We start from the raw sequence: 115343 nt of genomic DNA on the forward strand, positions 1-115343 counted from the left end.
TGATTGATGAGACCTTTACACCGGATAGCGGCATTAATGTCAATCTGAAGCTGGTCAACATGGGGACGTTATTGCCAGCTACGTTGTCCGGTGAAGGACCGGATGTAGCGATGCAGATCGGCAATGACCTGCCGGTAAACTTTGCTATGAGGAACTCGGCAGTGGATCTGACCAAGTTCGCTGACTATAGCTCGGTGGAACAGGAGTTCAGGGAAAGTGCCATTATCCCCTACGTATATGATTCAGGTGTGTATGCCCTGCCGGAAACACAGACTTTTAATATGCTATTTTACCGAAAAGATGTGCTTGCAGAACTGGGACTTGAAGTCCCTCAAACGTGGGAAGACGTCGAGAGCCTGCTGGCTATTCTGAGCAAAAACCATATGGAATTCGGCATGCCGGTTGTGACTCAGGCCAATATGCAGGGTGTCAACATTCCGCCCAACTCGCAGTACGCAACCATGCTTCTACAGAATGGAGGATCCTTCTACCGCAACGATGGCAAGGAATCCGATCTGGACTCCCGTATCGGGATCGAGACATTCAAGCAGTGGACAGAGTTCTATACCGATTACAAGCTGGAGCGGGAATATGACTTTGCGAACCGCTTCAGAACAGGGCAGATGCCGATCGGCTTGACGGATTACACGATGTATAATCAGCTATCCGTATTTGCACCGGAGATTCGCGGACTATGGGGCTTCGTTCCTGTCCCGGGTACGGTACAGGCAGATGGAACATTGAATCGCGATGTGCCAGGCGGAGGCAGCGCAGTCATGATGCTGGAGAGCGCCGAGGATAAGGAAGCCGCGTGGGAGTTCATGAAATGGTGGACCAGCACACCGGTACAGGCTGAATTCGGCCGTGAGATGGAAGGACTGATGGGCGCTGCTGCGCGTTATCCAACGGCCAACATCAAGGCGCTTGATTCATTGCCGTGGCCAGCTGAGGATTATGCCAATCTTAAGGCACAATTCGAAACGGTGAAGGGCATTCCCGAAGTGCCAGGCGGTTATTTTACCGGACGCCATCTGTTCAATGCCTTTTACAAAACGGTGGTTGGTCAAGTGGAAGCCAGAGAATCCATCATGGACTACACCCAGTATATTCAGGACGAGATTCGGATCAAACGTAATGAATTTGGTCTTCCGTAAGCAGAGGGAGGGTTAACAGTGTCACAAATATCACTCCGAGACGGTCAACACAGTCCTCCTGAGAAGGCTTCAAGGATGGGCATGAAATCATGGTGGAGCTGGAAGCTCCAGGAGATGAAGGCCAGCAAGCATTCCTATGTCCTGCTGGCTCCCTACATGATTCTGTTCACCATGTTTACCGTGATCCCGGTTGTTATCTCAATCATACTCAGCTTTACCTATTTCAACATGCTGGAGTTTCCGCGTTTTATTGGCTGGCAGAACTACACTCGGTTGTTTTTGGAGGATGACGTATTCCTGATCGCCATCAAGAATACGCTGCTGTTTGCCATTATTACCGGACCCATCAGTTATATTGCCTGCTTCGTGTTTGCCTGGATCATTAATGAATTGACGCCCAAATGGAGGGCATTCATGACATTGATCTTTTACGCGCCCTCCATTTCCGGAAATGTCTACTTTATCTGGTTGATGATCTTCTCGGGCGATCGCTACGGTATTGCCAATGGATTATTGATCCGATGGGGCTTCCTGCTGGAACCGATCCAGTGGCTGAAGACGGAGGCTTACATCATGCCTATTCTTATCCTCGTGCAGCTGTGGCTGAGCTTGGGTACGGGGTTTCTGGCATTCATCGCCGGGTTGCAGACGGTTGACCGGACGTTATATGAAGCAGGTGCGGTAGACGGGGTCAAAAATCGCTGGCAGGAGCTCTGGTATATTACTTTGCCTTCCATGCGGCCGCAGCTGATGTTCGGTGCAGTCATTCAACTCACCACCTCGTTTGCCGTGGCGGATGTCTCCATCGCACTGGCTGGGTTTCCAAGCGTGAACTATGCGGCAGAGACGGTGGTCACTCACCTGATCGACTTTGGTACAACACGGTTTGAGATGGGTTATGCTTCGGCGATTGCAACCGTACTTTTCATGATTATGGTAGGCACTAACCTGTTGGTACAGAAATTGCTGCGAAGGGTGGGAGAATAGCTATGGCTGCAATTGCGACAGGCAAAAAGCGGGTGAATCGCTCGTTATCCGGCAGTCTCTCCCTGTTTGCCCTTCTGCTCGTATTTGGTGCCTTCATGGTACTGCCGCTGATCTATGCGATCAACAATGCCTTCAAACCGCTGGATGAGATTTTTACCTTTCCACCGACGTTGTTTGTCAAAAATCCAACGTTCAGCAATTTTACGGATTTGCTGAATCTGCTGAGCGACTCGTGGGTGCCCTTCTCACGATATATATTCAATACCGTATTTATCACGGGCATCGGTATTGTGGGTCATGTGCTCTTGGCTTCTGCAGCGGCCTATCCACTTGCCAAGCATAAATTTCCGGGCAAAGTGTTCATGTTCCAGGTGGTTGTGCTATCGCTCATGTTCACACCTGCTGTAACGGCCATTCCCAATTATATGATCATGTCCTGGCTCGGCTGGATCGACACGTATTGGGCCGTTATTATTCCGGCATTCGCCTATTCACTTGGTCTGTATCTGATGAAGCAGTTCATGGAGCAGATTCCGGATGCATTGCTGGAAGCGGCGAAGATTGATGGTGCGAGTGAATACCGGATCTTCTGGTCGATTGTGATGCCAAATGTGAAGCCCGCCTGGCTGACCTTGATCATCCTGCTGTTCCAGATGTTATGGGGCAGTGACGGCAATGGCTACATTTACAGCGAGCAGCTCAAGACACTGCACTACGCAGCAGGCCAGATCATTCAAGGCGGAATATCCCGGGCAGGAGCAGGTGCTGCGGTGGCACTTATTCTGATGAGTGTGCCGATTACACTGTTTATTTTCTCGCAGAGCCGCATTATTGAGACGATGGCGAGCTCGGGCATGAAGGATTGAGGGGGAGCGATATGGCACGCACAGTGAAAAGATGGCTTGTTCTCCTGGCGGCAGTATCCCTGCTGCTGGCGAATGCGGTGCCTGCGGCAGCTTCTTCGGCGCCGTATGAGAGTTATAACTACAACTCCTGGAGAGAAGCCGTTCCTTCCCCGGATGCCTATCTGCCCAAGCGAACCATCTCGGGCAGCGATTTGGGCATCGGGGAGTTCAAGGATCCCGGTGATGTGAATGTATCTCCATCCGGTCAGATCTATATTTTGGATAGCGGCAACAGCCGGATTGTTATATTGGATGCAGAGTATAAGCTTCTTCGGGTCATGGACGGGTTCACGGGAGAAGGCAGCAAGGAAACATTTAATGCTCCCGGTGGACTGTTTGTGGATGAAGAAGAGCGAATCTATGTCGCAGATACAGGGAACAGTCGGGTCGTGATCCTGGATGCAGAGGGACAATTGGATCATATGATCAAGGCGCCCGAGTCGGATGTTCTGGCGACGAATTTTCAATTCCAGCCGCTGAAGTTGACGGTTGACCATGAGGGCCGGGTTTATGTAGTAGCTCAAGGCGTTTACGAAGGAATTATGCAGTTTGACGAGACGGGGAAGTTCATCGGATACGTCGGCACCAATAAGGTGGAGCGGGACTACGGCGAATATATCTGGCGCATGTTCTCCACCAAGGCCCAGCGGGCACAGATGGTCCTGTTTGTACCGACCGAGTTTTCGAGCGTGGATATCGACCATAAAGGGTTTGTCTACGCAACCAATATCGATCCTGGTTCGAATGAGCCGATCAAACGACTCAATCCGTCCGGAGAAGATGTGCTGAAGCGGTTTGGTTATTTTGACGTCAAGGGGGATATCCGGTTCCGCAACAATACGGGGCCATCCAAGCTTATTGATGTGAAAGTGCTGGGCAACGGCATGTACAGTGTGCTGGACGCGACACAGAATCGGGTGTTCACTTACGACGATGAGGGTCATCTGCTCTACATCTATGGTGGCAAAGGAAATCAGGTGGGCACCCTCAAAACACCCGTTGCCATTGAGCAATCCGGCGATCACCAGCTGGTTCTTGACCGGGGGAAGAGCAACCTGGTGGTCTATGAGCCGACTCGGTTTGGAACCAACGTGAATGTGGCGGTTGCCCTTCATTATCAGGGTGAGGATACGGAAGCTGTGCATATTTGGCAAGAAGTACTGAAGCTGAACGCCAATTATGATATTGCCTATATCGGTATCGGCAAATCCTTGCTCATGGAGAAGAAAAATAAGGAGGCTCTCGGCTACTTCGAGCTTGGGATGGACCGCAAGAGTTATTCGGTGGCGTTCAAAAGGTACCGGCGGGAGATGATGAAGGAACATTTCGGCACGTTCCTGACCGCAGGTATGGTACTGATTTTCATTCTGATCCTGGCCCGGGTGGCGGTTAAATGGAAACGGAGGAGGCAGATTGACCGTGAAGCAGGATTACATTAAGTTTCCGCTGCATCTCATTTTTCACCCTATCGATGCATACTGGGACCTCAAGTCGGATAACCGGGGACGGATGCTTGTTGCCTTTTTGGCACTCGCGCTCACCATCATCATGATGACTTTGCAAAAGCAATACGCGGGATTTCTCGTCAATTTTACGGATCCTCGCACCATCAACAGTATTGTGGAGATCGCGACGGTTGCGGTGCCGTTCTTCCTATGGTGCATTGCCAATTGGTCGGTGACGACGCTGATGGAAGGGGAAGGCAAGTTCAGGGAAATCTTTCTCGCGACAGGATACTCGCTCATACCGGTTATTCTGATCTATGCCCCAATGATCGTCATCAGCCGGTTCATGGTGCAGGAGGAAACTGCTTTTTATTACCTGTTTAACAGCATCGCATTCTTCTGGTTTCTGCTGCTCCTGTTCATTGGCACGATGACGGTGCACCAATATACGGTGTTCAAAACGATCATTACGATGCTGCTGACGCTCATTGTGATGGGGATTATCGTTTTCCTAGGAGCGCTCGTGTTCAGTATGCTGCAGCAATTATATGAATTCGGTTATAACATATACCGCGAGTTGATTTTTCGGACCTAAAGGAGGCGGCATCCGTGATCAAAAGGCAACGATTATATACGGTGCTGGCCAGTGGCACAGCTGTAATTCTGATGGCAGCCGGACTGCTGTATATCAACAACAGGGGAGTACCCGCTGTAGAAGTAGCGGCTTATCTGGAAGCAACAACGGAGGCAATACCTGCCGAAACGGATTCACTGAAGTATCTTACGGATACCTCACAGGGAGTGCCAGGCATGCAGTTGGTCGCTGAGGATCAGGGCTTGGCACTTTATTATAACGAGGAGACAACCGAGATCGCCGTGCGTGACGGAGCTAGCGGAGAGATCTGGTACAGCAATCCGAAAGGACGCACGCAAGATGGTCTGGCTTCGGCTTATGAGAAAGAAGTCCTGTCGTCCCAACTAAACATCTCCTTCCGGGATGCGATAGGTACACTGGAGAACTTTCCGAATTTCAGCACCAGTATTACCAACAAACAATTTGTTGCTGCCAATGTGGATGGGGGAATCCGGATTACCTACACACTTGGAGATACCTCGCTCGGTATCGATGCATTGCCGAGATTGATTAGCAAACAGCGCCTGGAGGAGAAGGTTCTTTCGAAACTGGATGCTACCGCCGCAAGGTATGCTTCTGCCCGTTACTATCCAACCAAGGACAACCCGGATGTTCTGGAAAGGCTGGATGGACAGATCTCGAAGCAGCTTGTCCTGAACAAGATGCTGGATGCTTTTGAGACAGCGGGTTACACGGCAGACGATCTTGCTTATGACAATCAGGAAAATGGGGTTGAAGGTGGCGGGGCATCGGATAAGCCCAGCTTCGTCATCCCGGTGGAATATCGATTGGATCAAGGCTCGCTGGTGGTGACCGTACCTCTGAGTCAAGTGGAAGAGAGTGGTCAATATCGTATTCGTAACATGGATTTGCTCGCTTACTTCGGTGCAGCGGATACCAAGGGCGAAGGGTACATGTTCGTGCCGGACGGGTCAGGCAGCTTGATCCATCTGAATAACGGAAAGGTCAAGGAAGAGCAGTATGTACAGCGTGTATACGGTGCAGATCCCAACGACAATTCGCTCACTCGGCCCCAGGTCAGCGAATCAGCACATATGCCTGTATTTGGCCTGAAGAACGGGGAGCATGCCTGGTTTGCCGTGATTGAAAAAGGAGACGGAATGGCCAGCATCTCTGCCGATATCGGAGGCAGGCAGAACAGCTACAACCATGTACATGCGACCTTCTCCCTGCGTGGGGAGGATGAACTGGAGATGTATACCTCGCAGAACATGCAGGAGATTCAACTGCTGAGTGAAGAGCCTTTTCGCGGAGATATCCAGGTCCGATATCATTTCCTGTATGGAGAAGATGCCAGTTATTCCGGTATGGCTCGCCTATATCAGCAGCAGTTGGTGGATAGGGGTGTGCTGAAGCCGCTGGAAGAACAGACGGAGCTGCCGTTCTATGTGAGTGTACTCGGTGCAGTCGACCAAAAGGCCTCATTTCTGGGTGTGCCTTATCGGACCACACTAGCCATGACGACGTATGAACAGGCTGCCGACATGGCAGCAAAGTTACAGCAGGAAGGTGTGAGCCTTGTACAGATGCGGTATCAGGGCTGGTTCGGTGGCGGGTTCAGCCACCATACACCGACCCAAGTGAAGCTGGATCGTGAAGTAGGCAGTCGCTCTGAGCTGCAGGAGCTGTCTGCCCGATTGCAGCAGTCAGGGGGAACTCTATTCCCTGATGTGGCATTCCAGCGGATCTATCATGATGACTGGCGTTTTGCGCCGTCTTCTGATGCGGCCCGGTTTGTAACCAAGGAGACCGCGGAATTGTATCCTTACAGTCCTGCTCTCAACCGAATGGATCAGAGCAAGGACAGCTATTATCTGCTCTCGGCTGCGAAGCTTCCTTATGTGGTTGGCGAATTTGCCGAGAACATTACCAAACTGGAATTCAGCGGATTGTCACTCCGTGATCTCGGGCAGGTTCTAGCTTCCGATTATCGGGATAGCCGTGTCATTCACCGCGAGACGGCCAAGAGCATTGTGAAGGAGCAGCTTGGCAAGCTGCAGCAGGAATATCCGAGCATGATGTTATCATCGGCTAATGCCTATGCATGGGGATATGCGGAGCATGTAGTAGATGTGCCTCAAGGCTCCAGTTGGTTCAACATTACCGATGAGGAAGTTCCTTTTTATGAAATGGTCATTCATGGTTATATGAACTACGCCGCATCTCCCATGAATACAACAGGAGATCAGGATCTGCGCAAGCAGCTGCTGCGAAGTCTTGAGCTTGGTGCAGCTCCGCATTTCCAATGGACTCATGAACCATCATCCAGGCTGAAGTTAACGAATTATGATTCGGCATATGCTACCGCGTACAAAGACTGGATTGATGATGCGGTTGTTCTGTACAAGGAAGCAAATGAGGTGTTGAAAGGGTTGGGGAATCAGCAGATGACCGGGCATGAACGAATTCAGGAAGGCGTGGTCCGGGTCACGTACAGCGGCGGTACGACTATCCTTGTAAACTACACTGATGATCGGGTAACTGTAGACGGAGTGTCGGTTGGCAAAATGGACTATGCCGTGGAAGGAGTGAGCCAATGAGAACCCTGCGTTTATCATTGAAATCACGGAGAGCACTGCTCGGTCTTGCGTTTATCTCACCGTGGCTGCTTGGTTTCATCTTCCTTTTTGCCACGCCGCTCCTGCAATCGATTCGGTTCAGCTTCAGCAACTTGTCAGTGGCTCCAGGAGGATACGTTCTTGAATTTGTCGGACTGAAAAATTTTAAGGATGCACTTCTCGTGGATGCTACCTTTAACCGGATCCTGATTGACTCGGTTGGGGCCATGCTGCTGAATGTGCCCATGATATTGTTTTTCAGCCTATTTACGGCTACCTTACTCAATCAGAAGTTCAAGGGCAGAACCATGGCTCGGGCGATCTTCTTCCTGCCCGTTATTCTGGCCTCCAGTGCGGTAGCGGCAGCCGAATCTGCAGGTCTGATCAATCTGATGGGCGACGCCAGCGCCGTTGAATCGACGGCTGATGGAGGAGCTTCGTTTAACGTGGTTTCCATCGTTCGGATGCTGGCTGATGTTGGACTGCCGCTGGCCTATGTGGATTACATCGTAGAAGCCATCATGCGAATTTACGAGATCATTAGCCGCTCAGGCGTTCAGATTCTGATCTTTCTCGCCGCCCTGCAGTCCGTACCCGGTTCCATGTATGAAGTAGCCAAAATCGAAGGGGCAACGGCCTATGAATCATTCTGGAAAATTACATTTCCAATGGTCAGTCCGCTGATATTGACAAATGTCATTTATACGATTATTGATTCATTTGCCGGAAGTCCAGTTACACAAGCCATCTACCAAACGGCATTTAAGACCCAGAATTTTGGCCTGAGCTCGGCGATGTCCTGGCTGTATACGCTGGTGATCGGCCTTGTGCTGCTCGTTGTCGGCTGGGTATTGTCACGGCGGGTTCATTACAACTGACGGATCATGTAAAAGGAGGGCTACTAGACTATGGCTGTGTCGGGAACGGATCGCATGGTGGTGGTTCCGAAGCAGAATTATCAACTGCAGCGAGTTCGAAATAAAACATCGGACCTCCTTTATTCCATATTCAGATATGCATTGATCATCGGCATTTCATTTATTATTCTGTATCCGTTATTTCTTAAAATCTCGGTTGCGTTCAAGGATAAACAGGATATCTATAATCCAACTATCTATATGATTCCCCAGCATTTCACGCTGGACAATATCAGGCTGGCCGCACAGGTAATGGATTACCTGCCCTTGCTCGCGAACACCTTGCTGTTTGTTACCATAACGACGCTTTTGACGGCAATATCTTGTGCACTTGCCGGATATGGATTTGCCCGCTTTACTTTTCCAGGAAGCAATGTCCTCTTTGTGCTGGTGATTCTCACCATTCTGGTGCCGACAAGCACGTTGATGGTGCCGATGTATCTGCATTTCCGCAGCTTCGACTTTCTGGGCATCATCCAGCTATTTACGGGCAGGGAGGGGGTCAATCTGTTAAACACCTATTGGCCTTCCATGATTACTGCAGCGACGGCCGGTGGGCTGAAGGCAGGGCTGTTCATTTATATTTTCCGACAGTTCTTCAAGGGTATGCCCAAAGAGATCGAAGAAGCTGCGCTGATCGATGGCGCGGGCGGATTCCGTACATTTGCCCGAATCATGCTGCCCAATGCCATTTCACCACTGATCACGGTCATCCTGTTTTCTTTTGTGTGGCAGTACAATGATACGTTTTATTCGGCTTTGTTCATGAGTGAAAGTCCATTAATCTCACTCAAGGTCGCTTCCTTACCGGCTCAGGCCAATCAGTTGATTCCTCAACTGATGGGTTTTGGTTCGAGTTCCGGCATGAAGGCTGACCCGAACTATGTCGCCATGATCGTGGATACCGGCATTTTGCTGGCGATTGCGCCGCTGATTATTTTGTATCTGTTTGTACAGCGTTATTTCGTGGAAAGTATTGAGCGTTCTGGCGTTGTTGGTTAAGAGGGTTTGGCGTAGTCATATAGGATACGTAATTCGGTTGATTTTGATATTTGGGTCGCTATGTACCCTGCCTTGGAATGGGGGATGTTCAATGACGGAACAAAAGATAAGCAGTACCTTGGTGAATCAAGATGCGACTTCCGAGGCCAGGGAATTGATGAGGTACTTGGTCAAGAGTTACGGGTCGGCAGTACTTTCGGGACAGCAGGAATACAGCAACCTGAACTGGATTAATGAGAATACGGGACGGAAACCAGCTGTGATTGGGTTTGATCTGATGGAATACTCACCTTCAAGAAAAGAGCGCGGGGCGACCTCCGAGGAAATACGAGATATGATTGCATGGCATCAGCAAGGCGGGATCGTGACCTTGTGTTGGCACTGGAATGCACCGTCCCAGCTGATTGATGAACCCGGCAAAGAGTGGTGGCGGGGATTTTATACGGAGGCCACAACGTTCGATCTCGCCTCCGCGCTGGCTCACCCCGAATCGGATGAGTATGCCTTGTTGATCCGGGATATCGATGTGATCGCCGGGCATCTGCAAGAGCTTAAGGATGTAGGCGTACCTGTGTTATTCCGCCCACTTCATGAAGCTGAAGGAGGGTGGTTCTGGTGGGGAGCGAAAGGGCCTGAGCCTGCCAAACAGTTGTATCGTCTGCTGTATGATCGATTGGTCAACCAACATGAGCTGGGCAATCTCATCTGGGTGTGGAACTCGGAACATCCGGAATGGTATCCGGGCGATGATGTCGTGGATATTGTGAGCGTGGATGTATATCCGAAAGCAGGGGACCATGATCCACTTGCAGAACGGTACGAGAACTTGCGAAATTTGGTGAGTGACAGCAAATTGATAGCACTCGCGGAGAACGGCTCCATTCCTGATCCACAGCAGATGGAGGAGCAGGGCATTCATTGGAGCTGGTTCTGTACCTGGACAGGTGAATTCCTGAGGGGTGGCCAGCATAATACTGTGGATTTCTTAAAAGAAGTGTACAACAGCGACTATGTCATAACTCTGGATCAGTTGCCTGAGTGGAGTTGGAAATAGTCGTTCAAGGCGTTCAGCGTATCGTGAACCTAAAAAGCGCTAGCATGGCATAAGAAATTATGCGGATGCCAGCGCTTTTTTATCGTGATTTTTATGGGGGCTGGATAAGAATCAAATGTAAGGATTACTCGCTGAGCTGGATATCAGAGCATTGATCTTCGGAAATAAAGTCTCATTGGAAGTGAACAGGACGTAAGATTGATGGGTTGTGCGGATTAGGATGGTTTCAGAAGCGCCATACGCTGCGCCGATTCGAATGGCTGAAGGCTCACTTCCACCATAGGTATCCTCAAGGGTAACGGATTGGATATCTGTAATCGGAATTCTAATTTTAGAAAACTGCCAGCGAATGATCAGTTGATCTTCTTCCTGCTCTACTTTTACACCTAGCATCATATGTCCTCCTCCTAATCAGTGATAAGTTAAGGCGAACCACCTTTATACCAGTTTATCATTAAGTGGTTAATATTTCCTTAATAATAACGAATAATGCTAAATACACCACTTGAAGCCAGACCGAATTGATTTACAACAGTTATTTCCATCATTCTTCACATGATGTACACTATGACTAATAAATGTAAGGAACAGAAAGGCCTGAATCGCTATGAGAGAAGAAGTGGTCGTATCGGAATATGACCCAAGATGGGTTGAGGATTATCACGAAGAACGTAATAAAATCATGAATGTGCTGACAGAGATCTGCGTGGATTTTGAACATATTGGGAGTACGTCTGTGCCGGGGCTGGGCGCGAAACCACTAATCGATATGATGGCAGCAGTACATGAGTTGAACGATGTGAAGACAGTACATATGGAAGCATTGGGAGAACTGGGATACGAGTATGTGCCCAAGCCGGATTTTCCGGAGCGTTTGTTTTTCCGAAAAGGACAATGGAGAGCAGGTACGCATCATCTTCATGTCTACAAGTACAGGAGCGTGGAATGGAAGGATAACTTGCTGTTTCGCAATGCTCTCAGGAGAGACTCCGAAGTTATGGAAGAGTATTACGCGTTGAAGAAAAAGCTGGAACAGCAGTTCAGACATGACCGTGTGGGATACACTGCAGCTAAGGCTTCTTTTATTCAATCCGTCATCCAGAAGGCCAGGCTGTACGAGGATAGACGATGCTAGTATCTTTATAAAAGAGTGTGTACTTATATCGCTGACGAAGGCGTGATCTGTATGACAGACCTGAACGCATATCAGATTTCTTCCCAACTATGCGTTATTCGGATGATAAGCCGTATCGTAAGCAGGTTTATACCAAAGATGAAATCCTGCAGGTCATTCAGAACTATGGATGGCCTCAGGAATGGAACCGGAATGGTGAATGGGGCCCGGAACGTTATATCGAAGTTCAGGTGTGGGATGAGCTGATCATTCAACCGTACCAAGGCGTTTAAGGTGCACCCTCAACATAAGAATCCCCAATACACCAGATACATCCACTGGACACATCGGTTTCCGATGTGCCGTGAATGTATTGACCATATATCTGGCATAGACATCGACGTTATTCTGCTACCTTAACCCGAATCAGCAATCCAAACAGCCCCAACACGGCGAACGCGATAAATGCTGTCGTATTGGAGAATGCATCAATCGTGTAACCCGCAATGGAAGAGCCAAAGAACTGTCCCGCACCCAGTGCAAGAAAGGCAAGGCTGATCCCGATCGACGTATTTGGGCGGAATAGTCTGGTCGCCCACACGATAAACACGCTGGTCAGGAAGATGTAGGTGCTTCCGAACAAGACGGCAGACGTCAGACTGGCAGTCATGGATGGCAGAATAATAACACCAAGGGAAACAGCGAGCAGCAGGATACCGACATGATAGGAACGCCCGATTCCGATTCGTTCGATAATTCGGCCAGCACATCCACCCAAAATCCCCAAAATCCCCATCACAATCCAGAACAATACGGCTTCCGAATCGGAGGCCCCTTTTTCGTCCGTCAGGAAGCTTCGCGCGAACGTCCAATAGATCGCAGAACTAAAGCCTGTCAATAGGGAAGCCATAAGCAGAGCTACACCAGGTCTGGTTGGTTTCATGCATGCCCAGAGTGATTTGGTGCAAGGTTCAGTTTTGCGTGGCGAAAGAACGCGTCTGTTCCACAGCAGAACCAAAACACCAAGAACAGCGAAGAAAATATAGGACCAGCGCCAGTATTCACTGAACAATAGATAAATTGGGCCGGAAACAATAATGCCGAAGCCTGTTCCCGTGTTAATCCAGCTGTTACCTCGTGCCTGCTGCTCAGGCTGAAGTTCCGCATAGACGGTGTTACCCAAGGCAGGAGAAGCCAGGCCTGTACTCAGTCCGGCGAGAAATACGGCTATGGTTAGGACCAAGGCATTTGGAGAAAGGGCGATGCCAAGTAAACCAATTATGGCGCTTATGCCGGCCATATGAATAACCTGGTAATGTCCGATGCGATTAATAATCAAAGGTGCAATGATCAAAGAGAGACAATAGGCAATGTAAGTAGCTGAATTGATTGCACCCGACTGGGTATCATCCAACTGCAGCGATTGCGAAATTTCCGGCATAAACAGACCATAACTGAATCTCCCGAACGCATAACATACCGAAATAAGTGCGATTCCGGGAAAAATAATTCTTTTCAACATATCCACCGCCTTTTTAGATAGAACGATCATTATATTTCTGCTGAAATAAAAAAAGTGAGTTGAACTATAACTCACCCGGTGTGGGACAACTTGAAACTGTTTCGAGTCATGTCAAGCAGTTCCCGGCAGACAATACTTACATCTTGAGTCTCAGCGAGCGCGGTGGAGCCCTCCAAGAGTAGGGAAAATCGGATCATATCCCGATCCGTAATGGACGCATCTAATTTTTTTATCAGGGTCATCACATGTTTTTTGTGCGCATGCACAGCTTGAACAATCACATGTTCCGGATCGCCGCCAAACTCTTCCTTGGCACGCAAAAACATACAACCCCGGGACTCGTGCTCCATCAGCCAGCGAGCATGCCCTTCGGCTAGATTCAGAAACAGGGGCTGCGCCTTGTTATCTGCATATTGTCTCAGCTGTTCCAGATATCGCAGTTCTCTCCGAAGAAGAACTTCCACGATGAGGTCATCCTTGGAATCAAAGTGATTATATAAGGTCATGATGGCAATATCTGCATCCGTGATAATCCGCTTCAGGCCAATGGAGTGAAATCCATGTTGATAGAATAAATCTTCTGCCACGTTCAACAGCATTTCCTTTTTGCTGCTCATAGCTGCAATCTCTCCCTTTAGGATCAGATAGAACGATCATTATACCCCAAATTATAACAATTCAATTCGGTTGTCAAATTCTGTGAACCATTTCAATCTCCATTCCATGCAGCGCGTCTACCCACTCTGGGGGACATCCATCGTCGGTAATAACCATAGAGATCTGATCCAAGGGTGCAATCTGCGCAAAGGTGGAGCGTCCAAATTTGGTGTTGTCCGCTACAAGAATGGATTCCTCCGCACGTTCCATCATCTTACGGGAGATCTGGGCTTCCTCCAGCATATAATCTGTGATGCCGTCCGTTAACGATATTCCGCCGGCAGAGATGAAGGCTTTATTGACTTTGAATTGATTCAACAATTCATGAGCCAGATGACCTGTCGAGGCTTGTACCGCTGGATTGATATCGCCTCCGGCAAAAATGATCTTACCTGCGAAATTCTCCAGAGCACAGGCAAGAATGGGCACAGAGTTGGTAATCACCGTGATCTGCGACCGATTTTTCAGTTGGCGCATGATTTCAAGCGTAGTTGTCCCGTTGTCCAACATTACGGTTTCCCCATCCTCAATCAGGGATGCTGCAGCAGCGCCGATACGTTGTTTTTCAGTCAGTTGCTGTAATGAACGCTTCTGAAAAGAGGCTTCAATCATTCCTGAGCGTACACGAACTGCACCGCCATAGACTTTACGCAATTCACCTTCCTTTTCAAGCCGGTCTAAATCGCGCCGGATGGTCTCCGTTGATACCTGAAAGTGGTCAGCCAGCAGCTGCACCTGAACTTTTCCCTGGGTGGCCAATTGAGCTAGAATGGTCTGTCTGCGTTCTTCATAGGTTAACGACATAACTTGCCCTCCCGTATTCCATTTCGTACTTTTTTCTATTCTACGTTAATTTTTATACTTCTAGCTATAGTGTGCTTATTTCATGACCGGAATAAATGTATTGACAGGATGAAGAGGTGGGGATAAGATCGGAACAAACAAACAACATAAAACCACACGAAACCACAACAGTGTGATGTATGTACATAACGAACTATTAGGGGGAATCAATATGAGACGTCAGCTTGCATTTCAAGCGGATGAAACGTTCAAAATTGTTCAGTTTACGGATCTGCATTGGAAAGATAGTCGGCCTGAAGACTTGCGTACCCGTCAATTGATGAAAACGGTCATCGAAACAGAGCAGCCTAACCTGGTCGTATTTACGGGAGATGTAATCTACACAGGCCCCGTTGATCCAGGGAAAAAGGCGTGCGAGCATCCAGAACAGGCCTTCCGCGAAGCCGTATCTGTTGTGGAGGAATGTGGGATTCCGTGGGCATTTGTGTACGGTAACCATGATACCGAAAATCGGATTACACCGGCGGGTCTGATGGAAGTCATTCAGGAACATCACCATACGGTAACGGAACCGGGTCCCGGCCAAATTGCAGGGCTGGGCAATTACACACTCGAGATTGCAGGAGCGGATGGCACTCCGGCAGCCGTGTTGTATTTTCTTGATTCGGGAAGCTATTCGTCGTTCCCGGAGATCCCCGGTTATGGCTGGGTTCAGCCCAATCAGATCCAGTGGCTGATGTCTGAATCAACACGCGTAAATCCCGGCCGCAGCCGCGGGGAGAAGCTTCCAGCCTTGGCGTTTTTCCATATCCCGATTCCGGAATATCAAGTGATGTGGGACACTCAGACATGTTACGGCAGCAAGCACGAACCCGTCTGTGCTGCACAAGTCAACTCGGGTCTGTTCTCGGCGCTGCTGGAGATGGGAGATGTGATGGGTACGTTCTGCGGACATGATCACGTGAATGATTTTCACGGCGAACTTCACGGCATTCGTCTCTGTTACGGGCGCTCGAGCGGGCACAATACGTATGGAAGAGAAGGTATGCTGCGCGGAGGAAGGGTCATTCAGCTGCAGGCAGGTCAGCGCAGCTTCGATACTTGGATTCGTCTCGAAGACGGATCACTCGTCATGGAACAGCCGGAACATCAACCTGAGAGCACTTCAGCGAAATAGAGTTCAATAGAGCAAGGCGATTAGAGAGGAATTAATAACGTATGATTTTACCAATATTTCTGGTGCTCGCATCCGGAATGGCTCATGCCGTCTGGAGCATGTTCACCAAACGAAGTTTGAATAAGAGTGTGTTTCTGTGGTCCATTATGATGATTCCTACCGTCATCCTGCTGCCTGTACTCATTGTGGAGTTGGTACGTGAACCCTTAACCATGCCAGCTTATGCCCTGTTGGTTTTGTCTATGGCTCTGCAGGCGTTATATTCCTGGCTGTTATCTCAAACCTACGAGCTTGGAGACTTGTCTCAGATTTATCCCATTATGCGGGGAACGAGTACCTTGCTGGTGCCTCTGATTGGTGTCTTTTTTCTGGGAGAAACCCTGTCTTCATTCGGATGGATCGGGATTGCCTGCATGCTCGGTGGATTTCTGGTACTTAGCGGGGTAGGAGGCAAAAATGCCAAGCAGGGTTCACGGGAACAGGGATTGAAGCCGGTACTGATGGCTTTATGCGTGGGACTATGCACGACCAGTTATGTATTTGTGGACAAATTGAACCTGCAGCATATCTCGCCCTTGTCGCTGCTTGAGGTGACGAACATCGGATTTGTTGCGGGACTGACACCGGCGCTTCTGGCTTCCCGGCAATTACGCCAGGAATGGAAAGTGAACCGATCCACCATTATGCTTGGGGCACTATTGAACCCAGGTTCGTACCTGTTATTCCTGTTTGCTTTGGAGCAGGCTCCCATGGCGAGATTGGGTCCTTTGCGTGAAGTGGGAACGGTATTTGCGGCGTTCCTCGGCATTTTATTGTTAAAAGAGCAGCAGGGGAAAAAGCGGATTCTCTGCTCCATCGTCATTTTCGGTGGAATCCTGCTGATCGGCATGTGGGGATGAACCCAATTCCGGATCATGGATACATGGTGTAAGTCCTTGCTGCTGTTCCGCGCTTCTGAAGCTTACAAATAAATCTTTCAAATCCCCTCAGTGGAGACATACCTTAAGGAGCATCTGTCCAAGATGATCTTCCAGGTATGGACTGAGGGGATTTGTCTATTTTATCGAAGGTACTTAAGCATGGTATATTGGAGTCAGACGATTTCAAAGAGGTAGAGTCATAGATAGGACCTAAAGAGCAAAGAAGTAAGGAGAGGATCAGGTGCTGCTTGAGGAGAGATTCATCCAGTCCATTAAGGCACATGAGAAATTAATGCATGATTTGCGGCAGGTTCGGAGCCTGGAGCTGCCTCAGTGTTACATCGGTGCGGGGTATATTCGTAATTACATTTGGGATCTTCTCCATGGATATACTCGGCGCGAACTGCACAGCGATATTGATGTGGTATACTTCGATCCCGAAGACCTGAATGAAGGGCGCGATGTACAACTGGAGCTGCAGCTGCGGGAGGCGACAGGCAATCCCAAGTGGTCCGTGAAAAACCAGGCGAGAATGCATCTGCGCAATGGCACAGTGCCCTATCAGTCTACAGAAGATGCCCTGCGATACTGGCCTGAGATCGTAACCGCCATAGGCGTTCAGCTGGATGAACAGGACCAGATTGGGTTCTGTGCCCCGCATGGATTAGATGACCTGTATGCATTAACTGTTCGCCGTAGTCCATTATACGAGAATGTCATGGAGTACAATCGGCGTGTAGAGAAGAAGCACTGGCAGGAGCAATGGCCGAAGCTCACAATTGTGAAGGGATGAGTTTCAGAGGTCGTAATGGACCTTTCAGCGAAACTGCTAACATTCAATCCATGGAGCTTGGTAGCAGATTTGGGTCGTAACGAACATTCATATCATTTGTTTATTTGGCATACAACAGCCTGGTTATGGGATCCGTAGAGAGCGAGCGGTGCAGGTTTAAGAAGGAGTGTTACCCGGTTAATGAAAAAGTTTATTCAAGATAAAGGCCTGATCATTGATCTTATTCTGGTGGCCTGTTTTATCGTTTTTCTGATATTCTGGGGCCGAAATTTCGCGGTGATGTTGTTTGGACTGCTTACGGTGGCTTTTATCATACTTCGACGGATTGACTACCAGAAGCACGTGGTGCTTAAGCGCATTTTGTTGACAGTGTTCGGTATTGGCGCGGTTTCCTTTGTCATTATTGAAGCACTGGTATTTACACAGCTGAATGCGAATGATCCGGAGCAGGCGGATTATGTCATTATCCTGGGGTCAGGCATCAAAGGCACAGAGTTATCACTGACGCTGAAGCAGCGGCTGGATGCCAGTCTGGACTATATCCGCAACCATCCGCAGACGCCGGTTATTGTATCCGGAGGCCAGGGGCCAGGGGAGTCGATCCCTGAAGCACTCGCCATGAAAAACTATCTTGTGGACCAGGGAATTACGCCAGCCCAGGTTATTATGGAAGACAAGTCAACCAGCACGCAGGAGAATATGGCCTTTTCCAAAAAAATCATAGACGAAGCGGGGCTGGAGCACCCCGAGATCATGATTGTCACCAGTGACTACCATATGTTCCGCTCCAAGTACTTGGCTGCCAAAAATGGCTACGCTGCCGAATACGGCATTTCGGCCCCGTCTCCGGGATACCTGAAACCGATCAACATGATCCGTGAGTATTTTGCGGTGGTCAAGGCTTTTATGTAGAGTTAATCTTCTCTATTCACATTTAAAAGTTTCACGAGGTTCTGAATCTCAGAACATATATGTGCAAAAAGCAGTTGAGCAGAATGGATTCCGGCTTGACTGCTTTTTGTCGTTGTTCAAGTGAATTCAAGGATACTCAGCCAAATCATGTTATAATATACGTCATTAATAGAAGAACGATGTAGGAGTGAATGACGATTACCACTTATATGTTACCTGCTCTCTATGAGCAAAAGAAGATTTCAAGAAATGAAATGGAAGAAATTGTACGCCTGCTTGCACAAGCACCTTTATTATATGATGACGGCTTGAGCATCCGGGTTGAGAATTTCACGGAAGGCTTGGACATGGAAGTCAAGCATGAAGTTCGGCCTGCTCTAATGGAACTGTATGATCTGGCTGTTAAGGCCTGTCGCCAGTTCCCTGATCCGGCTGCCTATGAGCAACTTCAGGATGCCCTGGGATTACAGGCAGAACTGTGGCAGGAAGACGTGCTTGATCTTGCCTCGTGGATGGCCTGGCTGAAGCAGGTTGGGGAAGGACAGAGAGCCCTGCCGGAGTATGATTTTGCAAGCATGCTTGGGACACTGCCTGAAGGATTCATGATTCATGATTTCTATGATGAACTCCGTTATCAGCTGGAGCAGAATCCGTCAAACACCTGGGCTATTCAAGAGCGGGATCGGCTTTATGCAGCCATGGGTGCCAGATAACATCGAACGAAACGTGCAGTAACCGTGTTTATCCATATATGAGGGATTGTCTTATCGCTTATGGAAATGAGGGGATCACGTGAAGAAGGTTGTATTGGCCGGAGGTACGGGATTTGTCGGTCAGGATTTTGCACAAAGATTCAAGAAACTTGGATATGAGGTGCTCATCATCTCACGTCAGCCAGGTCATATTGCCTGGGAGGACTCCGATGGTATCAGGCAAGCACTTGAAGGTGCCGAAATGTTGATTAATCTGGCCGGAAAATCTGTAAACTGTCGTTACACCGACGAGAATCGCAGAGTTATCCTAGAATCCAGGACCAGCACGACACGTATTCTTGGCGAGTCTATCCTTGAATGTGAACATCCGCCTGAACTATGGATCAATTCAAGTACGGCCACGATCTACAGACATGCAGAAGACCGCCCCATGACAGAAAAAGAAGGTGAGATTGGCTCCGGATTCTCGGTGGATGTTGCCAAGGCGTGGGAACAGGCTTTCTTCGAATTCAGTCTGCCTTCTACCCGCCAGATTGCCTTGCGAATTGCGATTGTGCTGGGCAAAGGCGGCGTCATGGAGCCGCTCACGAATCTGGTGCGTTTTGGCTTGGGCGGGTCACAGGGACCCGGAACACAGCAGTTCAGCTGGATTCATATTGAAGATTTGTTTCGCATGGTTCTTTATCTTCAGCAGCACCCAGCACTTGAAGGGGTGTTTAATGCTTCGTCTCCGCATCCGGTTACCAATCGCCAACTGATGGAGAGCCTGAGACGTCATATGGGCGTCCGCATTGGGCTCCCTTCCCCTCGCTGGCTGCTTGAAGTGGGCGCGCGATTTATCCGGACCGAAACGGAGCTGGTCCTCAAAAGCCGCTGGGTTATCCCAGAGCGGATGGAGCAGGAAGGGTTCACATTTGTATACGATACACTCGATACCGCACTTGATGAGATCCTGAAATAGTGTGGATACTGAATAACCATATTGAATACAACGTTTCATTCGGAAGGGCAGATGATCTGCCCTTCTGCTGTATGTTCTGGAGATTCGGGTCCGCTGACGTTTCGAGATCTCTGGCACAGTGTAAAAGTCATTTGAATCAGTCAGATGAAACAGAAAGAGGTTGGGGAAATGCAACTTAGAAGAGTGAGAATTGCCGGAACGGGTAAGTATCTGCCGGAGCGGAAAGTAACGGACGAGGAGCTGGATATCCGCTTGAATATGCCGGCAGGCTGGGTCTCCAAAGCCACAGGCGTAGGTGTTCGCCATTATGCTTCCGGTCAGGAAACATCTTCGTTCATGGGGGCGAGAGCTGCAGAAGCTGCGCTTGCCGACGCAGGACTGCAATTTGCCGATATCGACTGTCTAGTGTGCACCAGCGGTACGAAGGAGCAGCCTTTGCCAAGCACTGCAGTATTCATTCAACTGGCCATGGGAGAGCAGGAATCAGGTATACCGGCATTTGATATGGATGCAACCTGTCTGAGTTTTCTAAACGGTCTGGACGTTATGTCCTATATGGTGGATGCGGGTCGTTATCGCCGGGTACTGCTCGTAGCAACGGAGATCGCTTCTGCTGGTTTGAATTGGTCGGATAAGGAGAGTGCGGCCCTCTTTGGCGATGGAGCCGCTGCGGTCATTATCGAACGTTCCGAAGAAGGGCAATCTTCCCAGATTGTGCATGCTTCCCTGAAGACGTACAGCCGAGGGGCGAGATTCTCGGAAATAGCGGGTGGGGGAACACGGCTGCATGCCTCGAATTATATGGCTGATCAGCCGGAGCCATACCTTTTTCATATGGATGGGCAGGCGATCTTCCGGATGGCTTCCAGGCTTCTTCCCGGATTCATGGACGATATGCTGAAGACCTCCGGAAACCGGATGGAAGATTTTAAGCTGGTCATTCCGCATCAGGGCAGTGCCATGGCCATGAGATTAATTCGCAAAAAATTAAATATTCCCGAAGACCGCTTTATGGACATTACACGAAACCATGGGAATACCATTGCCGCATCCATTCCCATGGGATTGCATGAGGCGATCAGACAGCAGCGTATCCGGCGAGGTGATCGGGTGCTCCTGATTGGAACGGCCGCTGGATTGTCATTGGGAGGACTTATTTTTGATTACTAGATTCAGAGAATCCGATGATGCTGCTGCAATCCGAAGTGTATTACTCACTGGGGGGCGTGCTCCCGTTACACTAGATCTGGCACGCATGCTCAAGCGCGCAGGTTATCGTGTGTATGTTGCGGAGAGTGCATCACGTCATCTATGCAGATTGTCCGGTGCAGTGGAGCAAAGCTATGTTGTACCATCCCCGCGTCATGAAACAGCGGCATATCTGTCTGAGCTCGAACGGATTATTCAAGCATCGCAAATCGACCTGCTGCTTCCAATGTGTGAAGAAGTGTTCTATATTGCGCAGGGAGCAGAGAGATTGCGTCCATATTGCCATGTCCTTGTTTCTCCACTGGAGCAGCTGCATAAGCTGCATCACAAGTTTCATTTTATCCAGCTTGCACAATCCATGGGCCTTGCTGTACCGGATACGCGTCTGATTACCAGCCGGGAAGAATGGATTCAAACCCAATCTGTTCTGGACACGGAAGGGAAGTGGGTATGGAAGCCGGTGTATTCCCGATTTGCAGCCAGAGTTCGTATGCCTGGTTCACGGAAGGTTCCTCCAGGTGAGGCAGAAATATCATCAGCCCTCCCCTGGGTAGCTCAGGCTTACGTTTCTGGGCGAGCATTGTGCACATACAGCGTTGCTCATGAAGGGAACATGGTGGCTCATACCACGTATGACAGCCGCTATCGCACAGGCAGCGTGGGAGCCAGTGTCTATTTCGAACACGTGGAGCACGAGGGTACATATAAGTGGGTTCAGCAATTTATAGAGGCTACCGGATTTAGCGGTCAGATTGGATTTGATTTTATTGAAGGACCGGAGGGACGGGTGGTTGCAATTGAGTGTAATCCCAGGGCTACGAGTGGAATCCATCTCTTCTACCCGGGGGATGAATTGGTACGTGCCATCGTTACGCCTGAAGCGCTGGTGAAGGAAGGTATCCTGATAACTCCCAAGCAGCACAGCAGGGCCATGCTCATGCTGCCGATGCTGGGCAGCGGATTGCAGCAGATTGGACGACCGGATCAGTGGCGAGCATGGATGGCAGCCTGGCGAGGTGCAAGAGATGTCGTACACCTGCAGAATGATAGACGCCCCATGCTGGAACAAGCGGCCGTGGTCCTGTCCGCCTGGCGTCTTGCACGCAAGTACAAGCTATCTCTGACTGAAGCATTGACTCACGACATAGAATGGAACGGTGAACAACCATGAATAGAGCATTGGTTACAGGAGCAACAGGTTGTTTGGGCAGACATCTGGCGCTAAGGCTCGCAGAGCAGGGCTGGAGAGTGACGGGCATGGGCCGAAAAAAAGAATACGGTATTCAGCTGGAAGCCGAAGGAATTCAATTTTATCAAGGTGACCTGCGTGACAAGTCAGTAGCAGCTGAGGCATGTACCAATCAGGATGCCGTCTTTCACTGTGCGGCGCTATCATCGCCTTGGGGCAGATACCAGGACTTTTACAGCAGCAATGTGAAAGCGACGCAGCATTTGGTCGATGTTTGCAGGAGAGCGGGTGTACAGCGATTCATTCATGTCTCAACGCCCAGCGTGTATTTTAATTATATACCCCGATATGACATTCATGAGGATGATCCCATGCCAGCCAAACCAGCGAATCATTATGCAGCGACCAAAAGAATGGCGGAGCAAGTGGTGCTTGAGGCCCATGCAAACGGACTTCCTTCCATCATGATTCGCCCGAGAGCCATCTTCGGTCCGCATGATCAGACGCTTTTCCCCAGAATCGTCGCAGCTAACCGTAAATCAGGTGTGCCCATGATTGGGGGCGGTCAGGCTGTCATTGATCTCACCTGTGTGGATAATGTCGTGGATGCGCTGCTGTTATGCTGGAGTGCGCCATCTGAAGCGCTGGGGAGGGCATACAATATTTCCAATGGCGATCCGAGGCCGTTCCACGAACTGGTGAGTCATCTGTTTGAATTACTGGGTATGCCGCTGCATCCCCGAAATATTCCCTACAGGGCTGCTTATGGAGCAGCATTGCTGCTGGAGAGTGTGCATCGTCTCCTGCCTAAGCTGGGCGAACCGCAGCTAACCAGATACACCGTGGGTTCGTTAGCCATTCCGCAAACGCTGAATATTCATGACGCCCGAGAGCGGATAGGATATACACCGCGAGTAACCATTGAAGAAGGCCTACAGCAGTTTGCAGATTGGTGGAGGGCAGAATCATGCTGACAACAACGAAGGTAGAACTTCATCTGGGGGCGGCAGGCTTCTGTACCCACCCGGAGTTTCTGACAATTCGGGGCGGAAGTTTACGACCAGTGCCCTTTCCTGCTGGCTTTGCCTGTATTATTCATCCCGTGCATGGTCCGATGCTGCTGGACACGGGGTACAGCTCCCGTTTCTTTAAGGAGACGGCACATCTGCCCAATGCGCTGTATCGCCATATTACGCCTGTGGTGTATCGTGAAGAGGACAGTGCGGTACAATTCCTTGCTCGGTTAGGGTTAAAAGCATCGGATATTCGTTACATTATTCTCTCCCATTTTCATGGTGACCATATCGCGGGGGTGCGTGACTTCCCCGAGGCACAGTTCATCTATCTGCCCCAAGCGTATGAGGCCGTGCGATCACTCGGCCCGGTTGCAGCAGTGAAATCCGGGTTCTTATCCGGACTTTTGCCGGGAGATTTTGCAGACCGTTCTTTGCCCGTGATGAGACAATCAGAGCGATGGACGAAGGCGGGAGACGACTTCCCTTTTGCTGAGGTATACGATCTTTTCGGTGATGGCAGCCTGCTTGGTGTAGAGGTATCCGGTCACGCAGAAGGCATGATGGGCATCCTGCTCAGCACGGGGGAACAGGAATACTTCCTGTGCGCGGATGCGGTGTGGTCCAGCCGGGCCTTCCGTGAACAACGCAGACCACATGTGCTCGCAGGCATCATCATGTCGGATCGATCCGAATACAGAATGAATTTCGACAAACTCGTGCGGCTGCATCAGCAGTTTCCCGAGATTCGGATTGTACCCAGCCACTGTCTGGAAGCGCTGAATGCGTGGGGGACGGGAGGGAATTACATATGAGTACCATGCGAATTGTTTATCATTATGCATTGGCACGTGGACTGCGAAAATGGAGATCACGTAAGGAGCTTGAACACTGGCAGGAACGTAAGATCCTTCGGCATATCGGGCGAATTCGTGTACAGTCTCCGTTTTACCGAGAGTGGTGGGGAGATGCTGAAGCATCCGCCTGGAGGAGCTTTCCGATAATCGATAAAAAGATCATGATGCAGCATTTCGACCAGCTCAACACGGTCGGGATTTCGAAGAACGAAGCCATGACCCTTGCCGGAGAAAGTGAAGACACACGTGATTTTAAACCGTCTGTTCAAGGCATTACGGTTGGTCTTTCCTCTGGGACATCGGGGAACCGGGGATTATTTCTTGTGAGTGAGCGGGAGCAGGACGCCTGGACGGGGACTGTGCTGGCCAAACTGCTGCCTGGTGGGCTGTGGAAGCCTGTCAAGATTGCTTTTTTCCTGCGGGCTAACAGTAACCTGTATGAATCGGTGCAGCGGGGCAAGCTGCAATTTCAATATTTTGATCTGCTGAAACCCGTGCATACCTTGGTCGAGCGTATGGAAGAGTATCGTCCCACCGTGTGGGTAGCTCCTCCATCCATGCTGAGAATGCTGGCCGATGCTTATCAAGTGGGTTCGTTGACTGCGACTCCCGAGAAAATCATCTCTGTCGCCGAAGTGTTGGATCCACTCGATCGCAAGGTGCTGGAGCGCGTCTTTGGTCAAACGATTCATCAAGTCTACCAATGTACAGAGGGATTTCTGGGTGCGACCTGCCGTCTTGGTACACTGCATTTGAATGAAGATATTGTCCATATTGAAAAGGAGTTTATTGATTCCGTTTCCCGGCGATTTGTTCCCATTATTACGGACTTCTCCAGAACATCACAGCCGATAATCCGGTATCGGCTGAATGACATTCTAACCGAGGCGGCATTCCCATGTGACTGCGGCTCACCCTTTACCGCCATTGAACGGATCGAAGGTCGCTGTGATGACACGCTTTATTTTTCACATCACCATACCGGTGAGGAGGTACCTGTATTTCCGGACTTCATCACCCGCGCAGTTATAGCCGCTTCTCCGGATTTGGAGCACTACCGGGTTGTTCAGCGTAGAGACGGATCACTGGAAATTGCTCTTCGCCTTGGCGGAGGTGGTGGTGATCTCGAATGGGTGAAAGGCGAGGTGCAGCGTCAACTCCTGAAACTGGGAGATCGGTTTGAGTGCACTGTGCCGCAGACGGATTATGTTCCCTACACATTCGAACCGGGAATGACCAAGCTGCGCAGAGTGGAGAGGCAACGTGCTTGAGCTTGGACTTGAGTGAAGCGGATATTAAGCCATGTTCAGTCTTGTAATGATAGAAAGGGAGAAGCTGATCGATTCAATGGAGGAAGGTGGACGGGGAGATGGTACAGAACACTAAGGATGAGACTGCACCAGTAGCATTAATTACGGGAACCTCGAGTGGGTTCGGCATGCTTACTGCGATTACGCTTGCCAAGCAGGGATACCGGGTTGCCGCAACCATGCGCGATCTGAGCCGGAATGAAGAATTAGTCCAGCTGGCAGAACAAGCAGGCATTGCGGATCGAATGCATTATATGCGTCTGGATGTGACGGATTCGGATTCGGTACAGGCTGCTGTGGCGGCTGTGCTTCAGATGTATGGGCGAATTGACATGCTGGTGAACAATGCTGGGTTTGCGGTCGGTGGTTTCATTGAGGAAGTAACCATGGACGATTGGCGGCGGCAAATGGAGACGAATCTCTTCGGTCTGATTGCAATGACGCGTGCGGTTCTTCCGGTCATGCGTGAACAGAAGCGGGGACTCATCATCAACCTCTCCAGTGTCAGCGGTTTGTCGGGGTTCCCGGGCTACGCGCCTTATGCTGCTTCCAAATTTGCCGTGGAGGGTTTCACCGAAAGTCTTCGGCATGAAATGGCTTCGTTTGGCGTAAAGGTAGTCCTGGTTGAGCCGGGAGCTTATCGCACACCCATATGGAATAAAGGGCTGGGTGAAATTCACCGCAATGATAACTCCCCTTATAAAGAAAAACTGGATGCGGTGCTTCGTTATTCTGCACATGCGGGCCAGACTGCGCCTGATCCGCAGGAAGTGGCCGACCTGATCGCCCGCATTGCACGGATGCGTGCACCCCGGCTCCGCTATGCACTCGGCAAAGGATCTCGTGTGCTCATTGTTGGCAAAACGCTGCTTCCGTGGAAGTGGTTGGAGTGGATTATTGCACGTGGTCTGAAATAGGGCAGACATAATAAATTTAAGTCAGGAGGGCTTGAGCTTGTTCGAAGTCATCGTGATTGGGTGAAGGAAGCGATGGAACGAGACGCGTCGAAATAAAAACATGGGAGGTTTTCACGTTGAAAATTGCTTTTGTTTTGTTTGATGGTTTAACCTTTCTTGATTTTGCAGGATTTTATGATGTGATCAATCGGCTGAATTTCTTTGAACCAACCAAGGGCAGTACATGGGAAACTTGTGCGATGACCGATCAGGTCACGGACGAATCCGGATTAACGCTCCAAGTGGATCGAGTGAAGCCGGACTTGGGTGAGTACGATATGGTTTTTGTTCCTGGTGGCATGGGTACGCGAAAGCTTCGGTTTGATGAAGCATTCGTAGGATGGCTGAAACAGGCAGAGAAGGTTCCGATGAAGGTGTCGGTATGCACGGGCTCTTTGCTGCTCGGTGCGGCAGGTTTTCTCTCTGGTAAGAAGGCTACGACTCACCCTAATGTGTATGATCTACTGCAGCCGTACGCAGACGAGGTCATCCAGACCCGGATTGTCAAGGACGGAAATGTCATTACGGCCGGCGGTGTCGCCACGTCGATTGATCTCGGAATTTACGTACTTGGATTGCTTGCCGGACGGGAGGCAGCCGAGAATGTGAAGCAGCAGATCGACTATCCTTACGAGATGCAAGGAGTGATCGAAGAATGAGCGAAGATATCAAGCAGAGCAGATTCAATATCCGCAATATTCGGCGCGATGAAGTGGATCAATACTGGTCTTTGCGTCTGGAGGCGCTGAAAAATCATCCGGAATCCTTCGGAGCATCATACGAGTTGTCTGTTCAGCTTCCAATGAATGAAGTGCAGGATCGCATACATAATGAGCCCGGTGATTACATCCTTGGAGCCTATACAGCAGAAGGAACACTGGTTGGAATGATGGGTTTCAAGAGAGAATACGGCCTCAAACTCAGGCACAAGGGATTCATCTGGGGAGTGTACGTGGCTCCGCAATATCGAGGGCATGGGCTTGCTTCAAGGTTGCTCCGAGAAGTATTGAAGCGGGGAGAGACACTGGAGGGCATCAGGCAAATTAACCTGAGTGTGGTTACAACGAATGAATCAGCCAGACAGTTATACGAAAAATACGGATTCGAAACGTATGGCATAGAGAATTATGCTCTTGAAGTTGAGGGACAAGGGTATGATGAAGCCCATATGACATATGTTTATCCATCTGTGAGGTCCATATGACAGATACGGTTCATCTTGAAGTGGACGGTAATGCCTTTGTATTACAAGAGCCCCATTCTTTCGAATGGTTACGGCCCTTGGGCAAGGTATTTCGCGTATTTGATCAGCAGGATTCCGGCAATCTGTCCTTTGGTATGATACAGGAGGACGGTACAAGGCTCTTTGTTAAATATGCGGGAGCACGTACCATTCATGCGAGTATACTTAATAGTCCGCCGGAAGCCATCCGTAGTTTGAGATCTTCTGTTTCAGTCTACGAGGATTTGAAGCATGACGCTTTGATTCGACTAAGAGATCATTTTGCAACGGAACAGGGTTATGTCTGTGTATTTGATTGGGTGGATGGAGAATGTCTGCATTCCCAGTGGTATTTTCCGGCTCCAGCGAAATATGAAGATCCGCGTTCACCGTATTATCGTTTCAGACAACGCCCTATTAAGACGCAGATTCAGGCGATGGAGCAGATCTTGAATTTTCATATTGAGGTGGAACGAAAAGGGTATGTAGCTGTTGATTTTTACGATGGCAGTCTGATCTACGATTTTGAACAAAATAAGATCAAGATTTGTGATATCGATCTGTATCAGAAGGGTTCGTTTACCAATTCCATGGGACGCATGTGGGGCTCATCCCGCTTCATGTCTCCCGAGGAGTTTGAATTCGGTGCACCCATCGATGGAGTAACCAATGTATTCAACATGGGTGCAACGGCGTTTGTACTGCTTGGTGGAGAGAAGGATCGTTCATATGCCAAGTGGAACGCTGGAGAAGCCTTATATCAGGTTGTAATTCGAGCAGTGGATCCTGATCGGGCCCGTCGCTATGCATCCGTGAAGGAGCTCGGTGAAGCCTGGAAGCTGGCGGTAAGACAGGATGAATGTATTACTGGTGAATGATGGATACAGAAATTCAGTTCAGTATGCTCTTCATTAGGAATTATCAGTTAGCATTCGTTTCTCCTTGGAATATACCGTATAATGGAAATTAATGAGGGAGGTGCAGTTCTTTGTGCAGATATGCCATGTCAGGACCATACAAAGATACGTATGCCTGTTTCGACTGCCGCAAATCATTTAAGCAAATATCGAGACATGATCTCGCTCCTGAAGTGTATGAAAGGCTTGAATTTAAATGCCCGCAGTGTGCGGCACCCATGGTTAGCCTGGGAAAAGATTTTAGAGCACCGAAGCAAAGCGATCTGAAGCAATGGAAGAAGGTAGCGATTCTTTATCGCCACGGATTCACCTACCATAGTTGTGGCTGCGGGCCCGGATATCGTCCGGCTGAATTGCGGCAACTGCCCGAGTTTCTGGAAAAGTCCGTTCATAAACGAAGTGAAGGCGAGCGGTTATTACTAAGGCTGGTTAAATAATATGGATCGCCTACTCAATATTGAACCGTCTGACTTGATGAAAATACAGGCACAGACCTTATATACGATGAACATGCAGCAGCGTCTGACTGGTATTAACGAACCGGAAGGCGGGCGTGCGCCTGCCTTGTTTATTGGCATGATTTCTGCTGGCCTTCTACCTTATTATCATGAGGACCTGCCGCCAAACCTTACGGATCTGCTGGCGACTGAAGCGAAGCTTCCGCTTGACATTCCGAAGCTGCTAGGGACGATCGAGGCTTATAAGCCCGTCAAGAATCTATGGATGGGGCCTGCATTTGTCTTCCGGGAGAAATGGGATGAGTGGCATTCATATGTGCAGCTTATTGACCACCATCATACGTTTTTGCTGGAAGAGCATTTTCACGATCTCATCGGACGCTTGCATGCGAAAGCACCTGTAGTCGCTTATGTTATTGGAGCTTCCGCCGTAGCCGTATGCTGCTCTGCCCGAACTTCGGAGCTGGGCGCAGAAGCGAGCTTGCATACAGTTCCTGCCTACAGAGGACATGGATATGGGGTGGAGGCGGTCAAATGCTGGCAGTACCACGTGCAAGAGAGCGGACGCATTCCTCTCTACAGTACATCCTGGGACAATCTTTCCTCGCAGCAGGTGGCCCGCAAACTGGGACTGTACCAATACGGCATGGATTTCAGCATTACGACTTCGTCATAGAGGGTGAACCCGGTGATTCGGATATATGTACAAAAGGATCTGCAACATGTCATTGAAGCTCATATCCGTATTTACCGGGAGGAGTATAATTATGAAGACAGAGCCTGAATATGCGCAGAATACCATTGCGGGAGTCCAGTTTCGTGGAACGTTTTGCTGGTATGTAACTGAGCGGGAGTACTGGTTTTTGAATGTGGAGATGGAGGAACGGTTCGGCATTGAAATACTGAACGAGGAAACCGCTGCAGCATTCCTGCAGGCTATTCAGGATGAGCGAGTAACCGCCGCAGAGCTGCGAGACCGTCTCTATCAATTTAGGAAGCAGCATCAAGAAGGTGACGAGTGGTTGAAGTTTGTACCGTCATTCCTTGTGGATTTTGACCATAGGCAGTTTTGCTCCATGTTTCCCGAGCCGGCGTCTTTCGAACATTACATGCCTCAGGGCTGGGTTGGATCCTATGTGGATTTCCTGGATCGGGTGCCAGAGGAGCAGCGGTACTGGGAAATGAATGGCAGCTCCCTGTTTCGTTAAACTTTTGTTGAAAGGCGTGGTCCGATGATACGTAAACATTTGGTACGTAGCCTGGTATCCCTGAGTATTGTATTTGTGGTGGGAGGGTGCTCGGTCCAGACCGAAGAACAGAGTATATCAGGGGTGATTGAGCACAGCCTGCAGGAAATGGTTAGTGAATCTGCAATCGTGAGCAGCAGTAATCCTAACGATTATATTACAGGCAGCCCGGAGGCGTATGGACTGATCCTGAATACGGGTGAGGAAGGGCTGCGTGTTCTTTTACAGAAACTTGAGTCCAGCTCCGATAACGGCCTAAGGGAATGGATTATGGCTCAGGCAAGTACGGAGCTGCTCGGGGAGCAGAATTCCGTGAACGAGTGGAACAGTGGCAAAGACTGGCTTAGACAGTATAAAATGAATGAAGAATATTAGTTCTCTAGAACAATCCTCACCTCCAGTCATCATGAGCAGGAAATACAGGTTCCTGGACCTGGTACCCAAAAGAATACGTTATAGAGGTGAAACCCTTGAATAAGAAAATTGCATTTTTTGACTCGGGCATCGGCGGTTTAACCGTCCTGCATGAAGCTTTACAGCAGCTGCCTGAAGAACAATTTTTGTATTATGCAGATACGCTTCATGTCCCCTACGGAACCAAATCGGCCGATGAAGTAAGAGGGCATGTCTTTGATTGCGCGGAAGCGATCGTGCGGGAACATGTAAAAGCAATCGTGGTTGCTTGCAACACGGCGACAAGTCTGGCGGTAAAGGATTTGCGTGCCAGGTATGATATCCCGGTCATCGGAATGGAGCCTGCGGTGAAGCCGGCTGTAGAGATGAACCGTGAAAGCGGGAGGAGAGTTCTCGTATTTGCAACGGCACTAACCTTGAGTCAGAGCAAATATAACGAACTCGTATCCCGTGTGGATGACCATCACAGTGTGGATTCCATGCCACTGCCTGAACTCGTGGAATGGTGTGAACAGCTGGATTTTGATCCGGAAAAAAGTGCTGCGTATTTTCGCCGGAAACTGGCTGATCTGGATCTGGATTCATACGGTACGGTTGTACTTGGTTGTACACATTATCCGTTCTATTCAGACATTCTCCGGACTGTACTTCCGGATCATGTACAGATTATTGATGGCAGTACAGGCACGGTCAACCGTCTGAAGCAACTGCTTGAGTTGACGGAACAGCATGGGGAGAGACCGGAGGAGCAGGTTACATTTTTGAGTTCAGGAGGACATTTGGAGGATCAGGAGAAAATGAAGGCTGCTCTTCGGTATCTTGACACGATGTCCAGATGAGCTGTACCAGAGGAGGAGAGAATCCTGCAATCGATCTACCTCATTCGACACGCCAAGGCAACAGGACAGGAGCCGAATGCAGAACTTACAGATGATGGTCTTCGTCAGGCAGAGCGTTTGGCGGAGAAACTTGCTGTTCATTCCATAGCTTACATTGTCTCCAGTCCGTGGAAAAGAACGCTCCAGACGGCAGCACCGCTCGCCAGAGCTGCATCTCAACATATACATAACGATGAGCGTCTTCAGGAAAGAGTGCTCAGCACGCGTCATCTGGAGAACTGGATGGAAGTACTGGAACGGACATATACCGATGAGAACTTCGCAGAAGAAGGCGGAGAGTCGTCACGCATCGCGACCGCACGTGGGATGGAAGTGCTGGAGGAATGCTGGAGTCGCCCGGAGCAATCTGCGGCTGTTATAACTCATGGCAACATGTTATCTCTGCTCCTTCGCCATTATCAAAGGTCCTTTGGTTACGAAGAGTGGAGGCTGCTAACCAATCCAGATGTGTATGTGCTGGAACGGCAGCGAGGAGAGCAGGGGCCACCTTCCATTCGCAGAATATGGACAGATTAAACAACAAAGAGTGCTCCAGCGATCATCTACATCGGCTAGAACACTCTTTTTCGTTTACAATCCGTTCTGTATTACAGAACGGCAATGATGACCATGACCCATCCGGCAAGGAATGCGACTCCGCCAAGCGGAGTAATCGCACCAAGTTTGCGGACACCCGTTATGCTCAGTGCATAGAGGCTGCCAGAAAATAGAAGGATGCCTGCGAACAGCAGCCATCCGGCTGCCATAATGAGCGAAGACTGTTCCAGGCGGTCCGCAATCAGGCCCAGAAGGATCAATCCGAGACCGTGGGCAATGTGATACTGAACTCCGGTTTCGTATATTTTGATCATGTCCGCAGATAATTTTCGCTTGAGCGCGTGAGCACCGAACGCTCCGAGAGCTACGGCGAGAAACATCATGATACTACCGAGTACAACCAAGGTTTGCATAGGCTATTGTCTCCTTTAGTAGAGGGGTAGTTTGATCTTCCGTACAGCTTGCTGACAGCAATTACAGTTTGCGCAGTTTAATGTGCTGAATCGAGTGGTCGGCTTCTTTTCTTAGGATCAGTCTGGCACGTCCCTTGGTTGGCAAAATGTTCTCGTGCAGATTCTTGGCGTTAATGTCCTGCCAGATCTGACTGGCCGTCAGTACAGCTTCCTCTTCACCAATGTTGGCAAAGCGGTCATGGAAGAAGGAATCTGCATTCTGAAATGCGGTGCTGCGCAGTAGCTTGAAACGTTCAATGTACCAATGACGGATGTGCTCCTCTTCTGCATCAATATAGATGGAAAAGTCAAAAAAATCGCTGACAAGCAGCGGTGTTTCCTTTTTCACCTGCAGAACGTTAATGCCTTCAATAATCAGGATGTCCGGTTGACAGATCGTTTGCTCTTCTCCTTGAATGACATCATACGCAAGGTGGGAATACACTGGCGCTTTTACTTCAGGTTTACCCGATTTTACATCGCCCATGAACTGAATAAGTGACTTGATATCGTAGCTTTCGGGGAATCCCTTCCGGTTCATGATGCCTTTCTCTTCCAGAATGGCATTGGGATATAGAAAACCGTCGGTCGTAACGAGGTCAACCTTGGGTTTGTTTTTACCTCTGGCGAGCATGGCCTGGAGCAAACGGGCTGCCGTGCTTTTGCCCACGGCAACACTGCCCCCAATTCCGATGATGTAGGGAGCGGGAGATTGTTCCTTTTTTAAAAAAGAAGCCGTTAATTGATTCAATTCACGTGAAACTCTTGCATATAAGTCAATAAAGTGGGTAAGTGGTAAATAAATATCCTCCACTTCCTGAATGGATACTTCTTCGTTCAATCCCTTTAGTTGTTCCAATTCGGCTTCCGTCAGTGGAAGGGTGGTCTGATGTTCTTTCAGTTCAGCCCATTCCTTGCGGTTAAACTCGATGTAAGGAGAGTATAAATTCATGAGATCCCGCTTTCTGTATGTAATGTAATCAGTGACACAATCTTTAGTGTACCAAATTTCAGGCAACTGACAACACCTTTACATTTGCAAATTTGTTATGCCGTCCGGGTGAAGAAGAAAAAGTGAAGAGATAATGGGACAATTTATACCAGTATATGTAAAAGTCGAAGTATACCATGCGGAAGGGTGACAGCAAATGATCGTATATGAGAGAGAGCATGATTTTGTTTTGACCGCACAGCATGAGCATGGACAAGTAGCCGGCGTGATGGCTTCCCACTGGAAAGATGAATTGCTCGCTGATTCCCGTCACCGGGAGGAGCTTATACTTGCAGCAAGAGAACACGACCGTGGCTGGATTGAGCTGGATTCCGCACCTTTTTGGAATGATTACAGTCAGTCCCCGTATTCGTTTCGGGATTTTCCGTTACGCCCGCGTTTTGTATTTTACCAAAAAGGAATTGACGAAGTCCGTGAAAAAAGTCTGTATGCCGGGCTATTGTGCAGCATGATGTACACGGAGCTATTTCAGAACACCCTGGGTGCTAACCCTAACGATGATGACGATATCAGGGAATATCTGAACAAAGAACAACGTTTTCAGGAGGATTGGCAGCAGCAGCTCGGCGGAGGAGATGAACTCAAGCGCAGATTGCAAAGCGACCTGGAGATCATGTTATTCTGTGATCAGCTAAGCCTTTTTCTCTGTATGGAGGAGCCGGGAACCCCTGCATCGCGCTATGATTTTTTTGCAGAGGGACTCAGCTGCACCTTCGATGCCTGTGGAAGACAACCGATTCGCGCCGAATGGATCTCGGGTGAAAAGGTAGGACTCTCCTACTTTCCATTTACTCAGGAATTCACAGTCGGTCTGCCTTACAAATCGGTGCCCAAAGCAAGCATACGCAAATTTGGCCTGCTTCAGGCTTATCGTCGTGCCGAGTGGAAAGAACGCAGAGTGTTGATTACAAGTATGGACTGAATCATAACGGTTTAATAGCAGGCCTCGAAGATGAATTCGAGGTCTGTTTTGCTTTTGTTTTTTTATCCTAGCGAAGAGGCAGGAAAATTCAAGGGATGACCAGAAATGTTAATGTACAACCATGGGAGATCAGCTCAGGAGGATAACGATGAATACCAGAATTGACATATTTACGATGTGTATGGTGTGGGACAAGCATAGTGGCAAGGTTTTATTGATGAACAGACCTGATCGCAAAGGATTCCCGGGATACATTGCACCTGGAGGTAAGGTGGATTTTCCGGAAAGCATCGTGGACGGGGCTATGAGGGAAGTTGAGGAAGAAACGGGACTTGTGGTCCGTGAGATTACATACAAGGGGTTGGATGAGTTTTGTGATCCCGAGCAGGGACTGCGGTATATGGTTTTTAATTATCTGGCCACTTCATTTGAAGGTGAATTATTGCAGGATCCGCCTGAAGGCGAATTGCTGTGGATCCCGGTGGAACAGGCGCTTGAACTGCCTATGCAGGATTGGTTTGCAGAACGATTCCCGCGCTTCTTTCAAGAAGGTACATTTGAACGTAGTGTGATCTGGGAAAAATCGACAAACCGTACACTACAAGAAACGTTTATGATGTATACCGATGCGGTATTGAGATAGAAAGCAGTAATGACTGACATAGGGGGACGACATAATGGGATACCAAGAAGCGCTTGAGGGATACATCGCCGCAACGAATACACACGATTTTGATGAGGTGAGCAAATGGATTTCGGCAGATGCGGTCTATTGGTTTACAGGCACCTCCTGCACCACAACGGAAGCCATTCGTTCCTATTTTGAACAGGCTTGGGACATGGTAAAAGAAGAAGTATATGCAGCAAATGATCTCACCTGGATTACGGTAAGTGAGACACAGGCTGTCTGCATCTACACCTATCATTGGGAAGGTATCTACGAAGAGAAACCGGCTTCAGGGAACGGTCGAGCGACGAATGTGTTTGCTACCGGGCCTGATGGGGAATGGAAGTTAATTCATGAGCATCTAAGCGCAGGGGAAAAACAGTGAAACTTAATAAGAGAAAATCATGTACATGGTAGGGGTAAGAACGTACTAGTGACTTGAACAGAATGTATCATCTATACGTATCCATATATTGTGATATAATGAGGTTTGCTTTTTTTGAAGGAAGAGGTGGGCGATGAGAATCTCGTACCGATCGAATTTGGACGGAATAGGCGTGGAACAACTGAGCGAACATTTTTTTGATGGCTGGCCCAATCCACCGTCGAAGGCGATTTTTTTGAGACTGTTGGAGCAATCGTATGAGCCGAGCTTGCAGTGGATGATGAGACAGGGAAGGTCATAGGCTTTATTCAAGCTATTTCGGATGGGGTGCTTAGTGCATACATTCCATTGCTGGAAGTGGTGCCGGAGTTCCAAGGCAAGGGGATTGGGACAACGCTAACAGAGAGGATGCTGAAGAGGCTCCAGGGTTTGTACATGATCGATCTGTTATGTGATACCGAAACCAGCCTTTCTATGAGAAGCAAGGAATGCGCAGAGCCAGCGGCATGATGGTTCGCCATTATTCCAATCAGAATGGAGCAGCGTACTTATAGTAAATAGAGAGTTATAAGATGTTTCGATACGACCGGATTAATAGAGAGGGCAAGATGTATCTTGCTATTGATCCTAATGCCAACGTGTGACGAGAATCATCCAAATTTAGCGTTTAAGCTGATACATAGGCTTCTGCAAACGGGCCGTAAATGAATATTGTACGATGAAAAGGTGGAGATCCGCATGAGACTAACGTTCCGAATACTGGATTGGGAAGAGGAGAAGCCCTATGAACTTTTGCTAATGGCTGATCCCTCCAAAGCCAAAGTAGACGAATATTTAAGTCGTGGTCTATGTTTTATCGCCGAATATGAAGGCGAGATGGTAGGCGAGTTTGTTTTGCTTAAGACCCGGCCCGAGACTGTTGAGATTGTTAATATTGCTGTTCAGGAAGAATTACAGGGGCAAGGGGTCGGCAAGCACATGATTAAGGAAGCAATTGAAGCAGCAGGCAGGCTGGGCTGTCGAACGGTCGAGATCGGAACAGGCAATTCAAGCTTTCATCAGTTGAAGCTGTATCAGCGCTGCGGTTTTCGCATTATAGGAGTTGATCGCGACTATTTTGTAAGACATTACGATGAAGAGATTATCGAGGACGGTATTCGCTGCGTGGATATGATCCGCCTGGCGGTGGACGTGGATACCCTAGCGGAGGAAAACAACAAGTGAGAATTTATCATGTAGCACCTGGAAATGCGCGAACGGTTACCGCTTTTGGAAGTAGCGGAGCAGAAATTATGCCAATACTTCGAAACACCTCGGGTTGCCAGGTGTCTTATCTCAAACTCACTGGCAGCGGAGAATTGGGTATGCATCCGGCTGTAGGGGAGCAGGTGTTTCTGGTACTTGAAGGTGAAGGCTGGGTTGAAGGGGGAACGGGGGAACGTATAGTTATCCAAGCTGGAGAAGCTGCATTCTGGATGGACGGTGAGAACCATCGTTCCGGTTCGGAGCATGGGTTAACAGCCATGTTGATCGAAGGAAGTGAGCTGGATATTCGTTTGTCCTTGCATGCTAAATGAATCTGAAAAGGGAGCTGAAGCCTTTGAGTATGCTCTGGGTGGTTGTCATTATAACGGGGTTAATCTTCACTCCATCGTTTTATCAGATGAATAAGCGGATACGACAATTGGAGGAACAAGGCAGATACCTCACAGATGAAAGAAGGAGTCATCCATGAATCAACATACACATCTGGGGGTATATGGTCTCATTCGATGGGGTCACAAGATATTGTTAATTCATAAAGCACGTGGGGCGTATAAAGGACATTGGGATCTGCCTGGTGGCAGGCTGGAATTCGGAGAACAGCCGGAGACCGCTCTGCACCGCGAGATTGAAGAAGAAACGGGTCTTACAGATGTGCAGGTGACCATTCGGACCGCGGAATCCAATATTGTGCATTGGGTGTATCAGGGAATGCCTGAGGAGCTTTATCATATCGGCATTTTGTATGATGTGCAGTTGGGGTCTGACAAGCAGGCAAGTGAGATCAGGAAAGGACCGGATGGGGAAGATTCATTGGGTGCGGCTTGGTTCACAATGGAGCAGATTCAACAGCTCTCCTTAACCCCATTTGCATTACATATGATCTATGGACGTAGTTAGGAGCCAGGGTTGGAAATATTGGTCCATGTAATTGGACGGTAGCGTTTGAAAAGAAACCCATAGGCAGACCCAATGTTATATATTGCCAGGTGCAGCGAGCGTAAGGTATAATTTGGATATATGTTGATGGGGATTCCACAATGGGATTCAGCGACTTGGTGATATGAAAAGAACTACACTATAATTCGCGAATTCAATTTGCGATATTTCGGGGTATAGCGCAGCCTGGTAGCGCGCACCCTTGGGGTGGGTGAGGTCGTGGGTTCAAATCCCGCTACTCCGATTCGAAACGGTACACCGGGCTTCTGAGCGGTTTGTGAAGGTTCAAAAAGATTGTGGTTAGGGACAGACACGCTTTTAGCTCATACAGGCCACTTCCTAAATGTATCGATTACATTTTGGGGAGTGGTCTTTTTTTTGCTTAAATTTGCTGTTAAAAATTTCATGGAGGATAGAGAACTAAAAAACATTTCTACATACACTGTTGATCGTTACACAAGAACTCTTAGTGAGTTTCACGATTTTTGTTTAAAGGATGAACTTATCAATGTGTAACAGGTGACAAACACCACAATCAAGAAATATCTGCTCCATTGCCAAAATGAAAAAGGAAATAATGCCACAACAAAAAACTCAAAATTAAGGGTACTAAAATCGTTCTTTAACTCTCGCTTGTAAGATAATATTTATTAGCAGCTGTCCAAAAGATAGCTGCTTTTTTGTATTGAATCGATAATGAAAAATCACATTACAAAGGACCTGCGAGCTATCTGGGTCCCACTGCGCCTAGGTGTGGGATCGGCAGCTAGCGGATCTCCGTCTGGATCGATGCGGAACTGTGCCGGCTACCTATCCACGAAGACCGTAGCGTCCAGGTAGCCCATCAACATAATGCTGGATCATTAGACTAAATTGAGGGATACTTCCAAGGGGATCACGTTTATTGATTGAATGTTTAATCTCTCGGAATAAGAGCCAACAGTTTTTGTGATTGGTTTGACAGCTAGCCGATGAGTTCGCCAGGCGACACTGCCGCGGCTCTGCATCTTGCATACGGTGAGTAGATAAATAAAGCATAGAAAGAAAATATATTAGTCGATTATTTTTCTTGGTAACTATTTGATGTTCAGGACCGTTTAAATAATAAGTGTAAATATTTTCTGGGGGGGGAACGGATGAAGAGAAAATGGAAGATTATTTTATTTAGCTTTATTGGGTTTATTATTCTTTTAGTCATATTAGGAGCAACATACATCAACAACGTTGGTTATAACAATGTAAAGCTTATGTATAAGTTAAATACAAAGAATGTATCCATTGTTCAGATGGATGAAGATGGGCAGTACCTTGGACGAAAAATAAACAGTAATCAAATTCTTAAAGATCGAATGGAGAGGGAAGGCTGGCAGTTCAAGCAGCAGGAAGGGGCAGCATTTTTCTTTAAGAAAGACAATAAAGAAGCTGTTGTTTCTACGGAAATATGGAATAGTAATTATGTCCTTTATCGTGTAGATGATAATGTCGTCAATCTTGCCGACAAATAAGGCAAAAAACCAGCCTGTCACGCACTCCCCATTAAACTAAAACTTAGAGCAAGCGTACCAACAATTAGCCAAGTTTTTTTGAAAATCAATAAATTCACACTCCCTATATCGTTTTTTGAGGTTTTTCCTCACAAATATAAACACCATAAAAGATAAATGTTACATTATATTTAAATTTTTAATAAAAAATAAAATAATGGGTTTTGAGCAACGCCTGAAGATGTGAGGGAGTTGTTGAGTTTTTTTGAAGTTGATGTAAATTATAGGGTGCTATATTGATCACGCTCTTGGTATCCGGTAACTATTATGCTAATCTTTGAAATTACAGCTCACAGATTCCTTATTCTTACACAAGTAGGCAATCAGGCTATGACCTCCATCAATGGAATGGCCATAGACAGGAACGAATCCCTTGAGCTTTCTGTTGAAGTTTCCGTACATATTATCTCAATGAAGTTGACAACGATAATTATATCGTTTATTGCGTAACATACGATCAGCTACCAACTATTTGATTAGAGACAGACTGAATAATTTTATTCTTCTATAACTTAAGGTTTTTCTCAGTTAGCTATTGGTTCGACCACACTCCAAAAAAACTTGTGACTAATTTACAAGTCAATCCGACCACTTTGAATAAATGAGTTAAGTAGTGTCCTTAAAGGAATTGTCTATCGGGGTATAGCGCAACCTAGTAGCGCGCACCCTTGGGGTGGGTGAGGTCGTGGGTTCAAATCCCGCTACTCCGATTCGAAACGGTACACCGAAGCGAAGGCTGTGAATCTGACGATTCACGGTCTTTTTTTGTTGAATCTGTTCTCAAATGGTTAATGTTTAACTGGACGGTTTGTTTTCGCTGGTTCTGGACCACAATTCTTATTAAAGGGGGTTAATGCGGAAACGTGGAAACAGATATATCTGCGATATGCAGAGTTTATGCTTCATTTATCTGATTCATCTAATTTATGCATCAATTGAACTAAAAATAGGAAATGCTCCTGAGCGTAAAAGTTTATAGAATAGACATTAGAAAACGAATTCGATTTACATTGAGCTAGATGGAACCCTCGAGCAGATTCGGACACGATTCGACATCTGCGTTGGCGGCATATCCAATTATTGTTTATTATGTTTTTGAAAACGCAGACAAACCTTGACGGGAGCGTCGGAACAACGTTATTTACCCCCAACATCACGATGATTGGACTTCATGAAAAATTTCGCTTAAAATGTTGAACGAACGCAAATTACGGCTTAGTCAATGATTTCCGTCAAAAAATACGACTAAATCAAGACGGAGGGAACGTCGATGACGATCGAGGAAGGCAACAAGAAGCCCTGGGAAAGTTACTATGGACCCAATTTGGGATACGTACAAGAACAATATGAATTATTCTCTCAAGATCCTGAATCGGTTACACCCGCATATCGGGAATTGTTTGAACAATGGGGTGCTCCGCCGATGCCTGGCAGAGATGCACATACAGCCACTTATTCCGGCAACGCCCAAACAGCTTCCGGGAGCGTGGATATTCAATTATTACAGAAAGCGGTTACAGCCGGGAAACTGGTTTGGAATATTCGAACTTATGGTCACCTTGCCGCGGATATTGATCCGCTTGGCATAAGTGAGGATTCAGATACATCTTTATTGGAACCGAAGCATTTTGAATTGAATGAAGAAGATTTGAAAGCACTGCCCGCATCCCTGATCTGGGAGGGTGCAGATGGACAGACGAGCAACGGCTGGGATGCCATTCAGCGACTGCGCCAGATCTATACAGGTCCGATTGCTTATGAATTCAGCCATGTTCATGAAGTTCATGAACGCGAGTGGCTGAACCGCCGTGCTGAATCACGGACTTCCCCGGCACCACTGAATCAGGATGAACGGAAGGCACTGCTGGAACGTCTGGTTGAGGTGGAGCAGTTTGAGGATTTCCTTCACAAAACGTTTGTGGGACAAAAACGCTTCTCGATTGAAGGGAACGACGTGCTCGTACCGATGCTGGATGAAGCAGTACGTATTATGGCACACTCGGGATCAAGCCACATTTTGATGGGGATGGCTCACCGGGGTCGTCTGAACGTGCTCGCTCATGTCTTGGGTAAACCATACAGCAAAATTTTCTCTGAATTCCATCATTCCCCGAACAAGGATCTGGTTCCGTCTGAAGGATCGACAGGAATCAATTACGGCTGGACAGGGGATGTCAAATACCACCTTGGTGCGAACCGCTTTGTAAAAGATGGCGAAGCAGTACAGGCTCGTCTGACTTTGGCTAACAATCCAAGTCACCTGGAATACGTTAACCCTGTCGTTCAAGGCTTTGCACGTGCGGCGCAGGATGATCGGCGTGATCCGGGATATCCGAAACAGGACGTTACAAAAGCAGCGACAATTCTGATGCATGGCGATGCAGCCTTCCCTGGTGAAGGCATTGTGGCGGAAACGCTCAATTTCAAAGCACTCCCGGGCTATCAGAACGGCGGAACGATTCATATTATCGTGAACAACCGTCTCGGGTTTACAACCGATAGCAGCGATTCCCGTTCTACTTATTACGCGAGTGACCTTGCCAAAGGTTACGAGATTCCGATTGTGCATGTGAATGCAGACAATCCGGAAGCATGTATCGCGGCGATTCGAATGGCAGCAGAATATCGCAACAAGTTCAAAAAGGATTTCCTGATTGATCTGATCGGTTACCGCCGCTATGGTCACAATGAAACGGATGATCCGGAGACAACCCAACCGAAGGTCTATGAAAAAGTGAAGAGTCACCCTACAGTGAGTCATCTGTATCAGGACCAGCTCAAGCAGGAAGCGGTTGTTGATGATGCCTCCATTGGCAGCATTCGCGATGCGGTGACTAATCGTCTGAAAGAAGCTTATGAACAAATGAAGAAAAACGAAGTTCATGAGCAGTCACAATTGAAAGCCACTCAACCTGAGGCGGTGTCGCTTATTCCAACAGCTGTGCCGCTGGAGAATCTGCGCAGCATTAATGCCGATCTGTTGAAATGGCCAGAGAACTTCAATGTATATCCGAAGTTGCAGCGTATTCTGCAGCGTCGCAGCACTTCCCTGAACGAGGGCGAAAAAGTGGACTGGAGTCTTGCCGAGACACTGGCATTTGCTACGATTCTGGCTGACGGCAAGCCAATTCGGATCAGCGGACAGGACGCAGAACGTGCAACCTTCGCTCACCGGAATCTGGTATTGCATGATTCGGAGAACGGGACAACATTCTGCCCGCTGCATCATCTGCCACAAGCACGTGCAGCATTTGCCATTTACAACAGTCCGCTGTCGGAAGAGTCGGTGCTTGGATTCGAGTATGGATATAACGTGTATTCCCCGGATACGCTTGTTATCTGGGAAGCTCAATTTGGTGACTTCGCCAACTGTGCACAGGTTATTTTTGACCAATTCGTATCCGCTGGCCGTGCCAAATGGTCTCAGAAGTCGAGTCTGGTCATGCTGCTTCCTCATGCCAATGAAGGGCAGGGACCTGAGCATACAAGTGCCCGTCTCGAACGTTTCCTGCAGCTCTGTGCAGAAGATAATATGACGGTTGCCAACTTGACGAGTGCATCCCAGTATTTCCATCTGCTGCGCCGTCAGGCTTCGTTGACTGAAACAGAAGATGCACGTCCTCTGGTCTTGATGTCGCCGAAGAGTCTTATTCGTAATCCGCGTGTTGCATCTCCCGCTGCAGCGTTCAGTGAAGGCAAGTTTGAGCCTGTACTTGAACAAGCAGGGCTTGGAACCAAACCGGATCGCGTAGAACGCATCATTCTGTGCAGTGGTAAGATCGCCATCGATCTCGAGGACGCTTTTGAGAAAGACAAAGCCGACTGGTCCTGGCTTCACATTATTCGTGTTGAGCAGCTGTATCCGTTCCCGGCGGAAGAAATCAAGCGCGTACTTGCACGTTTCAGCAAGCTGAAAGAACTGGTTTGGGTTCAGGAAGAGAACAAAAACATGGGAGCCTGGACATACATGGAACCTCGCTTGCGCGCTATTGCACCGGAAGGAACAACCGTGAGATACGAAGGCCGTCCGGAACACGCGAGTCCTTCCAGCGGTTATCAAAGTGTGCATAGCATGGAACAGCAACAGATTATTACATCCGCGTTGAAGCAAACGACGAAGAATAATATTCCACTGGGGAGGTAACAGCTGTGAGTGAAATTAAAGTACCTGCAATGGGTGAATCGATTACTGAAGGAACGGTTTCCAGATGGCTTGTCAAAGAAGGCGAAACTGTAAATCAGGGTGACGTTCTTCTGGAGCTGGAAACAGATAAGGTAAATATCGAAATCAGTGCCGAAGAGAGCGGAGTACTCGAGAAAATTATTCGTCAGGAAGGCGAAACGGTTGAAATCGGAGAAACGATTGGTACGCTGGGAGCAGGAACTGGAGGAGGAAGCGGAGCACCCGCTTCCCAGCCGGCTGCAGAACAGCAGCAGGCTGCGGCCCCAGCTCCAGAAGCAGTGGCAGTAGCGGTAGCAACTCCACCTGCAGCTGCAGCTCCGGAATCTTCCGAGAATGGAACCAAAACGGCTTCACCAGCTGCACGCAAGCTTGCTCGCGAGCGCGGCATTGAGCTGGATCAGGTTCAGAGCAAAGATCCGATTGGACGTGTGTATCAGGAAGACGTAAAAAGTCATAACACGCAGGCACCGGCTTCAACGCCAGCTCCTGCAAGCAAAGCTCCGGCAGCACCAGCAAGTGCTCCGGCAGCTGGAGGTTCTACTTATGCTAAACCGGTTGAACGCCAACGCATGTCCCGTCGCCGGGCTACCATTGCGAAGCGTCTGGTAGAAGCACAGCAAACCGCGGCAATGCTGACAACCTTTAACGAAGTAGACATGACTGCAATCATGGATGTTCGTAAACGTCGCAAGGACAAGTTCAAAGAGAAGCATGATATCGGCCTGGGATTCATGTCTTTCTTTACCAAAGCCGTGGTTGGCGCACTCAAAAAATTCCCAACTATCAATGCTGAGATTGATGGGGAAGATGTTGTACTCAAAAAATATTACGACATCGGAATCGCAGTGTCTGCCAAGGAAGGTCTTGTTGTTCCTGTTGTTCGCGATGCAGATCGACTGGGCTTCGCTGAGATTGAGAAGAGTATTGCGGACCTCGCTTCCAAAGCTCGCTCCAACTCTCTTGCGCTCTCCGACCTGCAAGGCGGTACGTTTACGATTACCAATGGCGGAACCTTTGGTTCCCTGTTGTCTACACCGATCCTGAATACACCTCAAGTGGGTATTCTCGGTATGCATAAGATCCAGCTTCGTCCGGTGGCGATTGACGCAGAGCGTATGGAAAATCGTCCAATGATGTATATCGCATTGTCTTACGATCACCGTATTATCGATGGTAGCGAGGCAGTACGCTTCCTCGTTACGGTGAAGGAACTGCTGGAAGATCCAGAATCCTTGCTGATCGAAGGGTAACACGGACCGAAACAACATTAGCAATCATTTTAGATTCACCTAGCAGAAAGCCCCTACCTGGGGCACAGTGCAAACTGTGTCCCTCGGTAGGGGCTTTTGTATTGCTATAGCTTTGTATGGAAATTCAGACCGTATCAGCGAGTGTATCACGAATCCCATTCGTGCTGTCTTGCTCGGAGCCCGGCGTGTGACGCTCTAACCAGTTGACCACATGCAAGCATACTTCTTCACGATTGGTCTCGTGCAGCATCTCGTGCCGTCCTTCGGGATACAGGCGATACTCCACATCCTGAATCTGAAGCTGTCTGTACTGGGAGACCAGGTTATACACACCTTTACCATTCAGTCCCACAGGGTCCAGTTCTCCGGAGAACAGATACACTGCTTTATCCTTTGGAATCCGCTTCATGTGTTCAGGCGTATGGATTTCCAACAACAGTTTGAAAAAATCACGAAAGAATCCGGCGGTACAGATGGCCCCGCATAATGGATCGTCGATAAATCGTTTAACTTCGTCCGCATCACGCGATAGCCAATCAAAAGGCGTGTTTGCCGGACGGAAGGAACGGTTAAAGCCGCCGAACACAATGGCGTTAAGCAGCATGCTCGGATGTGCCGCACCTTGGATACCACATTGCATGAGTGCCAGTTTTTCACCAAATCGGAGAAGACCACGCTTCCCATTGGTTCCCGACAAAATAAATGCATGGTAACGTTCATGTCCGGCATACATCAGATGCTGCACCAGGAACGATCCCATACTATGTCCCATCAGAAACAAAGGGACTCCCGGATGTTCCTTGGATGCAATCTCACCGAGATTAATCATATCACTTGCCATCCAGCGAAAGGCGTCAGCTCCGGCATTGCCAAGCAGTTTCGGATTCTCAACAGATTTCCCATGTCCTCGGTGGTCATTGGCGTAGACAGCATACCCGTGACTGGTAAGACACTCGGCGAATTCAACGTATCGTGCTGCGGTCTCGGCCATACCGTGCGCAATCTGTACAACGCCTCTGATATCGCATTCCGGATCGGGAAGCCAGCGGTAGACATGAATGCGGGTACCTTCATTACCCACAAGGGCAAACGTAGATTCCTGCATCGTGTAACCCCTCCTTCACTGGTTTGATTAAGGTAGATAAGAACGAAGAACTGTCGTATTGCCATCCAGCGTATAAGCTCCAAGATTGGCAGGCAGCAGGTAGCATTGTCCAGCGCTCAATTCAATTTTTTCCTGAGTATCATTGTCCCATTCCAAGGTTCCGTTCCCTTCACAAACGACGAGAATGGTGAAACTGTCAGCATGAGTAGAGAGCTCCCACCGATCCGTAACAATTCCTTTTTCTACTACAAAATAAGGGCATTCCGCAAGCTTCAGCCATTCGCCTGGTGTCGCGTTATTCGTTTTCATTGTGGTAGCACCAGCGCCCTCATAGGCAGTCACATTCAAGGAATCTTCAACATGCAGCTCGCGTGGTTTTCCATCCAGTCCTGGACGATTATAATCGTAGATCCGATAAGTTGTATCCGAATTTTGCTGGATCTCGGCAACGACCACTCCTGCGCACAGAGCATGTACCGTTCCGGCAGGGATGAAGAACGTATCTCCCGCTTCAACCGGTACTTGACGGAGCGTATCCATCACTGTGCCATTCTCCAATGCTTCCTTCAGTACCGCACGATCGACTCCTTCGTTTAGGCCATAGATGATGTGCGCTCCCGGTTTCGCGTCCAGCACATACCACATTTCTGTTTTGCCAAGTTCGCCTGGAGGAAGGGCTTCATAATCATCTGTCGGATGAACCTGTACGGATAGATCATCATTGCAGTCCAGCAGTTTGATCAAGAGGGGGAAGCGTCCGCCTTTTTCAGATACACCTTTTGTTCCGAGCCACGAAGTACCTAGCTGTTCCCGCACTTCATCCAGACCTTTACCTGCAAGTTCGCCATTAATGACTTTGGTTGTACCGTTAGGATGATCTGCAATCATCCATCCTTCTCCAATATGTCCTTCAGGTGGTGTCAGACCGAATTGCTCCAGCGCCCGACCTCCCCATACACGTTCCTTAAACTCGGGTTGAAATTGTAGTGGGTATGGCTTAGACATCGTAATCTCTCCTCTAGTATATGAAGTGGTGAATCGCTTTAATCAAATCCATGCCTGTGCATTCCGTATTGTATACGGTTGCAGCAGCCAAATATGTAAAGCACGCATCGTCATAGTAAACGAGCCAAGGTTAGAGCTTGGCCCATATTCATGCACAGCGATGTCGTGCTATTTAATGTGTTTATTTTATGGCATTTGGAGAGTAAAGGAAATTACTTTTTCTCAATACCAATCAGAAATGGAGAGGTTGCGCGCTGCAGCTGGCGGTACATCACAACTTGTGCCTGGTCTACAGGCAAAGCCGAACACCAGGCCAGTACTGCATCTGCCTCCTGTGCACCACCCTCATGGCCCGGATACAATACAGCTGTAATTATGCCGCGTGGTCGCAATAGGCCCAGTGCTGCTTCAAATGCCCCAATCGTGCTGTCCGTTAGAGTAATAACAGAAGCATCCGCACCTTCGGCGGGCAGGTATCCCAAGTTGAACATGACTGCGCCCACTTGGCCCTGCCATTGCTCGGGAACAGCTTCAGCCATTCGGTCATGGCTTAACTCCATCAGGGAGATGGAACCGAGCTTTGATCCGTCTTCCTGTTTACGAATTCGGGCTTGTGCAAGAGTCAGCGCTTCATTTTGGATATCGAAACCGATGACCTGACCACGTTTCCCAACCTGCTGTGCGAGAAACAGGGTATCCGCACCCGTGCCTACAGTAGCATCAATCGCAAAATCCCCGGGCTGCAAACGGGAGGATACCCATTGATGGGCGCAGCTAAGAACCGAGAGAAAGCCCATCTTATGCTCCCCTCCAATATTTACCCTGCCATGAATCACGTAAACGTAATTCGCGGTCAATGGAATTCAGCACTTCCCACTTTTTCATGGACCACATCGGTCCAATCAACAGATCACGCGGAGCATCACCGGTGAGGCGGTGCACAATCATTTCCGGTGGAAGCATCTCGAGTGTATCGACAATCAGTTTGATGTACTCGTCTTGTTCCAGGAATCGAAGAAGCCCGGCTTCATACTGTTTGACCATTGGCGTCTTACGCATGAGGTGCAGCAGATGGATCTTAATGCCTTGCACATCCATATTGGCTACTGCGCGTCCGGTATCCAGCATCATTTCATGCGTTTCCTGAGGCAAGCCATAGATGATATGTGTACACACACGTATATTCCGTTTCCGCAGTTTCTCTACGGCCTCTTCATAACATTTCGTATCATGCGCGCGGTTGATGAGCGTTGAGGTCGACTCGTGGATGGTTTGGAGTCCCATTTCAACCCACAGGTAGGTACGTTCATTCAGTTCGGCCAGGTAATCCACAACATCGTCAGGCAGACAATCGGGGCGAGTGGCGATTGACAGACCAACGACACCGGGCTGTTGTAAAATCACTTCAAAATACTCACGGAGCTGCTCTACAGGAGCATACGTGTTCGTATATGCCTGGAAATAGCCAATGTACTGGGCCGTAGGCCATTTGAGGTGCTGTTTGTCCCGAATCGTATTAAATTGGGTAACCAGATCATCCCGCCGGCTGCCGGCAAAATCTCCTGATCCCCGTGCACTGCAGAAGGTACATCCGCCTTTGGCAATTGAACCGTCACGGTTTGGGCAGGTGAATCCTGCATCAAGCATAACTTTGAACACTTTATTGTTGAACTCGTTTCGCATTTCATAATTCCAGGTGTGGAATCGTTTATCTCCCCAGGAAAGAGGAGGTTGTATTGCAGGTGCATTCATCTTCAGGGTGCTCCTTTGGCTGCCGCATTCCCTCTCGGGAGAGACAGATGTTTATCTATTCACGTGATAGAACGGATTGTAATAATCCGTGTCTCCATGGACTTTAACCATTGTATCAAAAAACGCAAAAAAAGGGGAATTCGAACTCAAAAATAGACTGGTTTATCAAGGTTTTTCGCTTGCTATAGTTTACACCTTGTGTTATATTTAATTTAACGTCAGACAGCATCCAATGGGTACTATTCATCATAGCATTTGAATCAAAATTGACGTCATGGACCATACTATACCGTGAGGTGATATGAATGAATTCCCAAGTTAAAAACAATAACCTTCATCATGTTTCAGTAGAACTGACGGCAGAAGAGGCACTGGCTTTGACAGGTGTTCGATTTAATGGCAATCCGAAAGTGGAAGCGGCTGCAAGACAAAAAGTTCGCACGGCTTTCGAAAAGACATTTGATTTTTCACACCAAGATAAGGTAGACTATGAACTATTAAAGTAGTTGGACCCCAATTCCAAATAAATCGAAGAGGGAATCTTTGAGATTTGCCCCAAGTGGCAGATCCGAAGATTCCTTTTTCATTGCTCTTTACAATTGGCCGGTTCTTCGGCAAAATGAGTCTGAGACAAGTATGGACAAACGGAGGAATAAAATGCGTTTACGTGGCAGAAAAGGGATTCGGGAAAATCTGGAGGAGCAAGTGGATCTTGTTGTTCTGGAACCCAAACAGTACAAGGGGAAATGGTCTGAACTGTTTGGCAACGACCATCCGATCTTTGTTGAATTTGGTATGGGTAAAGGTCAATTTATCAGCCAAATGAGTTATAAATATCCGCAATACAATTTTATCGGTATCGATATGTATGATGAATTGGTGCGCCGGGCCAGTGAGAAGGCCCGTAATGCGTGGAGTGAGGCTGATGTAGAAACGCCGCCCAATGTGAAGCTTGTCCTGGCGAACATTGAACAGATCGAGGACGTGTTTGAAGCGGGAGAGCTGGAACGGATCTATCTGAACTTCAGTGACCCATGGCCAAAAGCCAAGCATGCACGCCGTCGTTTGACTCATCCGCGTTTTTTGAAGAAATACACAGAACTGCTTAACGCCAAGGGCCAAATTCACTTCAAGACCGATTCGGAGACATTGTTCGAGTTCTCGCTTAATGCGATTGCCGACTATGGTCTGCAAATGACCAATCTGTCCCTGAACCTTCATCGTGATGGATTGAATGAAGAGCATGTCATGACGGAATACGAGCAGAAATTCATGGGCAAAGGCATGAACATTCACCGTGTGGAAGTCATTGTGGGTGAAGAGGCGCTGCGTGAGTATCAGCAGATGCGTCTGGACAAGTACAAAGTACGTGAAGCTTCGGATGATTCCGGAGAAGACCAAGAGTAAAATGAATAAGCGGCACATGGAGGAGAGACTCATCACTTCGTGTGCCGCTTTTTTGATGTTTCTTCTTCAAGATCATTAGAAGATATCGATATCGTTACATTTGCTCGGAGCGCAGTTCCTTGCGACGATAATCATTTGGGGTCACCCCATTGAACTTTTTGAACATGCGATAAAAGTAGGAGCTGTTGGTGAATCCGGTTTTCTCAGCAATATCTGCAACGGAATTCTCAGTCTCAATCAGCAGATGCTGGGCTTTGATGATTCGTGTCTCGTTAATCACATCCGTTAGTCCTTTTAACGTGAGTTGTTTATACAGCCTGCTGATATAGATGGGCGACATAGTGAGTTCCTCAGCAATGGAGGTGAGGCAGAGATTGGTGTCCGCATAATCCCGTTCGATAATGCTGTTAATTCGGCGTAGGAGCTCTTCATGCCTCAGCGTTCGTTTCTCTTCCACTTTCAATCCTAATTCATCAAATAGGCGATAGAAGTGGGCATGAACTTCACGGAGTTCCTCCGCTTCATGGAGAGGAAGCATTGCAGTGTCCGAGATCGTATTCAGTGTAAGCTGGTTATTTTTTTTAAGCGTATTGCGTACATGGTTCAGTGTCATCGTCAGATGGGACAGAGCCAATTGGAATACGGTAAAAGGGTATGCTGACGTTTCATCCACGATATCCGTATAGATCTGTTTGGCTTCGCCCGTTTTGCCTGTCATGAGGCAATCGATGAGCTGCCGCTCTTTACTTGCCGGAAATGTATATTCCTTGGCCTGATACGCCATGATGTCGGTTGTATACAGCAGGCAGCCCGGACCGCTGAATAATCGGTGCAGGGAAGCCTCCGCTGAGTGGGGGTAGCCGGCGATCGCATCCTCGAAAGAGTCTTCCTCGGGCCCGACAGTGAACGAAACGGAGCATTTCAAATGCAGCATTACCGCATCCTGCAGCATACGCAGTAGTTCCTCCATATCTTCCTCTGCATCCTGTACGTCCTGCTGATCCGAATTTTTGTGATTGAAAAGAAGGCTAATCATGTCCCCGCCCATATCGACGGTTTCCGTGTGGTAGCGAAATTCCGCCGATTCTATGCAAATGTTCATCATCGCATATTTAACAAGCTTGATATCGTCCCGGTAGGTTTCGCAAAAATCGGCAAAACGGTCAATACGCAGCAATACCAGCCTGGACGGACGATGAACCTGGACAGACGAACCATAAAACTTCATGCGCTCTTCCAAAATCCCCCCGGAGACCGTCTCTCGCCCCTGTAGAGCACCACGCAAAAAATCCTGACGCAAGATGTGCAGACTTCCCCGACGCTCGGCTTCCATAACTCGCATGCGAACAATGACTTTATCGATGGGGTGATATAATTTCCGAGAAACAAGGTAAGAGAGCAGCAGTCCAGCAATAAGCAAGCCCAGACAAAACAGGACGGTGTGCGTGCGCATGCTGCGAATATCAGCAGTGATCAAATGATCAGGTGTAATTCGTACATAACGCCATCCCAAATTATCAGGTGTGGTATAGGTGATAAGTGATTTTTCCCCGTCAACGTCAGCGGTAAAGTAGGCAGATTGCTCCGTATTTTGCAGAATGGGGTGCATAAAGGCTTCCTTGGAGAGATCCTGCATTAACGTGCGATCGCCAAAATCGGACAGCAGTTGTCCGTTTTCGTTAATAATAAATGTTTTGCCCGGCTGATCCGCTGCATTGATGTTGGGACTTAACCAATCGTCCTTGATATTGACTACGACTGCGTAGTTTAATTCGGCATTATCATTGATGGTGTCATAGCAGAGATAGGTGTAACTATTCACTTCAACTTCTTCTGTAGAACCAACCTGGTAAGTACGTGGAATCGGAACAAAGGGTTTGTATTCATGAAATCGCTGGAGGATATCCTTAATGCCCTGATCGTCTAATTCGGCAAGGGTTTGCTGACCATTACGTGCTTCTGAACTAATAAAGAATTCGTTGCTTTTGGAGTTGTATACATAGATGGATTCGATAAAGGGAAGGGACATGCGGTAGTTATCGAGCTGCTCCATGGCTGGAGTGACTTCATAAATGCTTGGTTTAGAGTACAGGAGAAGTGCAGAGATGCTGTAGTCCTGATAAATCTGATAAGACAAGGATTTGGCCGTTTCGGTCATTTTGGACACTTCCCGGCTGGTCTGTGTGAGACTGTTCATATCGGTGCGATAGACCTGGCGGAGAGCGATGCGATTGTAGTTGACGTAGAGAATGGCAGAAGCGACGAGCAGGGTAGCAACGGTACTGACAATGATGCCAATCAGTATGCGAGAAAATACATTTTGACTGTCCTCCGAACGTTTGCGCATCAATCAGTTCCCCCTGAACATGTGCATTTTGGGTGAAAAAACTTCATTTCACAGCGTTACGCTCTGTTTCACAGCAGGTCGCTTTGGATGAGGATAGCCCTTTAAATTATACATTATGTATGCGTTTACATCAATATTGTACAAGGTTTAAAAGGTTGTTTCAGTATATATCGTTCAACTTTCGCTGAATTGTTCACGATGCTCAGGTTATGCACGATATCAACATTTGTGAACGCACTAAAGTTCTTTTCAGTGTTGGTTCACATTGTTCATATCCGGTTTGGCAATATCGTTCATTTTCCGGCGGGAAGCTTCAGTATCGGGGAGCGGGAAGGGCATATACACTAAAAACAGAGCTCCACGGCGCAACCGCGCTGCAAGAAATTCGGGAGGGATCGAGCCATGCTCAAAGAATTGAACAAAAACAAAATCATGTTTCTGATGCTGCTGCCTACACTGATCTTTTTTCTTATTAACTCGTATTTTCCGATGGTGGGTATCTACTATGCGTTTACCCGGTACGACTTTGAAGGCGGATTATTCGGCAGTCCATTCGTAGGGCTGGAAAACTTCAAGTTTCTCTGGCAGTCCGGCATGCTGCTGAAGCTTACGACCAACACAGTGGGTTATAACCTGGCTTTCATTATACTGGGAAATGGACTCGCCATTTTCTGTGCCATTATGTTAAGTGAAGTCCGTGGCAAGCTCTTTAAGAAAATTACGCAATCCGTGATGTTCTTACCGTATTTCATCGCATTCGTACTACTCAGTGTAATCGCTTACAACATGTTCAACTATGAATCCGGTTTTGTGAACACAGTACTCAAACGCTTTGAAGCCGGCCCGATTGATATTTATAACACGCCCTGGATATGGGTGTTCCTGATCATTATCTTTTATCTATGGAAGAATCTTGGCTACAGTATGGTGATCTATCTGGCGGCGATTACCGGGATCAGTGACGAATATTATGAAGCTGCCCGCATTGATGGAGCGAATATTTTTCAGCGTATCTGGTATATCACCGTTCCCATGCTGAAACCGACCTTTGTCATTCTGCTTCTGTTCTCTCTGGGGAGCATTATGAAGGGGCAATTTGATCTCTTTTATCAGCTTATTGGCAATAACGGTGTGCTGTATAACGCCACAGACATTATTGATACGTACGTGTATCGCTCCCTGAAAGTGACCTTTGATATCGGGATGGCTACCGCAGCAGGCTTGTACCAGTCTCTATTCGGGTTCATTTTGATCATGACCGTGAACTACATCATCCGAAAAGTGAATGAGGATTACGCCTTGTTCTAAACCGCCCAACGGGCAGAAGGGAGAAGCATCATGCATACTACCCGTGCCAGAGATTCGGAATTTACCTTGCTGTTTCAGATCATCGCCTATGGCGTCATTCTGATTTTGTCCATCATGTGTCTGCTGCCTTTTCTTCTAATCCTATCCGGCTCGTTCAGCAGCAATGAGTCGATTGTAAGAGATGGCTATCATCTCTTTCCAACAGACTTTTCCCTGGAAGGCTATCAAATGGTGTTCAAATTCCCTACTCAAGTGCTGAAAGCATACGGAGTGACTGTCTTTACAACCGTTGTGGGGACCGCGCTCGGACTGTTCCTCATTACGATGGCAGGCTTCGTACTACAACGCAAAGATTTTAAATACCGTAATACCTTCTCTTTCTTCATTTACTTCACCACGCTCTTTGGCGGTGGGTTGGTGCCTTGGTACATTATGCTGGCTAATTATTTCAATTTGACGGATACGTATACCGTCCTTATTTTTCCTGGATTGATGACGCCATTTCTTATCATTTTGATGAAAAACTTTATCCGTTCTGCTGTTCCGGATGAGCTGGTTGAATCCGCCAAAATGGATGGCGCGAATGACTTCCGCATTTACTTCAGCATTGTATTGAAACTGGCGATGCCCGGGATCGCAACCGTAGGTTTATTTTTGGCTCTGGGTTACTGGAATGACTGGTTTACTTCGTCTCTGTTCATTAACAACCCGGATATGTATCAGCTGCAGTTTTACCTGTATAACACGATGAATACGATTACTTTTATTGATCAGATGGCCATTGGCACAGGAATTACGCTCAGCCAGGATGTACCTACGGAATCAACCAAGATGGCCATGGCGATTGTGGTGACGGGTCCGATTTTGTTCCTGTATCCGTTTGTACAGCGCTATTTCGTCAAAGGTCTAACGATTGGTGCGGTAAAAGGTTAGAACGTAAAAATGCTCGGGGCGCCAGCCAGTTGTTTGTTTACTTCTGCTCGTGTCCTGGCAGTTTACGCTAACATATAAGGTTTCCTACAAAAGGGAGGATGCGTATGCGCAACAAAATAATTCGGCACTTGTCTCTGGTGCTGGCCCTAATGTTGTTTGCCGGGATATTAGCCGCATGTAATAACGGATCTGGGGGATCGGCGCAAGGGAATGAGGAAGGGGCGTCTTCGACAGACAAAGGCAAGAAGGTAACCCTGCAATTTTACATGCTGGGGGACGCGCCCAAAGACTTGCCTGTTATTGAATCCGAAATTAACAAACTCGCTGAGGCTGATCTGAACGTCAATGTAAAATTTAACTACACTTCCTGGACGGACTGGGATCAAAAATATAAGCTCCTTCTTTCTTCTGGCCAGCCGATTGACCTGATTTTCACTGCGGACTGGACATTCTATCAATCGTATGCCAAAAAAGGAGCATTCCTGCCGCTCGACGAGCTGCTGCCGAAGGCGGCACCAACATTGCAGTCCCACGTGCCCGAGGACATGTGGAATGCTGTTAAAATCAATGAAAAAATCTATACCGTGCCTTCGACCTGGATCGAATATGTGACAGAAGGAATTGCTTACCGGGAGGACCTGCGCGAAAAGTATAATCTGCCCAAACCGGAATCCCTGGAGACGCTTGAAGCTTATCTTGAAGGAATCAAAGCCAATGAACCGAACATGATTCCGATCGCGGACAACAATTCCAATCACACTCACGGCATCCGACAGTTAACCTCCAAACTGGTGAATACGGCTGGTCAGCTCCCTTACGGGCTTGATATTATGTACGATTCGCCGTCAACCATCACGTCCTATTGGGGATCCGCCCAGCATCTGGAGGACCTGAAAACGTACAAACGCTGGATGGATAAAGGGTTTTTCCCGAAAAACGTGCTGAACGTAAAGGACACATCGAATTCACTGCTGCAAAATGGCAAGGCGGCTGTTGTGCTATCAGGCGAGAACCCGAACAAGTTTAATGCGGATGTGATCAAAGTCCAATCTACGCATCCCGAATGGAAGCTTGGATACTTCGCTTATCCGAATGCCAAAGGTTTTGCACAGCCGGTTCATCCGATTCACAATGGATTCGCCATACCGCGAAGCAGCAAAAATCCGGAGAAGGCACTCGCTTTTTATGAGAAGCTGGTAACAGACAAACGTTACAACTGGCTTACGGAATACGGTGTAGAAGGTAAGAACTTTGAAGTGCAGGATGGCTACTACAAAATGGTGGGCGATGCTCAGACGAATGGATTCCCGCGTGAGGGCATGAATGGCTGGGCTTGGCGGAATCCGGACTTCATGCTCTATGATAAAACGTTCGACGACGTACTCGCCATGTTCGAGGAGCTGGACAAAATCAAGAAGCCGGATATCTTTACCGGATTTGCTGAGGACTGGACACCATTTCAGGCAGAGAAGGCTGCGCTTGAGCAAGTGGAGAAACAGTATCTGTACCCACTGAACGTTGGTTTGGTTGCAGACGTTGAAGCAGGCTTGAATACATTTATGGAAAAAGCTAAGCAGGCAGGGCTGGAGAAAATACAAGCGGAGTACACCAAACAATGGCAGGAATATTTGAAATCGGCAGGCATTCAGTAGTTTTTATATATTTCATTTTACAGTAAACATGAAAAAAGGTACCTTCACGTTGAAGGGACCTTTTTTTCTTTGCATAAGTGTATGCGGCTTGTTTATCGAACTTTTGATCATAATCTAGCCTGATCAGTCTGGAACGGCCGAAGGTCCAGAAGATCAATGATGCTTTGTGCACTTTCCATCGGACGATATTTGGCAATCTGTGCCAAATGGCGTTTGCGTTTACGGACGATGTCGGGATATTTATGTAACAATTTATTCATCCATTTAACCACGACATCGAGCGAAGTGATCGGTTCGCCCAGTCCTCTGGCGGTAAAATATTGAACGTTCTCTTCCTCCTGACCCGGAATGGGATTATGGAACAACATCGGAATACCTTTGGCGAGTCCTTCCGTGCATGTCATTCCACCAGGCTTGGTTATTAGCAGATCCGAAACTTCCATTAGCTTATCCACTTCTTTGGTGTATCCGATAATGTGAATATTTTCTTTCCGGTACTCCGGGTTCTGTTCCATGCTGATCCGGATTTTGTCATTGCGTCCGAGACAGAAGATGATCTGAATGTCGTTATGCCAGCGAGTCAGAAGCTTATTGACCACTTCATCGCTGAGCATTCCCCAGCCGCCGCCCATGACAAGAACGGTGGGCATATCTTTCAGATTAAACTTGGCACGAATCTCATCCCGGCCAGGATGCTCCCAAAAGTTGGGGTGTACCGGAATGCCGGTAACTCGTATTTTGTCCACGGCAACTCCGCGCAGCATCAATTTGGACTTGACCTCTTCAGTAGATACCAGATACAAGTCCACCTCGGGACTGATCCACGTGCCATGCGCATCGTAATCGGTAATGACCGTGCAGAGTGGCACTTGTACACCGAGGCGCTTTAATCTTGATATGACAGCACTTGGAATGGGATGCGTACATACAATGGCATTTGGACGAAGCTGCCGTACGACACTACGTGTATGTGTGTAAAACAGCTTGTGCAATGCGAGTGTAGTCAATCGGTTTAAAGACTTTTTATATTGATGCCTGTATACGTATCCGACAAGTTTGGGCTGGTTGGTTACCGTTTTTTTGTATGCCGTAATAATAAGTGGTGCGACCCTGGGGTTAAGGAAACTACCCAGTTCGAGCACTTTGGTCTGTACTTCCGGTGAGAGCTTTCTCAAACTGCTGGACAGTGCATAAGCGGCTTGTGTATGACCGGCTCCAAAGCCTTCTGAAAGTAGTAATACTCGTTTTTTCTCCACGCTTGCTTCACCTGTTCCTGCTAGGTTTTCCTTAGTCTAACATATCTGCTTTAGGACCATAATGCAACTGTCGCAAGTGCGACTAAAGTACCGATTGTAGCACCTGCAAGCACGTCCGAAGGATAGTGCAAACCCAAGTAAATTCGAGAGAATCCGACAATCAGTGCAACCGGCAGCAGCGTCGCCAGCAAAATAGGTTCCATAGTCATAAACGGAACGGTTACCGAGAAGACAGCGGTTGTATGCCCTGAAGGAAATGAGTGGTCCGTCAGGGGATTGCGGAAGGTGATCGTCTCCGGCATGGCCAGATATGGCCGGATGCGAGGATACAACCTTTTGGCGATGGCTACGGGAATATGGCTCACAGCCAGAGCGATACATGCCTGTAGGCCTGTCGTATTCCAAGGGGCTGGAGCGAGCAGCCATATCAACAAGGATACGGCAATAGAAAATGTTGCTCCGCCCAGATGGGTGAGATAGTACAGCCAAAAATTCATAAATCGATTATGAAGTCGACCATTAATCCACATAAATACATTGCGATCGTACGCTTGAAACTTAACGAATAAACGGCTCATATTGGCCTCCTGCCAGTCAGGCCGCCCGAATTGGCGGCAGTATTTCCGGTATGTTTCCTGTGTCCGGTGTTGTCCTGATTACTATATAACCGTTTTTCGTGAAGTTCAGGTTATTTCAGGTATATGTTTATCATATTTTTAAATGTTGTCCTTTTCAAGAAGAAGACATGTGAACAACGTAAAATTCATGTTAAAGAGTGGTTAATCATCCAACTTAACTTTTTGACTCGGACGAGCTAAAAAAGATACAATGATTCAACATGGCTGAAATGAGGTTAAAAAAATGTGAGTTTTATATTGAACTTTTTGGTGTCCGTTTGCGTTATTTTTTATATAGCCTCTGGTTGGACAGTACTGGGGAATGAAAAAAGCAGGGACTTTAGAAATAAAAATCAAGCAAACGGCTGAAAATAAGATATAACAGGCATGAATGCGAGGGCGCAGTATCACGAACTGCCAATTCAGCGTTTAATGTTCACATTTCTGCTTTAGGAAGTGAAATTGCGGTTTTGACAAATAGCTGAAAAGCATCCAAAATCGATAAAGCAGCCAAATTGGAAGCAACCATGCTTGAAATACTTGCGTAGTAAACAAAAGACCAGGGTCATATTCTGCACATTACAAAAAAACAAAGATGCAGAATCAGGTAGAGAAACGCTAAAGTAAACAGGGTTTGAAAAAAAGGGGGTAACAGAGAACGATGTTGGACGCTATATTCGTCACGATGCAGGTCATACTGGCACTGCTAGCCGTGTACCAATTCACGTTTTCGCTGTTCGGTCTGTATAAGAAAAAGAAAAAGAAACACTATCCTGCCACAAAGTCTTTCGCTGTACTCGTTGCAGCACACAATGAAGAGCAGGTCATCGGTGCATTAATGGAGAACCTGAAACAACTCGATTATCCGGAAGATCTGTATGATGTGTTCGTTATCTGTGATAACTGTACGGATGGTACAGCTCAAATCGTCAGAGATCATGGCTTGAATGCATGTGTGCGTACAAATGCCGATCTCAGAGGTAAAGGTTACGCCATTGAGTGGATGCTCAAATATCTGTGGAAATTGCCGCGTCAGTATGACGCCGTTGTGATGTTTGATGCCGACAACCTGGTTGATCGCAATTTCCTGCTTGAGATGAATAACGACTTGTGCAACGGTTCGCGTGTTATTCAAGGTTATATCGATACGAAAAATCCGGAAGATTCCTGGATTACTGCAGCATACGGGGTATCGTACTGGTACATCAACCGTTTGTGGCAGTTGTCTCGTCACAACCTGAACATGGCCAATTTCCTTGGCGGTACAGGAATGTGCTTTGAAACGAATTTGCTGAAGGAAATCGGCTGGGGTGCGACTAGCCTTGTCGAGGACTTGGAGTTTACGATGCGCAGTGTGCAGCGTAATGTGTATCCCGTGTTTAACTATGATGCAAAAGTATTTGATGAGAAGCCTTTGACATTCAAAGCTTCAGCAAGACAACGTCTGCGCTGGATGCAAGGTCACTTTACGGTAGCACGGAGATATTTCTTCCCGCTGTTGTGGCAAAGTATTAAGGAAAGAAGTTTGGTCAAGTTTGACCTTGCCGTATATGGTGCTAACGTATACGTTGTATTACTGACATTCCTGATGACCGCTGTGATGTGGGTGGATACTGCCGTATTCAGCGGACCGCATATTGCCAACATCTACGGGTACTTCCCATTATGGGTAGGCTTCGTAGCCATTGGTTTGAACATTTTGACATTCCTGTTGTCGATGGCATTGGAGAAGGTCACTTTTGCGAAAGTGTATCTGTATCTGATTGTATTCCCGATCTATCTGCTATCGTGGTATCCGATTACGTTCTACGCGTTCTTCACGCAGAACAACAAACAATGGAGCCATACCCAGCATACACGTGTTGTACGTTTGGATGAGGTGCAGAGCAAGCAAGGGTAATGATAAACAGCTTCACACCAAAGATTATAGAAAATATCCTAAAACATATTGACTATAGTTGATTAAGGTGTTATAGTATTCAAGTGCGTTAAATGAATAGCAATGGAATCACAAGCAGAAGTCCGACTTCTCACCTGACCAACATTGATGTTGGCTGGTCAACGATCCCAATAATTTATGAAGTGTTTACTCATGAAGAATTGTGTTGATTACAGGGATGTCGGTAGCTTGACCGGCATCCCTTTTATTTTTGTTTAACAGTATTCAAAATGACCTGGAGGTGGACGGTTATTAGTAAAGATCACATGATTAATGATGAGATTCGGGCGAAGGAAGTGCGCCTTGTCGGAGCTGAAGGAGAACAAATTGGGATCAAGCCCATTCGGGAAGCACTGCAAATGGCGATTGATCTGAACTTGGATCTGGTCAATGTGGCACCACAGGCTAAGCCGCCGGTGTGTCGCATCATGGACTATGGCAAGTTCCGCTATGAGCAACAAAAGAAAGAAAAAGAAGCCCGTAAGAACCAGAAAATTGTTGACATTAAAGAAGTATGGTTCCGTTCCAATATTGAGGAGCACGATTATCAAACGAAGCTTCGTAATGTAGTTAAGTTTTTGAAAGAAGGCGACAAGGTGAAATGTTCCGTTCGTTACCGCGGACGTGAAATTGCGCATGCCGCCATTGGTCAACGGATTTTGGAGCGCGTGAAGACGGAAGTTGCAGAACTCTGCACCATCGAGCGTCAACCGAAATTGGAAGGCCGAAGTATGATCATGATTCTGGCTCCAAAAGCCTGATAACATTGAAGGAGGAAACACAAAATGCCTAAAATGAAAACACACAGCAGTTTGAAAGGACGCTTCAAAATTACCGGTTCCGGTAAAGTCCTTCGTTACAAAGCACACAAAAACCACTTGCTTTCCCACAAATCAAAACGTGCTAAGCGCGTTCTGAACGGCAACCCAGTAATGGCAGCAGGGGACGTAAGACGTTTGAAACAAGGCTTGGCTAACTTGAAATAGTACATCCGTATGGGGGATCGGCTTAGGCCGTACACATACCACGGATACATTTAATATTTATTTGGGAGGTTCTTTAATATGGCAAGAGTAAAAGGCGGTTTTGTAGTACGTCGTCGTCATAAAAAGGTTTTGAAACTGGCAAGAGGTTATTTCGGTTCCAAACACCGCATTTTTAAAACAGCTAACGAGCAAGTAATGAAATCCCTGGTTTACGCATACCGTGACCGTCGCAACACGAAACGTAACTTCCGCAGACTGTGGATCGTTCGTATTAATGCAGCAGCACGTCAAAACGGTTTGTCTTACAACAAACTGATCCATGGATTGAAACTTGCTGGAGTGGACATGAACCGCAAAATGTTGGCTGATCTGGCCGTTAACGACATCAATGCGTTCAACTCTTTGGCTACTGTAGCTAAAGGCAAAATCAACGCTTAAATTGTAACATGCAAGCCGCCGTACCTTATGGCGGCTTTTTTTACGCCAGAAAGTGTGGACGAATACACCGGGGTCCGGAAGGACAAACTTAGATTGGATGCGGTTTACAGCTACCAGGTCTCTGGCAGATACATAAAAACCGAACGTTCATATAATGCAAATGAAAACTAGGAGTTACTGGCTAATGGTGATAATGATGGTATATTTTTGTTATATAACATCACATCGTTGTAACGTTAGCGTGTTAAACTGCTAAAATTTTAAGCGTTTTCAACAATAAAAGTCTAAAAATATGTGATTTTTAGTCATGAAACATCTGGATTTTAACACTGGTTAAATGTATAATCACCTCTAGTAGGCTAGTCCTAAACTTTTCTCTCCTAGTCATAATGTTCGGTTTTTCGGCAGATGATCCGGTAAAGATAAGGTGTGAATGGGCTCTTTATGTCGAAGAAACCATACATTCCGCATAAAAGTCATATCAGACATCTGTTCATCGTTCAATATCGACCTGGGTAGGAATTAGGTATATATCATTAAGGGGGAACAAGAGAAATGAAAAAGATGCTCAGCTTGTCTTTGGTCATGTTGCTGGCAGTATCGGTAATGCTTGCAGGTTGCGGAAGCAAACCGAAGGAAGAAACAAATGCCGGTGGAACAACAGGTGGCGAATCCACTGAAGCGAAATCCGATTTGCAGATCGGTATGGTTACTGACGTAGGTGGCGTTAACGACAAATCCTTTAACCAATCCGCTTGGGAAGCCCTGCAAGCAACTGAAACTGAAACAGGTACAGCAGTTAAATACCTGCAAAGTAAATCCGATGAAGAGTACATTCCTAACCTGAACGAATTCGTTAAAGGTGGATATGACCTGACTTGGGGTATCGGTTTCCAATTGGCTGACGCAATCAAAACGGTTGCTGACCAAAACCCTGAATCCAAACTGGCGATCATCGACAGTGTTGTAGATTCTCCTAACGTTAAATCCGTTACATTTGCTGAAGAGCAAGGTTCCTTCCTGGTTGGCGTTGTTGCCGGTCTGACTACAAAAACGAACAAAATCGGTTTTGTTGGCGGTATGGACAGCCCACTGATCAAGAAATTTGAAGTTGGTTTCAGAGAAGGCGTTAAAGCAGTTAACCCTGATGCTGAATTGATCTCCAACTATACAGGCGCATTTGACAAACCAGACCTTGGTAAAGCAGCTGCAGCTACAATCTACAACCAAGGCGCGGACATCATTTTCCACTCTTCCGGTGCTACAGGTAACGGTGTGTTCAACGAAGCCATTGCCCGCAAAAAACAAGGACAAGATGTTTGGGTAATCGGTGTGGATAAAGACCAATCTCTGGAGTTCGGTGATGATGTTACACTGACTTCCATGATCAAAAAAGTTGACGAAGCAGTTAAGAAAGTAAACCAAGAAGTTATCGACGGCACATTTGCTGGCGGTTCTGAAAACCTGACTCTGAAAGAGAACGGTGTAGGTATTGCTGATACTTCTACAAAAAATGTTTCTGCTGACATCCTTGCTAAAGTTGACGAATACAAAGAAAAAATCATCAGCGGCGAAATCAAAGTACCTACAGAGTAATTGCTTCGACCGCGAATTGAATAATCACGAGGCCGGTCTTGACCGGCCTTATGATTGTCAAGACAGGAAAATTTGCTCAAGCCATCATAACATATGTACCTAGTTAACAAGATGCTGCTGGAATCCTTCCAAATGCAGAATCAATGTTTTAGCAATAACGCTCCGGAAGGAGCTTTTCTTAAGATTATGGAATGTATACATTTCAGCTGTGCTGGATGGATTCGATAATCTCAAGAGAAGGAAAGTGACCGCAACAAAAGCGGTTTTTTCCCTTGAACATACGTCGATAGACGTTTTTCTTACGTTTGCGGAACCAAACTATATCAGTTATAAGGGTGATTACATGGGTGCAGCAACCCCCGTCGTTGAGTTAAAACAAATCACGAAGCGTTTTCCAGGCATTGTTGCCAACGACGCTATCAGCCTTCAGCTTCGTAAAGGCGAGATCCATGCTCTACTGGGCGAAAACGGCGCTGGTAAGTCAACGTTGATGAATATTGTATTTGGTCTCTATCAGCCAGATGAAGGTTCCATTGAAGTGAATGGCAAGCCTGTCATGATCGATAGCCCGAACAAAGCCATCGAGCTTGGGATCGGCATGGTGCATCAGCACTTTAAGCTTGTTCAGCCGTTCACGGTAACAGAGAACATTATTTTGGGATCTGAACCAACAAAAGGTCTCAATATTAACTATAAAAAAGCGGCTGCTGAAGTGCAGCGTTTATCCGAGCAATATGGACTCAAAGTGAATCCGCATGCCAAAATTCATGACATTTCAGTCGGTATGCAGCAGCGCGTTGAAATCGTAAAAACATTGTACCGCGGCGCTGATATCCTTATCTTTGATGAACCAACGGCAGTTCTGACTCCTCAGGAGATCAAGGAACTGATGGTCATCATGAAAAAACTCGTGGCAGAGGGCAAATCCATCATCCTGATCACACATAAGTTGAAAGAAATTATGGAGATCTCGGATACGGTCACGATTATTCGCCGAGGGAAAGTCATCGATTCTGTAAAGACATCGGAAACCAATCCTAATGAGCTTGCAGAAAAGATGGTTGGTCGTAATGTCACGTTTAAAGTGGATAAAAAGCCGGCAACGCCTGGTCCAAACGTCCTTGAAGTCAGCAAATTGACTGCCAAAAACAAAGAGGGAATTTCTGTTCTGAATGAACTGAATCTGAATGTTCGTGCAGGCGAAATTCTGGGCATCGCTGGTGTTGATGGTAACGGACAGAGTGAACTTATTGAAGCCTTGACTGGATTGCGCAAGGTGGATAGCGGTTCGATCCGTTTGCAAGGAAAAGAATTGTCCAACCATTCACCGCGTCATATTTCGGAATCGGGAGTAGGTCATATTCCGGAAGACCGACATAAGCACGGATTGGTTTTGGATTTCTCTGTCAGTGAAAATATCGTTCTGGAATCTTACTATAAATCTCCGTATACGCGCAGAGGCTTCCTGAATTTCGATGCAATCAAAAAGCAGGCGAAGCGTCTGGTTGAGGCATTTGACGTCCGGACTCCTAGCATTGAAACCAAAGCACGTTCCCTTTCAGGGGGGAACCAGCAAAAGGCGATCATCGCGAGGGAAGTCGATAAGAACCCGGAGCTGCTTATTGCCGCTCAGCCAACACGTGGTTTGGACGTAGGTGCTATTGAGTTTGTCCAGAAACAGTTGATTGCTCAGCGTGACCAAGGAAAAGCGGTATTGCTGATTTCCTTCGAGCTCGATGAAATTATTAACGTTTCGGACCGCATTGCTGTCATTTATGAAGGCCAGATCGTCGGTGAAGTGCTGCCGGAAGAAACGAATGACAGGGAGCTCGGCTTGATGATGGCGGGTAGCACCCAAAAGAGAGGTACTGTACATGAGTAAAGTATTGAAATGGTTTACCCGTGATTCCTTTATTCTGCCTATCGTTGCGATCCTTATGGGATTGATTCTTGGCGGTATCGTTATGCTTATTGGGGGATACAACCCAATTGAGGCATATGGCGCTTTATTTAAGAAAGTCTTTGGTGACATGTACAACTTCGGAGAAGCAGTACGTGAGATGACTCCGCTCATTATGACGGGTCTCGCGTTTGCATTTGCGTCCCGTGCAGGACTGTTTAATATCGGCGGGGAAGGACAATTTCTCGTTGGTATGACTGCAGCTACATTTGTCGGGGTTAAATTTGCGGGTCTTCCGATCTACATTCATGCTCCACTGGCACTGATTGCCGGCGCGGTATTCGGTGGTCTGTGGGCAGCGATTGCCGGTTATCTGAAGGCCGCTCGAGGCGTAAATGAAGTTATCAGCAGTATCATGCTGAACTGGATTGGTCTCTATCTGGCCAATTTGATTGTACGGCAGTTTTTGCTGCTTCAAGGGGAGAACCGTTCGGTAGATATCAGTGAGTCTGCTTCGATCAGTTTGACCTGGTTATCCGAACTCATGGGCAACTCCCGTGTCCATCTGGGCACATTGATTGCCCTGGTTATGGCGGTGCTCTTTTATATCTATATGTGGAAAACAAAACAAGGGTATGAAATTCGTGCTGTAGGTTATAACCCGAATGCGGCTGAATATGCAGGGATGCATGTTAATCGCAACATCGTAAAAGCCATGTTCATCAGTGGTATGCTTGCGGGTCTTGGTGGAGCTTTCCAGGTACTGGGCGTATTCCAGTATCAAACAGTCATGTCGGGATCTCCAGGGACAGGTTTTGACGGGATTGCCGTTGCCTTGATTGGTTTGAACCATCCGTTTGGTGTGCTTCTGGGAGCGTTGTTGTTCGGTACGCTTACCTATGGATCTGCGGGTATGAGCTTTGCTGCAGATGTACCGCCAGAGATTATTCGAATTGTAATCGGTTCGATTATCTTCTTCATTGCGGCACAAGGCATCGTGCGCTGGGTACTTAAACCGTTCTATTCCAAGCGCAAGAAAGAGAAGGTGTTGTAGATGGACTTGTTGACAATTGGGCAAATTATCAATACGACGCTTGTCTTTGCTACGGCATTGATTTTTGCTTCCCTTGGAGGGATATTCTCTGAAAAATCCGGTGTAACCAACCTGGGACTTGAAGGTTTTATGGTCTTTGGCGCGTTTGCAGCCGGGATTGGGGCGCACTATGCCCAAGAAGCAGGAATGGGTGGAACAACGTCTGCCTGGATGGGTGTATTGGTTGCCGTTGCATTGGGTGTACTTGTATCCCTGATTCACGCTGTTGCGTCAATTACGTTTAAAGCTGACCAGATTATCAGTGGTATCGTCATTAACTTCCTGGCAGCAGGAAGTACGCTATACTTGGTTAAGTTGTTGTTTGAAGGATCCGGGGACTCACCTTTGGTGCAGGGCTTCAATAAATTTGATGTTCCACTTTTGAAGGATATTCCTTTGATTGGAGAAGCGTTGTTCAAGAACGTTTATCCGACAACATACCTGGCGATTATTCTAGTATTCCTGACGTATTACGTTCTGTTCAAAACGCCATTTGGACTCCGCCTGCGCTCTGTGGGTGAACACCCGAGTGCGGCTGATACTGTAGGTGTTAAAGTACGTCGCTATCGTTATGTTGGCGTAATGATCAGTGGTGCCCTTGCGGCTGTTGGTGGTGCCGCGATTACACTGACTACAACAGGCACCTTCTCGCATAATACGGTCTCTGGTCAAGGATACATTGCGATCGCAGCGATGATTTTTGGTAAATGGAATCCAATCGGAGCATTTGGTGCTGCTGTATTTTTCGGGTTCTCACAAGCAATTCGAAACTATGTGCAGCTGTTCGAATGGTCTCAAAGTATTCCCCAGGAAATTATTTATATGCTGCCATACCTGCTCACGATTATTGTTCTTATCGCGGCAGTCGGACGTTCGTCAGCTCCGTCTGCACTCGGTGAACCGTATGATCCGGGGAAAAGGTAGACGTAAGCAATTCATTAAACGAAATAATAAGTTTTATCAGAGAAAGGGTCCGCTTTTGTGCGGGCTCTTTTTTGTTATGCAAATAGCAATTCATACGTTTCCACTGTGTCAGGGTAGAGACCCATATTTTCAAGTAGGGACAAAGAAACAGGCGAAGTAAGTGATGGACGAATACACTGTTTTGAATGATCCGAGGAGGAGGGGAAAGTATGAAACAACATGTTACGCGTCGTGAAGCGTTGAAATTCGTGGGCAAAAATATCGTTGCGGTGAAAAAAGACGGCACTCGGGTTACGGGGAAGCTGTTGAAAGTATCCGGCAATAAATTAGTGCTAAAGCGTGTGAATGGCAAAAAAGTGCGCACAAAAGCCATTCTTCCACTGGTTTTGTTTGATTTGCTTGCAATCGCCACATTGCCTTACGCTTACGGCCCGGGACCGGGCTATGGGGGCCCTGGCTATGGAGGTCCTGGGTATGGACCTGGCTACGGACCTGGACCAAAACCCGGCCCCGGATATGGTCCAGGCTATGGTCCGGGACCCGGGTTCGGACCGTATGGGCCACGTCCACCAGGATTTTTCTAGGAGAACCTAAATACTCTTTTCCATTTCGTAACAGCGGCTTATCATAATATAACGAACGGTACTATATCCATTTTTTTGATAGAACTGCAGCCCTTTTGTATTGCCTTCGTCGACCATTACTTTGGATCTTTTGCAGCCTCGTGATGCGGCGAAGTTTTCGGCTTTTTGCAGCAAAGTCTGACCGTACCTTTTACGCTGTTCCTTTGTAGCAACTGCCATCATATCGACATATAACAACTCGCCGTGCATAAGAAAATGTATAAATGCTACAGCTTCTTTGTTCGGGTCCGGTGAGACAACAAAGGTCATGCCCCTGTTCATACGCAGGGGTATGTCTTTGCGTATTTTGTTGATTTCATTGGTACTCATATGGGATAGAGGAACAAGTTGCGAGTCAATTAAACTCATGATGGCGCCATCATCCAGCCTCGAATTGCGTTGCCGAATCACCATGCTGATCCTCCTTTCAAGACTAGTCGTGCTGCTCGTATATCCTATGCCTGGAGCAAGATAAAAGGTGACTGAATGAAGTGGAGGGAATAGGGTAACGTTAAGTAGCGTAGTAGCGAGATAAAGGGCGTTTAAAAATTTTATCCAAATCAGGTATTGACTTATCGGTTGGAGGAATCATATAATGTTCCTAACATTTAACGAGAATATTTAATCGGCTATGAAGAGGACGAAGTTTTAAGGGCTCTTTTGCTCAGAGAGTGGCTGGATCTGCTGAAACCACCACCATAATCCCTTATATACGAGCTCACCTCGGAGCTGTTTTCCTGAAAAGCATTGGATGTCACTCCACTCGCGTATTAGGGAAAATCGTATGTCTGCGTTACAGACAACAGGTATGGAAGACGGCTATGTCCGTTTGACCTATCGTTTTTTGTACCTGGTAAGGTCCGTTATTGCGAAATTTCGGACAAAGTTGGGTGGTACCACGGAAGCAACAACCTTTCGTCCCTCGCAAGCATTAACTTGTTTGCAGGGATGAAAGGTTTTTTTTGTAACTTCAAATGTCAGAATGATGTAAATTCCGAGAGGAGGATGACTGATGGGAGCTCAAATTCCAGAAGTACGATCAACAGATGAATTACGTGAAAAATGGATGAAGCCGGAGGTCATTAGCGGTTCTGAGATTCTGCTAAGAAGCTTGTTGCTGGAAGGTGTCGAGTGCGTATTCGGTTATCCGGGCGGAGCGGTGTTGTACATTTACGACGCGATGTACGGTTTCGAGGACTTCAAGCATGTACTGACTCGGCATGAACAAGGTGCGATTCACGCAGCAGACGGATATGCACGTGCGAGCGGCAAAGTTGGAGTTTGTATCGCAACCTCCGGTCCGGGAGCAACGAATCTTGTAACCGGAATTGCAACGGCATATATGGATTCCGTACCGCTCGTAGTCATTACGGGGAACGTTATTTCCAGCCTGATTGGTTCGGATGCTTTCCAGGAAGCGGATATCACCGGTATTACAATGCCAATTACCAAACACAGCTATCTGGTAAAAGACGTTAAAGATTTGCCGCGTGTCATTCATGAAGCATTCCATATTGCTAATACAGGACGTAAAGGTCCGGTGTTAATCGACATTCCGAAGGATGTTTCTGCCAACAAAACCTTGTTTGAACCGATTACTGAACCAGTGACGCTGAGAGGCTACAACCCTCGGACAGTGCCAAACAAACTTCAGGTTGATCGACTGGCTCAAGCCATTCAGGAAGCAGAGCGTCCGATGATCCTTGCAGGTGGCGGAGTCGTTTACTCCGGTGGACACGAAGCACTGTTCGAATTTGTTGAGAAAACAGGCATTCCAATCACAACGACACTTCTTGGACTTGGTGCTTTCCCAAGCGGACATGAACTTTGGACCGGAATGCCGGGTATGCACGGAACATACACGTCCAACCAGGCGATTCAACAAGCGGATCTGTTGATCAACATCGGAGCTCGCTTTGATGACCGGGTTACAGGTAAACTGGACGGTTTTGCACCACATGCCAAAATCGTGCACATCGATATTGATCCGGCTGAAATTGGCAAAAACATTGCGACGGATATCCCGATCGTTGGGGATGTGAAGACGGTACTCGAAATAGCCAACAAGGAAGTACAGCGTGCCGAGCGTGCGGATGCCTGGAGAGACCAAATCAAGCAGTGGAAGCAAGAGAAACCATACAGCTACACGGATTCCGAAGACGAGTTGAAACCACAATGGGTAGTTGAGTTGTTGAATGATACAACCAAAGGTGAGGCGATCGTGACTACTGACGTTGGTCAGCATCAGATGTGGGCGGCGCAGTACTACAAGTTCAATCAACCTCGCTCATGGGTAACCTCCGGCGGACTCGGAACAATGGGCTTTGGATTCCCTTCGGCAATTGGTGCACAGATGGCGAATCCGGACAGACTGGTCATCTCCATTAATGGCGATGGAGGAATGCAGATGTGTTCACAAGAACTGGCAATCTGCGCGATCAACAATATCCCGGTCAAGATTGTCATCATTAACAACCAGGTGCTTGGAATGGTTCGCCAGTGGCAGGAGATCATCTACGAGAACCGTTACAGTCACATCGATCTGGCAGGAAGCCCGGATTTTGTAAAACTGGCTGAAGCATATGGTGTAAAAGGACTGCGTGCCACGAACAAGGAAGAAGCTGAACGGGCATGGCAGGAAGCACTGGATACACCTGGACCGGTCGTTGTAGAATTTGTTGTTCGCAAAGAAGAAAATGTATATCCAATGGTTCCGCAAGGAGCAACAATTGATCAAATGCTGATGGGGGATGCTGAGGAATGATTAGACATACGATTTCGATTTTGGTCAACGATCAGCCTGGCGTCCTGCAGCGGGTATCGGGGTTGTTCGGTCGACGTGGGTTCAACATTGAGAGCATTACGGTAGGTCAGTCGGAAGAAGCGGGCTTGTCCCGTATGGTCATTGTCACTATTGGTGACGACAAAACGCTGGAGCAGATTGAGAAACAGCTCTATAAAATCATTGACGTAATCAAAGTGGTGGATTTCAGCCTCAAGCCGATGGTTGCCCGTGAACTCGCTTTGATTAAAGTAAAAGCAGAACCTTCCGAACGCCCTGAAATCATGGGAGTGGTCGAAACGTTCCGTGCATCGGTTGTGGATATTGGTCCAAGTAGTCTGATGGTTCAGGTTGTTGGAGATACCGACAAAATCGACGCCATGATCGAGCTGCTTAAGCCGTATGGCATTCGCGAACTCTCGCGGACTGGTGTAACTGCACTGGTACGTGGAAACGTATAATTGCCAATAGATCTAAATCTATGGTCTAATATGCATATCGGATAAGCAACGAAGGATACGAGAAGAAGCAGTACAACAGACTGCAGGTGATCCTTGAATGACATCGTGATCCTGCATCTGCTGCAATTCAACATTTTAGTGATGTAACGCTTGAAAAGAGAGCTACACCCCCGCATTAAAGGGCGGGTGTCTGAACGGATCGGATCAGACCTGATGTGCTGGAACAGCCAGCATGCCGGTCCCTTGAGACACCCGCTCATTAATGAAGGGTTCTTTACAATACAAAGGAGGACTTATAAACATGCCAGTAACTACTTATTATGAACAGGATGCAGAGCTTAGCGTATTGAAAGGAAAAACGATTGCCGTAATTGGTTACGGTAGCCAGGGCCACGCCCAAGCACAAAACTTGCGTGATAGCGGTTTGAATGTAGTCATCGGACTTCGTGAAGGTAAATCGTTTGACACTGCAAAAAATGATGGATTTGAAGTATTGTCTCCGGCTGAAGCAACTAGCCGTGCAGATGTGGTTCAAATCTTGCTCCCTGACGAAACGCAAGCTTCTGTATACAAAAACGAAATCGAACCTAACCTGAAAAAAGGGGCAGCATTGCTCTTCTCCCACGGTTTCAACGTTCATTTCGGTCAAATCGTTGCTCCAAAAGACAGCGATGTTCTGCTGGTAGCTCCTAAGTCCCCTGGCCACATGGTACGTCGTACCTACGTGGAAGGATTCGGTGTACCGGGCCTGATCGCGATCGAGCAAGATGCAACAGGTAAAGCAAAAGACATCGGTCTTGCATATGCAAAAGGTATCGGCTGCACACGTGCAGGCGTTATCGAAACATCCTTCCGCGAAGAAACAGAAACAGATCTGTTCGGTGAGCAAGCTGTTCTGTGTGGCGGTGTAAGTGCCCTGGTAAAAGCTGGTTTCGAAACGTTGACAGAAGCTGGTTATGCTCCTGAAATGGCGTACTTCGAGTGTCTGCACGAATTGAAACTGATCGTTGACCTGATGTATGAAGGCGGACTTGCAAGCATGCGTGATTCCATCAGTAACACAGCAGAGTACGGTGACTATGTGACTGGACCTCGCGTTGTAACTGAAGATACGAAGAAAGCGATGAAAGAAGTCCTTTCTGATATCCAACAAGGTAAATTCGCACGTGACTTCATCCTGGAAAACCAATCCGGTCGTGCGTTCCTGACAGCAACTCGTCGCAACGAAGCTGAGCACCCAATCGAAGTGGTTGGCGGACAATTGCGTGAGATGATGCACTGGATCAAGAAGTAAGAATCTGCACTTATAAGATAAGCAATTTTACAGCTTTAACCGGAAATAGCGGCCGTGCTTATGCGTGTGCCGCTATTGCTGGTTTAGAGGCAAACATACATTACAGTCTAGGAGGTGCGAGGCGTGCGTAAAATCTATGTATTCGACACAACGCTGCGTGATGGAGAACAATCCCCGGGAGTCAATTTGAACACTCGTGAAAAGGTGGAAATTGCCCATCAGCTCGAGCGGCTTGGGATTGACCGGATGGAAGCCGGGTTTCCGGCAGCATCTCCAGGCGATCTGGCAGCGGTAAATGCAGTAGCGAAAGCGGTTAAAAATATTACGGTTATTGGCTTGTCCCGCTCCAGAGAGCAGGATATTGACGCGGTTAGAGAAGCGCTGAAAGGTGCACAGGACCCATGCATTCACGTATTTTTGGCCACTTCACCGATTCACCGCCAACATAAATTGCGCATGGACAAAGCGCAGGTGCTGGATACGGCTCGTTCTGCCATTCGTTATGCGAAGAAGTCGTTTTCCAAAATTGAGTTCTCTCTTGAAGATGCAGGCCGTACCGAGTATGACTTCCTCGTTGAAATGGTGAATATGGCCGTAGAGGAAGGTGCTTCGGTAGTTAACATTCCGGATACAGTAGGTTATCTGAGTCCTTATGAGTACGGTAGCATTTTCAAGCATCTCAAAGAGAATGTTCATGGTATTGAAAAAGTGCAGCTGAGTGCACATTGTCACAATGACCTGGGTATGGCAACTGCCAATACACTGGCTGCCATTCTGAATGGTGCGGATCAGATCGAAGGTACGATTAACGGAATCGGTGAGCGTGCAGGAAATACGGCGATCGAAGAGATTGCCATGGCACTGGAGACACGTCAGGAATTCTTCCAGGCAAAAACTTCTCTGCAGCTTTCGGAAATTGCACGTACCAGCCGGCTTGTTAGCCGTTTGACAGGAATGGTTGTTCCAGGAAACAAAGCCATTGTTGGTGCGAACGCTTTCGCACATGAATCCGGTATTCATCAGGATGGCATGCTGAAAGAAAAAACAACGTACGAGATCATGACGCCAGAGACCATCGGTCTGAAGGAAAGCAAGCTCGTACTGGGTAAACACTCTGGACGCCACGCGTTTCGTGAGCGCTTGATTGAGCTGGGTTATGAACTGGATGAGGAAGCACTGAATCGTGCTTTTGCCCAATTCAAAGATCTGGCGGATAAGAAAAAAGAAGTCACTGATGAGGATTTGCTCGCGGTGATCGAAGAGAAATTGCAGGATGCACCTGAGGTGTACAAACTGGAATCCATCTTCGTGACGTATGGGGATGAATCGACTCCGACAGCCAAAGTCCGTATCGCCACGCTTGACGGTAACACCGTTGAACAGCAAGCGGAAGGGAATGGTTCCGTTGATGCCATTTACAATGCGATTGACAAGGTGAGCGGGGAAGAAGTTACGCTGTCTGATTACTCCATCAAGTCGGTTACACATGGTAAAGATGCACTCGGTGAAGTGCATGTTGTATTGACACAGAACCAGGTTTCCGTTCAGGGACGCGGTGTAAGCACCGATATTTTGGGTGCAAGTGCACGTGCTTATGTGGATGGCCTGAACCAGCTGATTGAGAAACGTAAAACATACACCAACCGTGTCAACGTGAATCTGTAAACAGACGCAGCAAGCATCCAATGCACTCGAACTGCACTGCAGTTTGTTGAGCGAGCTAAAAAAAGTCTGACCCTAGGAATGGACCTAAGGTCAGACTTTTTGCTATAGTTTTGAATGATATGTTTATCCATTAGGACGGATCTAGAAAATTGCAATTAGAGCAGATTACCAGGCATACGCGTTGGGGGCATGTCCACCCGGACCCGGGAATATCTCATCAAGACGTTTAAGCACCGCTTCATCCAATGTGACTTCAAGACATTTAAGTGCAGTTTCGAACTGCTCCAGCGTACGGGGACCGATGATTGGTGCGGTCACTGCAGGATTGGCTGCAACCCAAGCCAAAGCAATTGTATCCTGTGGTTCACCAAGATCGCGGCACAGTGCTGCGAATTCTTCAAGCTGTGTTTTATGATGTTCAATGCGTTCCGCGATGCCGCCGCTGCGTGTGCCTTCCAGCTTCTGAAGTGCATTGCGACCCAGCAAGCCACCATCAAGTGGGCTCCATGGAATCACGCCAAGGCCCAGCTCTTTGGCTGCAGGCAGCACTTCGAGTTCAGGCAAACGACAGTTAAGACTGTATTTATGCTGCTCGGACACCAAACCGAGGAAATGGCGGTTTTTGGCTTCGCTTTGAGCAATGGCAATCTGCCATGCAGCGAAGTTGCTTGATCCGACATAACCAATTTTGCCTTGATGGACAGCATTTTCGAATGCCCCCCATAGCTCGTCCCAGGAAACCGCCGGGTCCACGTGGTGCATTTGATATAGCTCTACATGGTCTGTCTGCAAACGGCGAAGGGAGCCTTCCAGATGACGTCTGATTTTATAGGCAGAGAGACCGACATCGTTGTTGGGACCATCCGTTTCATCATGCATGGAACCATACACCTTGGTCGCAAGCACCACTTTTTCACGTCTCCCGCCACCCTGGCTGAACCAGCGACCGATTATTTCTTCGGTAAGGCCGGAATTTTCACCCCAACCATAAATGTTAGCGGTATCAAAAAAGTTAACGCCAGCATCGAGTGCTGCATCCATGATACGGAATGCTTCTTTTTCATCTGTAGCAGGTCCAAAATTCATGGTGCCGAGACAAATCCGGCTTACTTTAAGACCTGATTTTCCCAAGTACGTGTATTGCATGGTTTGCAATCCCTCCTGAGTTACCTGAATTTGACTTCACGTATTATTTTACTCCAGTCTGACGAGCAGAACAACAGCCCTCCAAACCTCTTATAGGTAAAATCTATTAAAGTCATAGATTGTATATCTTGGTCAAATGACCACTGAATATGATACAAAAGAGAGAGTTAAATATGACACGTTCGATTGAGAATGAATGAAGGAGTTGGACAACCCATGACAGACGTAAAAAAAATTGCAGTCATCGCAGGTGACGGTATCGGTCCGGAAGTTGTAGCGGAAGCAGAGAGAGTACTTAAACGCACGGAGGAAGTATTCGGTTATCGTTTTGAAACCGAGCACGCACTGTTTGGCGGAATTGCGATCGATGAAAAAGGCACGCCTCTTCCAGAGGAAACACTCACCGTATGCAAAAGTGCGGATGCCGTATTGCTCGGAGCCGTTGGCGGTCCGAAATGGGACAACAACAGCAAGGAACTCCGTCCGGAAACGGGCTTGCTGGGAATTCGTAAAGCGCTCGGATTGTTCTCCAACCTGCGCCCGGCCGTTGTGTTTGACTGCCTGAAGGATGCATCCACATTGAAACCTGAAGTACTGGAAGGCACGGACCTGATGGTGGTTCGGGAGCTGACCGGAGGCATTTACTTTGGTGAAAAATTCAGACGTGAAGGCTCACAGGGGCAAGAAGCTGTGGATACCTGTGTATATAATGTAACTGAAGTGGAGCGGATTGTTCGTCAAGCATTCGAAATTGCTCAAGGACGCCGCAAAAAACTCGCTTCTGTGGATAAAGCCAATGTACTGGAGACATCCAGACTCTGGCGTGAAGTGGTTAATCGGGTAGCCCCGGAATATCCGGATGTTGAAGTGGAGCACGTTCTTGTTGACAACTGTGCGATGCAGCTGCTGCGTCGTCCAGCCAGCTTCGACGTCATCGTAACGGAGAATATGTTCGGAGATATCTTGAGTGATGAAGCAGCAATGCTGACAGGTTCAATCGGTATGCTGGCCTCTGCATCACTGGGGGAAGGCAGCTTCGGTCTGTATGAGCCGGTACACGGTTCGGCACCGGATATCGCTGGTCAAGGATTGGCCAATCCAATTGCCACGATTCTATCTGTTGCACTTATGTTCCGTACAACCTTTGGTTACGCTGAAGGTGCGGATGCCATTGAAGCCGCTGTAGCGGAAGTGTTGAATGCAGGACACCGTACAAGTGATATTGCTGTAGATAAGAGCAAAGCCATCAGTACTACGGAAATGGGCGATCTGATCGTTGCAGCGATCCGTAAACAGGCATAGTTCAGACATCATGATCGGGCAGCCCTTAGCTTTCCAATAGGAGAGATCGAGGGCTGTTCCTTTATATTTTGGCACGAAAATTTCTTATTTATAATTATTATAAAAAAATAACGTTTATAATCTTGACTTTGAGAAGTCCGGATGATAACATTTTACTTGTACTTGTTATCAAGTATCAAACCATTTTAATAACAGGAAAAGCGTTCGCGCTTTTCTTGATGATGAGCAATCCATATGGATGCTTACATAATCCCAAAGGAGGAATTTTTAGTTATGGCAGAACGTTTGGTTGGTAGACCAGCACCAGATTTCGCAATGGAAACAGTATCGGGAGACGGACAAGATTTTGGTTCCGTTAAATTGTCCGATTACCGTGGCAAATGGCTCGTATTCTTCTTTTATCCTTTGGACTTCACATTTGTGTGCCCAACTGAAATTACAGCTTTGAGCGATGCTTCCGAGCAATTCAAAGCTTTGGATACTGAAATTCTTGGCGTGAGCGTTGACTCCGTACACAGCCACAAAGCTTGGATCAACACACCTAAAGACAGCAATGGCTTGGGTCAATTGAACTTCCCACTGGCTTCCGACATCACGAAGCAAGTGGCTAAAGATTATGGCGTTCTGATCGAAGAAGAAGGCGTAGCATTGCGCGGTCTGTTCATCATCGATCCAGAAGGCGAATTGAAATACCAAGTGGTTAACCACAACGATGTAGGCCGCAGTGTTGAAGAAACACTTCGCGTACTGCAAGCACTGCAATCCGGCGGATTGTGTGCAATGAACTGGAAACCAGGCGACAGCAACCTGTAAGTCTGATTAACTTGAACGTTTGTGGTTCAAGCCCTCATCCCATTCGGGATTGAGGGCTTTTTGCACCCTTTTTCCCAAATATTATTTGGAAGTTGGATTAGGGTGTTTAGACAGGGCAAGAAACGTGTTAATGAAGTATTATAGGAATGAGAGGTTTTTACATCTCCCGAAAGAGGAATTGAAGGCCTTTGAGGCGAATAGGGTATGGAAACCCCGTAAATATTTTCGGGCCATCACCATGATAATATGGTAATGAATGAGATACACTGATGGAACAACTTCTTTTTCAGAAAAGCTGCAGGTGCTAGGAAGACCATGTCTAAATATAAGGTCCCGGCACGTAATAAGGAGGGTGAACAAAAATGAGTTACTGTTGTGGGGCAAGTATGGTGGGAACAAAGGGCACGCTGAAGCATTACCGCACCCAGGTTCATAATGTTCCCCTGCTGTTTTGTCCGGTATGCCACCGGGTGGAAGTGCATTACAAAGTGGAAAATGAATATGAAATTTTGGCTGAATATGCGCATGGCGACGGAGCTTCCGAGATTGATTTTCAGGATTACGTGACGGAGGATGAGGATGCAATCTTCGAAAATTGCGTCAACCGCGAGAGCGAGGATGCGATGGTCATTGTTCAGCGACAAATTGACATGTCACTTGATCTCCTGAGACTGGCTAAGGAAATGAAGGATGAGAAGTGGGAGAGCGAACTCAAACGCCGATTAGCCGTAATGAGCCAGCGCAGACTTAAAATTCAGCACAATAAAAGCGGACTATAGATTAATTTGAATGCTATGCTATAAATTGTTATGTAATCATTTGGATATGAACGAAGCTGATTCGCGATATTTGCGAAAAGGCTTCGTTTTTGTGTTTTGAAAATAGGGTATTTCGAGGTTTTTCTTAAAATAATTTCCATTCGACACTTTCTCTGATTGACTCTCTTCTATAAACTTGTCTATGATAAAAACAGACTTGCAAAAGAGGCGGAGCAAATGAAATGTTCGTGTTTGGGAATAGGAGAAGGTTTTGAATGGAACAAACCACATATATTATTTTCCGGATCAATTGTTGGTTACCGGGAATAGACCAGCTAAGGTTCCGGACGTGCCATCCATATTTTCGGCTCAGCCCCCCAACGAAAGGGCACCGGTAATGAAAAATAAATCGGCCCTTCCTGTTTCTGTGATGATATGATGTCCGAATGGCAAGTTTATCATTTACGTGAAAAGGAGGAACCTGTCATGATTAGTGAATTTCAGGATACAGTGCCTCACCCAACGAACAGTTTCCCGCCTGTACATCTGGATTACAACAAATATGAAAATGTTCTGGAGCATTTGGATAGTGGTATTATGTTGTTTGACAGCAACGGTGTATTGACGTTTATTAACGTTCAAATGGCAAAATTGTTGGAGCTTCCCCGAAGTCTGTTGAGCGGCTGCACCCTGATGCAAATGCTGCATCATCCACAGATGAGCCGATTCAAGAAAAAGAAAATTTTACGTATCTACCGGGAGACCATCTTCCACCGTAAGCGCTATCATGAACTGATTGATGAGTATGGCAGACACTGGCTGGTCACAGTAACCTACGGAGATCAGATGGATGGAGATTTTTTATTCAGTGTCAAGGACGTATCGGATTATAAACAAATAGAACAGACTGCTTATCAGAATGACAAGCTTGCCATGCTGGGACGCATTTCAGCATCCATCGCGCATGAAATTCGCAACCCTTTGACAGCGATCCGTGGGTTTATACAGCTGCTGCGCCCACATTTGCTGCAATTGGGGAAAGATGAATACGCCAGGATCATATTAACGGAGATTGACAGGGCGAACGATATTATCTATGAATTTTTGAATTCCTCCAAACCGTCAGCACCGCAGAAGACCATTATATCGGTGGATTCTTTACTCAAAGAGGTCGTCTTACTGACGGAAAGCGAAGGCTTGATGAAAGGGTGCGAGATTACCCTAGATGAAGCAGACTCGCCGATGAACGTCTCCATTGATGTTAAACAGATTAAGCAGGTTATTCTGAATATGGTGAAAAATGCAATGGATGCCATCGAGGGCGTAGGGGAGGAGCATACAGGTCTCATACGGATCTCCACTGAGACCGAGAACAGGTATGTGCAGATTTCCATTACGGATAACGGTCAGGGTATGGACCACAACACGCTTGTACGTCTGTTCGATCCATTTTTCACGACAAAAGAGAGCGGGACAGGACTGGGTCTTTCGGTAAGTTATCGCATCATCAAAAACCATGGGGGCACAATCTCGGTTGACAGTAAGAAGGGTGAAGGAACCCGGTTTATGATTATGCTCCCATTAGTGTAATACGGTAGGATGAGCAGGAATCGGCATGTTGGCCGATTCCTTTTGTTTTTTTTTGGAAGCATTATGGGTTATAGTTAGAATGAATGCGGATACATACTCATAGCTTGCGAAAGGAAGGTGCATGATGAATATTCAGGAAATGGAACAGATGAATAAAAATCTGACGAATCATGTGGGACAGGTTATTGTAGGCAAGGAGCGAACCATAGAACTGATCATGACCGCAGTTATCGCTTCCGGACATGTATTGCTTGAGGACGTACCAGGTACAGGAAAAACAATGCTGGCCAAATCGGTAGCTTCTTCTTTGGATTGTACGTTTCAACGCATACAATTCACCCCTGACTTGCTGCCGTCTGATCTAACGGGGATTCATTTCTACAATCAAAAGTCTGGTGACTTCGAATTCAGAGCCGGTCCGTTGTTCGCGAACCTTGTGCTGGCCGATGAGATCAATCGTGCTACACCGCGAACCCAATCGAGCTTGCTGGAATGCATGGAAGAGCGTCAGATCAGTATTGATGGTTCAACGAGACAGCTGGAACGTCCATTCATCGTAATAGCAACCCAGAACCCGATTGATAATCAGGGGACCTTTCCACTGCCTGAGGCTCAAATGGATCGATTCATGATGAAAATTCGCATGGGTTATCCAAGCAGTGATGAAAGTGTAGAGATTCTGAGAAGGACTGTAGCCGGTCGTTCGGTTAACGATCTTACATCCATATTAAGTCGTGAGCAGCTTCTTGAGGCGCAGCGTACATATCAGTCCGTCCAGGTCGAAGAAGACCTGCTTAAATACATGATTCGTCTTACAGAAGAGACACGCAGACACCCTGAGCTTTCGCTTGGTGTTAGTCCAAGGGGAGCGCAAGCCTTACTGAAGGCGTGTCAGGCATGGGCCGCATTGCATGGCAGGGATTACGTTCTACCAGATGACATCAAGATTCTGGCTGAACCTGTACTGGCTCACCGACTTGTATTCCGTAACAGGGTGAGGCAGCAGGAAGGGGCTGCGGAGCGGATCATTCATGGGATTCTGACCCAGGCAGAGGTGCCAACGGAGAGCATTGGCACCGGCAGTGGACGGTAATTATGGCACTATTATGGCTTGTCATTGTAGGGGGTATTATCATTGGCCTACAAGGTGTATGGTTTGGACGCCCGGCATTACGAAGGCTGAAGTATACACGTGAATTCAGCAAACTGCGCTGTTACGCAGGCGATGAGCTTGAGATGGTGGAGACGATAGCGAATGAGAAGCGGGTCACAGTACCCTGGCTGAGACTTGAGGCGATGATGCCCGGATCCTTTGTATTTCGCAGTGGTTCAGGCATGGATATCAGTCAAGGTGATATCTACCAGAATCACAAAAGTATATTTACTTTGAAACCATTTACGAGAATTACACGCAAGCATCCGGTTATGTGCAGTAAACGCGGTATCTACACGTTGAATACGGTGACCATGACAGGTGGAGATCTGTTTGGCGTCTGGCGCAATACCCAACCGATCCCTGTTCATCTGTCGATGATCGTATATCCATCGCTGGTCGCTGCTGAAGATCTGCCTGCCATTTACCAGGTGTGGCAGGGGGAGGTAGAGGTATCTCGCTGGATCGTGGAGGATCCATTTCTTATTCTTGGCGTACGTCCTTACGGAGCAGGCGATCCCATGAACCGAATTCATTGGAAAGCAAGCGCACGTACAGGTGAGCTGCAGGTATACAAGCAAGGCTGGACAGCTGATCCACAGTCCTGGATTATTGTAAATATTCAGGAGTCGGAGGATATGTGGAGTGTAGTAACCCGACCTGAGCCGATTGAGCGTGCACTGAGCTATGCGGCAACTGCTGCAGCCGATGCGATTGGCAGAGGACTCCCTGCAGGATTCGCTCACAACGGCTATCGGGTAAATGGCGGGCGTGATCCGCTTCGAATTGAACCTGATTATGGCAGCCCGCATCTGGAGCTGCTTTTGGAGGCAATGGCTGAAACCGAGTTGAAATGCATGGTTCCCATGGAACAGTTCCTGAATGATGAAGTGAAGCGCAATGAGGAAGCTCATCAGGCACGAAGCTATCTTTTAATTACATCTTACGTTTCTACTGCCATGGAGCATGAGATTGCTCGCCTGCATGAACAAGGACACCGAGTAACCATTCTGCCTGTGGAGCCAGATCACAACGGTACGAAGAGCAGCAAGGCGGTGAGTGCATGAGTGATCCGACTTGGGAAAGCCAATCAAGACTAGGGATGTCTCTGCTCGCGACGCTGCTAATTGGCGTTTATGTGTTTCCCTTGTTGACCCTTACTTCATTCTATGCAAACGGTCATTTTCCTTATATTCTGCTGATCATCTATGCTTTGGCGAGCGGAATCGGCGTGCTGCTTGGCCATAGGTTTCAAGGATTAGGAACCCGTATGTGGCTTCGGTTAGTTGGAGCTCTGCTCCTAGGGGTGGCTGTATCCCTTATTGTGGTTTGGATAACTGGACATACGGGACCGGAATTAATCACAGCTCTTCTGTGGGGGGCTTTATCAGCCTTTGTAGGATTGGCACCAGAACCGTCGCTTCGCTCCACCTTGATGTGGAGATGGCAGATCTTCGGCGTTGTCGGGTCTATTATAGGAGGTATTTTCTCGCGTTGGTTCGAGCCCTTATTCCCATTGCAGACCTATGGAGGAACATTATATGCAACAGGCTTCGTCAGTTTTGTTGCTTGTCTCCTTAATGTCTACAGTTCACAGCTGGATAGAGCCGTATTAAATGATGGCCAGAGAAAGATTGTGCTTCGGGAATTCAACAGAGCGAATCATCAGCGGTTGATATGGATGTTGTTAATCATTGCAGGTATCGGAGCATTTCCCAGTCTAGCCGCCTGGCTCGCTCCACTGCGGGATCGTCTGCTCGCATGGATCAGGGGATTAATAGGTCCGTCTTCCGATCCGCAGCTGCCGATGACACCAGACTCTGATATTGACCCATCAAAGCTTCCAGGCAGAGTGACAGAGCAGTCAGAACCATCTGTTTTCTGGGACATGCTGGGATGGTTCGTTCTAGGTGCTTCTGCTGCACTGATTCTATGGCTTATTTTCAGATTGGGACGTAAGACTATAAACCGTCTTATGGAACGATTGAGGGGGATGATGGAACCCAGGGAGCGTAGGGCCGAGCCGCGGACCGAATACATCGATATTAGTGAAACCCTGGAAACACCCGTGAGACCACGCAAACCCTGGTTCCGGAAAAAAGAAACACCCCCATCTCAGGAGGCGGAGCGCGTTCGTTACTACTACAGAAAATGGATAGATCAAGCCAGGCAGCAAGGGGTCGAAATTGAAGCTGCACAGACTCCGCTGGAAGCAGCAGAGAAGATCCAGCATCACAAGCGATCTTCAGGCAAGCAAGATACGCAGAGATTTTCAGACATTTTAACAAGTACCTATAACGCGGTTCGTTACGGAAAAAAAGCTCCGAATCCTTCCGAGATGTCCGAGATTGATCAGAACTGGAAGTCTTGATAGAACCATTAGACCCAATAACGTGTTTATCCCTTTACTTTTCTTGTCACGTTCAAGTATCATGAGAGGAATACACAAGTTGGTCAGAAAAGGAGCAGACAAATGAAGACAAATCATTGCAAAATTGTAGATTGCACCATTCGTGATGGCGGATTGGTAAATAATTGGGACTTTAGCGTGGACTTCGTTCAACAGTTATATGCTGGATTGAATGAGGCAGGCGTTGATTATATGGAAATCGGTTATAAAAACTCGCCGAAACTGCTGAAAGGTGCCGAAGAAGCAGGACCATGGCGTTTCCTGAATGATGACTTCCTGCGTAAAGTGATCCCGCAAAAAGGAAATACCAAATTGTCTGCTCTGGTTGACGTCGGACGTGTGGACGAGAATGACATTTTGCCGCGCAGCGAGAGCATGCTGGATCTGATCCGTGTAGCTTGCTACAGCAAAGATGTGGACAAGGCTTTGGCCCTTGTTCAAACGTTCCATGATCGTGGATATGAAACTACCCTGAACATTATGGCTTTGTCCAATGTCATGGAGAACGAATTGCTCGAAGCCTTCGAATTGATCAAAGAGAGCTCTGTAGACGTTGTGTACATCGTTGACTCTTATGGCAGCCTTGACCATAACGACGTGAAGTACCTCGTTGAAAAATTCAAAACCCATCTGCCAAACAAACGTCTCGGTGTTCACACTCACAATAACATGCAGCTTGCATTCTCCAATACGCTTGTCGCTGCAGAGCTTGGTGTCGAACTACTAGATGCTTCCGTATATGGTATGGGCCGTGCAGCAGGTAACTGCCCAACTGAACTTCTTGTGGCGCATCTGAAGGGAACGAAATATAACTTGCGTCCGGTACTTGGCGTATTGGAACAATTGATGGTTCCTCTTCGTGAAAAAGAAGAATGGGGCTACATCCTGCCATACATGATCACAGGAGCACTTGACGAGCATCCGCGTTCGGCAATGGCCCTGCGTTCGTCATCCGAGAAGGATAACGTCGTGGATTTCTATGATAAATTGACAACGCCAGAAGTGAATTTTGACAAATAATTTTTTCGGTAAACATCATAAAGCAACGGTCATGTATCAGATTCTCTGCAATGCATTTTGTATGGAAAATAGTCTGAAATGCTGTTGCAAACTAAAGAGACATGGACTCCAATTGGAGATTCATGTTTTTTTAGTTCTTAGTGCCTTGTTTTTCTACGTGGATATGAATACATATTCCTATTTTCAACTATTTTTTAGTTCACGTCCGCAGAATTAAATGTTATTATGTACCAGATAGCATGTATTGGCATGTGAATTGAACGTTGGTAAATATTTATTGTCGAATGATGTAATAATGAAAGTTTTCAAACCTGAACGTCATAGACGAGGGCTAAAGGTTATTCAGGATAGGTGATCCCGGGAAGGAAAAACAAGGCATGAAGGCAAATTCGCAAGATCAGAGAAAAGTGATATGGGTCGCACTAGGCGGCTTATTATGTTTCCTCGTAAGTCAATGGTATCGTTCCTCTGCAAGCTCTGATCTAATCATATCCGGATACCCTGTGCTGACGCTACTTGGCGGATTCGTTGCAGCTGCAGCCTGTATCGGTATTTACAACCAAAGCTGGTTGTTCCAGACCCAAAAGTTAACCCTGCGCAGAATCATGATTACCACGCTTTTTTTGTTGATCGGCCTGTTTGAATTAATTCATATCGTTTCATATGCGGAAGAGATGCCGAGTGGCGCGATGTTGGAATCCGAATTTTCCCTCAAAATGATGACGCTGGGCTCTGTGATCTGTGCAGTGGGTTTATTGCTTATTTATGCAGTGAGAGAAAAAGAGATTGCGTTACCGCGTAAATTTTTACTATTTAGCGGAACGCTGGGTACGTTTGTCCTGTTGTACACAGCGGGTGTTCAGGAATGGAGCTGGCTGCCCAAATTAACTCAGCAAGAAGTGCTAAGCGAAACGTTTATGAAAATTCACTTCTTGGTCGGTCTTCTTTACGGGATCACCGCATTTGTGTTGTTTTTGAAGTGGAAGAAGGGTAAAGAGGGAGATTTGCCTTCTATTCTGTGTGGAGCCCTGTGCTTCTTCTACGGAGAGTGCTACTTGATTTCTGCAACGCAGATCAGCGACTTGAATCTGTTATTTGCATTGTGGATGAATTGTCTGGGATATTTCTTTGTACAAAAAGGACTATATACAACGGTAGTGGATACCCCGTTTCTGAAGCAGCAGGCTGCTGAAGCCAAAATGAACTATATTGCTCATCATGACGATGTAACGGGTCTGCCAAATCGCCGCCGCCTTTCCCAGAGACTCAAAAGATTGATGGATGAAGCAGTGAAACAGGACGAGCTCGTCGGTGTACTCGTTTTGAATATCAACCGGTTCAAAACAATTAACGACTCCCTCGGTCAGCAGGCTGCTAACCGTGTTCTTCGCCAAGTGGGGCAGCGTCTGAAGCAATCGTCTCTGCCGGGCGAAGAAGTGTATGGTCTTGGGCGGGACGAGTTCGTGGTCACGATGACGGACTTCTGGAATACAGAAAATGCTCTGCGCCGAACAAGATCGATTTTGCAGCTGTTTGAAAAGCCAGTCATGGTTGATGGCAACGACTATCATATAACGCTTGGAATTGGCATGGCCATATACCCCCATGACGGGGGATCACCAGAGGAAATCATTCAAAATGCGGATACTGCGCTTCATAACGCCAAGGAACAGGGGATCGAATTGAACCGGTATGCTCATGCAATGCAGATGAAGGCACAGGAACGACTGCAGCTGGAGAATGATCTGCGGAAAGCGTTGGATCGCGGTCAGTTTTATCTTGTATACCAACCACAGATCAATATCGCAAGTGGTTTAATCGTTGGTATGGAGGCTCTGGTACGCTGGCAGCATCCACAGCGCGGCGCAATTTCTCCTGCAGAGTTTATCCCACTGGCTGAAGAGAGCGGACTAATTGTACCGCTGGGCGAGTGGGTGCTTCGGGAGGCGTGTGCGCAGAACAAGCTATGGCAGGAAGCTGGATACCGCAAACTGTGTGTGTCTGTTAATCTCTCGATGAGACAATTCAGACATTCCCATCTGCTGGACAACATCAACGGCATACTGAAGGAAACAGGATTGGAGCCGGACTGGCTGGAACTGGAGATTACCGAAAGTATGACATTTGACAAAGATCGTGCGTTTGAACAACTTCGCAAAATTAAAGAGATTGGTGTGCAAATCAGTATTGATGATTTTGGAACAGGATACAGTTCGCTTCATTACCTGAAGGATCTGCCGATTGATCGGCTCAAAATTGACCGTTCATTCGTGAACGAAGTCATGGAGGATCGCAATAATGCAGCAATCGTCTCCACCATTACGTCCATGGCACATCATCTGCAATTGAAGGTGACAGCCGAAGGAGTGGAGAACGAGTCGCAGCTGGTGTTCCTTCGGGATCAGCATTGCCATGAAGCACAGGGATACTTTTTCAGTAAACCCATTGTGGCGGCTGATTTTGAAAAGCGGTTTTTACGAGATGTGGATAAACCTACAGGGTAGCCATCAGACAGGAGCGGGAATCGCTTCTGTCTTTTTTGTTTGTCACCCAAAAGGAAAAAATGGGAATTAAAAGTTGCAAGGACCGGATGAACATGTTATATTAGTCTTTGTAAAAACCGTGTTAAGATTCTTAGGAACTTAACGGGACGTAGCTCAGCTTGGTAGAGCACCTGGTTTGGGACCAGGGGGTCGCATGTTCAAATCGTGTCGTCCCGATCGTCTATCGCGCGGGTGTAGTTCAATGGTAGAACTCCAGCCTTCCAAGCTGGTAGCGTGGGTTCGATTCCCATCACCCGCTTAACTTAGAGAATCCTCTTGTTAATCACAAGAGGGTTTTCTTTTTTTTTACTCAAAGTGATGAAAGCGCAGTATTTTCTTTCTTACATTCATTCAAAGCTTTGCAATTCCCCCAACTTCTGGTACAATAACGGAGAAATTGATACTACACATGAATGAGAGGTAACCACACGTCCCATGAAGTAAGACACATGAATTGAACCCCAGTAACTGCAGAAGATGTATGACGCAGTCAGCCGAAGCGGCTGAGCAATGAGGGGATTCGTGTGTCCAAATTCAGCTATGGGATCAGGTGTGTGCTAGCCGAGTATTGTGGCTTGTGTACCCTTCTTGGGTGTTTATTTGTCATACCTGGGTGTATCTTGTGCTTGTTTTTTGACGCTTTATCCAAACCTGAATTGCCAGACCGCCGGCGGATGCCAGCGGTTTTTTTGTTCAGGAAATGATGTCTAAGGTTTCCTGCGGGCCGAGGCAGCTCTGCGTGATCGAGATTAACGATATCATCTCGAAGAAGCTCGGGATGAATTTGATTTTTTAGCGCAGGAAGGATGAAGTCTTATGATGACATTGGTACGCCTACATGAAGTATCAAAAGAATGGAACGGGATGGAATTGTTTGCAGGATTAAATCTGGAAATTAACGAAGGTGAGCGGCTTGCGATTCTCGGTCGCAATGGATGCGGGAAAACCACATTGTTACGCATCATTTTAGGGGAAGAGGAGGGAGGCGGACATATTGAGCGCCACGTCCCGCAGAAGGAGTGGGGATTCATGCGTCAACGCTCTCTAATTGACCCCGATATGAAGGTACTGGATGCAGTACGGAAGGAAAGTGGCCGGATCTATGAAGTGAAATGTGAGTTAGAAGAACTGGAACGGCGTATGGGTATGAGCGGGAGTGAAGATGAGCAGAAGCTGCTTGAAGCCTATACCGTAGTCATGGAGCAATATGAGCAGCTGAACGGCTATATGTGGGAGACCGAGGTGGAAAAGGTGTTGACCCGTCTGGGTTTAAGCTCGGAGCACTGGAACAGATCCTATCATTCCTTGAGTGGTGGACAAAAAACCAAGGCAAGGCTGGCAGGACTGCTGGTCAGCAAACCCCAATTTCTTATTTTGGATGAACCGACGAATCATCTGGATGAAGACAGCATGCGATGGCTTGAAGAGTGGCTATCCAATTACACCGGCACGCTGCTCTTTGTTTCACATGACCGGACCTTTATTGATCAGGTAGCAACAGGTGTCATTGAGTTTAATCCGCAAGCGCTGACCAAATATAAAGGTGGATATTCTGACTATAAAGTTCATAAGGAGAGAGAACGGCGAGAACAGGAAACCCTATACCGCAAACAGGAACTGGAGCGCAAAGCGCTTGAAGAAACCATTCGCAATTATCAGGAGTGGTTCCATAAGGCCCACAATTCAGCAACGGACGTGGAGGTTAAGATCACTCAGAGCTTTTACAAAGCCAAAGCCAACAAAAACATTTCGCGTTATCATGCAAAACAGAAACAGTTGGAACGGCTGGAAAATGAGCGGGTAGAGAAACCTCGCGATGCAGTCAAGCTAAACATGGAATTGCAAGTTGACACGTTAGCGGCACGCCAGCTGCTTGAAATGAGAGACGTCAGCTTCGCATATCCGGAGGGACAACTGTTATTTCACAATCTGGGAATTGCCGTCGGACGAGGGGACCGGCTTGCCGTACGTGGACCGAATGGTACGGGGAAAACGACCCTGCTGAAGCTGATGATTGGTGAACTTGAACCAGAGCAGGGGGGGGTGAGAAGGCATCCACAGCTGAAGATTGGTTACTTCTCTCAAGAGCTTGAGGGACTCCCCGAGAATCAGACTCTGCTGGACAGCTTGCTCAGTCTCCCATCCATGACTCAGAGTGCTGCCCGAACCATTCTGGGATGTTTTCTTTTTACTAGAGAGGATGTATTCAAGCGCATCGGGAACCTGAGTATGGGAGAGAAATGCAGGGTTGCGTTTTTGAGGTTATACTTTGGCGGTGCGAACTTGCTGGTTCTGGATGAGCCGACAAACTATCTGGATATTGATACCCAGGAAGTGATGGAGAATGTGTTAAAACAGGCTTCGGGTGCTCTGGTACTTGTATCTCATGACCGAATGCTGACCAAAATGCTGGCAAATCGCTTGCTTGATCTGGGGCAAGGAGGGAAGGTTACGGTATTTGAAGGAGGAGTTCTGGATTGGGAAGAGTCGAGAAAACTCCGAGATTCTTCACTTGGCCAGCGGGAATCGGATGATGAACGATTACGCCTGGAAATGCGACTGTCCGAACTGCTATCTCCCATGAGCAATGCGGGCCTAGATATCCTTGCCCATCCGGAAGCTGCTGAAGAACGAGCTGCGGAAGCCGCTGAGATCCGTGACATTCAAGAGCGGTTAATTCAGCTTAGGCGGAAGGATGCGAGCAAAAAATAGATGATTGACTGGCTTGCTATTTCGATTGAATTTGCATATAATTATGAACGATCATCGATAAATACGTCGATATAGGTTTGATTCATTAATAAACGTGATGATGGAGACAAGTAAGCAGTGCCTCTGGACAGGGAGGAAGCGCCGTAGATTGAGAGCGTTTCTGTAGAACAAGGCTGCCGAAATTCACTCCGAAGCGGTTCCCTGAACTTGACTTGGCAGCAATTGCTGAGGCTCAGCAGTAGGGGCAAACGGTTAACGGTCGTTATTCCGTACAGAGTGAGGCAGACGTGTTGCAGGCCAGAAGGGCCAGTCAGCACCGGATGTCTAACAAGGGTGGTACCACGGTCTTTTCGTCCCTTTTGGGGAGAAAAGGCCTTTTTTTGTTGCAATAACACCACATAAAGGGGGCAATTACACATGAAAGAACGTTTAGAAGCATTGAAGATTGAAGCGCTGGAACAATTGTCCGGCGTGAACGATCCGCAGACGCTTGGTGATCTGCGTGTGAAGTATTTGGGGAAAAAGGGTGCATTGACTGAAATCCTGCGTGGCATGGGGGCACTTAGTGCAGAGGAACGTCCCGTAATCGGGCAAGTGGCCAACGACGTTCGCGGTGCCATTGAGGAAGTCATCGACAGCAAGCAGGAGCAGTTCCAGAAGGAAGAGACGGCGAAGCGTCTTCAGTCCGAGACCATTGATGTCACCCTGCCAGGACGTCGTGGACGTCAAGGCGGTCTGCATCCACTGACCAAAGTGGTACAGGAAATCGAAGATATTTTCATCGGCATGGGATATCGCGTAGCGGAAGGTCCTGAGGTGGAGATGGATTACTACAACTTTGAAGCACTGAACCTGCCGAAGAACCACCCGGCGCGCGATATGCAGGATTCCTTCTATGTAACCGAAGACCTGTTGATGCGAACCCATACGTCTCCGGTGCAAGTACGTACCATGCAAAGCATGAAAGGGGAAGTACCTGTCAAGGTCATCTGCCCGGGTAAAGTATACCGCCGTGATGATGACGATGCTACGCATTCCTTCCAGTTCAACCAGGTTGAAGGTTTGGTCATCAGCGAAAACATTCGCATGAGCGACTTGAAGGGTACACTGCTGCAATTTGTGCGTGAGATGTTCGGTGCTCACACTGAAATTCGTCTGCGTCCAAGCTTCTTCCCGTTCACCGAGCCAAGTGCTGAAGTCGATGTTACTTGTGTACAATGCGGCGGCAGCGGCTGCCGAGTATGTAAACAAACCGGATGGCTTGAAATTCTGGGCGGCGGAATGGTTCATCCGAAGGTGCTGGAAATGGGTGGATATGATCCGGAGAAGTACAGCGGTTTCGCGTTTGGTATGGGGGTAGAACGTATTGCGATGCTGAAGTACGGTATCGATGACATTCGTCATTTCTATAACAGTGATATGGCATTTCTGAAGCAATTCGGACGGCTGTAAACTTTACAATAAGCAAGCGCTGAAGGAAATTTAGCTAAACCAATTTATAGATTAAGGAAGTGAACGTCCATGAGAGTATCGACAGATTGGCTGTCTGATTATATTGCCCTTGAAGGTGTGACGCCACAGGAACTGGCAGAGAAGATTACACGTGCAGGGATCGAAATCGATGTAGTGGAAAACCGCAACCAGGGCGTAAACAAAGTGGTTGTAGGGTATGTGAAGAGCAAGGAGAAGCACCCGGATGCGGACAAACTGAACGTATGCATCATTGACGCCGGTCAGGAAGAGGATCTTCAGATCGTATGTGGTGCGAAAAATGTGGATGCGGGTCAAAAGGTAGCCGTAGCCCTGGTTGGAGCGAAGCTCCCTGGCGGTTTGGATATCAAAAAAGCCAAGCTGCGCGGCGTCGTTTCACTTGGCATGATCTGCTCTGCAAAAGAGCTTGGCATGAACGACAAGCTGCTTCCTAAAGATCAGCAGGAAGGCATTCTTGTCCTGCCGGAGCAAACGGAAGTCGGCACACCAATTAGCCAGGTGCTTGGTCTGGACGATCATGTGCTTGAACTGGATCTGACACCAAACCGTTCCGACTGCCTGAGCATGCGCGGTGCAGCTTATGAAGTTGGCGCCATTCTGGGTCGTGAAGTGAAGCTGCCTAATCCGAAGGAACAGCTGGTTGAAGTCGGTGATGCTGCTGCCGATCATATCTCGGTGGAAATCACGGCGCAGGAACAATGCAGTCACTATGCTGCACGTTATGTAACAGGCATCAAACTAGGGCCTTCTCCGCTCTGGATGCAAAACCGTCTGATGGCTGCTGGTGTTCGTCCAATTAACAACATCGTGGATATCACGAACTATGTCATGCTGGAGTACGGTCAACCGCTGCACGCCTTTGATGCAGATAAACTGGAAAAAGGTCATATTGAAGTACGCATGGCTAAGGAAGGCGAAACGATCGTGACCCTGGATGGTCAGGAGCGTAAGCTGGAACCGCATATGCTGCTGATTACCGATGGCGTGAAACCGGTAGCCATTGCGGGTGTTATGGGTGGCGAGAATTCTGAGGTATCGGAAGGCACAGTCAATCTGCTGCTCGAGTCCGCCAAGTTCGACGGCGGAACGGTTCGGAAAACGTCGCGCCAATTGGGGCTGCGTTCCGAAGCTAGCATGCGTTTTGAGAAGGAAGTTGACCCGGGAGCTGTTATCACGGCACTGGACCGTGCGGCTGAATTGATTCAGCGCTATGCTGAAGGCCAAGTACACCAGGGAATTGTGGAAGCTGGAGCTGAGGTGGCAGAGAAGGTGGTTATCCAGCTGTCACTCGACAGACTGAACCGTTATCTGGGAACCGACCTTTCACTGCTTGAGGTGAAAACCATTTTTGCTCGTCTGCACTTTGCATGCGGCGATGCTGAACAAGGATTGCTTGATGTGGAAGTGCCAACGCGCAGAGGAGATATTACACGCGACGTAGATCTCTTTGAAGAAATTGCCCGTTTGTATGGATACGACAACATTCCAACCACATTAATTGAAGGACCGACAACACCAGGAGCCTACACACGCTCACAGGCAATGCGCCGTACCATCCGTGGACTGCTCGCAGGCAGCGGGTGGCAGGAAATGATTAGCTACTCCTTTGTACATCCGGATAAAGCATCCTTGTTCCCGGCATTGACTGCAGGAAGCAAGGCGGTGAAGCTGGCTATGCCTATGAGTGAGGATCGCAGCGTGCTTCGCACAAGCGTTCTGCCGCAAATGCTGGATGCAGCAGTGTACAACATGAACCGGAAGCAGGATTCACTTGCTGTATTCGAAGTGGGCAGCGTGTTCTTCACCGAAGAAGAAAAGCTGACGAAGCAGCCGTATGAAATTCCGGTCCTGAGCTTACTGCTTACAGGTAACCGTGCCGCTCAGCAGTGGAATGTAGGGGTAGAAAAAGTGGACTTCTTCGATCTGAAAGGTGCGCTTGAGAACCTGTTCTCCTATGTTGGTTTGGAACAACGCATTCGTCTTGTTGCAAACAGTCCGGAAGGGTTCCATCCAGGACGTTCTGCCTCCGTGTATTTGGAAGGGAAGGACGGCGGTGAAGGTACATTGATCGGTACCATGGGTCAATTGCATCCTGAACTTCAACAACAATATGATCTGAACGATGTGTATATCGCAGAGATTGCTCTTGAGGCAATCTATAGTGAAGCTGAGGTGGATATCCGTTACCGTGAGCTTCCGCGTTTCCCGGCTGTTGAGCGCGATATTGCCGTAGTCGTAAGTAAAGACATTGAAGCAGGAGCCATGCTCAGCTCGATTCGTGAGGCTGCAGGAGAGCTGCTGCAAACCGTACAGGTATTCGATGTGTTCACAGGCAGCAAACTGGGTGAAGACAAGAAGAGTGTGGCGATGGCGCTTGTGTATCGCAACCACGAGCGTACACTGACGGACGAGGAAATCACCGAGGTTCATGCTCGTGTGGTTGCCCGTCTGGAGGAGCAATTCGGAGCAGAATTGCGCAAATAGAACAGAAGCCAATTTTTTGAACAACAATTAGCAGGAATTGCTTGAAGTCACATCGAATCCTTAGCATTAGAGGATCGATGTGACTTTTTTGTCATTACAGCTTAGAATCAACATACAGACTTGAAGGAGGGCACAACTGTGACTACACCTGATCGTACACGCGTCACCGTAGAGATCTACGGGACTTCCTATAAACTGGTTGGCAGCAGTGCCGACTATATGAAACAAGTAGCTAATCTGGTGGATGAGCGCATGAGCGCAATTTCCAAGAGCCATTCCCGTCTGGATACCCCGCGTATTGCGGTACTGGCGGCTGTACATATGGCTGAACAGTCTCTTCAGACCCAGGAGATCCGTAATGAACTGAAAATGCTGACTGGTGAACGGACAGAACTTCGAAATGAATTGAACAGGCTGAATGCCATTCAAAGTGAACATCAGAAGGAGCTGGAGCGTCGTGACCAGGCGCTGGCTGAAGCGACCAAGCAGAAGACTGAGGCAGAGCAGGCTATGGCGAAGCTGCAATCCGAGAAGCAGGATGAAGTAAACAAGCTGCAATCATTGCTTGAACAGGAACGAAGTCAGGCTGCAGCCCGTGAACAAAAGTTGCAGTCACAGACTGCTGCGCAGCTGAAGGAAGCCGAAGAGAAGATGAAATTGCGCTTGAAAGAAGCCGAAGAGAAGGCGGCCAACCAGCTTAAGCAGGCTCAGGCACAGGCAGCTGCAGAGCTGAAGGAAGTACAAGCACGTGCTGCAGCTGAGTTACAGCAGAGCCAGGCGAAGGCAGCGGGACAGTACAAGGAACTGCAGGATAAAACAGCAGCCCAACTAAAAGAAGTACAAGCACGTGCTGCAGCCGAGTTGCAGCAGAGCCAGGCGAAGGCAGCAGGACAGTACAAGGAACTGCAGGATAAAACAGCAGCCCAGATGAAGGAAGCGGAGAGTCGTGCTGTCGCAGAACGCCAGAAAATCGAGGCAAAGGCAGCACAGCAGGTACAGGCAGCCAAAGAAGAAGCCGAGGCTGCGATTTTGTCCGAATTGGAACAGGCTGAGAGTCAATTGAAGAAGGTTCAGGAAGAGGCTGAGCTTCAATACCGTGAACTTCAATCCCAAACGGATCAGCGTTTGCAAGAGGCGAAGCAGCAGGCAGAAGAGCAATTAAGATTCCAGCTTGGCAAGGTCCAGGAAGAGCAGGCATCACAGCTACAACAAACGAAAGAGGAACACTTAACAGAGATCGAAAAGCTAAAAGCCGATTTCCACGAATCTTCAGAGCAGGCCGAATTGGAATGGATGGAAAAAGAAGCAGCCTATGAGGAGCAATTACAACAAGTAAAAGCCGAGGCAGCTTCTCATTTCACAGAAGCCGCAGCTAATGCTGAGGCCAAACTGCAGGAAGAACGAGGGAAACTGCTGCAGCAGCTGGAAAACGAGCGCACACAAGCTGAGAGTCGTGTAGCGGAAATTGAGAACCAGCTTAAGGATATACGCAAGCAGCTTGAAGAGGCACAGGAAGTGGCTGCTGATCAGGAACAGCAGCTCCAGCAGGAACGCGCTGAGCAGGATGCATTGCGCAAGGAACAAGCACAGCGCAAACAGGATCAGGAATTTCAGGCTCGTCGCATAACGGAACTCGAACAGCAGTTGGGGCAGCTGAAGGAAGACAGTACCCAGCTCCAAGAGCAGCTACGTGAAACGGAAATCGCTTTGCAAAAGTCTCGTGAAACGGAGCAGGAATGGAAACAACAATACAACGAGACGGTGGAGAGAGAAACTTCCCTTGCAGCACAGCTTCGGAAAGTTCAGGAGCAGCATGGACTGCTTGAAAAAGATATTCAGAAGCTTCGTGAAGCCGAAGAGAAGTCCGAGAATGAACAACGAAGATTGCAGAAAGTTCTGGAGCAGGCTCATGCTGCCGTACGAACGCTGCAGAATGAAATCAGCACGCTTACCGAAAGCGAAAAATCATGGAAAGACCTGGCCGAACAGCGCCTTGTCGAAATGGGAGAGCTGGAGACTCAGGTGCTTGAGGCAGCAGAACAGAATGAAACATTGGAGTCTGGTGTACAGTCCCTCCATGATGAATTAACCGTGGTTAAGGAAGAAGCTCGTGGTTACAGAGAAGAAGCGAATCGCTATAACGAACAGGCAAGTCGTGTGCAGCAGGAGCGCGAACAGCTTGAAGAGGAGCTGAACCGGATCCGTGAAGAACTAAACCAACTTCAGGAATCCTATAAACAAATCACCAACGATTATGGGGATGCATTGCAGCGGGAGGAAAATCACACGCGCAAGCTGGCTGAACTGGATCAAGAAAAGCAGGCACTGGAACAAGCAATTGCAACATCCGGCGAGCATGCTGCCAAGCTAACTGAGCAAATCGCAGAACAAAGGAACTTGCTTGCACAGACAGAGGAAGAAGCACTTGAATGGCAGATTAAGCATGAAGAGTTGTCTGCAAAACAGGCAGAGCTTATATTACAACTGGATGAGTTAAAGGAGCGGGAAACCGGGTTACTCTCTCGTGTGGAACAAGCCGAGCAGCAGGACCAGGTCTGGCAGCGTCGTGCAGATGAATGGGCCGTACAGGAGCAATCCTGGCAGGAACGCTGGAACCTGCTTGAGAATGAATTGAATGCTTGGCAGAAGGAAAGTGCCGCCAGTGTTGAAAAGGTAGAGGCGCTAGAACAGGAGCGTGAGCAGCTCGATAAGCTCCGTAACGAAGCCATAGAAGAGAAACAAACGATGGAAAATGAACTGCTGGAGATTGGTGAGCGCTACGAACTCGCTGCGAATCAGCTTAGACTGCTGCAGGTTGAACGCGAAATGGAGCAGGAGAAGGCAGAGCAGCTAAACATGGAGTATCGCCAGCTGCGGGATGAATATACGAAATTGCAGACGGAATATAACGAATGGATCGAATTGATTGAACAGGATCAGACCTAAGGGCATCAGATCATAACTAAAATCATGGGCATCGAACGATTTTACAATTTGTTATAATACAGAAAGAGCTCCCGTCGTTACGGGGGCTCATTGTCTTGGGACTTATTCTTCGACAATAATTTTGGAGATCATGCTGCTATGTCCACTTCCACAGAACACGGAGCAGGACATCTCGAATTCTCCAACCTTGTCAGGGGTAATGACCTTAGAGCTGTTTCTGGTGTCCAGCTGAAGATTCAGCTCAGGAACGAGAATGCCATGATTACCATTGACGTTTTCGTAAACAATGTTAACAGGGACCCCTTTTTTAAGATGGTATTCCGGTTGGTCAAATTCATAGTTGCTCGCTTTAATGACGAGTTCCTCACTTGCGGTTACTTCAGCATCGGATTCACCGCTGCTGCCCGAGTCTGCAGATGGTTTGCTTCCTCCGCAAGCGGCGAGAACCAGAATTAACATGCAGGCTGCAAGCCAAGCCATAGTCTTTTTCATCATGAGCCTCCTTAAGCATGATATAGATGAAATTTTAATCATTTCTCAAGTCATCATACCGCAAAATGGTAAGGCCTGTACATGAAGGCTATGTCGTTTTTTTGAAGATTAGTTAGTAAGGTTCTCTCTCTAATCTTGAGGAATGACCGAGAGGTTATGGAAATGAAAAAACCCCTTCTGGCATATGGCCATCAGAGGTTGAAGGAAAAATCGCAGGTGTTGCATGCAGTTGCATGATTAGATGCTTCTTAGTTATTCTTGGAGCTTCGTCCTGCTTCAAAAGGTGTGGATACCGGAATGAACAAATCGATAATCCCAATCACCAACGCAGCAAGAATAGCGCCAAGCAAACTAACTTCGACATGGTCAACAATATATTGACCAAGCCAGATCACCAATGCACTGACAATGAAGCCGACGATTCCGCGACCAAAAGGAGTGACCCTTTTGCCAAAGACGCCTTCAATGATCCAGCCGAGCAGCGCAATAACCAGAGCAAGCAGCAGAGCGCTCCAGAAACCACCGACGGCAAATCCAGGAACAATCCAGCTGACAACCATTAATACGATTGCAGCGATGATAAAACGTACGACATGTCCCAAGAAGTTCAACGTGTTTACCTCCTTTAAGTTCAGATCGGATTATGCATTTGGAACCATCACACATGGAGAGGTTGCAAAATCCTGACACCTGTAGTTTGCGGCATGATGTCAGAACTTATGTGTGGAAGGATTCGTTAAATAGCGCAGTAAAGTTTCTTTCGTTATAATACAGATATAGTTTGGAAGGAGTTGTACACTTGGACACGAAAATTTTACACACACTGGAATACCGCAAAATTTTAAATACATTGCAAAGCTATGCCCAAACAACCATGGGTAAGAAGAAAGCGGAACAACTGGAACCCATCAGTGAACTGGAAGAAGTAAAACGGCTGCTCCAGCAGACCGATGAAGCCTTCACTTTTGATCGTCTGAAAGGGTCGCCTTCTTTTGGAGGCATTGTGGACATCACGGCATCCGTGAAACGGGCCGAAATTGGAGGAACCCTGAATCCGCATGAACTTCTCGGGATTTCCAATACAACCTTGGCTGCTCGCCGCTTGAAACGCCAGATTGCCGCTCTTCACGAAGATGAGAAGATTGAGTCCCTGTTCTTTATCAGTGATCAGTTGTCAGAGCAAAAAGCACTGGAAGACGCGATTCGCGTCTGTATTGATGACAATGCAGAAGTGGCGGATAGTGCAAGTGTAACTTTGGCCCAGATCCGGCGTGAACTGCGCGGGGGAGAAGCCAGAATCCGTGAGAAACTGGACTCCATGATCCGTTCCTCCACCGTATCTAAAATGCTTCAGGATCAGCTGATCACCATTCGTGGAGATCGATTCGTTATCCCGGTAAAAGCGGAATATCGTTCTTACTTTGGCGGGATCGTACACGATCAGTCCGGTTCAGGAGCCACGCTGTTTATCGAACCAGAGTCCATCGTAGCGATGAACAATAAATTGCGTGAGACCCGAATCCGGGAAGAACGCGAAATTGAAGTGATTTTGCAGAAATTGACAGCGCTTGTCAGTGAGCAGGGCGAGTGGCTGTTGTATGATGTCGATTTGCTGGGCTCCCTGGACTTTATCTTCGCCAAAGCACGGCATGCCCGTGAATTAAAAGCCACCTTGCCGCGCATGAATGATCGTGGATTTATTAAGCTCAAAAAAGGGCGTCACCCGCTGATTGCGATAGAAAATGTGGTGCCGACCGACATTGAACTGGGCAATGATTATACATCCATTATTGTAACAGGGCCTAATACGGGTGGTAAAACCGTAACTCTCAAAACCATTGGATTACTAAGCCTCATGGCGATGTCTGGCTTGTTCGTTCCTGCTGAGGATGGCAGTCAGCTCTGTGTATTTGACGCAATCTATGCCGATATTGGAGACGAGCAGAGCATTGAGCAGAATTTAAGTACGTTCTCCAGCCATATGACGAACATTATCCGAATTCTGAAAAATATGACTACCAAAAGTCTGGTGCTGCTTGACGAGCTTGGTGCAGGAACGGATCCTGCCGAAGGATCGGCTCTGGCAATCTCCATTCTGGAACATATGCATCAGACAGGATGCCGCATGGTCGCGACAACACACTACAGTGAGCTGAAAGCTTATGCTTATGAACGCAAAGGTGTCATTAACGCCAGCATGGAGTTTGATGTGAATACACTAAGTCCGACCTACCGGTTACTGGTCGGTGTTCCGGGACGAAGCAACGCGTTTGCGATCGCTGAGCGCCTTGGTTTGCCGGGATACATTCTCGATTATGCTCGTGGAGAAGTGAAGGAAGAGGATCAGCGTGTGGAACACATGATTGCTTCCCTGGAAGAAAATCGGCTTACAGCCGAGCAGGAACGGGAAAATGCGGAGCGTCTCCGTCAGGATATGGAGAAATTGCGGAGCCGTCACCAGTCCGAACTCGAGAAGCTGGAACAGCAGCGTGAACGCCGGATTGAAAAAGCAGAGGAAGATGCTCGTAACATCGTGGACAAGGCGAGAGCCGAAGCAGAGAAAATTATTGCGGACCTGCGTCAGCTTGCGATGGAGGAAGGCGCATCCGTGAAAGAGCATAAGCTGATTGCTGCCCGCAAACAGCTGGATGAAGCTGAACCGGAGAGACGCAAAAAGACAGTGAAGCGTACTCCATCAGCACCAAAAACCCGGGCGATCGGCCCAGGGGATGAAGTTCATGTGTACAGCTTGAACCAAAAAGGGCATGTCGTGGAATTATCGGGAACCAAAGAAGCAGTAGTACAGCTGGGGATTATGAAAATGAAAGTATCCCTGGATGATCTGGAACTGAAGCAATCTGCGCCAGAAGCCAAGCCTAAGCAGAAACCGGTCACTAGCATGAAGCGTACACGTGATGACAACGTGAAGAGCGAACTTGATCTGCGAGGAACCAATCTGGAGGAAGCATTGATGGAGACGGACCGTTTTATCGATGAAGCCTTCCTGGCGAATCTGGGTCAGATCTATATTATTCACGGTAAAGGGACGGGAATTTTGCGTTCCGGTATTCAGGATTATCTGCGTAAGCATAAACATATTAAAAGTTACCGGCTGGGCAATTACGGAGAAGGCGGAAACGGCGTAACGGTTGCAGAATTGGAATAGCCGGACCTTGAAACAACGGTGTTCCACTGCGTGGTGAGAGGGGCAGTGGGACAGGGAAGGGGAACAGTGAGTGAAAGGGACGATTGACCAATTGCTGTCTCATCCCTTGGGGATGGTACTCGGGTTTTTCTCGGTAGCCATAATGGAGCTGCTTGTGTTTCTGGCTTGTTTTGAACTTGTAACCAAATACAAATGTTGGGATGAGATCAAGAAAGGCAATGTGGCTGTTGCCATGGCTACGGGGGGCAAGATCTTCGGAATCTGCAATGTGCTTCGATTCTGCATACAGGCCAAGTCTTCTGTCTATGAAGCCATGACATGGTCGTTTGTGGGCTTTGCTCTACTGCTTATTGCTTATTTTCTGTTTGAGTTTCTGACACCGGTATTCTCCATTGACAAGGAAATTGAGCGGGATAACCGGGCAGTGGGCTTGATATCCATGATTATTTCTGTCTCGTTGTCATTTGTCATCGGCGCGAGCATCATGTAGGGGGACCTGGCATGAAGATATTGATCCGAATTTTGTTTGCGGCTTCTATTGTGTTTTTTGCTATCGGTGTAATATACGTCATGAACACCTGACAATAAGATTGTATAAAAGAAAGGTTGATTCAATTGGAAACAACAGTATGTCCGTGGTGTCACACCGAGATTGTATGGGATGAGGAATTGGGCCCTGAAGAAGAGTGTCCCTATTGTCACAATGAACTGAAGGGTTATCGTACGCTGAACATCAACATTGGAGAAGAAGAGGACGAAGATGAGGCCGGCGATATTTATGATGTTGATGATGCTCAGGACAGCGATCAAACCACTGACCTCACGGCATTGTGGGGAGATGAAGTCGAACTGAAATTGCCTGAACTGCGAACACTAACCAAATATGCGGACGATGGAAATGATCTAATCCTATATGAAGAAGGTGTGGAGAAACAGCTGGATCTGCAGGAAGAAGTACCGGAATGTCCACATTGCCGTGAATTCATGATTCTCGCAGGTACACAAACGTCCACGAAGGACACATTCACTCCTGTAGCTAACGCGGTTTCAAGAACAGATTCCCTGCTGGATGCGCCATTTACAGTACAAATGTATGTCTGCTCCGGCTGTTTCCAAGTTCAATATAGTTTGTCTGAAGATGATCGTCTGCGCCTGATTCAAAATCTGAGCGCCAAGAAGTAATTTCCACTCCATTAAAATGAAATATTCCTGAGATTCGTCATGTTTTTCCTCTGCTTGGGGTACGTTAACCCTGAGACTTGCCGCGAAGCGCTGACTTCAAGCGGAATAAGGAGGGAGCAGATGAAGATATCTCTGGGCCGACAATCCATTCTGCTTCTGGGCGTGAATGGATTGTTTGTGTTAGCCGGAGCTTTGTCGGGGACATTTCTGAATGTATATCTATGGAAGAGCCGTCCGGACTATGCGATGCTGGGATGGTTTACAGTAAGTCAACAGCTTGCACTTGGATTGACATTCTGGTTAGCCGGTAAATGGGTCAAAGAACATAATAAAATGAGTGCGCTGCGTCTAGGCACAGCATTGTCTGGCATTTTTTATATGCTTGTTCTGTGGGCTGGACCACGAGCGGTGGATTGGATATGGCCACTCGGCATATTGCTCGGATGTGCTCTGGGTCTGTTCTGGATCGCTTTTAATGTGGTGTACTTTGAAGTAACGGACCGGGAGAACAGGGATCTGTTCAATGGATGGGTCGGGTTGTTGGGCTCCATGACAGGAATCATTGGTCCCTGGTTCTCGGGATTGATTATCTCGAAGATGGCGGATAATTCGGGTTATCGGCTCATTTTTACCGTGTCACTTGTGATATACGTGATTGCCGTTGTCTTCAGCTTTTTTTTGAAAAAGAGAAAAGTAAGCGGCACCTATCGCTGGTCGGAACCCTGGCAGCAATTATCAAGATCAGGCAGCGAGTGGAGACCGCTGGGGCTAGGATTGGCTGCCCAAGGTGTAAGGGAGGGCGTATTCGCCTTTCTAATTGCATTGCTCGTTTATGTAGCCACGGAACAGGAGTACAAGCTGGGTCAGTTCTCATTAATTACATCCGCCGTAGCTTTGGTCAGTTATTGGATGGCGGGCAAGTGGTTCAAACCGCATTATAGATCGAAAGGTATGCTGACGGGGGCAATTATATTATTTCTCGTTCTTCTGCCTCTGATCTGGAAGGTAAGCTATGGCACACTTTTGATTATGGGGGTTGGCTCAGCGCTGGCCATGCCGTTATACATGCTGCCCATGATTGCGGCAGGATTCGACTTGATGGGCATGAGCGGCGAAAATGTGGAGAAAAGGGTTGAACTTGTCGTTTTAAGGGAGCTCTGTCTGATGACAGGCCGCCTAGCTGGTCTTGCGGTGTTTATCATTATTGTAATGAATGGCCCTTCACTTCGTACGTTAACCTGGCTCATCGTGGTTTTGGGAGCTTTCCCATTGGTCGGCTGGGTCTTTATGCGTAAATTGTTAGTAGGGCCGGAGCAGGGTAAGCCAGCGTCCTGATCCGTTTTGGTCACAACAGAAAAAGGTGCAGATTCAGGAAAGCCATTCCTGATCTGCACCTTTTTCTATTTTACACGGGGGAAGGTTTAGTGGTTCTGGTCAGAGAGAACAGTTCCATGTCTTCGTTATGGCTCCCAGTAATCACGTCCGCAAGAATGGATGCAGCAATCATGCTATATACTGTCCCGTTGCCCCCATATCCTTCGATAAAGTAACAGTTCGGGTATTCAGGATGCGGGCCAATCAGCGGAAGTCCATCATGGGTGCTGCCGAATACAGCTTCCCAGGCATAGTCTATTTCCAGATCCGGAAGTGGGAAGTAGTTAGATACCTTTTTAAGTAAATCCTCGCCCCTATGCTCGGCCCGAATTGCACGCTGATCTTCACGCGGAATTTCCTCATCGAGACCTCCGGCAATAATTCTGCCATCTGGGGTGGTCCGCATGTATAAATATGGACGGGCCGTTTCCCATATCATGCTGTGATTGTACCAGCTGCTAAGATCTCTTAATGGCTTGGTTGCAATCGCATAAGTGCTCTTCAGATATGCACCACGGTCATTTTTGATCTCCTGGGTCTCATAACCCGTAGAGAAGATAACCTGCTTGGCGCGAATTGTTCCGTTCGGAGTGTAACAGAGGACACCTTCTTCACCATATTCACAATGGATCATCTCCGTCCGTTCGTACACCTGAGCTCCTTCTTTTGAAGCAGACTGCAGGAGGCCGTGTACCAGCCTGTAAGGGTTAACTTCGGCATCTCCTTGGGTATACAGCGCCATCGGTTTGCTGAATGGGAAGTGGGTACTAATTTTGTCCCGATTCCACAGCTCAACGTCGAAGCCGTGGGTTTTGAGCGTGTGGTATTCTTCTTCCAAAAGAGCCATATCCTCTTCAAGGCTTGCACAATACAAGCTTGTACGAGGGATATACCATGGATCAATGTCCAGACTCGAAGCGGTCCCTTCTAATTGCTGCATGGCCGTACGGCACAGTTCATAAAAACGTACCCCGCGTTGTTCGCCAAAGGTATGTATACAGGAGGTAAGCGTTTTGTCATTAGAGTATTGCAGTAGTCCCGTGTTGGCCATACTGCTGCCATGACCGATTTCTCTTTTATCAATCACAACAGTATGCAAACCTCTATCGGTTAACAGCTTGGCAGATAGTGCTCCTCCCATCCCACCACCAATAATGAGACAGTCACAGGAGATCTCGCCCTCAAGAGCAGGGTAATTGAAATGGGATGTAAAGGTATTTGGCCAGAATGTATTGCCATTAATAAGTTCCATCATGACTCACCTCGGTTTGGATTGTTAAATAAGTATACTTTTGCAGGACAAGGTAACAATAAATTCGCATTAACTTTAGGTTAAGGAGGAAAAAAGCACATGCAAAATACGCAGATGCAGGCGCTTAGCCCCAAGGAACTGAACTATATTGCGGATTCGATCTCCAATGAAGAAATGCTGATCAAACAGTGTGCAGCAACAGCTTCCATCACACATAACCCGCAAATCCAGCAAGCTCTGAATCAGTATGTACGCTCACATGAACAGCATCTGAACACGCTCGTCAATGCTCTTCAGCAGCATCAGTCCCTTGCACCAACACAGTCTTAGGAGTCCCAAGATATTAAATGTATAGGAGGAAACCGCGTGTACTCTCAATCTTTGTCATCTGGTGGAAATTTTATGCAGGAGCAGGATCTGCTGAAGTCGATTCTTGCGGATTTAAGACGAACTTCCCGTGAATATACTACAGCAACGACTGAATCTTCCTGCCCTGTTACCCGCAGAATGTTTACAGATCTCACGAACGATACCCTTAGATTGCAAGGAGAGCTGTTTAACCTGATGCAGCAGAACAACATGTATTCCGCATCTTCCAAAGCCGCTCGGAGCGAGCTGGACAAAACGATTCAGTCTGCACAACAAACGCAGCAAAAATGCCATCAGTTCATTCAGGAAAAGAATACGCTGTCCAGTCCATATAGCCAGGCACCGAATGTGCCTCAGCATCAACCTAATTACGGTAACCCTTATTACATGTAACCTTTTTGCGAACAGGTTGAAGCATAACGGAGAATAAGGATTAAAGCACAGATTGTCCAGACCATACCACCGCTTGCCTGAATTGAGGGCAGGCGGTTTTTAGCTTTGCACAGACGTTAAATTCATGTAATATAAGTATTAATTCATTTTCAGGAACCTGGATGACGCTGGAGGGAAAGTCATGAAAGATTTGAACGATCTGCAATTAAAAGTTCTGGATCTGCTGAAGGAAGATGCAAGAAGGTCTCCGGCGCTGCTGTCTACACTGCTTGGGGAGTCTGAAGACAAGATCAAGAATGCTGTGGCCCAGCTCGAACAGGACCACGTTATTGTAAAGTATGCTACGGTGGTTAACTGGAGCAAAATCGACGATGAGAAAGTGACAGCCCTGATTGAAGTACAGATCACACCGGAACGTGGTCGTGGTTTTGAGGGTATCGCCGAACGCATTTATTTATATCCACAAGTGAAATCCGTCTATCTTATGTCAGGTGCATACGATCTGCTCGTAGAAGTAGAAGGTGGCAACCTGCGTGAAGTCGCTAACTTTGTATCGGAGAAGCTGTCTCCAATTGATTCTGTGCTTTCAACCAAAACAAATTTTATTCTTAAAAAATATAAACAGGACGGGATCATTTTCGAAGACCATCAGGAAGATAACCGTCTCATGATCTCGCCGTAAAGGAAGATGTGTCATGATAGTGAATGAACAGACAACAGGAAACAACAAGAAGATGACCTCGTATCTGGCACCTCTGGTTCAGCAGATACCCCCATCCGGGATTCGGAAATTTTTCGACCTGGTTGGTGACAACAAGGATATCATTACGCTCGGTGTCGGAGAACCTGACTTTGTTACGCCTTGGCATATGCGTGAAGCTTGCGTATACTCCCTCGAGAGAGGTATGACAAGTTATACATCCAACGCTGGGATGCCCAAATTGAGAGAAGCCATCAGTTATTATCTGGATACTCAATTTGATACCAAGTACGATCCCAAGGATGAAATTATTGTTACGGTAGGCGGCAGTGAAGCGATTGACCTTGCTCTGCGTGCATTAATTGTGCCAGGAGATGAGATTCTCATTCCGGAGCCTTCGTATGTAGCCTATTCACCAATTGCTTCAATTGGCGGAGGAATTCCTGTAGGTGTCGAAACGTATGCCAAAGACCAATTCAAATTGACTGCGGAATCACTGGAAGCATCCATCTCACCCAAGTCCAAAGTGGTGATTTTGTGTTATCCAAGCAATCCGACCGGTGCGATTATGACGTACGAAGACTGGCTGCCCATCGCAGAAGTCATTAAAAAGCATGACTTGATCGTCATTGCTGACGAAATCTACGCAGAACTGACGTATACTCAAAAACATGTCAGCTTCGCTTCGATCCCGGATATGAAGGAGCGCACGATTCTGGTGAGCGGCTTCTCCAAAGCTTTTGCCATGACAGGTTGGCGGATTGGTTACATGTGTGGTCATCCGGAACTTATCGCAGCCATGTTGAAAATCCACCAGTATACCGTAATGTGTGCTCCAGCGATGGGACAGGTCGCGGCGCTGGAGGCGTTAACGAATGGACTGGGAGAGAAAGACCGCATGGTCGAATCCTATAATCAGCGCAGACGTCTTATCGTACAGGGATTCCGTGACATCGGCCTGGATTGCCATGAACCTCAGGGAGCCTTCTATGCATTCCCGAGTATTCAAAATACAGGCCTAAACTCTGATCTTTTTGCCGAACGTCTCCTGACCGAAAATAAAGTTGCTGCTGTTCCTGGTAACGTGTTTGGCCCACAGGGAGAGGGTTTCTTGCGCTGTTCTTATGCCACTTCAGTGACCCAATTGAATGAAGCTTTGGAACGAATCGGAAATTTTGTTTACAAACTGCAAAAAGAGGGTTAATTAGAAGTAGGGTGTTTTCGGAAATGTGGACATTTTGCAACTTAGAAAAAAATAACTTTCATTTACAAAATATTGTGATATAATTTCAATTTGAAATATGTTTTTCATATATTTGGAAACTAATTTTCCAAGGAGGGGTTAGCATTGTTTTGTGTAGAATATGATTTACCGACTAATCGTGGGCATTACCTGGCTGAAGGCGATCAAGGCGACCGATGGTCGGTGAGACCAGATCACGAATCTTTGCATGACATTTCCTTGGAAGATGAGATCCACCTGCTTCGCCGCAAGATGGAACAGATTTTTATGGAGGAGAAATCCTTTACTTCAGAAATTGTGATTGAAATCAGCAGTTTATTGGATCTGAAGATCAATGAATATATGAAAGCTAACCCGATAAAAGGGAGATAAATTGATAGTTACGAAAACGTTACCCATATGAATGTTAAAGGAGACCCTTAGGGGTCTTCTTTTTTGGTGAGAATAAGAAATCTCTTATTTGTAAGGGCTATTTTTTTGCGTGGAACAATTGTGATATATTGTACTAAGGAGACTAAAGGGGGAACTGGAATGAAGAGATTTTGGGGGCTAACAGCACTCGTATCATTGATTTTTCTGCTCGCTGGATGTGGTGGAAAAGACGGATTTACCATTTTTATCATTGATAATCAAGGTAATCCATCCGTAATCGGAGAACAGTTACAGGCCAATCTGCAGCAAAAACTGGGCGAGGAACCTAAAGTGGAAGTCATTACAAGCGCCATGTATGATGTACAGAAAATTATGGTAGAATACGCAGCAGGCAGTCATGATATTTTTATTCTGCCAGAGGCAGATATGAAACAATACGGAAGCAATGGTTCCAATATTCCGCTAGATGATACATTTGACCCTGAGAAGTATGAGCGTGGTGTTTTTGAGGGCGGGGTGTTAGTTGAGGATGGTCAGGGAGACAATGGCACCGATATGAAGCAAGAAACCCATCTCTATGGCATCCCACTCGAAGATATGCAGATGTTCAAGGATGTGGAATATGCCGCCCAAAATCTGTTTGCTACCATTCCGCTATCGGCTGCCAGTGTTGAAGAATCCAAAAAAGTGCTGAAGGCGCTGACAGAATAGCGTATAAGTATGGTAACTGAAGGAGGGGAGCGGATTGCTGATTACGGTCACTGGCGGGATAGGTAGTGGTAAAACCAGGTTTGCCCTAGGTTATGCAGCTCAAATCAGCCGGGAAGGAATCTATTTATCCACAGGCGATCATGATCCGGTGATACCGGAACTGCCATCCGCTCATTATCGAGCCATTTCAGCCGGAAATGGTCATCACCTGACGGAAGTCATTCATCAGATCAATCGGGAATCAAATCTGTTTCTGGCTGATCAGCGAATTGTCATTGTGGACAGTCTGACTTCGTGGATGGCTGCCGGATTTAGAGCAACGGATGATCTTGATCAACAACGCGTACATACACAACAGCTGCTTGATGCCTTACTATCTTATCAGGGCAAGCTGCTGGTCATTACCAATGAAATGCAGGGTTCCCTGTATCCATCGGAAGAGGAACGTATTTTTGCCGCAAGGATGGCTTCGGTGAATCGTGCACTGCAGTCTCACTCGGAACGCATGTACATGGTGGTATCGGGACTAGCCATTGATTTGAAGAAGCGAGAAGTACGGTACCACGATATCTGAGTATATTAGGTCAAGATCCAGGTAAAACAAAAGCCTCCATAACCACAAACTGTGGTACGGAGGCTTATTTATATTGAGAAATATATGATTACAATTCAGCTGCGAGAGACGCGATTTCTATTTGCTTTTTTTCATACGTCTGATCCACCAGATTACGCAACCAAATACGATAATGGCGAGCAGAGCATATACCACCAGTGAGTAGACGTCCATAAAGTGCAAAATATTTTCCCAAGAAGCGCCAAGCGCGGCCCCAACCGAGACCAAAATAATGTTCCAGGCGAGTGTCCCGATGGTGGTGAAGAGGACGAATAAACCGAATTTCATATTGGACATGCCTGCAGGAATGGAGATGAGACTGCGAACAAGTGGCACCATGCGGCAGAATAGTACAGTCCACATTCCATATTTGTCAAACCATGCATCAACACGGTGGATATCTTCTTTTTTGATTCGCAGAATATGTCCCCAGCGATCTACAATTTTCTCCAGACGCTCCACATCAATCAGCAATCCGATCCCATAGAGAATTACTGCACCCAGCACAGAACCGATGGTAGCCGCAATGATAACACCTGGAAGAGTGAGGCTGGTGTACGTCGTCATAAATCCGCCAAAAGGCAAAATAATCTCCGAAGGAATGGGGGGAAATACGTTTTCAAGCGCAATAATGAGTGCGATGCCTATGTAGCCGTATTGTTCCATGAAATCGGTTATCCAGTTTTGCATAATCGTCTCCTCTACTTTTGATTTACCTGAATTTGACGTATACTCGGGCAGAGCACGCCAATTCATATATACGTGCAAAGGGTACAAGCGGTTTCTGAAAAAAATGCATTTCCGTATCAAGCAGAGGTCAAGTATACTGGTTAAGTTGAGATTAGAAGGGCAGGCATATTAAGAATTAACCGATGTTTTGCCATGTGAATGAAATTAAACATTTGGAGGGATTGCAAATGGGCATCTATACACGAACAGGTGATGAAGGGCAAACTTCGGTCATCGGAGGACGGGTGATCAAAGATGATGACCGCGTTGAAGCTTACGGTACCATCGATGAGCTGAATTGTTTTGTCGGCCAGGCAATCAGTCTGATCGATGATACAGAGGGGAAATTCGAGGATTTGCGTGAACATTTGCTGGAGGTTCAGCAAGAATTGTTTGATTGCGGGTCGGATTTGGCATTTGTGAAAATCAGCGAAACCAAATACAAAGTGCGGGATGACATGGTCACCCGGCTTGAACAATGGATTGATCAGTATGATGCGGAAAACCCGAAAGTGGAACGGTTCATTATCCCGGGAGGCAGCCCGCTGTCTTCAGCGCTTCATGTATGCCGTACGGTATGCCGCCGTGCAGAGCGCCGCACGGTAACATTGGGACAGCATACGGATATTAATCCTGCAGTACGCCGTTACTTGAACCGTCTATCTGATTATTTCTTCGTTGTAGCACGGACGGCCAATGCCAGACAGCAGGTGTCGGATATTGAATATGTACGGAGCAAAAAAGTGTTCCGCCGCAAAGAATGAGCGGCTATTATTCGCCGATTATCTACACCGTTCCCGAACATGAAGATGGCTGGCTGTTGAAAACCGTGCTTCAGCGGCGGCTGCAGGTATCGCGCAAGCTCTTGTCCAGGCTGAAGCTCACGGATCAGGGAATTATGTTGAATGGAGAGCGCGTGTATATCAGCGTGAAGGTATCGGCTGGAGATATCGTGGAGATTCGGATGGAACAGGAGGAATCGGATGACATTTTGCCGGAATCCATTCCTTTTTCCATTTTGTATGAAGATGAGCATTTGCTTATTGTTAACAAGGATGCCGGCGTAATTGTGCATCCGACACATGGACACTATACAGGAACGTTGGCGAATGGGGTTGTTCATTACTGGAAGTCCAAGGGAGAGCTTTTCCGGTTTAGACCCATTCATCGTTTGGATCAGGAGACTTCCGGGGTGCTGGCCATTGCCAAAAATCCATATGTGCATCAGCATGTATCTGAACAGATGATCGCAGGAACCGTGGACAAAAAGTATATTGCGTTTGTACATGGAAATCCTGCTCCCGAACAGGGGTCTGTTGATGGTGCAATCGACCGTGATCCGGAGGAACCCCATCGCCGCATTGTCACGCCTGATGGCTATCCGGCAAGAACGCTGTACACCTCGATCACCCGCTGGGACGGCGGGACTGCAAGTGCGGTGAATCTGAAGCTGGAGAGTGGCAGAACGCATCAGATTCGTGTACATATGACATCGATCGGATGTCCGCTAATCGGCGATCGAATGTACAAGACATTACCTGCGGATAAGATTGACGAACAGACAGCTGCAATGCGGGAAGAACGGGACTTGTGGATCGATCGCCAGGCATTGCATGCCTGCGAGCTGTCGTTTGTTCATCCACTTACACAGGAACGAATGACGTTCCATGCACCTCTTCCTTCAGATATGGCTGCGCTGGAGAAACGTTTAGATACCGAGGCGAAGCCAAGGGAAGAGTTGTAGGAATCTCGAATCATCATTTGTGGTTCATATTCAGGGTACTGCTGCGATCGTAGGAACAGGCAGTCCTTGTTTTATGTTGTTTAGAATAGTTTTAAACGTATGGCGATGGTATTGATGTAGAGCGACTTTTTGGATTTGCGAAGCAAACCAAGGAAAGCGATAGATAAATACCGGAGCACTTAGGAGGAAATGCTAATGAGTAAACTGAAAGTATACCAGTATGCAAAATGTGGAACTTGCCGCAAAGCAGTAAAATGGCTTGAAGCTCAAGGCCATGAGCTGGAGCTAATCCCCATTTTCGACACACCCCCGTCTGAGGCCGAATTAACCGAGCTCATTCAGAAGAGCGGACTTGAAGTGAAGAAGTTTTTCAATACAAGTGGAGAAGTGTACAAGGAGCAGCAGTTGAAGGACAAGCTGCCTGGCATGTCTGCTGAAGAACAGATTCGTCTGCTTGCCTCCAATGGCCGCCTGATCAAACGTCCAATCGTGACAGATGGGGAGCAGGTGACCGTAGGATTCAAGGAAGAGACGTATGAACAGGAATGGAACAACGTTTAGCAACAGGCTGAGTGACGTGTCTGTCCATTCATAAATGAAGCCGATTAACAGCCCTGAAATGTTCAATATTCAGGGCTTTTTTGGCTGAACGATGCTTGGCGTAACTATGCTATAATGATAGAATTAGTTTCGATATTTTATTGCTATATACAGATAGGAGAGAACAAAATCAAGTGAATCAACGTAATGAACCTACTTTGTTGCTGGTAGACGGTATGGCGGTGTTGTTCCGGGCATTTTATGCGACATCTGCAAGCGGATATATCAGACGTACAAAGGCAGGCTTGCCAACCAATGCGGTATACGGATTTATCCGTTATTTCTGGGATGCGGTTCAGACTTTCGGACCAAGTCATGTGGTATGCTGCTGGGATATGGGTGGCAAGACGTTTCGCGGTGAAGAATACGCCGCATACAAAGGCAATCGTCCTGAAGCACCGAATGATCTGATTCCCCAGTTTGCATTGATCCGTGAAGTCATGGACAGCTTGGGTATTCCGAATATTGGAGCAGAGGGGTATGAAGCCGATGATTGCATCGGTACACTGGCCAAGTATTATACGGAGCAGACGGATATGAACGTAATGGTGCTGACCGGCGACCATGATATGCTGCAGCTGATCAATGACCGGACAAGCATTATTATTATGAAAAAAGGCCACGGCAACTACATGGTGTATACGCCTGAATCTCTCATGGCAGAGAAGCAGTTGACTCCTCGTCAAGTCATTGATATGAAAGGTCTGATGGGGGATGCGAGTGACAATTACCCTGGAGTACGTGGAATCGGTGAGAAAACAGCTCTAAAACTCGTGCAGGAATATGGCACCATTGAGGGTATTCTGGATAATCTGGATAAACTCACGCCATCGGTACGTAATAAAATTGAGAATGATCTCGACATGCTGCATCTGTCCCGTAAACTGGCAGAGATTCACTGCGCTGTTCCGGTAGCCTGCGCACTGGATGTATGTGAATTGCGTCTTGATCCGGATACGGTGATGGACAAGTTCGAACAACTTGAGATGAAGAGCCTGGGCTCTTGGATGGGAGTGGCAATAGGGTGAGCAACATGCAGACAAATCGTGCCGGTAGAAAGTGGTGGACAGGGGCTATGGCCCTCGTCCTGGCTTTGCCGGTATTATTATCAGGCGCAGTAAGCGCTCCGCAAACAGCCGATGCAAAAGCGGCAATTAGCACCAAAGTACAGAAAGTAAAAGCAGCAGGACGAAATTTCACCGTACAAACGGTAAGCATTCCCAAAGGAACACCTGTGACTGTAGGTTTAGCCAAGAAACAGGTAGGACAAACGGCAACATTGCCTTCCATTGTAAAATCATATGGTGCTCAAGCAGCCATTAATGGGGCGTTCTTTGAAGCGTATAATGGAGCACCAGATCCTTATGGCATGTTGATAGCAAATGGAAAAGTGATACATATTGGACGATACGGAACAACGATAGGTTTCAAGGAAGATGGAACAGCAATGATGGATTCACTTCAGGTAAGTCTTACAGGTAAAGTTACCGATGCAGCAGGTAAGTCACGCAGCTGGTACGCAACATTCATTAACCGTACACCTTCTGCGAATGCGAGCATATCAATGCTCTATACTCCGGAGCGCGGCCCCAAAGTCGGATTCAAGGGTGGTACTGCAGTTGTGATGGAGAAAGGGATTGTCACCAAAAAAGTAGCGAATAACAATGTAGCGATTCCGAAGAATGGATCTGTACTGGTCTTTACAGGCAATCAGAAATCGACTGCAGATCGCTTCGCCGTGGGTTCGACTGTAGAAATGAACTATAGATATACCAACGCATCAGGTAAAGAGATTCCTTGGGGAGACGTGGTAACTGCTGTTGGTGCTGGTCCTCGTCTTGTAAAAGACGGTAAAGTCGCCGTGAACCCAACCAGCGAAGGATTCAAGGATACCAAGATTCTGAATGCCTCGGGTGCCAGAAGCGGGATCGCCATCATGGCCGACGGTTCGGTAATGCTCGCGACTGTCTCGGGAGCTACCATTAAGGAGTGGGCGGCAGTCATGCAGAAGCTCGGTGCCAAGCAGGCCATGAATCTGGATGGCGGAGCTTCCTCAGGCTTGTATGCAGGTGGGAAGATGTTAACTTCACCAGGGCGGTTGTTAAGTAATACACTCGTTTTTGGCGGCTCCGTCCGTTAAAGTACTAATCGTATGGGAGGTATGAAGCACATGACACTTGCACATGATCAACAGTCAGCAGAACGTAATACAGCTGTTCTTGCCATTAATGTGGGTAAGCCTCAGCCGTTGCCTGGCCAGAAGCGTGAAGTGCTGAGCGGCATTGTCAAACATCCCGTATCCGGCTTGGTTTTCCTGTCATTCAATGGAATGACAGGAGATGGCCAGGCGGACCTGGAGCATCACGGCGGACCGGATAAGGCTGTTTGTGTATACGATTACAGTCGGTATTCCGTACTGGAACAACTGATGGAGCGCAAGCTGGACTGGGGAGCTTGTGGTGAGAATTTAACGGTGGAAGGCTGCTCCGAAGATCAAGTCCGGATTGGTGATGTATATGAACTGGGCGGAGCTTTGGTTCAGGTTAGCCAGCCAAGACAACCCTGCTTCAAGCTCGCTGCCCGATATGATTTCAAAGAGCTGCCTGTATATTTTCAGGAAAGCGGCTATACCGGTTTCTATTTTCGCGTATTGGAGGAGGGAGAAGTCGCTCCTGACTCTCCGTTCAGGCGTATCCGCACAGACCCTGCATCCATGACCGTTCTAGAGGCCAACCGGGTCATGCATCAGGGGAAGAAGGATGCTGCCGGAATGCGTGCATTACTGGCTATTCCATCGCTGTCAGATAGCTGGAGGCAAACGTTATTGAAACGTTTGGATAAGCTGGAGAGTGGGCAGTAGATTCACAACATATCATCATCCAGAACCAAAGATGAATTTCACTTTAAACTAACTTGGGAGTGTGACTAACTTGACGATTTTAGGCGCAATTGAAGCTGGGGGAACCAAATTTGTATGTGGGATTGGAACTGAAAATGGTGAGGTGCTTGAACGGGTAAGTTTTCCTACAACGACACCGGAAGAAACGATGGCGCAGGTTATCGCTTTCTTTGAAGGCAAGGGGATTGAAGCTTTGGGCGTGGGTTCTTTTGGACCGATTGACCCGATTGAAGGAAGTCCTACGTACGGATATATTACAACAACACCGAAGCCTCATTGGGGTCAGTATGATATCATTGGCAAACTCAAGGAACATTTTGATGTGCCGATGACGTTTGATACGGATGTAAACGGAGCTGCGCTTGGAGAAGCAACCTGGGGAGCAGCACAAGGACTGGAGAGCTGTCTGTATATCACTGTCGGAACAGGTATTGGTGCCGGTGCAGTCGTAGGCGGCAAAATGGTTCACGGTTTATCTCATCCAGAGATGGGACATATTTTTGTACGCAGACACCCTGAGGATACATATGAAGGTTTTTGTCCATACCACGGGGACTGTCTGGAAGGGCTCGCAGCGGGACCGGCTATCAATAAACGTTGGGACCAGCCAGCATATGAGCTGCCAGCAGATCACAAAGCCTGGGAGATTGAGGCACACTATCTGGCGCACGCACTCATGAATTATGTACTGATTCTCACTCCGGAAAAAATTGTGATGGGTGGCGGGGTCATGAAGCAGGAGCATCTGTTCCCTATGGTACGCAGCAAATTGCAGGAGCTGTTAAATGGATATGTTCAGCATCCGGCCCTTCACTCTGGGATCGACGAGTATGTCGTTCCGCCAGGCCTTGGTGACAATGCCGGTTTGTGCGGATCGCTGGCCTTGGCCAAATTGGCTTTGAACAAATAATTCAATTGATCACAAGTGGTTGACGAATTTTTCCATTGTGGTAAGATA

General features: G+C 47.6%; 110 protein-coding genes and 4 tRNA genes (1 of these 114 running past the window's edge). 95 read left to right on the forward strand and 19 right to left on the reverse strand.

Annotated features, from left to right (window positions below):
• From AC3RCI_RS08375 to AC3RCI_RS08415, 9 genes are all read left to right on the forward strand, one after another.
• Window positions 1-1154, forward strand: partial view of an extracellular solute-binding protein gene (locus AC3RCI_RS08375; protein WP_492528589.1) — the final stretch only. 1774 nt of this gene lie to the left of the window's left edge; only the last 1154 of its 2928 coding nucleotides appear in the window; the start codon falls outside the window, past its left edge; its stop codon occupies window positions 1152-1154.
• 75 nt (window positions 1155-1229) lie between these two features.
• Window positions 1230-2141 carry a carbohydrate ABC transporter permease gene (locus AC3RCI_RS08380; RefSeq protein WP_095288390.1) on the forward strand — a complete coding sequence of 304 codons (912 nt, stop codon included), beginning with the start codon at window positions 1230-1232 and terminating at the stop codon, window positions 2139-2141.
• A gap of 2 nt (window positions 2142-2143) precedes the next feature.
• Window positions 2144-3007, forward strand: coding sequence for a carbohydrate ABC transporter permease (locus AC3RCI_RS08385; protein WP_017689719.1), 864 nt, complete (start codon window positions 2144-2146; stop codon window positions 3005-3007).
• An 11-nt stretch (window positions 3008-3018) separates the two neighbouring features.
• A complete protein-coding gene (locus tag AC3RCI_RS08390) occupies window positions 3019-4485 on the forward strand; it encodes an NHL repeat-containing protein (RefSeq protein WP_492528591.1) in 1467 nt (488 codons plus the stop codon).
• Window positions 4466-5086: a YIP1 family protein gene (locus AC3RCI_RS08395; RefSeq protein ID WP_095359181.1), complete on the forward strand. Its 621-nt coding sequence runs from the start codon at window positions 4466-4468 to the stop codon at window positions 5084-5086. The genes AC3RCI_RS08390 and AC3RCI_RS08395 overlap by 20 nt, the downstream gene beginning before the upstream one ends.
• Window positions 5087-5100: 14 nt before the next feature.
• The gene (locus AC3RCI_RS08400) at window positions 5101-7686 is read left to right on the forward strand and encodes a DUF5696 domain-containing protein (RefSeq protein WP_492528593.1); all 2586 of its coding nucleotides are present in this window, start codon (window positions 5101-5103) and stop codon (window positions 7684-7686) included.
• Window positions 7683-8582 (forward strand): carbohydrate ABC transporter permease, encoded by a 900-nt coding sequence (locus AC3RCI_RS08405; RefSeq protein ID WP_492528595.1) that lies wholly within the window; start codon window positions 7683-7685, stop codon window positions 8580-8582. Before AC3RCI_RS08400 ends, AC3RCI_RS08405 begins: the two co-directional genes overlap by 4 nt.
• A 30-nt stretch (window positions 8583-8612) precedes the next feature.
• A complete protein-coding gene (locus tag AC3RCI_RS08410; protein WP_127539294.1) occupies window positions 8613-9623 on the forward strand; it encodes a carbohydrate ABC transporter permease in 1011 nt (336 codons plus the stop codon).
• A gap of 91 nt (window positions 9624-9714) precedes the next feature.
• Complete coding sequence (locus tag AC3RCI_RS08415; RefSeq protein WP_492528597.1) at window positions 9715-10677, forward strand: glycosyl hydrolase; 963 nt, start codon at window positions 9715-9717, stop codon at window positions 10675-10677.
• Window positions 10678-10788: 111 nt separating this feature from the next.
• On the opposite strand, the gene AC3RCI_RS08420 is transcribed toward AC3RCI_RS08415, so the two are convergent.
• Window positions 10789-11073, reverse strand: a complete 285-nt coding sequence (locus AC3RCI_RS08420; RefSeq protein WP_492528599.1) for a SunI/YnzG family protein — start codon at window positions 11071-11073, stop codon at window positions 10789-10791.
• 211 nt (window positions 11074-11284) lie between these two features.
• On the opposite strand from AC3RCI_RS08420, the gene AC3RCI_RS08425 reads away from it, so the two are divergent.
• Complete coding sequence (locus AC3RCI_RS08425; RefSeq protein WP_492528601.1) at window positions 11285-11812, forward strand: GrpB family protein; 528 nt, start codon at window positions 11285-11287, stop codon at window positions 11810-11812.
• Between the two features lie 89 nt (window positions 11813-11901).
• Window positions 11902-12084: a hypothetical protein gene (locus AC3RCI_RS08430; RefSeq protein ID WP_492528603.1), complete on the forward strand. Its 183-nt coding sequence runs from the start codon at window positions 11902-11904 to the stop codon at window positions 12082-12084.
• A gap of 110 nt (window positions 12085-12194) precedes the next feature.
• Here AC3RCI_RS08430 and AC3RCI_RS08435 read toward each other — a convergent pair whose 3' ends face one another.
• The 3 genes from AC3RCI_RS08435 to AC3RCI_RS08445 all read right to left on the reverse strand — a co-directional run bounded on the left by AC3RCI_RS08435 (window position 12195) and on the right by AC3RCI_RS08445 (window position 14774).
• On the reverse strand, window positions 12195-13313 hold the full coding sequence (locus AC3RCI_RS08435) for an MFS transporter (protein WP_492528605.1): 1119 nt from the start codon (window positions 13311-13313) through the stop codon (window positions 12195-12197).
• A gap of 71 nt (window positions 13314-13384) precedes the next feature.
• A complete protein-coding gene (locus AC3RCI_RS08440) occupies window positions 13385-13930 on the reverse strand; it encodes a TetR/AcrR family transcriptional regulator (RefSeq protein ID WP_492472742.1) in 546 nt (181 codons plus the stop codon).
• Between the two features lie 73 nt (window positions 13931-14003).
• Window positions 14004-14774, reverse strand: a complete 771-nt coding sequence (locus tag AC3RCI_RS08445; protein WP_336779309.1) for a DeoR/GlpR family DNA-binding transcription regulator — start codon at window positions 14772-14774, stop codon at window positions 14004-14006.
• 211 nt (window positions 14775-14985) lie between these two features.
• Between AC3RCI_RS08445 and AC3RCI_RS08450 the strand changes: the two genes are divergently transcribed.
• The 21 genes from AC3RCI_RS08450 (at window position 14986) to AC3RCI_RS08550 (ending at window position 32457) form a co-directional block, all read left to right on the forward strand.
• Window positions 14986-15951, forward strand: coding sequence for a metallophosphoesterase family protein (locus AC3RCI_RS08450; RefSeq protein ID WP_492528607.1), 966 nt, complete (start codon window positions 14986-14988; stop codon window positions 15949-15951).
• Between the two features lie 41 nt (window positions 15952-15992).
• Window positions 15993-16850, forward strand: coding sequence for a DMT family transporter (locus AC3RCI_RS08455; protein ID WP_336779311.1), 858 nt, complete (start codon window positions 15993-15995; stop codon window positions 16848-16850).
• A gap of 262 nt (window positions 16851-17112) precedes the next feature.
• A complete protein-coding gene (locus AC3RCI_RS08460; protein WP_336779312.1) occupies window positions 17113-17664 on the forward strand; it encodes a nucleotidyltransferase family protein in 552 nt (183 codons plus the stop codon).
• Between the two features lie 180 nt (window positions 17665-17844).
• Complete coding sequence (locus AC3RCI_RS08465; RefSeq protein WP_492528609.1) at window positions 17845-18576, forward strand: YdcF family protein; 732 nt, start codon at window positions 17845-17847, stop codon at window positions 18574-18576.
• Window positions 18577-18767: 191 nt separating this feature from the next.
• The gene (locus tag AC3RCI_RS08470; protein ID WP_492528611.1) at window positions 18768-19289 is read left to right on the forward strand and encodes a hypothetical protein; all 522 of its coding nucleotides are present in this window, start codon (window positions 18768-18770) and stop codon (window positions 19287-19289) included.
• A 79-nt stretch (window positions 19290-19368) separates the two neighbouring features.
• Window positions 19369-20250 (forward strand): TIGR01777 family oxidoreductase, encoded by an 882-nt coding sequence (locus AC3RCI_RS08475; RefSeq protein WP_492528613.1) that lies wholly within the window; start codon window positions 19369-19371, stop codon window positions 20248-20250.
• 168 nt (window positions 20251-20418) lie between these two features.
• The gene (locus tag AC3RCI_RS08480) at window positions 20419-21420 is read left to right on the forward strand and encodes a beta-ketoacyl-ACP synthase III (RefSeq protein ID WP_492528615.1); all 1002 of its coding nucleotides are present in this window, start codon (window positions 20419-20421) and stop codon (window positions 21418-21420) included.
• Complete coding sequence (locus tag AC3RCI_RS08485) at window positions 21410-22630, forward strand: ATP-grasp domain-containing protein (RefSeq protein ID WP_492528617.1); 1221 nt, start codon at window positions 21410-21412, stop codon at window positions 22628-22630. Before AC3RCI_RS08480 ends, AC3RCI_RS08485 begins: the two co-directional genes overlap by 11 nt.
• On the forward strand, window positions 22627-23622 hold the full coding sequence (locus AC3RCI_RS08490) for an NAD-dependent epimerase/dehydratase family protein (protein ID WP_492528619.1): 996 nt from the start codon (window positions 22627-22629) through the stop codon (window positions 23620-23622). Before AC3RCI_RS08485 ends, AC3RCI_RS08490 begins: the two co-directional genes overlap by 4 nt.
• On the forward strand, window positions 23616-24476 hold the full coding sequence (locus AC3RCI_RS08495; protein WP_492528621.1) for an MBL fold metallo-hydrolase: 861 nt from the start codon (window positions 23616-23618) through the stop codon (window positions 24474-24476). The genes AC3RCI_RS08490 and AC3RCI_RS08495 overlap by 7 nt, the downstream gene beginning before the upstream one ends.
• On the forward strand, window positions 24473-25789 hold the full coding sequence (locus AC3RCI_RS08500) for a F390 synthetase-related protein (RefSeq protein ID WP_492528623.1): 1317 nt from the start codon (window positions 24473-24475) through the stop codon (window positions 25787-25789). Before AC3RCI_RS08495 ends, AC3RCI_RS08500 begins: the two co-directional genes overlap by 4 nt.
• Before the next feature lie 98 nt (window positions 25790-25887).
• Complete coding sequence (locus AC3RCI_RS08505; protein ID WP_492528625.1) at window positions 25888-26745, forward strand: SDR family oxidoreductase; 858 nt, start codon at window positions 25888-25890, stop codon at window positions 26743-26745.
• Between the two features lie 116 nt (window positions 26746-26861).
• Window positions 26862-27443 (forward strand): DJ-1/PfpI family protein, encoded by a 582-nt coding sequence (locus AC3RCI_RS08510; protein ID WP_154895855.1) that lies wholly within the window; start codon window positions 26862-26864, stop codon window positions 27441-27443.
• Window positions 27440-27988, forward strand: coding sequence for a GNAT family N-acetyltransferase (locus AC3RCI_RS08515; protein WP_492528627.1), 549 nt, complete (start codon window positions 27440-27442; stop codon window positions 27986-27988). The genes AC3RCI_RS08510 and AC3RCI_RS08515 overlap by 4 nt, the downstream gene beginning before the upstream one ends.
• The gene (locus tag AC3RCI_RS08520) at window positions 27985-28884 is read left to right on the forward strand and encodes a serine/threonine-protein kinase (RefSeq protein ID WP_336779323.1); all 900 of its coding nucleotides are present in this window, start codon (window positions 27985-27987) and stop codon (window positions 28882-28884) included. The genes AC3RCI_RS08515 and AC3RCI_RS08520 overlap by 4 nt, the downstream gene beginning before the upstream one ends.
• 110 nt (window positions 28885-28994) lie before the next feature.
• Window positions 28995-29360: a hypothetical protein gene (locus AC3RCI_RS08525; RefSeq protein ID WP_492528629.1), complete on the forward strand. Its 366-nt coding sequence runs from the start codon at window positions 28995-28997 to the stop codon at window positions 29358-29360.
• Window position 29361: 1 nt separating this feature from the next.
• Window positions 29362-30057 (forward strand): GNAT family N-acetyltransferase, encoded by a 696-nt coding sequence (locus AC3RCI_RS08530; RefSeq protein WP_492528631.1) that lies wholly within the window; start codon window positions 29362-29364, stop codon window positions 30055-30057.
• 91 nt (window positions 30058-30148) lie between these two features.
• On the forward strand, window positions 30149-30589 hold the full coding sequence (locus AC3RCI_RS08535; protein WP_492528633.1) for a hypothetical protein: 441 nt from the start codon (window positions 30149-30151) through the stop codon (window positions 30587-30589).
• Between the two features lie 24 nt (window positions 30590-30613).
• Window positions 30614-31003: a hypothetical protein gene (locus AC3RCI_RS08540; RefSeq protein WP_492528635.1), complete on the forward strand. Its 390-nt coding sequence runs from the start codon at window positions 30614-30616 to the stop codon at window positions 31001-31003.
• A 95-nt stretch (window positions 31004-31098) separates the two neighbouring features.
• A complete protein-coding gene (murI, locus tag AC3RCI_RS08545; RefSeq protein ID WP_336779328.1) occupies window positions 31099-31881 on the forward strand; it encodes a glutamate racemase in 783 nt (260 codons plus the stop codon).
• 42 nt (window positions 31882-31923) lie between these two features.
• Entirely contained in the window at window positions 31924-32457 is a 534-nt protein-coding gene (locus AC3RCI_RS08550; RefSeq protein ID WP_492529848.1) for a histidine phosphatase family protein, read from the forward strand.
• Window positions 32458-32528: 71 nt separating this feature from the next.
• Here the strand turns inward: AC3RCI_RS08550 and AC3RCI_RS08555 are convergent, their stop codons facing one another.
• Window positions 32529-32891 (reverse strand): DUF423 domain-containing protein, encoded by a 363-nt coding sequence (locus AC3RCI_RS08555; protein WP_110821130.1) that lies wholly within the window; start codon window positions 32889-32891, stop codon window positions 32529-32531.
• Between the two features lie 61 nt (window positions 32892-32952).
• Window positions 32953-33882: a type I pantothenate kinase gene (coaA, locus tag AC3RCI_RS08560; protein WP_492528637.1), complete on the reverse strand. Its 930-nt coding sequence runs from the start codon at window positions 33880-33882 to the stop codon at window positions 32953-32955.
• A gap of 196 nt (window positions 33883-34078) precedes the next feature.
• Here coaA and AC3RCI_RS08565 point away from each other — a divergent pair, with 196 nt between their 5' ends.
• From AC3RCI_RS08565 to odhB, 12 genes are all read left to right on the forward strand, one after another.
• A complete protein-coding gene (locus tag AC3RCI_RS08565) occupies window positions 34079-34864 on the forward strand; it encodes a DUF3891 family protein (protein ID WP_492528639.1) in 786 nt (261 codons plus the stop codon).
• A gap of 148 nt (window positions 34865-35012) precedes the next feature.
• Window positions 35013-35507 carry an 8-oxo-dGTP diphosphatase gene (locus AC3RCI_RS08570; RefSeq protein WP_492528641.1) on the forward strand — a complete coding sequence of 165 codons (495 nt, stop codon included), beginning with the start codon at window positions 35013-35015 and terminating at the stop codon, window positions 35505-35507.
• 34 nt (window positions 35508-35541) lie between these two features.
• Window positions 35542-35916: a YybH family protein gene (locus AC3RCI_RS08575; RefSeq protein WP_492528643.1), complete on the forward strand. Its 375-nt coding sequence runs from the start codon at window positions 35542-35544 to the stop codon at window positions 35914-35916.
• 273 nt (window positions 35917-36189) lie between these two features.
• Window positions 36190-36426, forward strand: a complete 237-nt coding sequence (locus tag AC3RCI_RS08580; protein WP_492528645.1) for a GNAT family N-acetyltransferase — start codon at window positions 36190-36192, stop codon at window positions 36424-36426.
• Between the two features lie 228 nt (window positions 36427-36654).
• Window positions 36655-37140 (forward strand): GNAT family N-acetyltransferase, encoded by a 486-nt coding sequence (locus AC3RCI_RS08585; RefSeq protein WP_336779332.1) that lies wholly within the window; start codon window positions 36655-36657, stop codon window positions 37138-37140.
• Window positions 37137-37493, forward strand: coding sequence for a cupin domain-containing protein (locus AC3RCI_RS08590; RefSeq protein WP_492528647.1), 357 nt, complete (start codon window positions 37137-37139; stop codon window positions 37491-37493). The genes AC3RCI_RS08585 and AC3RCI_RS08590 overlap by 4 nt, the downstream gene beginning before the upstream one ends.
• A 154-nt stretch (window positions 37494-37647) precedes the next feature.
• Window positions 37648-38079: an NUDIX domain-containing protein gene (locus tag AC3RCI_RS08595; protein ID WP_492528649.1), complete on the forward strand. Its 432-nt coding sequence runs from the start codon at window positions 37648-37650 to the stop codon at window positions 38077-38079.
• A 209-nt stretch (window positions 38080-38288) separates the two neighbouring features.
• A tRNA-Pro gene (locus AC3RCI_RS08600) sits at window positions 38289-38362 on the forward strand.
• An 892-nt stretch (window positions 38363-39254) separates the two neighbouring features.
• A complete protein-coding gene (locus AC3RCI_RS08605; RefSeq protein ID WP_492528651.1) occupies window positions 39255-39623 on the forward strand; it encodes a hypothetical protein in 369 nt (122 codons plus the stop codon).
• Window positions 39624-40298: 675 nt separating this feature from the next.
• Window positions 40299-40372, forward strand: a tRNA-Pro gene (locus AC3RCI_RS08610).
• Between the two features lie 560 nt (window positions 40373-40932).
• On the forward strand, window positions 40933-43806 hold the full coding sequence (locus tag AC3RCI_RS08615) for a 2-oxoglutarate dehydrogenase E1 component (RefSeq protein WP_492528653.1): 2874 nt from the start codon (window positions 40933-40935) through the stop codon (window positions 43804-43806).
• A 5-nt stretch (window positions 43807-43811) separates the two neighbouring features.
• Window positions 43812-45095: a 2-oxoglutarate dehydrogenase complex dihydrolipoyllysine-residue succinyltransferase gene (gene odhB, locus AC3RCI_RS08620; protein ID WP_095359138.1), complete on the forward strand. Its 1284-nt coding sequence runs from the start codon at window positions 43812-43814 to the stop codon at window positions 45093-45095.
• Window positions 45096-45219: 124 nt separating this feature from the next.
• On the opposite strand, the gene AC3RCI_RS08625 is transcribed toward odhB, so the two are convergent.
• The 4 genes from AC3RCI_RS08625 to mnmL form a co-directional block, all read right to left on the reverse strand.
• Window positions 45220-46200, reverse strand: a complete 981-nt coding sequence (locus AC3RCI_RS08625; protein WP_492528655.1) for an alpha/beta fold hydrolase — start codon at window positions 46198-46200, stop codon at window positions 45220-45222.
• A 27-nt stretch (window positions 46201-46227) separates the two neighbouring features.
• Window positions 46228-47205 (reverse strand): type I phosphomannose isomerase catalytic subunit, encoded by a 978-nt coding sequence (locus AC3RCI_RS08630; RefSeq protein WP_095288348.1) that lies wholly within the window; start codon window positions 47203-47205, stop codon window positions 46228-46230.
• Between the two features lie 212 nt (window positions 47206-47417).
• Window positions 47418-48002: a tRNA 5-(aminomethyl)-2-thiouridylate-methyltransferase MnmM gene (gene mnmM, locus AC3RCI_RS08635; RefSeq protein ID WP_492528657.1), complete on the reverse strand. Its 585-nt coding sequence runs from the start codon at window positions 48000-48002 to the stop codon at window positions 47418-47420.
• Between the two features lies 1 nt (window position 48003).
• On the reverse strand, window positions 48004-48957 hold the full coding sequence (mnmL, locus tag AC3RCI_RS08640; protein ID WP_127539338.1) for a tRNA modification radical SAM protein MnmL/YtqA: 954 nt from the start codon (window positions 48955-48957) through the stop codon (window positions 48004-48006).
• Between the two features lie 305 nt (window positions 48958-49262).
• Here mnmL and AC3RCI_RS08645 point away from each other — a divergent pair, with 305 nt between their 5' ends.
• Together AC3RCI_RS08645 and trmB are read left to right on the forward strand one after the other, a co-directional pair.
• Window positions 49263-49463, forward strand: a complete 201-nt coding sequence (locus AC3RCI_RS08645; protein ID WP_095288345.1) for a hypothetical protein — start codon at window positions 49263-49265, stop codon at window positions 49461-49463.
• 151 nt (window positions 49464-49614) lie between these two features.
• The gene (gene trmB, locus AC3RCI_RS08650) at window positions 49615-50364 is read left to right on the forward strand and encodes a tRNA (guanosine(46)-N7)-methyltransferase TrmB (protein WP_336779340.1); all 750 of its coding nucleotides are present in this window, start codon (window positions 49615-49617) and stop codon (window positions 50362-50364) included.
• A 94-nt stretch (window positions 50365-50458) separates the two neighbouring features.
• On the opposite strand, the gene AC3RCI_RS08655 is transcribed toward trmB, so the two are convergent.
• Window positions 50459-52711 (reverse strand): AraC family transcriptional regulator, encoded by a 2253-nt coding sequence (locus tag AC3RCI_RS08655; protein ID WP_492528659.1) that lies wholly within the window; start codon window positions 52709-52711, stop codon window positions 50459-50461.
• A 402-nt stretch (window positions 52712-53113) separates the two neighbouring features.
• Between AC3RCI_RS08655 and AC3RCI_RS08660 the strand changes: the two genes are divergently transcribed.
• The 3 genes from AC3RCI_RS08660 to AC3RCI_RS08670 all read left to right on the forward strand — a co-directional run bounded on the left by AC3RCI_RS08660 (window position 53114) and on the right by AC3RCI_RS08670 (window position 56604).
• On the forward strand, window positions 53114-54019 hold the full coding sequence (locus AC3RCI_RS08660; protein ID WP_492528661.1) for an ABC transporter permease: 906 nt from the start codon (window positions 53114-53116) through the stop codon (window positions 54017-54019).
• 30 nt (window positions 54020-54049) lie between these two features.
• The gene (locus tag AC3RCI_RS08665; protein WP_095288341.1) at window positions 54050-54952 is read left to right on the forward strand and encodes a carbohydrate ABC transporter permease; all 903 of its coding nucleotides are present in this window, start codon (window positions 54050-54052) and stop codon (window positions 54950-54952) included.
• A 98-nt stretch (window positions 54953-55050) separates the two neighbouring features.
• Entirely contained in the window at window positions 55051-56604 is a 1554-nt protein-coding gene (locus AC3RCI_RS08670) for an ABC transporter substrate-binding protein (protein WP_419719964.1), read from the forward strand.
• Between the two features lie 107 nt (window positions 56605-56711).
• Here AC3RCI_RS08670 and AC3RCI_RS08675 read toward each other — a convergent pair whose 3' ends face one another.
• A complete protein-coding gene (locus AC3RCI_RS08675) occupies window positions 56712-57860 on the reverse strand; it encodes an MGDG synthase family glycosyltransferase (RefSeq protein ID WP_127539343.1) in 1149 nt (382 codons plus the stop codon).
• Between the two features lie 50 nt (window positions 57861-57910).
• Window positions 57911-58438, reverse strand: coding sequence for a phosphatase PAP2 family protein (locus AC3RCI_RS08680; RefSeq protein ID WP_153977671.1), 528 nt, complete (start codon window positions 58436-58438; stop codon window positions 57911-57913).
• Window positions 58439-59138: 700 nt separating this feature from the next.
• On the opposite strand from AC3RCI_RS08680, the gene AC3RCI_RS08685 reads away from it, so the two are divergent.
• The 9 genes from AC3RCI_RS08685 (at window position 59139) to AC3RCI_RS08725 (ending at window position 67937) form a co-directional block, all read left to right on the forward strand.
• The gene (locus tag AC3RCI_RS08685; RefSeq protein WP_095288337.1) at window positions 59139-60377 is read left to right on the forward strand and encodes a glycosyltransferase family 2 protein; all 1239 of its coding nucleotides are present in this window, start codon (window positions 59139-59141) and stop codon (window positions 60375-60377) included.
• A 305-nt stretch (window positions 60378-60682) separates the two neighbouring features.
• Window positions 60683-61177 carry a translation initiation factor IF-3 gene (infC, locus tag AC3RCI_RS08690; protein WP_153980623.1) on the forward strand — a complete coding sequence of 165 codons (495 nt, stop codon included), beginning with the start codon at window positions 60683-60685 and terminating at the stop codon, window positions 61175-61177.
• A gap of 24 nt (window positions 61178-61201) precedes the next feature.
• A complete protein-coding gene (gene rpmI / locus AC3RCI_RS08695) occupies window positions 61202-61402 on the forward strand; it encodes a 50S ribosomal protein L35 (protein WP_062320217.1) in 201 nt (66 codons plus the stop codon).
• Between the two features lie 78 nt (window positions 61403-61480).
• Window positions 61481-61840, forward strand: a complete 360-nt coding sequence (rplT, locus tag AC3RCI_RS08700) for a 50S ribosomal protein L20 (protein ID WP_095288335.1) — start codon at window positions 61481-61483, stop codon at window positions 61838-61840.
• Between the two features lie 555 nt (window positions 61841-62395).
• Window positions 62396-63436, forward strand: a complete 1041-nt coding sequence (locus AC3RCI_RS08705; protein ID WP_095288334.1) for a BMP family lipoprotein — start codon at window positions 62396-62398, stop codon at window positions 63434-63436.
• Between the two features lie 343 nt (window positions 63437-63779).
• Window positions 63780-65318: an ABC transporter ATP-binding protein gene (locus AC3RCI_RS08710; protein WP_492529850.1), complete on the forward strand. Its 1539-nt coding sequence runs from the start codon at window positions 63780-63782 to the stop codon at window positions 65316-65318.
• On the forward strand, window positions 65311-66390 hold the full coding sequence (locus AC3RCI_RS08715) for an ABC transporter permease (RefSeq protein ID WP_110821115.1): 1080 nt from the start codon (window positions 65311-65313) through the stop codon (window positions 66388-66390). The genes AC3RCI_RS08710 and AC3RCI_RS08715 overlap by 8 nt, the downstream gene beginning before the upstream one ends.
• The gene (locus AC3RCI_RS08720) at window positions 66391-67353 is read left to right on the forward strand and encodes an ABC transporter permease (protein WP_127539344.1); all 963 of its coding nucleotides are present in this window, start codon (window positions 66391-66393) and stop codon (window positions 67351-67353) included.
• 209 nt (window positions 67354-67562) lie between these two features.
• A complete protein-coding gene (locus AC3RCI_RS08725) occupies window positions 67563-67937 on the forward strand; it encodes a hypothetical protein (RefSeq protein WP_127539345.1) in 375 nt (124 codons plus the stop codon).
• Between the two features lie 6 nt (window positions 67938-67943).
• Here the strand turns inward: AC3RCI_RS08725 and AC3RCI_RS08730 are convergent, their stop codons facing one another.
• Window positions 67944-68387 (reverse strand): GNAT family N-acetyltransferase, encoded by a 444-nt coding sequence (locus tag AC3RCI_RS08730; RefSeq protein WP_371859982.1) that lies wholly within the window; start codon window positions 68385-68387, stop codon window positions 67944-67946.
• Window positions 68388-68988: 601 nt separating this feature from the next.
• Between AC3RCI_RS08730 and ilvB the strand changes: the two genes are divergently transcribed.
• The 4 genes from ilvB (at window position 68989) to AC3RCI_RS08750 (ending at window position 74178) form a co-directional block, all read left to right on the forward strand.
• On the forward strand, window positions 68989-70740 hold the full coding sequence (gene ilvB / locus AC3RCI_RS08735; protein WP_095288329.1) for a biosynthetic-type acetolactate synthase large subunit: 1752 nt from the start codon (window positions 68989-68991) through the stop codon (window positions 70738-70740).
• Entirely contained in the window at window positions 70737-71219 is a 483-nt protein-coding gene (gene ilvN / locus AC3RCI_RS08740; RefSeq protein ID WP_095288328.1) for an acetolactate synthase small subunit, read from the forward strand. The genes ilvB and ilvN overlap by 4 nt, the downstream gene beginning before the upstream one ends.
• Window positions 71220-71520: 301 nt before the next feature.
• Window positions 71521-72513: a ketol-acid reductoisomerase gene (gene ilvC / locus AC3RCI_RS08745; RefSeq protein ID WP_095288327.1), complete on the forward strand. Its 993-nt coding sequence runs from the start codon at window positions 71521-71523 to the stop codon at window positions 72511-72513.
• A 123-nt stretch (window positions 72514-72636) separates the two neighbouring features.
• The gene (locus AC3RCI_RS08750; protein ID WP_492472707.1) at window positions 72637-74178 is read left to right on the forward strand and encodes a 2-isopropylmalate synthase; all 1542 of its coding nucleotides are present in this window, start codon (window positions 72637-72639) and stop codon (window positions 74176-74178) included.
• A 165-nt stretch (window positions 74179-74343) separates the two neighbouring features.
• Here the strand turns inward: AC3RCI_RS08750 and AC3RCI_RS08755 are convergent, their stop codons facing one another.
• Complete coding sequence (locus AC3RCI_RS08755) at window positions 74344-75324, reverse strand: aldo/keto reductase (protein ID WP_492528663.1); 981 nt, start codon at window positions 75322-75324, stop codon at window positions 74344-74346.
• A 216-nt stretch (window positions 75325-75540) separates the two neighbouring features.
• Between AC3RCI_RS08755 and leuB the strand changes: the two genes are divergently transcribed.
• The 15 genes from leuB (at window position 75541) to AC3RCI_RS08830 (ending at window position 96546) form a co-directional block, all read left to right on the forward strand.
• On the forward strand, window positions 75541-76626 hold the full coding sequence (leuB, locus tag AC3RCI_RS08760; protein ID WP_095288324.1) for a 3-isopropylmalate dehydrogenase: 1086 nt from the start codon (window positions 75541-75543) through the stop codon (window positions 76624-76626).
• Window positions 76627-76899: 273 nt separating this feature from the next.
• Window positions 76900-77439 (forward strand): peroxiredoxin, encoded by a 540-nt coding sequence (locus AC3RCI_RS08765; protein WP_062320195.1) that lies wholly within the window; start codon window positions 76900-76902, stop codon window positions 77437-77439.
• Window positions 77440-77801: 362 nt separating this feature from the next.
• Window positions 77802-78218, forward strand: a complete 417-nt coding sequence (locus AC3RCI_RS08770) for a hypothetical protein (protein WP_024628323.1) — start codon at window positions 77802-77804, stop codon at window positions 78216-78218.
• Between the two features lie 465 nt (window positions 78219-78683).
• Complete coding sequence (locus tag AC3RCI_RS08775) at window positions 78684-79787, forward strand: ATP-binding protein (protein WP_154895879.1); 1104 nt, start codon at window positions 78684-78686, stop codon at window positions 79785-79787.
• 124 nt (window positions 79788-79911) lie between these two features.
• On the forward strand, window positions 79912-80880 hold the full coding sequence (locus tag AC3RCI_RS08780; RefSeq protein WP_492472704.1) for an AAA family ATPase: 969 nt from the start codon (window positions 79912-79914) through the stop codon (window positions 80878-80880).
• 2 nt (window positions 80881-80882) lie between these two features.
• Window positions 80883-82007: a DUF58 domain-containing protein gene (locus AC3RCI_RS08785; RefSeq protein ID WP_492528665.1), complete on the forward strand. Its 1125-nt coding sequence runs from the start codon at window positions 80883-80885 to the stop codon at window positions 82005-82007.
• Complete coding sequence (locus AC3RCI_RS08790; RefSeq protein WP_492528667.1) at window positions 82004-83311, forward strand: DUF4129 domain-containing protein; 1308 nt, start codon at window positions 82004-82006, stop codon at window positions 83309-83311. The genes AC3RCI_RS08785 and AC3RCI_RS08790 overlap by 4 nt, the downstream gene beginning before the upstream one ends.
• A gap of 102 nt (window positions 83312-83413) precedes the next feature.
• On the forward strand, window positions 83414-84370 hold the full coding sequence (locus tag AC3RCI_RS08795; RefSeq protein ID WP_127539354.1) for an aldolase catalytic domain-containing protein: 957 nt from the start codon (window positions 83414-83416) through the stop codon (window positions 84368-84370).
• 377 nt (window positions 84371-84747) lie between these two features.
• A complete protein-coding gene (locus tag AC3RCI_RS08800) occupies window positions 84748-86874 on the forward strand; it encodes a bifunctional diguanylate cyclase/phosphodiesterase (RefSeq protein WP_492472700.1) in 2127 nt (708 codons plus the stop codon).
• Window positions 86875-87016: 142 nt separating this feature from the next.
• Window positions 87017-87090, forward strand: a tRNA-Pro gene (locus AC3RCI_RS08805).
• 11 nt (window positions 87091-87101) lie between these two features.
• Window positions 87102-87172, forward strand: a tRNA-Gly gene (locus tag AC3RCI_RS08810).
• Window positions 87173-87729: 557 nt separating this feature from the next.
• Complete coding sequence (gene abc-f, locus AC3RCI_RS08815; RefSeq protein WP_492528669.1) at window positions 87730-89625, forward strand: ribosomal protection-like ABC-F family protein; 1896 nt, start codon at window positions 87730-87732, stop codon at window positions 89623-89625.
• Window positions 89626-90042: 417 nt separating this feature from the next.
• Entirely contained in the window at window positions 90043-91077 is a 1035-nt protein-coding gene (gene pheS, locus AC3RCI_RS08820; protein WP_095288315.1) for a phenylalanine--tRNA ligase subunit alpha, read from the forward strand.
• 69 nt (window positions 91078-91146) lie between these two features.
• The gene (gene pheT / locus AC3RCI_RS08825) at window positions 91147-93600 is read left to right on the forward strand and encodes a phenylalanine--tRNA ligase subunit beta (protein ID WP_492528671.1); all 2454 of its coding nucleotides are present in this window, start codon (window positions 91147-91149) and stop codon (window positions 93598-93600) included.
• Between the two features lie 138 nt (window positions 93601-93738).
• The gene (locus tag AC3RCI_RS08830; RefSeq protein ID WP_492528673.1) at window positions 93739-96546 is read left to right on the forward strand and encodes a hypothetical protein; all 2808 of its coding nucleotides are present in this window, start codon (window positions 93739-93741) and stop codon (window positions 96544-96546) included.
• Window positions 96547-96648: 102 nt separating this feature from the next.
• On the opposite strand, the gene AC3RCI_RS08835 is transcribed toward AC3RCI_RS08830, so the two are convergent.
• A complete protein-coding gene (locus AC3RCI_RS08835; protein ID WP_419719965.1) occupies window positions 96649-97041 on the reverse strand; it encodes a cytochrome C oxidase subunit II in 393 nt (130 codons plus the stop codon).
• Window positions 97042-97286: 245 nt separating this feature from the next.
• Window positions 97287-97649 carry a phage holin family protein gene (locus tag AC3RCI_RS08840; RefSeq protein WP_127539412.1) on the reverse strand — a complete coding sequence of 121 codons (363 nt, stop codon included), beginning with the start codon at window positions 97647-97649 and terminating at the stop codon, window positions 97287-97289.
• A 188-nt stretch (window positions 97650-97837) separates the two neighbouring features.
• Here AC3RCI_RS08840 and AC3RCI_RS08845 point away from each other — a divergent pair, with 188 nt between their 5' ends.
• The 4 genes from AC3RCI_RS08845 to AC3RCI_RS08860 all read left to right on the forward strand — a co-directional run bounded on the left by AC3RCI_RS08845 (window position 97838) and on the right by AC3RCI_RS08860 (window position 102721).
• On the forward strand, window positions 97838-100204 hold the full coding sequence (locus tag AC3RCI_RS08845) for an endonuclease MutS2 (protein WP_492472697.1): 2367 nt from the start codon (window positions 97838-97840) through the stop codon (window positions 100202-100204).
• 70 nt (window positions 100205-100274) lie between these two features.
• Complete coding sequence (locus AC3RCI_RS08850) at window positions 100275-100694, forward strand: DUF350 domain-containing protein (protein WP_164764308.1); 420 nt, start codon at window positions 100275-100277, stop codon at window positions 100692-100694.
• A 125-nt stretch (window positions 100695-100819) separates the two neighbouring features.
• Window positions 100820-101386, forward strand: coding sequence for a hypothetical protein (locus tag AC3RCI_RS08855; protein ID WP_127539414.1), 567 nt, complete (start codon window positions 100820-100822; stop codon window positions 101384-101386).
• 120 nt (window positions 101387-101506) lie between these two features.
• Entirely contained in the window at window positions 101507-102721 is a 1215-nt protein-coding gene (locus AC3RCI_RS08860; protein WP_492472696.1) for an MFS transporter, read from the forward strand.
• Window positions 102722-102791: 70 nt separating this feature from the next.
• Here the strand turns inward: AC3RCI_RS08860 and AC3RCI_RS08865 are convergent, their stop codons facing one another.
• Complete coding sequence (locus AC3RCI_RS08865) at window positions 102792-104012, reverse strand: NAD(P)/FAD-dependent oxidoreductase (protein WP_492529852.1); 1221 nt, start codon at window positions 104010-104012, stop codon at window positions 102792-102794.
• Window positions 104013-104111: 99 nt separating this feature from the next.
• Between AC3RCI_RS08865 and AC3RCI_RS08870 the strand changes: the two genes are divergently transcribed.
• From AC3RCI_RS08870 to AC3RCI_RS08900, 7 genes are all read left to right on the forward strand, one after another.
• Window positions 104112-104342: a hypothetical protein gene (locus AC3RCI_RS08870; RefSeq protein WP_095359106.1), complete on the forward strand. Its 231-nt coding sequence runs from the start codon at window positions 104112-104114 to the stop codon at window positions 104340-104342.
• 36 nt (window positions 104343-104378) lie between these two features.
• Entirely contained in the window at window positions 104379-104774 is a 396-nt protein-coding gene (locus tag AC3RCI_RS08875; protein WP_492472694.1) for a spore coat protein, read from the forward strand.
• A 181-nt stretch (window positions 104775-104955) separates the two neighbouring features.
• Window positions 104956-105456: an Lrp/AsnC family transcriptional regulator gene (locus AC3RCI_RS08880; protein WP_095288304.1), complete on the forward strand. Its 501-nt coding sequence runs from the start codon at window positions 104956-104958 to the stop codon at window positions 105454-105456.
• Window positions 105457-105469: 13 nt separating this feature from the next.
• Window positions 105470-106678, forward strand: coding sequence for an aminotransferase class I/II-fold pyridoxal phosphate-dependent enzyme (locus tag AC3RCI_RS08885; RefSeq protein WP_336779353.1), 1209 nt, complete (start codon window positions 105470-105472; stop codon window positions 106676-106678).
• Window positions 106679-106900: 222 nt separating this feature from the next.
• A complete protein-coding gene (locus AC3RCI_RS08890; RefSeq protein ID WP_336780208.1) occupies window positions 106901-107089 on the forward strand; it encodes an aspartyl-phosphate phosphatase Spo0E family protein in 189 nt (62 codons plus the stop codon).
• Window positions 107090-107248: 159 nt separating this feature from the next.
• Complete coding sequence (locus tag AC3RCI_RS08895) at window positions 107249-107800, forward strand: hypothetical protein (protein WP_336779354.1); 552 nt, start codon at window positions 107249-107251, stop codon at window positions 107798-107800.
• 34 nt (window positions 107801-107834) lie between these two features.
• A complete protein-coding gene (locus AC3RCI_RS08900) occupies window positions 107835-108374 on the forward strand; it encodes a bifunctional adenosylcobinamide kinase/adenosylcobinamide-phosphate guanylyltransferase (protein ID WP_176476027.1) in 540 nt (179 codons plus the stop codon).
• 117 nt (window positions 108375-108491) lie between these two features.
• Here the strand turns inward: AC3RCI_RS08900 and AC3RCI_RS08905 are convergent, their stop codons facing one another.
• A complete protein-coding gene (locus tag AC3RCI_RS08905) occupies window positions 108492-109103 on the reverse strand; it encodes a DedA family protein (RefSeq protein ID WP_336779355.1) in 612 nt (203 codons plus the stop codon).
• 227 nt (window positions 109104-109330) lie between these two features.
• On the opposite strand from AC3RCI_RS08905, the gene AC3RCI_RS08910 reads away from it, so the two are divergent.
• The 7 genes from AC3RCI_RS08910 (at window position 109331) to AC3RCI_RS08940 (ending at window position 115295) form a co-directional block, all read left to right on the forward strand.
• Window positions 109331-109906 carry a cob(I)yrinic acid a,c-diamide adenosyltransferase gene (locus AC3RCI_RS08910; RefSeq protein WP_127539424.1) on the forward strand — a complete coding sequence of 192 codons (576 nt, stop codon included), beginning with the start codon at window positions 109331-109333 and terminating at the stop codon, window positions 109904-109906.
• Window positions 109903-110886, forward strand: coding sequence for an RluA family pseudouridine synthase (locus AC3RCI_RS08915; RefSeq protein ID WP_492472693.1), 984 nt, complete (start codon window positions 109903-109905; stop codon window positions 110884-110886). The genes AC3RCI_RS08910 and AC3RCI_RS08915 overlap by 4 nt, the downstream gene beginning before the upstream one ends.
• Window positions 110887-111081: 195 nt before the next feature.
• Window positions 111082-111447, forward strand: a complete 366-nt coding sequence (locus AC3RCI_RS08920; protein ID WP_336779358.1) for an arsenate reductase family protein — start codon at window positions 111082-111084, stop codon at window positions 111445-111447.
• 173 nt (window positions 111448-111620) lie between these two features.
• A complete protein-coding gene (locus tag AC3RCI_RS08925; protein ID WP_492472692.1) occupies window positions 111621-112514 on the forward strand; it encodes a 5'-3' exonuclease in 894 nt (297 codons plus the stop codon).
• 5 nt (window positions 112515-112519) lie between these two features.
• Window positions 112520-113626 (forward strand): phosphodiester glycosidase family protein, encoded by a 1107-nt coding sequence (locus tag AC3RCI_RS08930; RefSeq protein WP_492472691.1) that lies wholly within the window; start codon window positions 112520-112522, stop codon window positions 113624-113626.
• Window positions 113627-113656: 30 nt separating this feature from the next.
• Window positions 113657-114346, forward strand: coding sequence for an MOSC domain-containing protein (locus tag AC3RCI_RS08935; protein ID WP_492472690.1), 690 nt, complete (start codon window positions 113657-113659; stop codon window positions 114344-114346).
• Window positions 114347-114416: 70 nt separating this feature from the next.
• A complete protein-coding gene (locus tag AC3RCI_RS08940; protein WP_336779361.1) occupies window positions 114417-115295 on the forward strand; it encodes an ROK family protein in 879 nt (292 codons plus the stop codon).
• Window positions 115296-115343 lie beyond the last annotated feature (48 nt).

This window comes from Paenibacillus sp. MT124 (assembly GCF_058792755.1).

Bases quoted from the DNA above. Each gene is read 5' to 3' on its own strand.
- AC3RCI_RS08380 (WP_095288390.1), top strand. From the start codon at position 1,230: ATGGGCATGAAATCATGGTGGAGCTGGAAGCTCCAGGAGATGAAGGCC.
- AC3RCI_RS08385 (WP_017689719.1), top strand. From the start codon at position 2,144: ATGGCTGCAATTGCGACAGGCAAAAAGCGGGTGAATCGCTCGTTATCC.
- AC3RCI_RS08390 (WP_492528591.1), top strand. From the start codon at position 3,019: ATGGCACGCACAGTGAAAAGATGGCTTGTTCTCCTGGCGGCAGTATCC.
- AC3RCI_RS08405 (WP_492528595.1), top strand. From the start codon at position 7,683: ATGAGAACCCTGCGTTTATCATTGAAATCACGGAGAGCACTGCTCGGT.
- AC3RCI_RS08410 (WP_127539294.1), top strand. From the start codon at position 8,613: ATGGCTGTGTCGGGAACGGATCGCATGGTGGTGGTTCCGAAGCAGAAT.
- AC3RCI_RS08415 (WP_492528597.1), top strand. From the start codon at position 9,715: ATGACGGAACAAAAGATAAGCAGTACCTTGGTGAATCAAGATGCGACT.
- AC3RCI_RS08420 (WP_492528599.1), bottom strand. From the start codon at position 11,073: ATGATGCTAGGTGTAAAAGTAGAGCAGGAAGAAGATCAACTGATCATT.
- AC3RCI_RS08425 (WP_492528601.1), top strand. From the start codon at position 11,285: ATGAGAGAAGAAGTGGTCGTATCGGAATATGACCCAAGATGGGTTGAG.
- AC3RCI_RS08430 (WP_492528603.1), top strand. From the start codon at position 11,902: ATGCGTTATTCGGATGATAAGCCGTATCGTAAGCAGGTTTATACCAAA.
- AC3RCI_RS08435 (WP_492528605.1), bottom strand. From the start codon at position 13,313: ATGTTGAAAAGAATTATTTTTCCCGGAATCGCACTTATTTCGGTATGT.
- AC3RCI_RS08440 (WP_492472742.1), bottom strand. From the start codon at position 13,930: ATGAGCAGCAAAAAGGAAATGCTGTTGAACGTGGCAGAAGATTTATTC.
- AC3RCI_RS08445 (WP_336779309.1), bottom strand. From the start codon at position 14,774: ATGTCGTTAACCTATGAAGAACGCAGACAGACCATTCTAGCTCAATTG.
- AC3RCI_RS08450 (WP_492528607.1), top strand. From the start codon at position 14,986: ATGAGACGTCAGCTTGCATTTCAAGCGGATGAAACGTTCAAAATTGTT.
- AC3RCI_RS08455 (WP_336779311.1), top strand. From the start codon at position 15,993: ATGATTTTACCAATATTTCTGGTGCTCGCATCCGGAATGGCTCATGCC.
- AC3RCI_RS08465 (WP_492528609.1), top strand. From the start codon at position 17,845: ATGAAAAAGTTTATTCAAGATAAAGGCCTGATCATTGATCTTATTCTG.
- AC3RCI_RS08470 (WP_492528611.1), top strand. From the start codon at position 18,768: ATGACGATTACCACTTATATGTTACCTGCTCTCTATGAGCAAAAGAAG.
- AC3RCI_RS08480 (WP_492528615.1), top strand. From the start codon at position 20,419: ATGCAACTTAGAAGAGTGAGAATTGCCGGAACGGGTAAGTATCTGCCG.
- AC3RCI_RS08490 (WP_492528619.1), top strand. From the start codon at position 22,627: ATGAATAGAGCATTGGTTACAGGAGCAACAGGTTGTTTGGGCAGACAT.
- AC3RCI_RS08495 (WP_492528621.1), top strand. From the start codon at position 23,616: ATGCTGACAACAACGAAGGTAGAACTTCATCTGGGGGCGGCAGGCTTC.
- AC3RCI_RS08500 (WP_492528623.1), top strand. From the start codon at position 24,473: ATGAGTACCATGCGAATTGTTTATCATTATGCATTGGCACGTGGACTG.
- AC3RCI_RS08505 (WP_492528625.1), top strand. From the start codon at position 25,888: ATGGTACAGAACACTAAGGATGAGACTGCACCAGTAGCATTAATTACG.
- AC3RCI_RS08515 (WP_492528627.1), top strand. From the start codon at position 27,440: ATGAGCGAAGATATCAAGCAGAGCAGATTCAATATCCGCAATATTCGG.
- AC3RCI_RS08520 (WP_336779323.1), top strand. From the start codon at position 27,985: ATGACAGATACGGTTCATCTTGAAGTGGACGGTAATGCCTTTGTATTA.
- AC3RCI_RS08530 (WP_492528631.1), top strand. From the start codon at position 29,362: ATGGATCGCCTACTCAATATTGAACCGTCTGACTTGATGAAAATACAG.
- AC3RCI_RS08535 (WP_492528633.1), top strand. From the start codon at position 30,149: ATGAAGACAGAGCCTGAATATGCGCAGAATACCATTGCGGGAGTCCAG.
- AC3RCI_RS08540 (WP_492528635.1), top strand. From the start codon at position 30,614: ATGATACGTAAACATTTGGTACGTAGCCTGGTATCCCTGAGTATTGTA.
- AC3RCI_RS08555 (WP_110821130.1), bottom strand. From the start codon at position 32,891: ATGCAAACCTTGGTTGTACTCGGTAGTATCATGATGTTTCTCGCCGTA.
- coaA (WP_492528637.1), bottom strand. From the start codon at position 33,882: ATGAATTTATACTCTCCTTACATCGAGTTTAACCGCAAGGAATGGGCT.
- AC3RCI_RS08565 (WP_492528639.1), top strand. From the start codon at position 34,079: ATGATCGTATATGAGAGAGAGCATGATTTTGTTTTGACCGCACAGCAT.
- AC3RCI_RS08570 (WP_492528641.1), top strand. From the start codon at position 35,013: ATGAATACCAGAATTGACATATTTACGATGTGTATGGTGTGGGACAAG.
- AC3RCI_RS08575 (WP_492528643.1), top strand. From the start codon at position 35,542: ATGGGATACCAAGAAGCGCTTGAGGGATACATCGCCGCAACGAATACA.
- AC3RCI_RS08585 (WP_336779332.1), top strand. From the start codon at position 36,655: ATGAGACTAACGTTCCGAATACTGGATTGGGAAGAGGAGAAGCCCTAT.
- AC3RCI_RS08595 (WP_492528649.1), top strand. From the start codon at position 37,648: ATGAATCAACATACACATCTGGGGGTATATGGTCTCATTCGATGGGGT.
- AC3RCI_RS08605 (WP_492528651.1), top strand. From the start codon at position 39,255: ATGAAGAGAAAATGGAAGATTATTTTATTTAGCTTTATTGGGTTTATT.
- AC3RCI_RS08615 (WP_492528653.1), top strand. From the start codon at position 40,933: ATGACGATCGAGGAAGGCAACAAGAAGCCCTGGGAAAGTTACTATGGA.
- AC3RCI_RS08625 (WP_492528655.1), bottom strand. From the start codon at position 46,200: ATGCAGGAATCTACGTTTGCCCTTGTGGGTAATGAAGGTACCCGCATT.
- AC3RCI_RS08630 (WP_095288348.1), bottom strand. From the start codon at position 47,205: ATGTCTAAGCCATACCCACTACAATTTCAACCCGAGTTTAAGGAACGT.
- mnmM (WP_492528657.1), bottom strand. From the start codon at position 48,002: ATGGGCTTTCTCTCGGTTCTTAGCTGCGCCCATCAATGGGTATCCTCC.
- mnmL (WP_127539338.1), bottom strand. From the start codon at position 48,957: ATGAATGCACCTGCAATACAACCTCCTCTTTCCTGGGGAGATAAACGA.
- AC3RCI_RS08645 (WP_095288345.1), top strand. From the start codon at position 49,263: ATGAATTCCCAAGTTAAAAACAATAACCTTCATCATGTTTCAGTAGAA.
- trmB (WP_336779340.1), top strand. From the start codon at position 49,615: ATGCGTTTACGTGGCAGAAAAGGGATTCGGGAAAATCTGGAGGAGCAA.
- AC3RCI_RS08655 (WP_492528659.1), bottom strand. From the start codon at position 52,711: ATGCGCAAACGTTCGGAGGACAGTCAAAATGTATTTTCTCGCATACTG.
- AC3RCI_RS08660 (WP_492528661.1), top strand. From the start codon at position 53,114: ATGCTCAAAGAATTGAACAAAAACAAAATCATGTTTCTGATGCTGCTG.
- AC3RCI_RS08665 (WP_095288341.1), top strand. From the start codon at position 54,050: ATGCATACTACCCGTGCCAGAGATTCGGAATTTACCTTGCTGTTTCAG.
- AC3RCI_RS08670 (WP_419719964.1), top strand. From the start codon at position 55,051: ATGCGTATGCGCAACAAAATAATTCGGCACTTGTCTCTGGTGCTGGCC.
- AC3RCI_RS08680 (WP_153977671.1), bottom strand. From the start codon at position 58,438: ATGAGCCGTTTATTCGTTAAGTTTCAAGCGTACGATCGCAATGTATTT.
- AC3RCI_RS08685 (WP_095288337.1), top strand. From the start codon at position 59,139: ATGTTGGACGCTATATTCGTCACGATGCAGGTCATACTGGCACTGCTA.
- infC (WP_153980623.1), top strand. From the start codon at position 60,683: ATGATTAATGATGAGATTCGGGCGAAGGAAGTGCGCCTTGTCGGAGCT.
- rpmI (WP_062320217.1), top strand. From the start codon at position 61,202: ATGCCTAAAATGAAAACACACAGCAGTTTGAAAGGACGCTTCAAAATT.
- rplT (WP_095288335.1), top strand. From the start codon at position 61,481: ATGGCAAGAGTAAAAGGCGGTTTTGTAGTACGTCGTCGTCATAAAAAG.
- AC3RCI_RS08705 (WP_095288334.1), top strand. From the start codon at position 62,396: ATGAAAAAGATGCTCAGCTTGTCTTTGGTCATGTTGCTGGCAGTATCG.
- AC3RCI_RS08710 (WP_492529850.1), top strand. From the start codon at position 63,780: ATGGGTGCAGCAACCCCCGTCGTTGAGTTAAAACAAATCACGAAGCGT.
- AC3RCI_RS08715 (WP_110821115.1), top strand. From the start codon at position 65,311: ATGAGTAAAGTATTGAAATGGTTTACCCGTGATTCCTTTATTCTGCCT.
- AC3RCI_RS08720 (WP_127539344.1), top strand. From the start codon at position 66,391: ATGGACTTGTTGACAATTGGGCAAATTATCAATACGACGCTTGTCTTT.
- AC3RCI_RS08725 (WP_127539345.1), top strand. From the start codon at position 67,563: ATGAAACAACATGTTACGCGTCGTGAAGCGTTGAAATTCGTGGGCAAA.
- ilvB (WP_095288329.1), top strand. From the start codon at position 68,989: ATGGGAGCTCAAATTCCAGAAGTACGATCAACAGATGAATTACGTGAA.
- ilvN (WP_095288328.1), top strand. From the start codon at position 70,737: ATGATTAGACATACGATTTCGATTTTGGTCAACGATCAGCCTGGCGTC.
- ilvC (WP_095288327.1), top strand. From the start codon at position 71,521: ATGCCAGTAACTACTTATTATGAACAGGATGCAGAGCTTAGCGTATTG.
- AC3RCI_RS08755 (WP_492528663.1), bottom strand. From the start codon at position 75,324: ATGCAATACACGTACTTGGGAAAATCAGGTCTTAAAGTAAGCCGGATT.
- leuB (WP_095288324.1), top strand. From the start codon at position 75,541: ATGACAGACGTAAAAAAAATTGCAGTCATCGCAGGTGACGGTATCGGT.
- AC3RCI_RS08765 (WP_062320195.1), top strand. From the start codon at position 76,900: ATGGCAGAACGTTTGGTTGGTAGACCAGCACCAGATTTCGCAATGGAA.
- AC3RCI_RS08770 (WP_024628323.1), top strand. From the start codon at position 77,802: ATGAGTTACTGTTGTGGGGCAAGTATGGTGGGAACAAAGGGCACGCTG.
- AC3RCI_RS08775 (WP_154895879.1), top strand. From the start codon at position 78,684: ATGATTAGTGAATTTCAGGATACAGTGCCTCACCCAACGAACAGTTTC.
- AC3RCI_RS08780 (WP_492472704.1), top strand. From the start codon at position 79,912: ATGAATATTCAGGAAATGGAACAGATGAATAAAAATCTGACGAATCAT.
- AC3RCI_RS08785 (WP_492528665.1), top strand. From the start codon at position 80,883: ATGGCACTATTATGGCTTGTCATTGTAGGGGGTATTATCATTGGCCTA.
- AC3RCI_RS08790 (WP_492528667.1), top strand. From the start codon at position 82,004: ATGAGTGATCCGACTTGGGAAAGCCAATCAAGACTAGGGATGTCTCTG.
- AC3RCI_RS08795 (WP_127539354.1), top strand. From the start codon at position 83,414: ATGAAGACAAATCATTGCAAAATTGTAGATTGCACCATTCGTGATGGC.
- AC3RCI_RS08800 (WP_492472700.1), top strand. From the start codon at position 84,748: ATGAAGGCAAATTCGCAAGATCAGAGAAAAGTGATATGGGTCGCACTA.
- abc-f (WP_492528669.1), top strand. From the start codon at position 87,730: ATGATGACATTGGTACGCCTACATGAAGTATCAAAAGAATGGAACGGG.
- pheS (WP_095288315.1), top strand. From the start codon at position 90,043: ATGAAAGAACGTTTAGAAGCATTGAAGATTGAAGCGCTGGAACAATTG.
- pheT (WP_492528671.1), top strand. From the start codon at position 91,147: ATGAGAGTATCGACAGATTGGCTGTCTGATTATATTGCCCTTGAAGGT.
- AC3RCI_RS08835 (WP_419719965.1), bottom strand. From the start codon at position 97,041: ATGATGAAAAAGACTATGGCTTGGCTTGCAGCCTGCATGTTAATTCTG.
- AC3RCI_RS08860 (WP_492472696.1), top strand. From the start codon at position 101,507: ATGAAGATATCTCTGGGCCGACAATCCATTCTGCTTCTGGGCGTGAAT.
- AC3RCI_RS08865 (WP_492529852.1), bottom strand. From the start codon at position 104,012: ATGGAACTTATTAATGGCAATACATTCTGGCCAAATACCTTTACATCC.
- AC3RCI_RS08870 (WP_095359106.1), top strand. From the start codon at position 104,112: ATGCAAAATACGCAGATGCAGGCGCTTAGCCCCAAGGAACTGAACTAT.
- AC3RCI_RS08880 (WP_095288304.1), top strand. From the start codon at position 104,956: ATGAAAGATTTGAACGATCTGCAATTAAAAGTTCTGGATCTGCTGAAG.
- AC3RCI_RS08885 (WP_336779353.1), top strand. From the start codon at position 105,470: ATGATAGTGAATGAACAGACAACAGGAAACAACAAGAAGATGACCTCG.
- AC3RCI_RS08895 (WP_336779354.1), top strand. From the start codon at position 107,249: ATGAAGAGATTTTGGGGGCTAACAGCACTCGTATCATTGATTTTTCTG.
- AC3RCI_RS08905 (WP_336779355.1), bottom strand. From the start codon at position 109,103: ATGCAAAACTGGATAACCGATTTCATGGAACAATACGGCTACATAGGC.
- AC3RCI_RS08910 (WP_127539424.1), top strand. From the start codon at position 109,331: ATGGGCATCTATACACGAACAGGTGATGAAGGGCAAACTTCGGTCATC.
- AC3RCI_RS08915 (WP_492472693.1), top strand. From the start codon at position 109,903: ATGAGCGGCTATTATTCGCCGATTATCTACACCGTTCCCGAACATGAA.
- AC3RCI_RS08920 (WP_336779358.1), top strand. From the start codon at position 111,082: ATGAGTAAACTGAAAGTATACCAGTATGCAAAATGTGGAACTTGCCGC.
- AC3RCI_RS08930 (WP_492472691.1), top strand. From the start codon at position 112,520: ATGCAGACAAATCGTGCCGGTAGAAAGTGGTGGACAGGGGCTATGGCC.
- AC3RCI_RS08935 (WP_492472690.1), top strand. From the start codon at position 113,657: ATGACACTTGCACATGATCAACAGTCAGCAGAACGTAATACAGCTGTT.